At 50.3% G+C, this 115,343-nt stretch carries 118 protein-coding genes, 4 tRNA genes and 1 riboswitch (1 of these 123 running past the window's edge); of the genes, 101 read left to right on the top strand and 21 right to left on the bottom strand.

The window, feature by feature from the left end; all coding sequences use genetic code 11:
* Window positions 1–249: 249 nt before the first annotated feature.
* The 11 genes from L6H65_RS15310 to L6H65_RS15360 all read left to right on the top strand — a co-directional run bounded on the left by L6H65_RS15310 (window position 250) and on the right by L6H65_RS15360 (window position 10,915).
* A complete protein-coding gene (locus tag L6H65_RS15310) occupies window positions 250–1,992 on the top strand; it encodes a methyl-accepting chemotaxis protein (RefSeq protein WP_236343468.1) in 1,743 nt (580 codons plus the stop codon).
* A 181-nt stretch (window positions 1,993–2,173) separates the two neighbouring features.
* Complete coding sequence (locus tag L6H65_RS15315) at window positions 2,174–2,962, top strand: ABC transporter ATP-binding protein (protein ID WP_236343469.1); 789 nt, start codon at window positions 2,174–2,176, stop codon at window positions 2,960–2,962.
* Window positions 2,928–3,998 carry an efflux RND transporter periplasmic adaptor subunit gene (locus L6H65_RS15320; RefSeq protein ID WP_236343470.1) on the top strand — a complete coding sequence of 357 codons (1,071 nt, stop codon included), beginning with the start codon at window positions 2,928–2,930 and terminating at the stop codon, window positions 3,996–3,998. The genes L6H65_RS15315 and L6H65_RS15320 overlap by 35 nt, the downstream gene beginning before the upstream one ends.
* A 3-nt stretch (window positions 3,999–4,001) precedes the next feature.
* Window positions 4,002–6,875 (top strand): ABC transporter permease, encoded by a 2,874-nt coding sequence (locus L6H65_RS15325; protein WP_236343471.1) that lies wholly within the window; start codon window positions 4,002–4,004, stop codon window positions 6,873–6,875.
* A gap of 3 nt (window positions 6,876–6,878) precedes the next feature.
* Window positions 6,879–7,766 carry an ABC transporter ATP-binding protein gene (locus tag L6H65_RS15330; RefSeq protein ID WP_236343472.1) on the top strand — a complete coding sequence of 296 codons (888 nt, stop codon included), beginning with the start codon at window positions 6,879–6,881 and terminating at the stop codon, window positions 7,764–7,766.
* Window positions 7,767–7,769: 3 nt separating this feature from the next.
* Window positions 7,770–9,302: an ABC transporter substrate-binding protein gene (locus tag L6H65_RS15335; protein WP_236343473.1), complete on the top strand. Its 1,533-nt coding sequence runs from the start codon at window positions 7,770–7,772 to the stop codon at window positions 9,300–9,302.
* A 125-nt stretch (window positions 9,303–9,427) separates the two neighbouring features.
* The gene (locus L6H65_RS15340) at window positions 9,428–9,592 is read left to right on the top strand and encodes a hypothetical protein (protein WP_236343474.1); all 165 of its coding nucleotides are present in this window, start codon (window positions 9,428–9,430) and stop codon (window positions 9,590–9,592) included.
* Window positions 9,593–9,677: 85 nt separating this feature from the next.
* A tRNA-Met gene (locus L6H65_RS15345) sits at window positions 9,678–9,754 on the top strand.
* 23 nt (window positions 9,755–9,777) lie between these two features.
* Window positions 9,778–9,854: transfer RNA gene (locus L6H65_RS15350), tRNA-Ile, on the top strand.
* Between the two features lie 23 nt (window positions 9,855–9,877).
* A tRNA-Leu gene (locus tag L6H65_RS15355) sits at window positions 9,878–9,966 on the top strand.
* 241 nt (window positions 9,967–10,207) lie between these two features.
* Complete coding sequence (locus L6H65_RS15360; protein WP_236343475.1) at window positions 10,208–10,915, top strand: uracil-DNA glycosylase; 708 nt, start codon at window positions 10,208–10,210, stop codon at window positions 10,913–10,915.
* Window positions 10,916–11,018: 103 nt separating this feature from the next.
* Here L6H65_RS15360 and L6H65_RS15365 read toward each other — a convergent pair whose 3' ends face one another.
* Window positions 11,019–11,990 carry an S-layer homology domain-containing protein gene (locus L6H65_RS15365; RefSeq protein WP_236343476.1) on the bottom strand — a complete coding sequence of 324 codons (972 nt, stop codon included), beginning with the start codon at window positions 11,988–11,990 and terminating at the stop codon, window positions 11,019–11,021.
* Between the two features lie 459 nt (window positions 11,991–12,449).
* On the opposite strand from L6H65_RS15365, the gene L6H65_RS15370 reads away from it, so the two are divergent.
* On the top strand, window positions 12,450–12,905 hold the full coding sequence (locus L6H65_RS15370; protein ID WP_236343477.1) for a hypothetical protein: 456 nt from the start codon (window positions 12,450–12,452) through the stop codon (window positions 12,903–12,905).
* 108 nt (window positions 12,906–13,013) lie between these two features.
* Here L6H65_RS15370 and L6H65_RS15375 read toward each other — a convergent pair whose 3' ends face one another.
* Entirely contained in the window at window positions 13,014–13,283 is a 270-nt protein-coding gene (locus L6H65_RS15375; protein ID WP_236343478.1) for a DUF2642 domain-containing protein, read from the bottom strand.
* A gap of 138 nt (window positions 13,284–13,421) precedes the next feature.
* On the opposite strand from L6H65_RS15375, the gene L6H65_RS15380 reads away from it, so the two are divergent.
* The 3 genes from L6H65_RS15380 to L6H65_RS15390 all read left to right on the top strand — a co-directional run bounded on the left by L6H65_RS15380 (window position 13,422) and on the right by L6H65_RS15390 (window position 14,328).
* Window positions 13,422–13,497 (top strand) — tRNA-Val (locus tag L6H65_RS15380).
* 256 nt (window positions 13,498–13,753) lie between these two features.
* Window positions 13,754–13,984 (top strand): hypothetical protein, encoded by a 231-nt coding sequence (locus L6H65_RS15385; protein ID WP_236343479.1) that lies wholly within the window; start codon window positions 13,754–13,756, stop codon window positions 13,982–13,984.
* Window positions 13,985–14,070: 86 nt separating this feature from the next.
* Window positions 14,071–14,328, top strand: coding sequence for a DUF3892 domain-containing protein (locus L6H65_RS15390; RefSeq protein WP_236343480.1), 258 nt, complete (start codon window positions 14,071–14,073; stop codon window positions 14,326–14,328).
* 93 nt (window positions 14,329–14,421) lie between these two features.
* Here L6H65_RS15390 and L6H65_RS15395 read toward each other — a convergent pair whose 3' ends face one another.
* Window positions 14,422–15,147: an MBL fold metallo-hydrolase gene (locus L6H65_RS15395; RefSeq protein WP_236343481.1), complete on the bottom strand. Its 726-nt coding sequence runs from the start codon at window positions 15,145–15,147 to the stop codon at window positions 14,422–14,424.
* Window positions 15,148–15,668: 521 nt separating this feature from the next.
* Here L6H65_RS15395 and L6H65_RS15405 point away from each other — a divergent pair.
* Window positions 15,669–16,235 carry a stalk domain-containing protein gene (locus L6H65_RS15405; protein WP_236343483.1) on the top strand — a complete coding sequence of 189 codons (567 nt, stop codon included), beginning with the start codon at window positions 15,669–15,671 and terminating at the stop codon, window positions 16,233–16,235.
* Between the two features lie 110 nt (window positions 16,236–16,345).
* Window positions 16,346–16,672, top strand: coding sequence for a DUF1292 domain-containing protein (locus L6H65_RS15410; RefSeq protein WP_236343484.1), 327 nt, complete (start codon window positions 16,346–16,348; stop codon window positions 16,670–16,672).
* A gap of 104 nt (window positions 16,673–16,776) precedes the next feature.
* On the opposite strand, the gene L6H65_RS15415 is transcribed toward L6H65_RS15410, so the two are convergent.
* Both L6H65_RS15415 and L6H65_RS15420 read right to left on the bottom strand, forming a co-directional pair.
* Window positions 16,777–17,196 carry a DUF1885 family protein gene (locus L6H65_RS15415; protein ID WP_236343485.1) on the bottom strand — a complete coding sequence of 140 codons (420 nt, stop codon included), beginning with the start codon at window positions 17,194–17,196 and terminating at the stop codon, window positions 16,777–16,779.
* A 124-nt stretch (window positions 17,197–17,320) separates the two neighbouring features.
* The gene (locus L6H65_RS15420; protein WP_236343486.1) at window positions 17,321–18,790 is read right to left on the bottom strand and encodes an aminotransferase class I/II-fold pyridoxal phosphate-dependent enzyme; all 1,470 of its coding nucleotides are present in this window, start codon (window positions 18,788–18,790) and stop codon (window positions 17,321–17,323) included.
* Window positions 18,791–18,924: 134 nt separating this feature from the next.
* Between L6H65_RS15420 and L6H65_RS15425 the strand changes: the two genes are divergently transcribed.
* Together L6H65_RS15425 and L6H65_RS15430 are read left to right on the top strand one after the other, a co-directional pair.
* Complete coding sequence (locus tag L6H65_RS15425) at window positions 18,925–20,181, top strand: MFS transporter (RefSeq protein WP_236343487.1); 1,257 nt, start codon at window positions 18,925–18,927, stop codon at window positions 20,179–20,181.
* A gap of 21 nt (window positions 20,182–20,202) precedes the next feature.
* Window positions 20,203–21,387 (top strand): MFS transporter, encoded by a 1,185-nt coding sequence (locus L6H65_RS15430; protein WP_236343488.1) that lies wholly within the window; start codon window positions 20,203–20,205, stop codon window positions 21,385–21,387.
* Between the two features lie 60 nt (window positions 21,388–21,447).
* Here L6H65_RS15430 and L6H65_RS15435 read toward each other — a convergent pair whose 3' ends face one another.
* The 3 genes from L6H65_RS15435 to L6H65_RS15445 all read right to left on the bottom strand — a co-directional run bounded on the left by L6H65_RS15435 (window position 21,448) and on the right by L6H65_RS15445 (window position 23,972).
* The gene (locus L6H65_RS15435) at window positions 21,448–22,116 is read right to left on the bottom strand and encodes a TetR/AcrR family transcriptional regulator (protein WP_236343489.1); all 669 of its coding nucleotides are present in this window, start codon (window positions 22,114–22,116) and stop codon (window positions 21,448–21,450) included.
* Window positions 22,117–22,207: 91 nt separating this feature from the next.
* On the bottom strand, window positions 22,208–23,227 hold the full coding sequence (locus L6H65_RS15440; RefSeq protein ID WP_236343490.1) for an ABC transporter permease: 1,020 nt from the start codon (window positions 23,225–23,227) through the stop codon (window positions 22,208–22,210).
* Between the two features lies 1 nt (window position 23,228).
* Window positions 23,229–23,972 carry an ABC transporter ATP-binding protein gene (locus L6H65_RS15445; RefSeq protein WP_236343491.1) on the bottom strand — a complete coding sequence of 248 codons (744 nt, stop codon included), beginning with the start codon at window positions 23,970–23,972 and terminating at the stop codon, window positions 23,229–23,231.
* A gap of 262 nt (window positions 23,973–24,234) precedes the next feature.
* On the opposite strand from L6H65_RS15445, the gene L6H65_RS15450 reads away from it, so the two are divergent.
* Window positions 24,235–27,255, top strand: a complete 3,021-nt coding sequence (locus tag L6H65_RS15450) for an efflux RND transporter permease subunit (protein WP_236343492.1) — start codon at window positions 24,235–24,237, stop codon at window positions 27,253–27,255.
* A gap of 1,060 nt (window positions 27,256–28,315) precedes the next feature.
* Here the strand turns inward: L6H65_RS15450 and L6H65_RS15455 are convergent.
* From L6H65_RS15455 to L6H65_RS15465, 3 genes are all read right to left on the bottom strand, one after another.
* A complete protein-coding gene (locus tag L6H65_RS15455) occupies window positions 28,316–28,957 on the bottom strand; it encodes a YktB family protein (RefSeq protein ID WP_236343493.1) in 642 nt (213 codons plus the stop codon).
* 127 nt (window positions 28,958–29,084) lie between these two features.
* On the bottom strand, window positions 29,085–29,750 hold the full coding sequence (locus L6H65_RS15460; protein ID WP_236343494.1) for a response regulator transcription factor: 666 nt from the start codon (window positions 29,748–29,750) through the stop codon (window positions 29,085–29,087).
* 2 nt (window positions 29,751–29,752) lie between these two features.
* A complete protein-coding gene (locus tag L6H65_RS15465) occupies window positions 29,753–30,889 on the bottom strand; it encodes a sensor histidine kinase (protein WP_236343495.1) in 1,137 nt (378 codons plus the stop codon).
* 186 nt (window positions 30,890–31,075) lie between these two features.
* On the opposite strand from L6H65_RS15465, the gene L6H65_RS15470 reads away from it, so the two are divergent.
* The 12 genes from L6H65_RS15470 to mntR all read left to right on the top strand — a co-directional run bounded on the left by L6H65_RS15470 (window position 31,076) and on the right by mntR (window position 44,066).
* A complete protein-coding gene (locus L6H65_RS15470) occupies window positions 31,076–32,020 on the top strand; it encodes an ABC transporter ATP-binding protein (RefSeq protein WP_290370435.1) in 945 nt (314 codons plus the stop codon).
* 18 nt (window positions 32,021–32,038) lie between these two features.
* Window positions 32,039–33,196 carry an ABC transporter permease gene (locus L6H65_RS15475; RefSeq protein ID WP_236343496.1) on the top strand — a complete coding sequence of 386 codons (1,158 nt, stop codon included), beginning with the start codon at window positions 32,039–32,041 and terminating at the stop codon, window positions 33,194–33,196.
* Entirely contained in the window at window positions 33,189–34,355 is a 1,167-nt protein-coding gene (locus L6H65_RS15480) for an ABC transporter permease (RefSeq protein ID WP_236343497.1), read from the top strand. The genes L6H65_RS15475 and L6H65_RS15480 overlap by 8 nt, the downstream gene beginning before the upstream one ends.
* A gap of 110 nt (window positions 34,356–34,465) precedes the next feature.
* Window positions 34,466–34,735 (top strand): hypothetical protein, encoded by a 270-nt coding sequence (locus tag L6H65_RS15485; protein WP_236343498.1) that lies wholly within the window; start codon window positions 34,466–34,468, stop codon window positions 34,733–34,735.
* A 122-nt stretch (window positions 34,736–34,857) separates the two neighbouring features.
* Entirely contained in the window at window positions 34,858–36,828 is a 1,971-nt protein-coding gene (locus L6H65_RS15490; protein WP_236343499.1) for a stalk domain-containing protein, read from the top strand.
* Window positions 36,829–37,060: 232 nt separating this feature from the next.
* Window positions 37,061–37,324 (top strand): membrane protein insertion efficiency factor YidD, encoded by a 264-nt coding sequence (yidD, locus tag L6H65_RS15495; RefSeq protein ID WP_236343500.1) that lies wholly within the window; start codon window positions 37,061–37,063, stop codon window positions 37,322–37,324.
* 370 nt (window positions 37,325–37,694) lie between these two features.
* Window positions 37,695–39,674 carry a methionine--tRNA ligase gene (gene metG, locus L6H65_RS15500; RefSeq protein WP_236343501.1) on the top strand — a complete coding sequence of 660 codons (1,980 nt, stop codon included), beginning with the start codon at window positions 37,695–37,697 and terminating at the stop codon, window positions 39,672–39,674.
* 120 nt (window positions 39,675–39,794) lie between these two features.
* Complete coding sequence (locus tag L6H65_RS15505; protein ID WP_236343590.1) at window positions 39,795–40,946, top strand: metal ABC transporter solute-binding protein, Zn/Mn family; 1,152 nt, start codon at window positions 39,795–39,797, stop codon at window positions 40,944–40,946.
* A gap of 67 nt (window positions 40,947–41,013) precedes the next feature.
* A complete protein-coding gene (locus tag L6H65_RS15510) occupies window positions 41,014–41,826 on the top strand; it encodes a metal ABC transporter ATP-binding protein (RefSeq protein ID WP_236343502.1) in 813 nt (270 codons plus the stop codon).
* Complete coding sequence (locus L6H65_RS15515; RefSeq protein ID WP_236343503.1) at window positions 41,810–42,613, top strand: metal ABC transporter permease; 804 nt, start codon at window positions 41,810–41,812, stop codon at window positions 42,611–42,613. Before L6H65_RS15510 ends, L6H65_RS15515 begins: the two co-directional genes overlap by 17 nt.
* A 45-nt stretch (window positions 42,614–42,658) precedes the next feature.
* Window positions 42,659–43,369 (top strand): cytochrome c biogenesis CcdA family protein, encoded by a 711-nt coding sequence (locus tag L6H65_RS15520; protein ID WP_236343504.1) that lies wholly within the window; start codon window positions 42,659–42,661, stop codon window positions 43,367–43,369.
* Window positions 43,370–43,640: 271 nt separating this feature from the next.
* The gene (mntR, locus tag L6H65_RS15525) at window positions 43,641–44,066 is read left to right on the top strand and encodes a transcriptional regulator MntR (RefSeq protein WP_236343505.1); all 426 of its coding nucleotides are present in this window, start codon (window positions 43,641–43,643) and stop codon (window positions 44,064–44,066) included.
* Window positions 44,067–44,910: 844 nt separating this feature from the next.
* Here the strand turns inward: mntR and L6H65_RS15530 are convergent.
* Together L6H65_RS15530 and L6H65_RS15535 are read right to left on the bottom strand one after the other, a co-directional pair.
* Window positions 44,911–45,198, bottom strand: a complete 288-nt coding sequence (locus tag L6H65_RS15530; protein ID WP_236343506.1) for a hypothetical protein — start codon at window positions 45,196–45,198, stop codon at window positions 44,911–44,913.
* 37 nt (window positions 45,199–45,235) lie between these two features.
* Window positions 45,236–46,135, bottom strand: a complete 900-nt coding sequence (locus L6H65_RS15535; RefSeq protein ID WP_371877705.1) for a DUF1385 domain-containing protein — start codon at window positions 46,133–46,135, stop codon at window positions 45,236–45,238.
* A 254-nt stretch (window positions 46,136–46,389) separates the two neighbouring features.
* Here L6H65_RS15535 and L6H65_RS15540 point away from each other — a divergent pair, with 254 nt between their 5' ends.
* The 5 genes from L6H65_RS15540 (at window position 46,390) to L6H65_RS15560 (ending at window position 50,548) form a co-directional block, all read left to right on the top strand.
* Window positions 46,390–46,905 carry a YqhR family membrane protein gene (locus tag L6H65_RS15540; protein WP_236343508.1) on the top strand — a complete coding sequence of 172 codons (516 nt, stop codon included), beginning with the start codon at window positions 46,390–46,392 and terminating at the stop codon, window positions 46,903–46,905.
* Between the two features lie 90 nt (window positions 46,906–46,995).
* Window positions 46,996–47,457, top strand: a complete 462-nt coding sequence (aroQ, locus tag L6H65_RS15545; protein WP_236343509.1) for a type II 3-dehydroquinate dehydratase — start codon at window positions 46,996–46,998, stop codon at window positions 47,455–47,457.
* A 40-nt stretch (window positions 47,458–47,497) separates the two neighbouring features.
* Complete coding sequence (locus L6H65_RS15550; RefSeq protein WP_236343510.1) at window positions 47,498–48,571, top strand: M24 family metallopeptidase; 1,074 nt, start codon at window positions 47,498–47,500, stop codon at window positions 48,569–48,571.
* Between the two features lie 31 nt (window positions 48,572–48,602).
* On the top strand, window positions 48,603–49,160 hold the full coding sequence (gene efp / locus L6H65_RS15555) for an elongation factor P (protein ID WP_236343511.1): 558 nt from the start codon (window positions 48,603–48,605) through the stop codon (window positions 49,158–49,160).
* Window positions 49,161–49,294: 134 nt separating this feature from the next.
* On the top strand, window positions 49,295–50,548 hold the full coding sequence (locus L6H65_RS15560; protein WP_236343512.1) for an aspartate kinase: 1,254 nt from the start codon (window positions 49,295–49,297) through the stop codon (window positions 50,546–50,548).
* A 66-nt stretch (window positions 50,549–50,614) separates the two neighbouring features.
* Here the strand turns inward: L6H65_RS15560 and L6H65_RS15565 are convergent, their stop codons facing one another.
* From L6H65_RS15565 to comA, 3 genes are all read right to left on the bottom strand, one after another.
* The gene (locus tag L6H65_RS15565; RefSeq protein WP_236343513.1) at window positions 50,615–51,076 is read right to left on the bottom strand and encodes a DUF441 domain-containing protein; all 462 of its coding nucleotides are present in this window, start codon (window positions 51,074–51,076) and stop codon (window positions 50,615–50,617) included.
* A 90-nt stretch (window positions 51,077–51,166) separates the two neighbouring features.
* Window positions 51,167–51,877, bottom strand: coding sequence for a 2-phosphosulfolactate phosphatase (locus L6H65_RS15570; protein ID WP_236343514.1), 711 nt, complete (start codon window positions 51,875–51,877; stop codon window positions 51,167–51,169).
* 42 nt (window positions 51,878–51,919) lie between these two features.
* Window positions 51,920–52,780: a phosphosulfolactate synthase gene (gene comA, locus L6H65_RS15575; RefSeq protein WP_236343515.1), complete on the bottom strand. Its 861-nt coding sequence runs from the start codon at window positions 52,778–52,780 to the stop codon at window positions 51,920–51,922.
* Window positions 52,781–52,976: 196 nt separating this feature from the next.
* Here comA and L6H65_RS15580 point away from each other — a divergent pair, with 196 nt between their 5' ends.
* The 9 genes from L6H65_RS15580 (at window position 52,977) to L6H65_RS15620 (ending at window position 59,208) form a co-directional block, all read left to right on the top strand.
* Window positions 52,977–53,243, top strand: coding sequence for a YqhV family protein (locus tag L6H65_RS15580; protein ID WP_236343516.1), 267 nt, complete (start codon window positions 52,977–52,979; stop codon window positions 53,241–53,243).
* 151 nt (window positions 53,244–53,394) lie between these two features.
* Window positions 53,395–54,411: a stage III sporulation protein AA gene (gene spoIIIAA, locus L6H65_RS15585; protein ID WP_236343517.1), complete on the top strand. Its 1,017-nt coding sequence runs from the start codon at window positions 53,395–53,397 to the stop codon at window positions 54,409–54,411.
* The gene (gene spoIIIAB, locus L6H65_RS15590; RefSeq protein ID WP_236343518.1) at window positions 54,404–54,922 is read left to right on the top strand and encodes a stage III sporulation protein SpoIIIAB; all 519 of its coding nucleotides are present in this window, start codon (window positions 54,404–54,406) and stop codon (window positions 54,920–54,922) included. The genes spoIIIAA and spoIIIAB overlap by 8 nt, the downstream gene beginning before the upstream one ends.
* A gap of 15 nt (window positions 54,923–54,937) precedes the next feature.
* Window positions 54,938–55,141: a stage III sporulation protein AC gene (gene spoIIIAC, locus L6H65_RS15595; RefSeq protein WP_236343519.1), complete on the top strand. Its 204-nt coding sequence runs from the start codon at window positions 54,938–54,940 to the stop codon at window positions 55,139–55,141.
* A 32-nt stretch (window positions 55,142–55,173) separates the two neighbouring features.
* Window positions 55,174–55,569: a stage III sporulation protein AD gene (spoIIIAD, locus tag L6H65_RS15600; RefSeq protein ID WP_236343520.1), complete on the top strand. Its 396-nt coding sequence runs from the start codon at window positions 55,174–55,176 to the stop codon at window positions 55,567–55,569.
* A 6-nt stretch (window positions 55,570–55,575) separates the two neighbouring features.
* Complete coding sequence (spoIIIAE, locus tag L6H65_RS15605) at window positions 55,576–56,865, top strand: stage III sporulation protein AE (RefSeq protein ID WP_236343521.1); 1,290 nt, start codon at window positions 55,576–55,578, stop codon at window positions 56,863–56,865.
* A gap of 21 nt (window positions 56,866–56,886) precedes the next feature.
* Window positions 56,887–57,738, top strand: a complete 852-nt coding sequence (gene spoIIIAF / locus L6H65_RS15610) for a stage III sporulation protein AF (protein WP_236343522.1) — start codon at window positions 56,887–56,889, stop codon at window positions 57,736–57,738.
* Window positions 57,739–57,847: 109 nt separating this feature from the next.
* Complete coding sequence (gene spoIIIAG, locus L6H65_RS15615; protein ID WP_236343523.1) at window positions 57,848–58,483, top strand: stage III sporulation protein AG; 636 nt, start codon at window positions 57,848–57,850, stop codon at window positions 58,481–58,483.
* A 35-nt stretch (window positions 58,484–58,518) separates the two neighbouring features.
* A complete protein-coding gene (locus L6H65_RS15620; protein ID WP_236343524.1) occupies window positions 58,519–59,208 on the top strand; it encodes a SpoIIIAH-like family protein in 690 nt (229 codons plus the stop codon).
* Between the two features lie 167 nt (window positions 59,209–59,375).
* Here the strand turns inward: L6H65_RS15620 and L6H65_RS15625 are convergent, their stop codons facing one another.
* Complete coding sequence (locus L6H65_RS15625; protein ID WP_236343525.1) at window positions 59,376–59,921, bottom strand: GNAT family N-acetyltransferase; 546 nt, start codon at window positions 59,919–59,921, stop codon at window positions 59,376–59,378.
* Window positions 59,922–60,351: 430 nt separating this feature from the next.
* Here L6H65_RS15625 and accB point away from each other — a divergent pair, with 430 nt between their 5' ends.
* The 19 genes from accB to L6H65_RS15720 all read left to right on the top strand — a co-directional run bounded on the left by accB (window position 60,352) and on the right by L6H65_RS15720 (window position 77,401).
* Window positions 60,352–60,855 (top strand): acetyl-CoA carboxylase biotin carboxyl carrier protein, encoded by a 504-nt coding sequence (accB, locus tag L6H65_RS15630; RefSeq protein ID WP_236343526.1) that lies wholly within the window; start codon window positions 60,352–60,354, stop codon window positions 60,853–60,855.
* Window positions 60,856–60,908: 53 nt separating this feature from the next.
* Window positions 60,909–62,300, top strand: a complete 1,392-nt coding sequence (accC, locus tag L6H65_RS15635; RefSeq protein WP_236343527.1) for an acetyl-CoA carboxylase biotin carboxylase subunit — start codon at window positions 60,909–60,911, stop codon at window positions 62,298–62,300.
* A gap of 197 nt (window positions 62,301–62,497) precedes the next feature.
* Window positions 62,498–62,902: an Asp23/Gls24 family envelope stress response protein gene (locus L6H65_RS15640; protein WP_236343528.1), complete on the top strand. Its 405-nt coding sequence runs from the start codon at window positions 62,498–62,500 to the stop codon at window positions 62,900–62,902.
* Between the two features lie 104 nt (window positions 62,903–63,006).
* Window positions 63,007–63,570 (top strand): alkaline shock response membrane anchor protein AmaP, encoded by a 564-nt coding sequence (amaP, locus tag L6H65_RS15645; protein ID WP_236343529.1) that lies wholly within the window; start codon window positions 63,007–63,009, stop codon window positions 63,568–63,570.
* A gap of 11 nt (window positions 63,571–63,581) precedes the next feature.
* The gene (locus L6H65_RS15650) at window positions 63,582–63,809 is read left to right on the top strand and encodes a DUF2273 domain-containing protein (protein WP_236343530.1); all 228 of its coding nucleotides are present in this window, start codon (window positions 63,582–63,584) and stop codon (window positions 63,807–63,809) included.
* Window positions 63,810–63,910: 101 nt separating this feature from the next.
* Window positions 63,911–64,360, top strand: coding sequence for a transcription antitermination factor NusB (gene nusB, locus L6H65_RS15655; RefSeq protein WP_236343531.1), 450 nt, complete (start codon window positions 63,911–63,913; stop codon window positions 64,358–64,360).
* Between the two features lie 340 nt (window positions 64,361–64,700).
* Window positions 64,701–65,561 (top strand): bifunctional methylenetetrahydrofolate dehydrogenase/methenyltetrahydrofolate cyclohydrolase FolD, encoded by an 861-nt coding sequence (folD, locus tag L6H65_RS15660; protein ID WP_236343532.1) that lies wholly within the window; start codon window positions 64,701–64,703, stop codon window positions 65,559–65,561.
* A gap of 10 nt (window positions 65,562–65,571) precedes the next feature.
* Window positions 65,572–66,924: an exodeoxyribonuclease VII large subunit gene (gene xseA, locus L6H65_RS15665; RefSeq protein WP_236343533.1), complete on the top strand. Its 1,353-nt coding sequence runs from the start codon at window positions 65,572–65,574 to the stop codon at window positions 66,922–66,924.
* 5 nt (window positions 66,925–66,929) lie between these two features.
* Window positions 66,930–67,184 (top strand): exodeoxyribonuclease VII small subunit, encoded by a 255-nt coding sequence (gene xseB, locus L6H65_RS15670; protein ID WP_236343534.1) that lies wholly within the window; start codon window positions 66,930–66,932, stop codon window positions 67,182–67,184.
* 2 nt (window positions 67,185–67,186) lie between these two features.
* Complete coding sequence (locus L6H65_RS15675; protein ID WP_371877702.1) at window positions 67,187–68,098, top strand: polyprenyl synthetase family protein; 912 nt, start codon at window positions 67,187–67,189, stop codon at window positions 68,096–68,098.
* 100 nt (window positions 68,099–68,198) lie between these two features.
* Window positions 68,199–70,097 (top strand): 1-deoxy-D-xylulose-5-phosphate synthase, encoded by a 1,899-nt coding sequence (gene dxs, locus L6H65_RS15680; RefSeq protein WP_236343535.1) that lies wholly within the window; start codon window positions 68,199–68,201, stop codon window positions 70,095–70,097.
* 14 nt (window positions 70,098–70,111) lie between these two features.
* Window positions 70,112–70,942, top strand: coding sequence for a TlyA family RNA methyltransferase (locus tag L6H65_RS15685; RefSeq protein WP_236343536.1), 831 nt, complete (start codon window positions 70,112–70,114; stop codon window positions 70,940–70,942).
* Window positions 70,943–71,307: 365 nt separating this feature from the next.
* On the top strand, window positions 71,308–71,766 hold the full coding sequence (locus L6H65_RS15690; protein WP_236343537.1) for a hypothetical protein: 459 nt from the start codon (window positions 71,308–71,310) through the stop codon (window positions 71,764–71,766).
* 29 nt (window positions 71,767–71,795) lie between these two features.
* Window positions 71,796–72,245, top strand: coding sequence for a transcriptional regulator AhrC/ArgR (gene ahrC, locus L6H65_RS15695; protein ID WP_236343538.1), 450 nt, complete (start codon window positions 71,796–71,798; stop codon window positions 72,243–72,245).
* Window positions 72,246–72,285: 40 nt separating this feature from the next.
* Entirely contained in the window at window positions 72,286–73,986 is a 1,701-nt protein-coding gene (recN, locus tag L6H65_RS15700) for a DNA repair protein RecN (RefSeq protein WP_236343539.1), read from the top strand.
* Between the two features lie 122 nt (window positions 73,987–74,108).
* A complete protein-coding gene (gene spoIVB, locus L6H65_RS15705) occupies window positions 74,109–75,434 on the top strand; it encodes a SpoIVB peptidase (RefSeq protein WP_236343540.1) in 1,326 nt (441 codons plus the stop codon).
* A 242-nt stretch (window positions 75,435–75,676) separates the two neighbouring features.
* Entirely contained in the window at window positions 75,677–76,498 is an 822-nt protein-coding gene (spo0A, locus tag L6H65_RS15710; protein ID WP_236343541.1) for a sporulation transcription factor Spo0A, read from the top strand.
* Between the two features lie 255 nt (window positions 76,499–76,753).
* Window positions 76,754–77,095: a hypothetical protein gene (locus L6H65_RS15715; RefSeq protein WP_236343542.1), complete on the top strand. Its 342-nt coding sequence runs from the start codon at window positions 76,754–76,756 to the stop codon at window positions 77,093–77,095.
* Window positions 77,096–77,188: 93 nt separating this feature from the next.
* Complete coding sequence (locus tag L6H65_RS15720; RefSeq protein WP_236343543.1) at window positions 77,189–77,401, top strand: helix-turn-helix domain-containing protein; 213 nt, start codon at window positions 77,189–77,191, stop codon at window positions 77,399–77,401.
* A 322-nt stretch (window positions 77,402–77,723) separates the two neighbouring features.
* Here L6H65_RS15720 and L6H65_RS15725 read toward each other — a convergent pair whose 3' ends face one another.
* Entirely contained in the window at window positions 77,724–78,809 is a 1,086-nt protein-coding gene (locus L6H65_RS15725) for a hypothetical protein (protein WP_236343544.1), read from the bottom strand.
* Between the two features lie 193 nt (window positions 78,810–79,002).
* Between L6H65_RS15725 and L6H65_RS15730 the strand changes: the two genes are divergently transcribed.
* Together L6H65_RS15730 and clpP are read left to right on the top strand one after the other, a co-directional pair.
* Window positions 79,003–79,713, top strand: a complete 711-nt coding sequence (locus L6H65_RS15730; RefSeq protein WP_236343545.1) for an RNA polymerase sigma factor — start codon at window positions 79,003–79,005, stop codon at window positions 79,711–79,713.
* Between the two features lie 20 nt (window positions 79,714–79,733).
* Complete coding sequence (gene clpP, locus L6H65_RS15735) at window positions 79,734–80,312, top strand: ATP-dependent Clp endopeptidase proteolytic subunit ClpP (protein WP_236343546.1); 579 nt, start codon at window positions 79,734–79,736, stop codon at window positions 80,310–80,312.
* Window positions 80,313–80,817: 505 nt separating this feature from the next.
* Here clpP and L6H65_RS15740 read toward each other — a convergent pair.
* Window positions 80,818–81,114, bottom strand: coding sequence for a DUF2627 domain-containing protein (locus L6H65_RS15740; protein ID WP_236343547.1), 297 nt, complete (start codon window positions 81,112–81,114; stop codon window positions 80,818–80,820).
* A gap of 207 nt (window positions 81,115–81,321) precedes the next feature.
* On the opposite strand from L6H65_RS15740, the gene lpdA reads away from it, so the two are divergent.
* The 6 genes from lpdA (at window position 81,322) to L6H65_RS15770 (ending at window position 88,361) form a co-directional block, all read left to right on the top strand.
* Window positions 81,322–82,749 carry a dihydrolipoyl dehydrogenase gene (lpdA, locus tag L6H65_RS15745; protein WP_236343548.1) on the top strand — a complete coding sequence of 476 codons (1,428 nt, stop codon included), beginning with the start codon at window positions 81,322–81,324 and terminating at the stop codon, window positions 82,747–82,749.
* A 122-nt stretch (window positions 82,750–82,871) separates the two neighbouring features.
* A complete protein-coding gene (locus tag L6H65_RS15750) occupies window positions 82,872–83,903 on the top strand; it encodes a thiamine pyrophosphate-dependent dehydrogenase E1 component subunit alpha (RefSeq protein WP_236343549.1) in 1,032 nt (343 codons plus the stop codon).
* 1 nt (window position 83,904) lies between these two features.
* Window positions 83,905–84,888: an alpha-ketoacid dehydrogenase subunit beta gene (locus tag L6H65_RS15755; protein WP_236343550.1), complete on the top strand. Its 984-nt coding sequence runs from the start codon at window positions 83,905–83,907 to the stop codon at window positions 84,886–84,888.
* Window positions 84,889–85,004: 116 nt separating this feature from the next.
* Window positions 85,005–86,342, top strand: a complete 1,338-nt coding sequence (locus L6H65_RS15760; RefSeq protein ID WP_236343551.1) for a dihydrolipoamide acetyltransferase family protein — start codon at window positions 85,005–85,007, stop codon at window positions 86,340–86,342.
* 17 nt (window positions 86,343–86,359) lie between these two features.
* On the top strand, window positions 86,360–87,091 hold the full coding sequence (gene lipB, locus L6H65_RS15765) for a lipoyl(octanoyl) transferase LipB (protein WP_236343552.1): 732 nt from the start codon (window positions 86,360–86,362) through the stop codon (window positions 87,089–87,091).
* Window positions 87,092–87,227: 136 nt separating this feature from the next.
* Complete coding sequence (locus L6H65_RS15770) at window positions 87,228–88,361, top strand: M20/M25/M40 family metallo-hydrolase (protein WP_236343553.1); 1,134 nt, start codon at window positions 87,228–87,230, stop codon at window positions 88,359–88,361.
* Window positions 88,362–88,464: 103 nt separating this feature from the next.
* Here the strand turns inward: L6H65_RS15770 and mciZ are convergent, their stop codons facing one another.
* The gene (gene mciZ / locus L6H65_RS15775) at window positions 88,465–88,656 is read right to left on the bottom strand and encodes a Z-ring formation inhibitor MciZ (protein ID WP_236343554.1); all 192 of its coding nucleotides are present in this window, start codon (window positions 88,654–88,656) and stop codon (window positions 88,465–88,467) included.
* Between the two features lie 217 nt (window positions 88,657–88,873).
* Between mciZ and L6H65_RS15780 the strand changes: the two genes are divergently transcribed.
* From L6H65_RS15780 to fur, 4 genes are all read left to right on the top strand, one after another.
* Complete coding sequence (locus tag L6H65_RS15780; RefSeq protein ID WP_236343555.1) at window positions 88,874–89,443, top strand: NUDIX domain-containing protein; 570 nt, start codon at window positions 88,874–88,876, stop codon at window positions 89,441–89,443.
* The gene (locus tag L6H65_RS15785; RefSeq protein ID WP_236343556.1) at window positions 89,436–90,638 is read left to right on the top strand and encodes an endonuclease Q family protein; all 1,203 of its coding nucleotides are present in this window, start codon (window positions 89,436–89,438) and stop codon (window positions 90,636–90,638) included. The genes L6H65_RS15780 and L6H65_RS15785 overlap by 8 nt, the downstream gene beginning before the upstream one ends.
* A 244-nt stretch (window positions 90,639–90,882) precedes the next feature.
* Window positions 90,883–91,530, top strand: a complete 648-nt coding sequence (gene spoIIM / locus L6H65_RS15790; RefSeq protein ID WP_371877706.1) for a stage II sporulation protein M — start codon at window positions 90,883–90,885, stop codon at window positions 91,528–91,530.
* Window positions 91,531–91,629: 99 nt separating this feature from the next.
* Window positions 91,630–92,091, top strand: a complete 462-nt coding sequence (gene fur, locus L6H65_RS15795; RefSeq protein WP_236343558.1) for a ferric iron uptake transcriptional regulator — start codon at window positions 91,630–91,632, stop codon at window positions 92,089–92,091.
* Between the two features lie 63 nt (window positions 92,092–92,154).
* Here fur and L6H65_RS15800 read toward each other — a convergent pair whose 3' ends face one another.
* On the bottom strand, window positions 92,155–93,540 hold the full coding sequence (locus L6H65_RS15800; RefSeq protein WP_236343559.1) for a S8 family peptidase: 1,386 nt from the start codon (window positions 93,538–93,540) through the stop codon (window positions 92,155–92,157).
* A gap of 391 nt (window positions 93,541–93,931) precedes the next feature.
* Here L6H65_RS15800 and ald point away from each other — a divergent pair, with 391 nt between their 5' ends.
* From ald to ytfJ, 24 genes are all read left to right on the top strand, one after another.
* Window positions 93,932–95,065 carry an alanine dehydrogenase gene (ald, locus tag L6H65_RS15805; RefSeq protein WP_236343560.1) on the top strand — a complete coding sequence of 378 codons (1,134 nt, stop codon included), beginning with the start codon at window positions 93,932–93,934 and terminating at the stop codon, window positions 95,063–95,065.
* Between the two features lie 92 nt (window positions 95,066–95,157).
* Window positions 95,158–95,391, top strand: a complete 234-nt coding sequence (locus L6H65_RS15810; RefSeq protein ID WP_236343561.1) for a DUF4227 family protein — start codon at window positions 95,158–95,160, stop codon at window positions 95,389–95,391.
* A 133-nt stretch (window positions 95,392–95,524) separates the two neighbouring features.
* A complete protein-coding gene (gene xerD / locus L6H65_RS15815) occupies window positions 95,525–96,424 on the top strand; it encodes a site-specific tyrosine recombinase XerD (protein WP_236343562.1) in 900 nt (299 codons plus the stop codon).
* 243 nt (window positions 96,425–96,667) lie between these two features.
* Window positions 96,668–97,846: a phosphopentomutase gene (locus L6H65_RS15820; protein ID WP_236343592.1), complete on the top strand. Its 1,179-nt coding sequence runs from the start codon at window positions 96,668–96,670 to the stop codon at window positions 97,844–97,846.
* Window positions 97,847–97,909: 63 nt separating this feature from the next.
* The gene (locus tag L6H65_RS15825; RefSeq protein WP_236343563.1) at window positions 97,910–98,734 is read left to right on the top strand and encodes a purine-nucleoside phosphorylase; all 825 of its coding nucleotides are present in this window, start codon (window positions 97,910–97,912) and stop codon (window positions 98,732–98,734) included.
* A 277-nt stretch (window positions 98,735–99,011) separates the two neighbouring features.
* A complete protein-coding gene (locus L6H65_RS15830; protein ID WP_236343564.1) occupies window positions 99,012–99,191 on the top strand; it encodes an aspartyl-phosphate phosphatase Spo0E family protein in 180 nt (59 codons plus the stop codon).
* Window positions 99,192–99,229: 38 nt separating this feature from the next.
* A complete protein-coding gene (locus tag L6H65_RS15835) occupies window positions 99,230–100,561 on the top strand; it encodes a pyrimidine-nucleoside phosphorylase (protein WP_236343565.1) in 1,332 nt (443 codons plus the stop codon).
* Between the two features lie 576 nt (window positions 100,562–101,137).
* Complete coding sequence (locus tag L6H65_RS15840; protein ID WP_371877707.1) at window positions 101,138–102,319, top strand: D-alanyl-D-alanine carboxypeptidase family protein; 1,182 nt, start codon at window positions 101,138–101,140, stop codon at window positions 102,317–102,319.
* A gap of 140 nt (window positions 102,320–102,459) precedes the next feature.
* On the top strand, window positions 102,460–102,813 hold the full coding sequence (spoIIAA, locus tag L6H65_RS15845) for an anti-sigma F factor antagonist (RefSeq protein WP_236343567.1): 354 nt from the start codon (window positions 102,460–102,462) through the stop codon (window positions 102,811–102,813).
* Entirely contained in the window at window positions 102,810–103,256 is a 447-nt protein-coding gene (gene spoIIAB / locus L6H65_RS15850) for an anti-sigma F factor (protein WP_236343568.1), read from the top strand. The genes spoIIAA and spoIIAB overlap by 4 nt, the downstream gene beginning before the upstream one ends.
* Before the next feature lie 20 nt (window positions 103,257–103,276).
* The gene (gene sigF / locus L6H65_RS15855) at window positions 103,277–104,032 is read left to right on the top strand and encodes an RNA polymerase sporulation sigma factor SigF (RefSeq protein WP_236343569.1); all 756 of its coding nucleotides are present in this window, start codon (window positions 103,277–103,279) and stop codon (window positions 104,030–104,032) included.
* A gap of 166 nt (window positions 104,033–104,198) precedes the next feature.
* Window positions 104,199–104,912: a stage V sporulation protein AA gene (locus tag L6H65_RS15860; protein ID WP_236343570.1), complete on the top strand. Its 714-nt coding sequence runs from the start codon at window positions 104,199–104,201 to the stop codon at window positions 104,910–104,912.
* A complete protein-coding gene (locus tag L6H65_RS15865; RefSeq protein WP_236343571.1) occupies window positions 104,905–105,348 on the top strand; it encodes a stage V sporulation protein AB in 444 nt (147 codons plus the stop codon). Before L6H65_RS15860 ends, L6H65_RS15865 begins: the two co-directional genes overlap by 8 nt.
* Window positions 105,349–105,372: 24 nt before the next feature.
* Window positions 105,373–107,001, top strand: coding sequence for a spore germination protein (locus tag L6H65_RS15870; RefSeq protein ID WP_236343572.1), 1,629 nt, complete (start codon window positions 105,373–105,375; stop codon window positions 106,999–107,001).
* A 127-nt stretch (window positions 107,002–107,128) separates the two neighbouring features.
* Window positions 107,129–108,460, top strand: a complete 1,332-nt coding sequence (gene lysA / locus L6H65_RS15875; protein WP_236343573.1) for a diaminopimelate decarboxylase — start codon at window positions 107,129–107,131, stop codon at window positions 108,458–108,460.
* Window positions 108,461–108,676: 216 nt separating this feature from the next.
* On the top strand, window positions 108,677–109,108 hold the full coding sequence (locus L6H65_RS15880; protein WP_236343574.1) for a peptidylprolyl isomerase: 432 nt from the start codon (window positions 108,677–108,679) through the stop codon (window positions 109,106–109,108).
* 132 nt (window positions 109,109–109,240) lie between these two features.
* Complete coding sequence (locus tag L6H65_RS15885; protein WP_236343575.1) at window positions 109,241–109,588, top strand: hypothetical protein; 348 nt, start codon at window positions 109,241–109,243, stop codon at window positions 109,586–109,588.
* A gap of 129 nt (window positions 109,589–109,717) precedes the next feature.
* Window positions 109,718–109,921, top strand: a riboswitch (FMN riboswitch).
* Window positions 109,922–110,059: 138 nt separating this feature from the next.
* The gene (gene ribE / locus L6H65_RS15890; protein ID WP_236343576.1) at window positions 110,060–110,752 is read left to right on the top strand and encodes a riboflavin synthase; all 693 of its coding nucleotides are present in this window, start codon (window positions 110,060–110,062) and stop codon (window positions 110,750–110,752) included.
* Window positions 110,753–110,786: 34 nt separating this feature from the next.
* Window positions 110,787–112,055, top strand: coding sequence for a bifunctional 3,4-dihydroxy-2-butanone-4-phosphate synthase/GTP cyclohydrolase II (locus L6H65_RS15895; RefSeq protein ID WP_236343577.1), 1,269 nt, complete (start codon window positions 110,787–110,789; stop codon window positions 112,053–112,055).
* A gap of 8 nt (window positions 112,056–112,063) precedes the next feature.
* Window positions 112,064–112,537, top strand: a complete 474-nt coding sequence (gene ribH / locus L6H65_RS15900; RefSeq protein WP_236343578.1) for a 6,7-dimethyl-8-ribityllumazine synthase — start codon at window positions 112,064–112,066, stop codon at window positions 112,535–112,537.
* A gap of 110 nt (window positions 112,538–112,647) precedes the next feature.
* Window positions 112,648–113,427: a segregation and condensation protein A gene (locus tag L6H65_RS15905; RefSeq protein ID WP_236343579.1), complete on the top strand. Its 780-nt coding sequence runs from the start codon at window positions 112,648–112,650 to the stop codon at window positions 113,425–113,427.
* A complete protein-coding gene (gene scpB, locus L6H65_RS15910; RefSeq protein WP_371877703.1) occupies window positions 113,396–114,133 on the top strand; it encodes an SMC-Scp complex subunit ScpB in 738 nt (245 codons plus the stop codon). The genes L6H65_RS15905 and scpB overlap by 32 nt, the downstream gene beginning before the upstream one ends.
* 74 nt (window positions 114,134–114,207) lie before the next feature.
* Window positions 114,208–114,903, top strand: coding sequence for a DUF2953 domain-containing protein (locus tag L6H65_RS15915; protein WP_236343580.1), 696 nt, complete (start codon window positions 114,208–114,210; stop codon window positions 114,901–114,903).
* A 236-nt stretch (window positions 114,904–115,139) separates the two neighbouring features.
* Window positions 115,140–115,343: the 5' end (the start) of a GerW family sporulation protein gene (gene ytfJ, locus L6H65_RS15920; protein WP_236343581.1), read on the top strand. Its footprint extends 276 nt past the window's final position; the window shows 204 of its 480 coding nt (coding positions 1–204); its start codon is at window positions 115,140–115,142; its stop codon lies beyond the right edge, outside the window.

Here is a 115,343-nt window from a genome sequence, read left to right on the forward strand (position 1 = left end):
GATACAAATCATTGCGGAATATGACATGAACCGCCGTATACCGAACGGTACGTACGGTGGTGTGAGAGGTCGGGGGCTAGCCGCCCCCTCCTACTCGATTATGCCAACCTAACACTTTACGTCATTATTTTGTTTAATTAAATACATCCTTCATCCTTCTCTTATATCTACCAAACAAAATGTCGATATAGTGCATGAAGCAACATGAATTCGACAGAAATAGATTCGATAAAGGGGATGAATTATACAATGAAACGTGGTCGGTTTGCTTTATCATTGCGCGTCAAGCTTGTGTTATTAATCGGTTTTCCCATTGTGCTTTATGTGTTCAGTACGCTGTATTGGATGGATCGATACGATACAGATATGGCTAAGCTGACCCACTCTCTGTTCGAGACGACGAACAAGGTCAATACGCTGGTTCTGAATGCTGATCGCGACTTCTATCAATCCTTGACAGCACTTCAATTGTTGGAATCCAAGCTGTCCGATGCAGCGAAAGCGCAGCAGGTGATGGATGAGTTTGTCGTCAATGCCGAGCAAGCGCAAGCACGAATAGATGAGGCATTCGGCATTCTCCAAAAGGAAGGGCTGTTTGATCTGAAGAAGAAGGACGGCGATCTGTCGATTCGAATGATAGCGGATGGATTTCATGCCAATTACTCGAATTGGTTCAATGAGGCCAAGAGCGCGGCAGAAGATGGACAAAGCAAGGTGTTCAATCCAGAGCTGATGGCCATATTCGAGGAGACTCGGGAAGGCATCAATATCATTGGCGAAATATTAGATGAGCATGCTGCGAATCAAATTGCCATAACAGATAGTGAAACAGCGGAAATCAAGTCAGCGAGTGGTATTGGTCTCATGATTTTCCTGCTCGCTATTGTCGCTGTAGGTTATGTTATCATCCGCAATATAGCGAGAATGATCAGATATGTGAATAAATTGATGAGCGCAGTTTCAGAGGGAGATCTTAGAGAACAACCTTCGATAAAGCACAGCGGCGATGAGATCGGGGCGATTGCGCATGCGGTTGAAGCCATGATCAGCAAAGTCCGCGGCCTTATCGCCACCATATCGGATAATGCGGCGGGAGTCAGCACGGCTTCGGCACAGATGAATACATCTGCCAAGCAATCGGCTGCAGCGGCGGCGCATGTTGCAGAAGAGATTCAGGAAGTGAATGAGGGGATGGAGGTTCAAACAAGGGGCGCAGAGGAAACGTCGCGCGCCATTGACGAGATGGCGGTCGGAATCGGCAAGATTGCGGAAAATACATCCGTTATATCCGATGCCGCAATGCGTACCTCCGATGATACTGAGCATGGTCAAGTACAGCTTGAGCAGCTTAATAAGCAAATGGACGGAATCAAATCTGTCATTATGCAGCTCTCGGACATTATCACGAATTTGAATGAGCGCTCCAATGAAATCGGACTCATTGCCGAGAATATTACGACCTTCTCCAATCAGACGAATATTTTGTCGCTTAACGCTTCGATCGAAGCAGCCCGTGCAGGCGAGCATGGCCGCGGCTTTTCCGTTGTGGCTGATGAGATTCGCAAGCTGGCGGCGCAATCGCTGCACTCGGCAGATGTTATTAATCAGCTCGTAACGGTCACACAGGGGGAGATGGTGAACGCCTCGAATGTAATGACGACAACGCTTGGCGAGGTGTCTGCAGGCAGCCAGTTGATGACGCAGGTCTATGCCAGCTTCACCCATATTCGCAATTCGATTCAGGGCATCGCTGCGCAAATTCACGATAATTCGGCGATTACGGAACAAATGTCGGCGAGCTCCGAGGAAGTTAGCGCCACGATGGAGCAATCTGCGAGTACGGCTCGCACGAATATGAGCAATACGCAAAATGTAGCTTCAGCGACTCAGGAACAGCTTGCGGTGATGGATGAAATCGCTTATGCTTCCGATCACTTGAAGGACATTGTTGACGAGTTGGAACGCTCGGTAGCAACGTTCAAAATTCGATAATATTTTCAAAGGCTCTTGGATACGCCATGGATCAGTCTGCCAAAGCGTGTGCAAGAGCTTTTTTTAACAAAATTTTAAGGATATCTTCTATAATATTACGTAACTTTTTGTCCTTATACACCGTCTATACGATATACTGAGATAATGGTTTTCATGGGAAAGGGGGTCTCGTTTACTATCTATGGCACTGTGGAGACGCAAACAAGGGGAAGCACCGGCAGTTCAGGACGAACCAGCGAAGGAAGAAGACAATAAAACCGTTCTGAAAGCAGTTCAAAGAGAGGCGCCAGCGGATACCGGCAAGCCGTTATTGACCGTGGAATCTGTCGAAAGGACATTTCAGGTCGGCGGTCAGCCGCTTCATGTTCTCAAGAGCATTAATATGGAGCTTAAGCACGGTCAGCTAGTCATGCTGCGAGGTCGCTCAGGCTCAGGGAAGACAACGCTGCTTAACCTGATTGGCGGACTGGATCAGCCATCGAAGGGGCACATTTTTTTTCAGGATAAGCCTTTTCACAAGATGAGCGATGATCAACGAACGACGGTTCGCCGCAAGCAAATGGGATTTATTTTCCAGGCGTTTGCGCTTATGCCGCTGCTATCAGCCTATGAGAATGTCGAGCTGTCGCTCAGAATGGCGGGGATTCCGGGCAGTGAATGGAAGGAACGCATTGTCCATTGCATGGAACTGGTGGGGCTGAGCAAACGAATGCATCATCGTCCTTTCGAGCTGTCTGGCGGTGAGCAGCAGCGGGTTGCGATTGCCAAGGCGATTGCCCATCGGCCGCGTCTGCTGCTGGCGGATGAACCGACGGCAGAGCTGGATTCGCAAATGTCCGCGCAAATTATGTCGGTCTTTCAAAATATTATTGCCACTGAACAGGTTACGATTTGTATGACAACGCACGATCCTACGATTTTGGAGGTTGCCGATCATGTTTACGAAATGGTTGACGGGAAATTCATTTAAGCGAACCGCCGCTGTTGTTCTTGCTGCTTCGCTCATTTTTACAAGCGGCTGCTCGCTGCTGCCGGATGAGGAGAAGGAAGAGGTGCTGCCGACGATTACACCTCCACAAATTTCCAAGAAGCCTGAGTATGAAGTGACTACAACGACGCTGGAGACGAAAAAAACAGCTATCGGCAAGCTCATCTCACTGGAGGAGGAGACGTTATACTTCACTTTAACAGGCAAGCGATTGAGCGACCTGAATGTGAAGGTTGGCGATAAGGTGAAGGCCGGTCAGGTCATAGCCGTACTCGATATGGAGAAGGAGATCAAGGATCTTCGTTCTGCTCGTCTGGCATTCAAGAGAAAAGAAGCTGATATGAGAGAAACACTTCGCAAACGCGACGAAATGCCGCCGCTCGAATTTGAAGAAGCGATGATTTTGTTCGAAGAAGGACGTCAGGCACTCGCTGATCAGCAGGAAGAAATCGATAAGGCGACGATCACGGCGCCGTTCTCGGGAACGATTGTATCGGTCAGCAAGGTGAAGGGCGATCAGATTAACGCCTATGATCCTATCTGCATCATTGCGGATACGAGTAGACTAACGCCAGCTGCCAAGCTGACGAAGGATGAATTAAAGGGCATCTCTGTCGGCATGCCTGTCGTCGTCGATATTAACAATGTCGGTAAAGTAAACGGCAAGATTAAGCAGCTGCCAGTTCCGCAAGAGAATGAAGGCGGCGAGAATGGCGGCAACCCAGGCGGCACTCAACGCCCCGAACGACCGGAGGATTTCTTGATGGTTGAACTGGATAAGACGCCTAAGGATCTTTCGCGCGGAACGCCATTATCGATTAATATCATTCTGAAACGAAAAGAAAATGCAGTTGTTATTCCTCCATCCGCATTGCGTACCATCGGATCGCGTACTTATGTACAGGTTGTCGATGCTGAAGGCAAGCGCGAGGTTGATGTAGAGGTAGGCGAGCAAACATCCACTGAAATTGAAATTCTCAAAGGATTGACGCCAGGACAGAAAGTAGTAGGTCGATAACCGATGGGGATGCCGTTATTTCGCTTTCTGTTCCGCAAAATGTGGAACACGCGTTGGATGACGCTCAGTTCGCTTGCAGGCTTGATTATTGCCGTAGCGTTCGCGACAAGCATCCCGATGTATGCGGACGGCGCGCTCAAACGGGTCGTTGCAGAGACGCTAAAGGAGGAAAGCAGCGGATTGCCTGCTGGGTCGCTTCTCATGCGATATCAATCCACTAGCAATAAGACGGACTTTCCGGCTTTGGCAGAGGTATCTCGCTACATCAAGGATGACATACCCAAGGAAATCGATTTTCCATTCAGTACGTTTGTGCGGAATATGGCGATCCGCAGCACGGAGATTTCTCCTGAAGATCCAACCAAGGTAGACGCAAGCCGTGTTCGTCAGATGTCGCTTAACACGTTGTCTGGTCTGGATAAGATGGTTGAGCTTACGCAAGGACGCTGGTACAGCGATGGGGTTGCTGAAGATGGCCTGGTCGAGGTTGTTCTGATGGAAGAGGCTATGTATCGCAGCGATGTTCATATCGGGGATATTTTTGAATATCCGATTTACAGCGGGCTCGACATCACGCTTCGGGTTAAGATCGTTGGGGCTTACAAGCCGCTCAACGAGAATGATCCTTACTGGTATCAAGGTCTTGAGGGCCTGATGAATACGCTGCAGGTTAGCGGCACGGCATTCGAGAAGGGATTGCTGGAACAGAAGAAGATACCTGTACATACCGTTAACTGGTATTATGCTTTCGATCTGAAGGAGATTCAGACAAGTCAATTGTCTCCGCTTAGTCAGACGTTAAGCCGGCTCGATGTTGAGCTGTACCAGAAGCTGAAGGATACGAAGGTTGAGCTTTCATTCGATTCTCTTCTCAGCAAATTCCGTACCCAAAGCCTTCAATTGCAAATGCTCTTGTTCACATTGGCCGCGCCGATGCTTGCAATGGTCTTTTATTTCATTGCGATGAATGCGCGTCAATCGCTCGACAAGCAGCGCAGCGATATAGCGGTTCTTCGAAGCAGGGGAGCTGGTACAAGGCAAATTATATGGATGTTCTTGCTTGAAGGATTGCTGCTGGGGACCGTTGCTATGGTCATCGGACCATTCATTGGCTGGTATATGGCCAAGAGTATAGGTTCTGCCAACGGGTTCCTGGAATTTGTTAACCGGAAGTCGATTCCGGTAGGCTTCTCGACAGAAGCTATTATTGCCGGGCTGGCAGCGGTATTGCTGGCTGTGCTGGCAACCGTTATACCGGCTGTTATGTATGCGCGCGCTTCTATCGTTAATTACAAGCAGCAGCTTGCGCGCTCTGACAGCAAGCCTTTCTGGCAGCGTTGGTTCCTCGATGTTCTGATGCTCGGGGTCGCGGCTTATGGCTGGTATCTCTTCAACGAGCGTCAAATGATCTCGTTCAAGAGCGGAATGACAACAGACCAGCTCAATGTTCAGCCGTTTCTGTTCTTCGTTCCGGCGCTAGCCATCTTCGCAATGGGATTGTTCTTCTTGCGTGTGTTTCCGTGGCTGCTTAAGCTGTTCAGCTGGTTGGGCCGCAGGCTGCTGCCTGTTCCTGTGTTCTTGACGCTTACACAGCTGTCACGTTCGTCCAAAGGGTATTATCCGCTCATGATCCTGCTCATTCTTACTTTGGGTCTGGGCGTCTACAACGCCTCTGCAGCTCGAACGATTGATTTGAACTCGACCGAACGCACGCTGTACAAATACGGTACGGATGTAGTCATGCAGACGGTATGGGAAGGCGAGACCGAGCTGATCGACAAGGAGAATCAAGGCGGTCAAGGCGGCCAGGGCGGCCAGGGCGGCGGTCAAGGTGGAGGCGGCGGCCAAGGCGGCGCTGCGCCGCAAGGACCGACCCGTACGACCTACACGGAGCCTCCTTTTGAGATTTTCCGCACGCTGGAAGGTGTTGAGGCGGCTGCAAGAGTGATGCAGACCAAGGGAAATGTTATTGTTTCCGGACGTTCCGTAGGACAGGGGACCTTAATGGGCATCGACAACGTCGATTTCTCCAAGGTGGGATGGTTCCGCAACGATTTGTTCGAGGCGCATCCATTCAATTACTTGAACAATCTAGGTGTGTATGAGCAAGCGGCAATTGTGCCGTCGAAGGTTGCTCAGAAATATCAGTTGAAGCCTGGCGATGTCGTGTCAGTCGGCTTGCAGGATGGCATGATTGATTTCGTCATCGTCGGCATCGTGCCTTACTGGCCGAGCCAATATCCTGACCAGTCTCCGTTTGTAATTGCCAACCTTGATTATATCTATGATCAGGTGCCTATTATCCGTTATGATGTATGGCTTAAGATGAAGCCGGGCGCCTTGACGGGACCGATCATGAAGCAATTGCAGGACAAAGGAATAGAGCTTGCAGATGTCAAGGATGTCCGCATTGAGCTTGCGACGCAAGCGAAGCATCCAACCAGAGGCGGGGTATTCGGAATATTGAGTCTTGGCTTCCTTGTCTCCATCATCGTCTCCTTGACCGGTTATGTGCTATTCTGGTTCTTTAACCTGTCTGGACGTATCGTGCAATTCGGCGTCCTTCGGGCGATGGGGTTATCGCGAAGACAGCTTACAGGCATGCTTCTGCTAGAGCAATTATTTACTGCCGGCCTATCGATTGGATTGGGAGTTGCTATCGGCAAAATCGCTAGTATACTGTTTCTGCCGTTCCTTCAGACGACAGACAATGTCGCGAATTCTGTACCGCCATTTCGAGTCGTGTTTGATTCGAAGGATACGACGCAGCTGTACATTGTCGTTGGCTGCATGATGCTGATGGGTGCGACATTGCTGCTCATTCACATCCGTAGACTGCGGGTGCATCAAGCAGTCAAGATGGGAGAGGAGCGTTAGACGATGATAGAATGCGAGGGTCTGGTCAAAATTTACAAATCCGACGATCTTGAGGTCGTCGCGCTGCAAGGCTTGAACTTGCATGTTCGTGTCGGCGAGATGATGGCCATAATCGGGAACAGCGGCAGCGGCAAATCAACATTGCTGAACATTCTGGGCGGACTTGATCGGCCTTCGGCCGGTCAGGTGCGGGTAGGACCTTGGGACCTGCTGAAGATTACAGATGACCAGCTTGTGGAATACAAGCGCGACACTGTAGGCTTTATATGGCAGAACAATGCGCGAAACCTGCTGCCTTATTTGACAGCACTGGAGAATGTGGAGATGCCCATGATGCTCTCCTCCAAGCTTGATCGCGCCTATGCCAAACAGCTTCTGGATTGGGTTGGTCTGAAGGAGCGGATGCATAACAAGCTGCATCAGCTCTCAGGCGGTGAGCAGCAGCGGGTAGCGATTGCGATATCATTATCCAATCGTCCGAAGCTTCTGCTTGCTGACGAGCCGACAGGATCTGTAGATACACGAACTTCTGATTTAATTATGGATATTTTTCGCAGGCTTAACAAGGAAATAGGGATTACAATCGTAATCGTTACTCACGATTTGTCGCTTGCAGGCAAGGTGGACCGGGTCGTTGCGATTCGTGACGGATTGACGAGCACCGAATTTATTAAGCGGAATCCGAATTTGGATGCTGAAGGCGGAGAAAGCATTAATCTTCAGCATGGCGGGATACAGGATGCGCATGAAGAATATGTTGTCGTTGATCGGGTAGGCCGCCTGCAAATTCCTAAAGCCTATTTAACAGCCTTGCAAATTACAGATAAAGCATCTATGGAATTCGATGGCGAGAAAATTATTATTTCAACGCCCAAATCATTGGAGGGGTAATAAATGCCGGAAAACAAATCACTATCAGGTAAGGGTCGCGTTTTTAGCAGGTCTACTGCTATCGTTCTCGTATTCATACTCCTGACATCATTGCTTGCAGCGTGCAGTAAAGGGGATGACAACGGCAGCGGTGCTGACAATCGTGTGCTGCGAATCGGATTCCTGTACTCCAGTCCCGATAACGAGCAATATCTTCGTCAGCAGTATACAGACTCCTTCGAGCTATTGAATCCCGATGTCGAGATTCAAATTGTCGGGGCAATCAATTATGATGATCAACGGTATGAGGAATACGATCCTAAGAAGGAACAGCCAGATCCTTACGAAAAGCTGAAAGAGATGCTTACAGGTAAAAATCCGGTTGACGTGCTCATGATTGATCTTGGCAATATGAAGCGGCTTGTCAAGGACAATATGCTGAAGCAGTTGGACCCGTATATTCAGAACAGCGAGTTCGATATTACTGATATTGTTCCGACTGTTATTGATGGCATCAAAGACGCAGGCGAAGGCAGTCTGTACGGACTTGCCCCGACTTTCAGCTCGTCTGCCCTGTACTATAACAAGGCGCTCTTCACGGAAGCGGGAGTTCCATTCCCGACTGACGGCATGCAGTGGAACGATCTGTTCACCCTTGCCAAGCGCGTTACGAAAGGAGAAGGACAAGAGCGCAAATTCGGTCTGGCCTTAAGCCGCTATGGCGGTGATCCATTCTACGACACGCAAAACTATGCTGCTCCGCTTCGCCTCAAAACATGGGATGACAAAGGCGAGAAGATGACAGTAGATACCCCGCAATGGGCAAAAGTATGGAAGGACATCCTTCCTCTGTATAAAGAGAAAATTATGCCAACACAGAAGGATATGTATCCAGAAGAATCGGCGATGGAAGATGGCAAACGATCATTTAATCCATTCCAGGGAGACATGTTCCTTAGCGGCCGATTGGCGATGACGATTGGCGGATACGATTATATTCAGGAGCTGGAAAGAGCGAAGGGTGCTGCGGAGAAGAATAAAAATGTTACGGCTATCGACTGGGATGTCGTAACAGTTCCAACTTTCCCGGAAGAGCCTAACGTGGGCGGCAGCATCTACATCAACAATCTGATGACGATCAATGCGAAAGCATCTAATAGTGATGATGCCTGGAAATTTATTGAATTCAACAATAGCAAGGAATGGGCGAAGCTCAAATCACGCAGCACGTACGAAATGGTATCTCGCATTTCATTCCTGAAGCCTAAAGAAGGCACAAACTTCAATATTAAAGCTTTCTACACCTTGAAGCCAGTACCGCCTTCTGACACGGATATCAGTACGCTTTACCAGAAGCTTCCGAATATTTGGGAAGTCAACCAGTATGGCTCTCAGCTCTTCCTGGAAGTAATCGAGGGCAAGAAGGGTGTCGAGGAAGCGCTCAAGGAATGGCAGACGAAAGGCGATGCGCTCCTGCAAAAGATGAAAAAAGATCCGCAGGCATCCATTCATACGATGGAAGGCGGCGGAGTATCATCAGTGGGTGTATATAGATAATGTAGATTAGAATGAATCCGCACCTGGCTACTCAGGCTGCGGATTTTTTTTGCGCTTAAGAAGGGAATGCTTGTATTTGGTGCAAATAGGGTAATCTAATGGAAATAATGATGGGGGGATGCGTCATGCGTTGGGTGTACTGGGTGCGATTGTATGAGACCAAATTTCAAGCAGGCTGTCTTGTCAGCAGAATGGAGAATGATTGGTGGGTATATGGATATAATTGCCCGCAGGAGATTGAGGTGTTCCGTTCGAGAAAGGGCAGATTTGGTGTTCGATATATGCCCTGATAAAAAATAAATATTGACTTTAATCCATAATATATAGTATATTAATTCTTGTCGCCATTCAATGATGCTAGTGAAATGGTAATGTCGCGGGGTGGAGCAGCCCGGTAGCTCGTCGGGCTCATAACCCGAAGGCCGCAGGTTCAAATCCTGCCCCCGCAACCAACCTTTTAATGGTTATTTCTTTAGGGCCCTTAGCTCAGTTGGTTAGAGCGGTCGGCTCATAACCGATTGGTCGGGGGTTCGAGTCCCTCAGGGCCCACCATTATAGTCACTGCATGAACACATGCCGGGGTGGCGGAACTGGCAGACGCACAGGACTTAAAATCCTGCGGTGGGTGACCACCGTACGGGTTCGATTCCCGTCCTCGGCACCATTGTTTTTTATGGCTTTTAGCCGATGCATGAACTTACATACGAAGAATTACGCATAAAGCCTCCTGTTCAGAAACTGAGACTATCCTCAGGTTATGAGCTGGAGGTTTTTGTTTCTGCTGCGAACCTATTCTCCTGTTTAATTGAACGGCTGAATACAATATAATAGAGGCAGGCATGGTGTGCGAATGGGTCTGATAGGCTAACAAGAGGTTTATTGATTCAATATTGCTGGAGGTACATATGACAATTATTTTTAAGAATGATTGGGCATCCATTTTGGATCAAGAGATGGAACGGCCCTATTACAGGGACATGCGGCAGAGGCTTGCTAATGAGTATCGGACCAGTACAGTATATCCGAGTATGCACGACATCTTCAATGCGCTTCATTATACCTCCTATGAGGGCGTCAGAGTCGTTATTTTGGGACAGGATCCCTATCATGGGGCAGGACAAGCACATGGGCTGAGCTTCTCTGTACAGCCCGGTGTGAAGGTGCCGCCTTCCCTGCAAAATATATACAAAGAGCTTCGGGAAGACCTTGGATGCCCGATCCCCGATCACGGCTATCTGGTATCGTGGGCCAAGCAAGGCGTGCTGCTCCTGAACAATGTTCTGACTGTTCAAGCTGGTCAGCCTGCTTCGCATCAAGGTATGGGATGGGAGCAGTTCACAGATGCGGTTGTAGCCTCTTTAAACCAGCGTAAGCGGCCTGTGGCCTTTATACTATGGGGTAAGCACGCGCAGGAGAAAGCGGCATCCATAGATACGAATCGGCATTATATCATTGCGTCACCGCATCCAAGTCCATTTGCTGCACATCGGGGCTTCTTCGGCAGCCGTCCCTTCTCCAAGGTTAATGACTTCCTGAAGAGTATCGGCAGCCCGGAGATCGATTGGTGTGTACCCGCTCTTGCAGAGCTGGAGTCAGCGGCAGATAGAGAATAGGAAATAAACAAAAGAGCAGTCCTCCATCATGAGCTGTGAATACCGGCCGCTTCCAGGCCCTGTTCATCATTCATGGAAAGGACTGCTCTTTTATTAATAGACTTTATTGGCTGACTGCCGCGCTATCGTCTGAGCTTGTCGTGTCATTCATTGAAGCGGCTGCTTCGTTCAGAACCGGCTTATAGCTTTTTGCAACAAAGGTAACTACCTTCACTTCAGTCAGAACCTGCGGATACATCATATCTTTTTGGGGATAGAGGGGTTCGATGTTCAGAATGGCTTGATCCCCGTCAAAGGTAATGGACGAGATGCGCATCCCATATCCTGGGTGAGGAGCCTGGGCGGTAATGGTCACTTTGTTCACTTCTTCATTGACTGCATCAATTGTGATAGCTGGATCGTAGAGAGGGAAAGGTTGAGCGCCCTCGCCGGGTTCTGGTTTCACTATATTCTCCTTTACAAAACGAATCGCATCATGGAGCCAGCCAGCTCCTTCACCCCGGGTCATAATGGATTGCGGATTGAAATTTTGCTTGCTATCAAGCTGGGCGATCTTGCTGATCAACAGCTTCTGTATGCTTTCCATGTATACTGGTGCAACATCAGCTTCATCCTTGATTTGCACGTATATTTCAATAAAGGCAAATTCCCCTTTTGTCATCATAGCGCGAAAGAGAATGTGGGCATACTCCTCACGAGTTAGCGGGGCTGCTGGGTTAACATCCTTTGGGATATCCAGGCCGTTCAGATGAGCGATAATAAAAGCATCCGCATACCAAGCATTATCCCTCACCCCCGTAAAATAATCGCTTGCCAGAGGCTGTTTGATGAACCGCATGTTGTCAATATTAATGCCCAATCCTTTGACAATGAGTGTAACACCTTCGGCATAGGTTAGTTTATCCTTAGGCTTGAACTTATTGTCTTTGCTTGTCGAAATGATGCCTTGCTTCTGCAATTCAGCGATTTTTGCCTCGTTTGGGTCTCCTTTCGTATCAGAGTATGCCATGACGGATTGTCCGACAACAACTAGCAGCAGCATAACGACTGCACTAATCAAAAAAGTCTTTTTCATTTCAATCACCTCAATTAATAGTGTGGTTGAACTTTTGAACTGCTACTTTTAATGACGAGTCGTTATTTCGTTATGTTGCAGCTTTTCGGAATGAGGAGGTATTTAGAGTGAAAGTTGGGGTAGCTTTGATTGGCAGCTATTTATTACAGATAAATTACAGTCTAAGAATGAATAAAAGAAATTTAAGGCGATTTATTGATTTACAAGTTCCTTTAGACTTATTGACATGGAGAAATAAGAACCAATTTATGTTTATATTTTTTCACAAAAATAATCACTTAATACCATATATGGATATTGAGGCGTATGTTATATTGTTGCTGTATTCAAATCGTTTATGAAACGAGGTGGCCGTCAAACAATGTGGGATTGCTATTCAGATGTGCACAAGTATGACCAGTATGTAGTGTGGACAATGAAAGGCAATGATTAAACCAAAATCGAGAGGGATGTGAATTAATGTTAACTAAAAAATTTAAATCTTTTATTATGGCCTCACTGGTGTTATGTATGGTGTTTGCTCCAATCTCTGCTCAAGCAGGCTCGAATACCGGCCCGACGGGAACTGCTACTCTTACGTATGCTTATGATTACTTCTATTGGACAGTATATCCTAACTTCCCATCGGGCTCTTCAGGTTCTACGAATGGAACTGGAACAATTAATATCTATAAAATCGTAGGCGGCTCTGAGGTTCATGACCGATTGATTAATATCGGACATGTCAATCCAGGCACGACTTCTTCTGTTACGGGATCCCGTCCATGCGGTCTTGCTCCGGGAACTTATAAAGCTTATCTGACTGCGCATGTAACGATGAACAACTCGCCTTATCATACGGTTTCGCTCCCTATTCCTTCTGAAACCTTTACGATAACTTCCTTCACGTCAACACCTTGTTACAATGGTTTCTAATTAACAGACAGTAAAAAAATAAAGAGATCCCAGTTCAGGTTAGTTCCGTTGGGATCTCTTTATTCAGATTTGGTTCCAGATCACTGGTTCCAACTCACTCAACCGCAATTATAGTGGCATTGTCCATACAATCTCGGCGATCCGTACACAAGCTTGCCTGCTGTGGGCTGGGCTGTGTAATTGCAGGAGCACATGATCAGGTTTCACATCAATGATCGTTCCTTCAATTGCTCCACGTGTTGTTTCGAGCAGTACACAGCGGCCAGTTAATCGGCAAAGGGCGGCTACTACGTAAGGGTCAATCGACGATACCGTTTGTACTTGACTTGGATTTAACTGCGCTGGACTGGTCTGGCTTGGTTGATACAAATTATTCACTCCTTAGCTTAGCTTCGTTTCCATCATATGCAGCTGCCTACCTTGAGGAATGGGCGTCAAAAAAATCCGAGAAAGTGATTGACTTCATTGCATTGATTTGATATATTATTTCTTGTCACTAATTGAAACAATCCTTTTGATCTGTTAGCTCAGCTGGGAGAGCACCATCTTGACAGGGTGGGGGTCAGTGGTTCGAGCCCACTACAGATCACCATATTTAAATGTTAAAACCCTTGATAATCAAGGGTTTTTTTGTTTGTTTATTTCATGGAAGCGGGATAGCTGCTTTCCAGTTGATTCAGCAAATGAAGAACCTCCATTAATAGTAATCATGCCATCGTGCATGACTACAATAGTATTAGCTCTCCTTGTCTATTTAAGCGATATCTTCAACATGGCTGTGTTTGGTCATCCAATTGTTGGAGCATACTATACCCATTGATTAGATTCACGGTGATAGGGGGATGGCGATGAGAATTTGTGCTGCGGTGCTGCTATGTCTATTGTTATGTACGGGGTGTGAGCTGGAGCTGGCGCCGAATTTCACGGAGAGAGGCGATTCCCTTCACGAGGGTGTATCTGCGAATGTCTACCCGCTAAGCGGTTCCGTGTCCAAAGAGGTATACGAGCTGAAGCGTTCTGATAGAACACCATTCTCGCCAAAGGGTACTGGACTGAAGAATGTGAGCCCCGAGGAATAAGAGCGGTCACTGCTGGGACAAGCTATATCTGTACAGTGTGATGGTGTGGCTGATGTTCAGTTTTTTACAAGGAGATGATAGGTATTATGGATACGTCAGAACGTGAACAATCGCAGCAAAACCGCGAAACTTTCGTTGCCGTACAGAAGAACGGGGATGGCGATCTAACGGCCTTCAAAACCTCAAGCGGGCGAGTGCTGGATTATAGTCAGGCTTTGCAGGAGGTCCAAGGCGGGCATATTGCAGGTGTAAACGCCTTTAAAGGAAGAGATGGCGAAACCTATATTCGGGGAGACGCTGATGGCGATCCGACCAACAATCTCGATCAACTTCCGAACTTCTAGTTCAGGTCGCTTTCACACGAAGAAAAACCCGCATTAAGCGGGCGATGGGCTGTCGATGTCATTCATCGGCAGTCTTTTCTATGTGAGAGCCATTCAGAAATTATAGAGCTGATGCTGCTCTACGAATCTCATTGGGCCAGTACGGCCTTCATATTCGGGCTTGTTATCTTCATAATGCATGAGCCAGATCATCTCCTGCAGATGGTCAGGCAATGATTGAAGCTCCTCCAACGTCGTGTGGACAAGCCCGGGAGGAATGAACTGGCAATCGTGAAAAATCGTTGTACATCCGCGCTGATAGAGCCGCTCCAGCAACCCGGGATCAAACTTCATATCAGCAGAGTAAAAGAAGCTGCCGTTAATAAAGTAGGAATAGCTCGGCTTCTTCGGGATGTGACTTGTTAAAATAGCCTCTACAGATAGTCCAGGAATCAGCTCATGCTGCTGGCCTACTTCTATTAGATGCACGTCAAAGTAATCATCAAGTGTGGGGAATTCATCTGTCTTTAACCCGCCGCTAAGGGACCCTTCCCAGAGCGTGTCTACGATGGGTGAAGGAATGAACAATTTGGCCTTTTTCTTGAATACATACTTCATCTGAAATGCAAATTCCTCGATCCCGCCGATATGATCGGAATGGATATGGCTTATTAGGAGCGCATCGATATCGCTGAACTTATAACCGAGCTGGTGCAAGGATAAGGGTGCTGTCATCCCGCAGTCCATCATCAAAATATGGCCTTGTGAGAAGCAGATCGCATTAGTGTTGTAATATTGTTTGGCAAAAGCACTGCCTGTCCCGAGCATTTGTATGTTCAATCGGGCATCCCCCTATGTGATCATTATTTCAAATTTATCATTTCCAACAGCAAATGGAAAGAGATTTATTGGTAAATGTAAACAATCGTGATAAACGCCGCTGCACATGTGTCTCTATGCTCATAGGATAGCAATAAACCGACTGAGACAATGAGGCAGGTGCTTGCAGATGGCAAAAGGGAAAGGGATCAAAAAAAAGAAGTCCGCATCTGATCGCAAACAGAAAGTTACGAAGCTCGTTCTATCGGATACATGTGCGGTATGCCCAACGCCCTGCGCGAGAGGCTTAAGGTATCTGGACGGAATGAGGCAGCCCGGTGCTGTTGGAAAGGGCGTTCCGTGTATTCTGACACTCAAATATGTGTAGTTCAGTAAACTCTTCTATTTCCCGGGCAAGCGCAGCATTCAACAGATTCCGACATATAAAGAGGTCGTGAATTTTTTTGGCAGGCTGCGCAACTTTGGACGACTTGGTGAGTATAACCAAACATCCAAGCATACAGGATGGAGGGTTGACAGCCATGAAGTTCAGAAAGCTTCTCATCTTGCTGCTGGTGATGTCATTATGGGGCGGTACAATGCTGTTCGCCGACGCGGCGGTACAGAAAGTTCGAGTGATCGTTAACGGATCTGAGTTAGACGATGCCGGCCTATTCACCGAAGGCAAAACCTATTTGCCCATACGTCAAATAGCTGCAACGATGCAGGCATTTATTTCGTGGGATGAAAGTGCAAAGAAAGTAACCGTACACAAACCGAATGTCCACATGTTCCTCTTCCAGGATAATACGATTTTCGGCAATGTTACGAAAGGCAATCGCATCACGTTCAAGGTTTTCGCGCAAATCGATAATTTGTTAACGGATGTTTCTGCAGTTAAGGTATCGATAGTGGACCCGGACGGCAAGGAAGAGGTCATTCAATCCGAAAAGGTGAACAAGAATGATAATTTCTGGTACCGAACAGATGATTTCACCTATACGTTTAGCTCGGCAGGCAAATATACGATCCGTTTCTATATGAAGGTCAATGCATCGGATGATTGGAAGCAGATATCTGAGAAAACTGTGACAGCAAAAAGCTCATAATCATGTAACGCCCTTGCTGGATTCAGCAGGGGCGTTCTGTTTGACCAGCAACATGTTCCGTGTTACGATAGCGAGGAAAACTATTCATGAATTGAAATGAGGTTATAATCGTGAGCGAACATGAGCATAAGAATGAAGAGAATTGTGGCGACGGATGTGGATGCGGTCATGACCATGAGCACGAAGAGCATGTTTTTCTCGTAACGGATGAGGAAGGCAAGGAACGTGAGATGGTAATGGTATACACGTTTGAATCGGAAGAGCAGGTTTATGCTGTTCTGCTGGATCGTAATGATCCAGAATCAGACGGTGTCATCTTCCGTATTGAAGAAGAGAATGGCGAAGCGTTTCTTGTTGGAATCGAAGAGGATGCTGAGTGGGAGCGCGTAACGCGCATTTACGAGGAAATTGCTCAACGTGAAAATCAAGAAAACTAAGAATAGGAAGACTGCTGGAGCAAAAACTCCGAGCCCTAGAGCTCGGAGTTTTTAATTTAGCAGATGAACCGCCGCAAGAGAGGGGCGGCACAGATGGCTGCTTCTTATTTGCGCGGATTATAATATATGGTTCGTCCATTAAACATCGTTAACTCTGCTTTCATACGCTTGGCAAAATATTTGCAAAGCTCATTGCCCTTCGCCTTATCCCCATGAGTGGCGCTGTCAGGCAGCACGACCTGCACATAGGAGGTTTCCTTCTCGCCATCGCTATTGGAGCCGACGCCGAACAGAATATAATTGTACTGGGGACTCGTCCCCTTCAAGTAGAACCAGAGATGCTCCTCGCCTTGCTTGGATTCAATCGTATAAGGGAACGCCGCCTCTGTATAATCCCAGCTCAGCTGCTGGCCGGTTAGCGCGGTTTGCTCGCGATATCGCTGGAGCTGTTCCTTCACCTCGCCCAGGTTAAGCCGTTCTACAGTGGAACCTTCCACAAACTTGATGTAAGCGCTTTGACTCACTTCTCGCCCACCCCCAACAACATCATAGCATTCCATCCGAACATTGACAATAACGGAGAATTACAGCTGAATAAGTGGAGAAGCCGGAGCACCGGCCCCGGCTTCTCTCTATTCGAATGCGAGCTTATGAGATGGCTGTTTCCTCGACGATGACCTTAACGAACTGGATGCTGCGATCCTCAGGTCCTTTGACCGGCAGACCGACCTCGACATGATCGACAATATAGTCGATGTTGATCTGAGAGATGACCTCCCCAGGCAGAAGGATCGGAATGCCCGGCGGATAGACATAGATGAATTCAGCAATAATCCGGCCTGCTGATTCCTTGAACGGCACAACCTCCGTCTGCGCATAGAAGGCATCGCGCGGAGAGAGGGAGAGCTGCGGTATTTCCGGTATTTTTACCACAAGCTCTTTCACATCATTAAGTCTGTAGTGGGATTTCGCAAGGGCGCGAAGACCTGTCAGCAGCGATTCTACTGTTTCCCTTGTGTCGCCTGGTGTAATCAAGGCAAGGATGTTGTACATGTCACTTAGCTCAACCTCGATGTTATAATGATCACGCAGCCAATTCTCCGTTTCGTATCCGGTTATACCTAGATGTCTGACGTGAACGGTCACCTTGGTCGGATCATAGTCATAGGTTGCTTCCCCGCCAAGAATCTCTTCGCCGAGGCAATACAGTCCTTCAATATTGTTAATCTCACGGCGGGCATATTGAGCGAGCTCAATCGCCTGTTCTGCTATCCGATGGCCGTTAAGCGCCAGATTGCGGCGTGAGGTATCCAGTGACGCCAATAAAATATACGAAGTTGATGTTGAGGTAAGCATGCTTATAATGGTCTGCACGCGGAACGGATTGACACGTCCCTTGCGAACGTTCAGGACGGAGCTCTGTGTCATCGAGCCGCCAAGCTTGTGAACGCTGGTTGCAGCCATATCCGCGCCAGCTTGCATCGCTGACATCGGCAGCTTCTCATGGAAGTGAATGAGCACGCCATGCGCTTCATCAACGAGGACGGGAATATCGTAGCTGTGCACGAGCTCCACAATTTCTTTAAGGTCCGCGCATATTCCGTAGTAAGTTGGGTTAATAACGAGTACGCCTTTCGCATCCGGATGACGCTCCAGTGCTCTTTTGACAGAACGTGTCGTTATCCCGTGGTCGATTCCGAGATTGGAGTCGCGTGCCGGCGATATAAAGACAGGCCGTGCACCTGCGAAAATTATGGCGGACATGATGGATTTGTGCACATTGCGCGGCACGATAATTTTATCGCCAGGCGCGCATACGGACAGAATCATTGTCATGATGGCTCCGCTTGTACCCTGCACGGAAAATAGGGTGTAGTCGGCTCCAAAGGCGTCCGCCGCCAAATTCTGGGCCTCCATAATGACACCGGTAGGCTGATGAAGATCATCCAGCGGCGCAATATTAATGAGGTCGATCGAAAACGCGTTATCTCCAATATATTCACGGAATTCAGGGTCGCTTCCCGCCCCTTTTTTATGTCCGGGAATATGAAATTGTACAGGATTATTAGCCGCATGATTCCGCAGAGCGGAGAACAGCGGGGTCCGGGTATGATCCATTGTGCTTTATCCCGCCTTTCCACATGATATTCGTACAAACAAGGTTGAGTATAGCAAAAACGGGGGGGATTGCAAGTAACATTTTTGTTGAGACTAAGGAATGAACGATTAGCATTTGGAAAGGAGAGCGTCATATGGAAACTCGAATGAGCTGGCCAGGCCGCAAAGTGCTTTCTTCACCATTTGTCATTCAGCTCCTTATTATTATGTTTCTCGTTGAATTTGTTAAAGGGGCGCTGCTCATTTCAATCCTCCCTGTCTATATGGGAACGTTGGGATTAACTGCGTACGCCGTTGGTTGGGCGCTGGCGCTGCAATATATTGGCGATAACGCCTTCCGCAGCCCTCTGGGATGGATTATCGACCGGATCGGCTACAGAAATGTGATGCTGTTCGGGGTCATTCTGACATCTCTGTCCGTCGGCATTGTGTCGCTTACAACGGAGTTCGGCTGGATTGTGCTGGCGTGTGTGCTGCTCGGTGTAGGCACGTCGCCGCTCTGGCCGTGTGTCATTACAGGCGCAACAGCTGTCGGGGGAGACGCTTCAAGCGGCACAATAATGAGCGTTGTTTATATGGCCTGGCTGACTGGTGTAGGCGCCGGTCCGATAGTCATCAATTTCTTCATCACTCAAACCTCCTATGCGCCAGCATTCCGAATACTCATTGTCATGATGGTTATCGTCGTCGCAGTGGCGCTGTTTCTGCCGGGAAGGAAGAAATCCAGAGAAATTGAAGGCCAGCTCGGCGCTGTGCCGACGGATCAGAGGATAGGGTCTGCAACATTGATGAACAGGATTAGGGACTATTTTGCCAAAGTAAGTCGTTCCCTGCATGCCAGCTGGCTGTTGTACCCGGCTATGTTTACACAGAATTTCGCGCTGGGCCTGTTGACGCCGATTCTGACTCTGTATGCCCGGACAGTCCTTCATCTGACGCCTCAGCAATATAGTATGTATCTGATTGCCGGAGGGGCAGTAACCGTGCTTGGTTTAATTCCTGTCGGCAAATGGGTGGATCGGTATGGAACAACATGGTTTCTCCATGCCGGATTTATTATTGCTGCAGTTGCACTGCCGGTGCTCGGATATACACGCTCCTTGCCGATGGTAATGGTCATAGTTGCTCTTGTCGGCTTGGGCTACGCGCTCATCATACCGGCGTGGAATGCATTGATCGCCAAGGCGATTCCAAAGTCAGAGCGCGGAGCGGTATGGGGCTTCTTCCTCACAATAGAAGGCCTTGGCATGGTCATTGGCAGTGTTCTGTCAGGCAAGCTGTGGGATACGTTCGGCCCTCATGCGCCTTTTCTGCTGAGTGGAGCGGTGCTGACGCTCCTGTTTGTTCTTCATTTGTTCATAACAAGACGCCCGAAAGTTGTGGTACGATAATGGGGTGGAGGGAACAATGGGATGAAGGACAAACGACTATTAGTAGTAATGATTATATTATTGACGACATTTATTGGATTCGGGATTATTATTCCGGTCATGCCGGAGCTTATTAAGGAAGCGAGTCCAGGCTCTGTTGAGTTTCATACTGCAATGATGCTGTCGATCTATTCTGCAGTTGCCTTTATCATGTCTCCGTTCTGGGGCGGCCTGTCCGACCGGATCGGACGACGGCCGGTCATATTGGTCGGTGTACTTGGCTTCGCTGCCAGCTTCCTGCTGTTCGGGATCGCGGACGGCAGTCTGCCGCTTATGTACGCTTCGCGTGTGTTGGGCGGGTTGTTCTCTGGAGCTGTAGCTTCTGTAATCGTAGCCTATGTCGCGGATATTACGCCGCCTGAGCAGCGCACGAAGGGGATGGGGCTTGTCGGCATGTCGATCGGCCTTGGCTTTACAATCGGGCCTGGATTCGGCGGCCTGCTCAGTCTGATCTCGCATAATGCGCCGTTCTATGCGTCGTCTGGACTTGCTATGATTACGTTTATTATGGCGTTCTCGAAGCTCAAGGAATCGCTTGATCCGGACAAACGAAGAGCTTCCAAGGAGCGCAAAACTTCCAGATGGCGTGCATTTACGGGCTCTGTCAAATATTTGTATGTGCTCGCGCTGTTTGTATCGTTGACTTTGGCCGGCTTGGAGGCAACGCTTCAGCTGTTCGGGATGCAACGGTTCGACGTTAGTCCGCTTGAGGTCGGTGTTATGTTTCTTATCTGTGGACTTGTCGGCGCGCTGATTCAGGGCGGCGTTGTTCGCCGCCGAATTCGCAAGGGGCAGGAGCCGCAATACATAGCTGCAGGTCTCGTCATTTCGGCAATCGGCTTCTTCCTGCTGCTGACAGCTCATTCGTTATGGACAGCAACCTTGTATCTGGCTATATTCGGAATCGGCAATGCGCTTATCAGGCCTTGCGTCACCTCGCTTATAACGCAGAAAACAACGGTCGGACAAGGCGTCGCCTCAGGTCTCAGCTCTTCGATGGACAGTCTTGGCCGGATTATCGGGCCGCTGTTCGGAGCCTACCTGCTGACAATTAATCTTGAGCTGCCATATTTGATCGGCGGACTATTATCGCTTGTTGCGCTCCTGCTGCTCCTGCGGTTCCGCTTCATTGACCGCAGCCGGCAAACACAAGAGTCAGCCTCTTAATCAATGTCGTATTTAAAAGAAGCTGCGCCCCCCGATTGATTCGTCAGGGGCGCAGCTTCTTTATCGTTTCATGCCAAGACCGCGGATAATGAAATCAATGGTTGCCTCGCGTTCCAGATGGTCATCCCACACTGCGTCCTCACGTTCGCCATATAAGGTGCGAATAAGGACGTAGCCCATAACTGTTGAGGCGGTTAGACGGATGATCGTTTCTGATGGCAGCTCGACCATATTGCCATCGATCTGGAATTTCTGTACGACCTTCCGGATTCGCTCCAGCACCTTGGTGACGACGATGTTCTGGAACTGCTGCTTCAATTCGGGGTGGAACGGAATCTCCTGCAGCATAATGCGAAGGACATTCAAATTTTTCTTCATAAATTCGATACGGTTATCGATGAGTGCTCGGAGGAAGCCCTCATAGCTGTCGTACTCGGCATCCAGCACTTTGTTGAAATCCCGGAGCACGAACGGGGCGATCAGCTTTGCCATAACTGGTGCGACGATAGACAGGAGCAGATCCTTCTTCGTCTTATAATGACGGAAAATCGTTCCTTCAGCTACGCCTGCCCGCTGTGCAATTTCGCTTGTAGATGAAGCTGCATAGCCCTTCTCTGCGAACACATCGATAGCTGACTGCAATATTTTTGACTGCTTCTCTGTCATTTTATTGCCTTCGGCATCCTGCTTCAGCATCTCCTCGAACCATAGCTCTATCGTATCAGGCATCTGTGATGACTCCTTTCCGCATTCCCGCATGAAATACGGATATGGTCGGCTACTATATTAGACACGATCATATCATAGCGGGAATGATTTGTTAAATCGCCCGATGTTTGCGCAAGGCCAGAATATTAAGAAGTGCGAACAGCAAGGATAACCCGAGCAGAATGCCAACATTCCAGCTGATATCCGCCCAGCCCTCGCCGCGTATCATAACGCCTCGCATTGCATCAGCTCCATAGTACAGCGGCATGAAATAACTGAGCTTCTGAAGCCATGGCGCCATAGCATCCAGATTGAACAGGCCGGAGAAGAACACCTGCGGGACGATGACCAGCGGGATGAATTGAATAATTTGAAATTCATTGCTGGCGAACGATGATAATAGCGTTCCTAAAGTGAGAGCAGTCAGTGACAGCAGCAGATTCAACAGCAGCACCAGCCAGATGGAGCCATCCATATAGAGACCTAATACATCTATTGAGAACCATGCGATTAGAGCTGCTTGTATCAAGGTGAACAGACCAAAGCCAGTCAAATATCCAACGACGACCTCCCATCTGCGTATCGGTGTTGCAAGCAGTCGTTCCAACGTTCCGCCAGTCCGTTCGCGGAGAAAAGAAACACCTGCCAGCATGAAGACGAAGAAGAAGGAGAAGAAGCCGACTAATACCGGACCGAAGGAATCAAAGGCGTCCATCTCCTGGCTCCCATGCATATAGGCGAGGTTCGGTTGAAGTGTCTGCGCTTCCGCTTGGAATGCACGCTGGATCAGAAACTGAACGGCTTTAGTGACAGCGGGATCGCTGCCCTCAAGCAGAATAGATGGCGCGCCATTATGAAGCTGCAGGACAGCGTCGAGCTTCCCTTCCTTGAGAGCGAGCTCCGCTTCAGAAGTATTGGGATACGCAGTCAAGACTGCTTCGCTCTCGGCAAGCCGTTCGACAATGGGGGGAGGAAGCTGAACGGTGCCAATCTCTACTTGAACATCCTGACCGCTGAAAACAAGCTTCACAAGCCCCAGTACGAGCAGTGGAGCGATGAAGAGCAGTGCAAGCGTGCGTTTGTCCCGAATGAACTGATGAATAATCCGAATGGCCAAGGCGCGTACTCTCATCTTATTCTCCTCCTCCAAGTTTAATAAAGGCTTCTTCAATCGTGCCGCTGCCGCTGCTGACCTTCAACGCTTCGGGCGTATCGACCGCTGTCAGTTTGCCCCCGCGGATGAGCGCGAGCCGGTCACATTTCTCCGCTTCGTCCATGACATGGGTAGTGAGCAAAATTGTTGTGCCCCTTTCTCTCATCGCCCCAAGCTCCTTCCAAATCGATTGTCGAAGAACAGGGTCTATTCCTACCGTTGGTTCATCCAGCACGAGCAGCTCAGGCTCATGGAGCAGGGCGATTGCCAGTGACAGCCGCCGTTTCATTCCTCCCGAATAAGCGGCAACGGGCTTATCCAAATCCGGCAGCAAACGAACGATTGCCATCGCATGGTTAATCCGCTCGCTGGCTTGTTTGCCATTCAATCCGTAGAGCGCCGCGAAGAAAGCGAGATTCTGCTTCGCAGTCAGATCGTTGTACAGCGCATCGGATTGTGACATATAGCCGAATCGCTGGAGCATGCTCAGCTTGGGCATTCGCTGCCCGAGCATATGGACAGTTCCGCTATCGGCGCTGTCAATGCCGGTGATCAGCTTGACCATTGTCGTTTTGCCAGAGCCGGAAGGTCCGAGAAGGCCGAATAGCTCGCCGCGTTCAATATTCAGCGTGATGTTATCCAGGACAATGCGGCTGCCGAATTGGCGGACGATGCCTTTTAACGCAATGACTGTCTGGCTTGAGGTGGATAGGGTTGGATTCATCGAAAGGCCAGCTCCTTCTGTTTCAATTTAGTAGTGAGTAATCACTCACCATTAATATACAACAGGAAATGTTATTTTGTATAGTGAGTAATCACTCATTATTTTTAAGGGGACATGTATGCAGCTGTACTGTGGTCGTATATTCCTCTCGGTCTTAAGACGGGGAGAAAGACTAGTCTCCAGACGTTTCAAGTGATGAAGCGGAACAGGTAAGCTGTAGCAAGGGTTATTAAGAGATGAAATTCTGAGGGGAGAAACGGTCATGCAAGGAATTACAAAATGGGCTTTTAACAATAAAGCCGCAGTGAAGATTATCGTATTAATGGCGCTCGTAATGGGGGTAATCAGCTATTACAAGCTGCCGATGGAATTTCTGCCGGAAGCGGATAATCCGATGGTAACGGTCGCTGCGATGGGACCTGGCTATGATGCCAAATCGATGGAGAAGCAAGTGACAGAGAAGCTGGAGGAATCCCTTCAGTTCATAAAAGGAAAAAGTAGCATGGTCTCATCCTCTGGCAACGGATATGCCAAGATTGATATGAGCTTCGATTCCAAGACAGATATGAAGGAAGCGAAGGCCGAGGTAGAGCGCGCCGTAAGCGCGGTTCAGCTGCCAGAGCGCGTATTGCCTCCGTTCGTCGTTCAGTTCAACACCTCGATGATTCCGATCTCATGGGTAACAGTCGGATTCGAAGAGAATTTGAGCGAGGCTGATCGGGAGCGTTTGGAGAATGAAGTGGTCAATGCGTTCAAGAAAATCGATGGTGCGGGTGAAGTTGCATTAAGCGGCAGATCGATGCCTTCCGTATCGATTATTCCAAACAATGCAAAGCTGGTTGAGAAGGGCATCCCGTTCCAAGCGTTGATGGGCGTCCTGCAAGGACGCGGCACAGCTTCGTCGGTAGGCGAGAAGGTGATTGACGGGACGTCAGGCAACCTGACGGTGAGAGCAAACATTAATGATATCGGGACGTTGAGCAAGCTCCCGGTAGCTCCTGGCGTCAAGCTTAGCGATGTTGCGGAGGTTAAGCTGACGAATGATCAGGAAACGATAAGCAGTGTGGACGGCAAGAATGTCATCATGCTGACGATCTCCAAGAAATCGAATGCGAATGCAGTAGCTGTAGGAGATGAAGCAGCTGCTATAGTAGAACGGCTGTCAAAGGATTTTCAAGGGATAGATGAAGCTAAAGTATTGATCAGCACGGCGGAGCAAGTCGTCCACTCGGTTAATTCCATGCTTCGCGAGGTGCTGTTAGGAGCCTTATTCGCAACCATTGTCATTCTGTTGTTCATGCGCAATTTCAGAGCGACTGTAGTTACGATTGTATCCATCCCATTGTCGCTGGCTATTACATTGTATTTGCTTGATGTGTCCGGCATATCGCTAAATGTAATTACACTGGGCGGTGTGGCCGTTGCTGTGGGCCGACTGGTCGATGACAGTATCGTTGTGATTGAGAATATATACCGACGCCTGCAGAAGGAAGCCTTCTCTGTCACACTTATTTTGGAGGCGACGAAAGAAGTCGCAACGGCGATTACCTCATCGACGCTCGTTACTGTTGCGGTCTTCTTGCCAATGGGACTGCTTAGCGGCTCGCTTCAGGACTTCCTGCTGCCATTCGCTTTGACCGTATCATACTCACTGTTGGCTTCCTTGCTTGTTGCGCTCACGGTCGTGCCGCTGCTTAGCGCAGTCTTCCTGCGCAATACGAAGCTGGTGGAGCATGAATCCTCGCAATGGTTCACGAAGTTCCTGACCTGGAACTTGAAATTCAAATGGGTGCCGCTTCTCGTATCCTTGCTGCTGCTGTTCGGCTCCATTGGCGCTTACATGTCCATGCCGAAGGGAGCTATCGATTCGTCGAATGCTGCTACCTTGAATATATCGTTGGAATATCCAGATGATACGCCGCATGATTCAGTCGTAGCATCCGGCCGTAAGCTGGAGACATTTCTGAATGCGCGCAGCGATATTGATTGGGTTATGATGATGAACGGCAACAGCTCGGACAATGCCAAGTATGGCGAAGTATCATCTGCCTCAATCGTGACCTATATGGTGGACATGAAGGAAGGCGCTGACGCGGAGAAGTTATTAGAAGCGGTAAAGGCTGAACGCGTAAACTATAAAGGCGCGGAGCTGAATGCCGGAGCAGCTAATATCATGTCTGGAGGCAGCTCGACTCAGGTTGTCGTTGACATCACAGGAGATGACCCCGAGCAGCTGGCTAAGGGCGCAGAGCAAGTTATGGCTGCGATCAAGCCAATTAAAGATGTCATTAAGGTGAAATCGAATCAGGATCAGAAGAAGCCGGTCTATACGTTCGAGATTGATCCCGCCAAGGCAAAGGGACAAGATGTAGCGATGCAGCTGCAGGGGATGCTGAACCCGATACCGCTTGGCATGGTGACGATTGAGGAGCGCGATACAGCCGTGATGCTGCTGCCTTCCATCGATCCGAAGTCAGAGGCTGATCTGAACGGTCTGATGGTCATGAGCGATCAAGGACCGGTAGCCGTATCATCAGTGGCCAAGCTTGTGAGGAGCGAGGAAGCGAGCGTCTTCTACCACAAAGACGGCAAGCTTTATATTCGAGTAACCGCAGATGTGGAGCCGAGCCAGCTGTCCATCGTCGGAACTGCAATCAGCACGAAAGTAGCCGAGCTTAAAGCGCCCGAAGGCGTAACCTATTTGATAGGCGGCGCATCCCAGCAGCAAGCTAGCGATTTTGCAGATCTGGGCATTACGATGTTGATATCCATCGGTGTCGTGTATCTTATCATGGTGATCACCTTCAAGACGATCCGCGCGCCGCTGGCGATTATGTTCTCACTGCCGCTTGCTGCAATTGGAGCGATTCTCGGACTGCTCGTATCTGGCGTTACGCCTGATTACACAGCGATGTTCGGCGGGCTCATGCTAATTGGAATCGTCGTGACGAATGCCATCGTGCTTATCGACCGTGTAAAACAAAACGAAGAGCATATGTCCATTCGCGAAGCGCTTATCGAAGCTTCAGCAACCCGGATGCGTCCGATTATTATGACTGCTGTTGCAACGATTTCAGCGATGCTGCCGCTCGTATTCGGCACATCGGCAAGCGGCAGCATCGTCTCGCAAAGTCTGGCCATTGTTGTCATTGGCGGTTTGGCTGTAGCCACATTGCTTACACTGGTCATCGTTCCATGCATTTATGAGCTGTTCTTCTTCCGCAAGGCGGCCCGCCAGCGGATTCAGGCGGCGTTGAACGAACCACAACAATTTGAAGCTTAGGCTATTTGAAAAGCGGCTGAACAGGGGGGTGCCCGGTTCAGCCGCTTTTCATATTTTTTGTTCTCCACCGACACAACTTCGAAAACACAGTTTGTTCACGAACCGCTCTCTCCTAATTTCTCTCTCCAAATTTCTCACTCTAAATTTCTCTCACCTAATCAGGGAGAATCCTGCAAAACTCTCATGACGTCGATGGTGTCACCTCCCAGAAATGAAAATGGGGTTAACCAGCTTGTATAGAAGGTAAGCCCAGATATTTCGCTGTAATGGAGGAAATAACATGAAGCAGCACGGAAAGTGGATCGAGGAGAGCGGTAACGCTGAAAAACCTTTTTACAGATGCCGAAGCGTCGCAGAATGCTTGTCGGCTATCTCCATAAGACGGAAATAACCCGTTACAGCACGAAAAAGTGAAGAGAGGAGCGCTGTAACACTGAAAAACCTTCTTACAGATGGCAAGGTGTAGCAGAATGCTCTTCGGCTATCTCCATAAGACGGAAATACCCCGTTACAGCACGAAAAAGTGAAGGGAGGAGCGCTGTAACACTGAAAAACCTTCTTACAGATGCCGATGCGTCGCAGAATGCTTGTCGGCTATCTCCATAAGACGGAAATAACCCGTTACAGCACGAAAAAGTGAAGAGAGGAGCGCTGTAACACTGAAAAACCTTCTTACAGATGACAAGGCGCCTCAGAATGCTCTTTGGCTATCTCCATGAGGCGGAAAAGCCGCATTACAGCACGAAAAAGTAGCGCGAAGCGCACTGGATATTCGAGATACAAGCAATGGCTGATGCGGACCCGCACCGCTGAATTATGTCTCTGTGGACTTTCTCAACACCCTGCAAAACTCCTATGAAGCTGACTTCATCGGGGGATGCGAAAGGGGAGGAGACAGCCATCTGGAAATTCTGGGACTGAGGGAGAGGTTCATACTCCACCTACGCTCAGCATGCGATCCCAGTCTTCTGCACCGCGCGCAGCTCCCAGCGCGCGATGGGACGGTACGGGTGTCACCACTAGAATATTGGTCGCGGCGTGTCGCCCACCATTCGCCGGGTCAGAATGCCATCCGATACAATGGCAGGAGCGTGGTGAATGTTTCTTCTGCTTTGGCGATGAATGCTTCTCCGTCAAGAAGAAGGGGATCATTGCGGTCGATAATAATACCGCATAGCGCTTCGGAGGCTTTGACCGTGCGCAGACGTTCCAGCAGCTTGCGAAGCCCTTCGTGTCCGAGCTGAGCCTGCGTGTCGCCGCCGGGAACCATATGGTCGCCGGACCATACATAATGCGAGGGGATATGTTGATCCAGCTCGTTGAGCTGCCTGAGTGCATGCTCGGCAAACACGGATTTGTTGTTGGATTCATAAATAATTGCGAATTGCACGAACAGATGCGAGCCAAACATGCCAATCTGAAAATGGGGATGAGCCTTGTAGCCACGCTTGTTTGCAGCGTAAGCAATCCATGTATCAACTGGCGGGTTAACCGTGCGTCTTGCATGCTTGGCAACATGGGGATACATCGTTTCTCCGCATAGCTCGCTCAGAAAAGGAGTGAGCCGTTCTCCAAGCCACTCCAGCTTGGGACGGATACGCTCGATTAGTACGGACATGCGGGCCTCCAGACCCGGCACCTCGAATACATCGAAATCATGGGCTGTGAATCCGCTGAATAGTTGGGTGGTTTGCTGTGTCATATTTGTTTAGTCATTCCTTTCTAGATCAATAGTAAGTGAACAATAGCTTGTTCACTGTGGCAGTAAACATTAGTAAATGAACGATGGCATTCGGATATTAGCAGAAAGCAGCGGGTGGAAGCCTGCTTTACATTTTCAAATAATAGATGGCCAGCTGAGTTCGATCTCTCAGGCTCAGCTTGTCAAGAATGGCTGATATGTAGTTCTTGATCGTTCCTTCGCTCAGAAATAATGCCGATGCAATCTCTTTATTGGATTTCCCATCGGCAATGAGCTGCACAACATGCCATTCGGCTTGTGTCAAGCCTTGCCCGGTCAGCAGCAGCCGGCGCCTCTCTTCAGCTTCGCTTGATGTGAGATCGGCAGGCTGTGGGCCGGAAGACACTAATCCGGCCAGCTTGCGAGCGATATCGGGATGTACAAGCATGGAGCCGTCATTCACTGTCTTAATGCCGGAGATGATGCGGCTGGGGGGTACATTTTTGAGCAGGTAACCGTTGGCCCCGCTTCGCAGAGCCTCGATAATATATTCATCATCGTCGAAGGTAGTCAGAATAAGAACAGCTGGCGGATTCGGCAATGACTTTAGCTTCTTCGTTCCTTCCACGCCATTGCAGTCGGGCATCCGTATATCCATCAGTACAATATCTACAGTGTGGCCCTGCACGAATTGATAGGCAGCCTCTCCGTCCCCGCAGGTTCCAACGACATCCAGCTCGGGATCGAGACCGAGCAGAACCTGCAAGCTTTCGCGTATGTAGGGATCATCGTCGGCGATTAGTATGCGAATCAAGATTAGACGCCCCTTTTCTTTATTGGAAGTATTGTCGTTATGGCGAACGCTGGCATCAATGAGATTTCCAGCTTGCCGCCGAGCATCGCGATTCTCTCCTTCATCCCACGCATGCCAAGCCCCTGCTTGACAGGTCCCTCTGGCAGCTCTCCATCATTGCTCACTGTCAGCGCCAGCTCGTAGGGGCGATAGTCGAGGATAATATCAACCCGCTGGGCACCGCCATGACGGACCGCATTCGTTATCGCTTCTTGCGCGTTGCGGAATAGAACATATTCGATGCTGGGATACAGCAGCTGAGGGTTTCCTTCAACGGTGAAGGAAACCTGAAGTCCCAGCTCATGCCCAGAGTTCGCAATCAATCTGTCGAGTGCATATTGGCGTTCATGCATGCCTTCAATCGGGGATAGGCGGCGGACTGTTCTTCTCATCCGTTCCATGCCCTCCTCCATCTGATCGCGGATTTGGGCAAGCATCGCATGCGCTCGCTCCGGCTGTATAACCAGCAGCTGCAGCGCGGCTTCCATCATCATTTTTTGCCGAATAAGGCGGTGACCGAGATCATCGTGAATATCTTTGGCGATTCGGCTGCGTTCTTCGGACTGGGCGTATTGTTCGATCTGGACTGTATATTCCTGAATCCGCATTCTCGCTTGCTCCAGCTGTTCATGACTATACGCAAGCTCGTCATATAAGGACTCCACATAAAGCTGCTTTGCAGTTATGCGCTTCGTACTATAGAGTACGGCGGACATCGCGAGCCATAGCACATTGGCCGACCAAACAAGCTGGATATCGCGACTGGCAAGGACGAGATTAAGCAATATTCCGCCGAAAATAACGAACGCGCCTATCGCTCTGGGCCTGTTGTAATAGTTGAAGGCCGCCACGAGGCTGGAATAGAGCAGCAGATAGATCAGGCCGCCCTCCTGATAGCCGAGATAACTGAACCAGATCAGCTCAACAAGCAGCAGCCAGGCTCCAATATCCCGCTTTATTTCACCGGCTTTAATGAGCAGCAATCCGATAAGCACCTGACAAATAAACCATCCTTGCGACTCTATCGTGCCCGTCAATAAGGTCCCTATCGAAGGGACGAGCAGCAGGAGATGACGCAACCAGTTATGAAGCAATGACATGTATGCCCTCCGGCCAATCCATAAGTGATCTTATTATAGCACACCGGCGCTGCGTCAGAAGGGGCCGGACAAGAATAAGTATAAAATGACTTTTGTCATGTCGGCGGAATGACCATTCGGACATGTGCAGCATCATTGCGGGGCTTACAATAAGTACAGGTAGAAATACGAGAGGGGATAACAACGATGAGCATGGTCGTCTTCGACGAGGTTGTGAAAAAATATGATTCTGTACTGTCCGTCAATCATCTATCGCTAGCCATTGAAGAAGGGGAAATATTCGGTCTTCTTGGCCCGAACGGGGCAGGCAAAAGCACCTCGATTCATATATTGGCCGGACTGCTGGGCGCAGACAGCGGCGATGTGAAAGTTGGCGGGCATTCCGTCCGCAAGGAGCCGCTGGCGGTGAAATCGCTTATCGGCCTTGTGCCGCAGGAGCTTGCCATCTATGAAACGTTGACTGCGGAGGAGAATGTCACCTTTTTTGCGCGGCTGTACGGTCTTAGGGGCAAGCTTCTTAGGGAACGGGTCGCGGAAGCGCTGGAATTCGTCGGCCTGTCGGATCGGGTCAAAGCGAAGCCGGCCACCTTCTCCGGCGGGATGAAAAGAAGGCTTAATATCGCCTGCGCAATCATGCACCGGCCCAAGCTTATTATTATGGATGAGCCGACCGTCGGCATCGATCCGCAGTCCCGCAATCATATTCTGGAATCCGTAAAAACATTAAATAAAATGGGCTCGACCATCATTTATACGAGTCATTATATGGAGGAAGTGGAGGCGATCAGCTCACGGGTCGGCATTATGGATCGCGGACGTCTGATTGCACTCGGCACGAAGGAGGAGCTGCTGCGGCAATCCGGACAAGAGGAGACGCTTGTGCTGGAGCTGGATCGGATCGATGAAGCGATGCTGATGGAGATGCGAGAGCATCCACGATTGAAATCGGTCATGGAAATCGGGCCGCTCACGCTGGAAGTCATCCTGGCGGAATCTACGTCTGCGCTGCAGGATCTGCTGTTCATTCTGCACAAGCATGGCGCGGCGCTGCTGAAGCTGGCTCGTGTAGAGACGGATCTGGAATCGCTATTCCTCCAGATTACTGGCCGCACGCTGCGGGATCAGGCATAGGAGAGAGGGGGACCGAATATGCAAACTTGGATGACGGTGGCCTGGTATGAGCTGATTCAATTTCTGAGACTGCGCTCTGTCGTAATCATTATGTTCATTTTACCGCTTTTTCTCATCTTTCTGCTCGGAACGGTGTTCGACAATCAGATGAAGCCGGTCAATATCTCGGTTCATATCGCTGATCAGGGGCCGATAAGCAAGGATATCGAAGCTTTTCTGAAGGATGAAAGAACAGAGCGGTATGCGATTGTCTCCTTTGCTTCTTCCGGCAAGGAAGTGCTGGAGCAGCTTCGTGAGGGAAGCGCCGATTACGGCATCGTCGTGCCGGAGGACTTCTCCGCGCGCTTCATGAGCGGGCAGAAGGCGAGCTGGATCGCCTATCCCGGACGTCAGGATTATGAAAATTTGATGGCCGAGTCGACAATGAAATTTTTTCTGAATGAGCTGCAGACCGGACGGATGGCGGTAATTGCCGGGTTAGAAGCAGGCAGCGCGGAGCAGCTGGCTGGCAGCGGCGGGATGCCGCCACTCGTAAGCGCAGAGCTTACAGGGGAAGGGAAGGCGGTCTTCGGCAGTGTGTCTGCCATTCAATATTATGGCGGCGCTTATCTCATCATGTTTCTGCTGTACTCAGGCATGCCTGCCGCATTGTCGCTGCTTGAGGAAAAGGAGAAGGGAACGCTGGGCCGCTTGTATGCCGTGCCGCAGCCCTTCTGGATGATTGTGCTGGGCAAGTTTGCGGGAACGGGACTGTTTGCTATTGTGCAGGCGATCACTATTATTGTGTTCACTTGGCAGGTATTCGGCGTAAGCTGGGGCAGCCGCCCCTGGCTGCTTGTACTGGTCTGTATGCTGACATCGCTATGCGCCATTGGCATCAGTCTGATCATCGCCTCATTCGCCGGGACCAGCAAGGCGACGCAATCGATATTCTCTTCGCTTACGGTTCTGATGACTTTTGTAACCGGCGGAATGATTGCAGATTTGAGCCCGAATGTGCTGGAGATGGGAAAATATACGATTAATCACTGGGCCGTCGTTACGATTAAACGGATTATGGATGAGAGCGATACCGCACTTATTTGGCAGAGCATGGGGGTTCTCGCCATGATTGCCGCAGCGCTTCTTATTATTGCCTTTGCGAGGCTGAAGAAAGTGGTGAAACTTCATGCATAGCTTGATCATTGCGGCCAACATATTGAAGCGCACGATAGGCCAGCGCAAAGGCTTTATTATGCATATGCTGCTGCCCGTGCTAGTCCTGTCTGTCATCGTCTTATTGTTCGGCTCATCCGTAGAGCGGCCTAGAGTCATTGCGCTATGGAATGCGGACAACGGGCATGGTGGCGCATTACTTCTGACAACAATTGCAGAGATGGAAGGCTATACCCTGCAAACAGATCTTGGCGACAACGCCAAGGAGCTGCGCGCCGCGGTGACCGAGAATTTGGCGGATATCGCCGTCTATATCCCTGAGGGCTATACGGAATCGCTGCTGGAAGGACAACCGAAGCAGGTGAGATTGTTCCGGGCAAGTGAACAGCTCTGGAATGCGGCTTTGGAGCAGCAGTTATTATCCTGGACGGCGCAAGCCGCCAAATATGCAGCGCTGTCTGCCGCTCAATCAGAGGAGCGGGCCGAACGTATCGCCATTCTTGAGAAGCTGTTGGTGGAAGGGGATCAGAACGCCGTGAACCTGCAAATAACCCCGGTCAATGCGGATGGAACAGCGGGGGGCGGCAGAAGCCTGCTTATTACAGGCGTCATTCTAATGTTTCTGATGCTGACTATCAACGGGTCGATCCAAATTGTGATGGAGGATCGCGAGCAGCGGACGATGGCCCGCATGTTCACAGCGCCGGTACGGGGTTATTCCATTGCCATCGGAAATTTTCTCGGCAGCTTGCTGCTGGGGACGTTTCAACTGCTGCTTGTGATGATCGTGACGAGATGGATGTTTAACTATGACTATGGCGTTGATTTTGTTCCTTATTTCGTTGTACTGGAATGCTTTTTGCTTGCCGTGGTCGGCATTGCGACAGCGATTGCCGGACTTGTCCGCAACGTGAATCAGCTGTCGCAGTTCCAGAATCTGATCGTGGCGCCGAGCTGCCTGCTGGGCGGCTGCTTTGTCCCGATCGGGATGATGCCCGATTACATCCAGAAGCTCGCCAGCTTCGTGCCGCAGAAATGGGCGCTGGAGGCGATTAGCAGGCTTGCGTTCGGCAATGTCTGGCATGAAGTGCTGCTGCCTGTAGGAATTTTGCTGCTGTTTGCTGCTGTGCTGCTGGCCTTCGGGGCTTTTATTTTGCAGCCAAGCAAGAAAACGGCTTAGCCGTCTCATGAACACTGCCCCATGAACACTGTTGCAATCCTCTGTTGGATCGGTTACAGTCTTGTCTAGTTGAGTCTGTGAATAGATGCAGAATTGCAGGAGGGATTGTCATGCCAGAGCTACAAATATGGTTTGCTATTAACGTCGTTTTCGTAACCTTGCTTATTATTTTCTTATTCACGCATCGTGCTGTAACGATGGCCCGGCTGGAGAAGGATGCGGAGCGTGTACGCCGCAAATCGAAGGTCCGGCTGATCTTCGGAATTCTTACTATTGTTGCCTTTGTAGCCATGGTATCCAGCTTCGTTTATCACATGAAGGTGAACCCGCAGGGGACGAAGCAAAGCGCGCTGGAAGTAGAGGTAAATGTGGACAAATGATGTCCGTCTCCCAATCTCCCGCAACTTTTTACTGTACAATGGCGTTTAATTGGTCATGAGCGAATGACAGAGGTCATTGAGTTTAGAGACAGTAGACAGTCGAGAGATAAAGGAGACGGAGCATGAAATCGTTGAAATGGTTGTTGATCTTTTCGTTATTATTTATTCCTATTGCCAGTCTGTCTGAAGAGAAAGCGTCGGCGACAGGCATTGCGGCCGATGAGCTTGTATTGAAGCTTAAGAGCAATGTGATGGTCCATAATGGCGCTTCATTCAAGTCTGCACAGCCGCTTACGTTGACGCAAGGCACTACATTTGTAGCGTTCAGCTCAATCGCGCAGCGCTATGGGTATACAATTTCCTATGATGCCAAGAAGAAAGAGTCGATTGCGACGAGCAGCAAGAATGTCATCCGTTTCAAAATCGGCAATGTTAATGTTACGAAGGATGGAGCGTCATCGGTCAAAGCCTCGAACGCGCCTTATGTATTGAACGGCTCATTGATGATTCCGCTGCGGGCCTGGTCGCAGGTGACCGACAGCAAGCTGGTCGTATCCGGCGGCAACATGACCCTGTCCTGGAATGTGAAGCAAATGCCAACCGCTAATTTCGAAATTGCTCCTGCGGAAATTTATGCGGAGCAAACGATCGTGAGCTATGTGGATAAATCGACGAATCCTAGCGGACAGCCGTTTATTGACGAACGGTGGGACGGGAGAATGGAAATCTTCTACGAGCCAGGAACTCGTACGATTACTAGACAGGTACAGGATATAAACGGCGTTTGGAGTGAGCCGTACTCGGTAACGATTGAAGTTCGTCCGCCGAATCAGGCTCCTGTAGCTGATTTTACAACCGAGAAATCAGAATACCGCATCGGTGAGAAAATTCTGTACACCAACACCAGCTATGATGATGAGAACGAGATCGTCAGCACGGTTTGGACAGGGAATGAGGATGTATTCTTTGAAGCCGGCGACAAGACTGTGACGCTGGAAGTAAGAGACCGTCATGGTCTTACGAGCTTCATAACGAAGACAATTACAGTTACGACGGAAGTATTGTATACGCGTGAGCAATATGAAAGGCTGTTTACGTCAGTCGGTGAGAAAATTAGTTTCGTAGGCTCTTCCCTCCGAGACCACAAGCTTGTACCGTTTACGATTCAATCCGATACCGCGCAGGTCGTGCGCAGCAACAGTCCGGAGACGCTTATTGAGGAAGGGATTGCGTATCAGGACCAGATTACGGGGCAAGTTCGGTTCATGTTCCATAATAAGAACAAGATCGGTTATCCGGTCAAAATGTATCTGATCGCAACGAATTTGAGCAATTCGACGGTCAATGTCAATACGAGCTCGATCGGAATTGCCGGACCAGATCCATCTGTCGCGAATACAGGGAAACTCTCCGTATTTCGTTATTTGGAATCATTGATTGCCAACAATTCACCGAAATGGACGACGGTGGGTCCTAAGCAATCGGTCATTATTTTGCCGGAAATTAACAAGATGGCGATCAAGGATAATCAAGTATTCTCAGCTTATGCGGATGTGTTCTCTGATGCGGAGCTGCAATACAGTATTGTTGTTGTTGAACAGAGCAAGAAGCCGCTGGATGAGCTTCCAACGCTGAAGGTCATGCCGAGGGATAATCTCCATACGAGAGGAACCTTCAACGGTGGGAACCGTGTGATTGAAACGAACGAGACGCTCGGCCTGGAGCCGCAGTACATGACGCTTGGCGATGGCAAACTCGACACCTATCTGGATGGCATTGACTACACGAATGGCGAGCTGCAGATGAACTTCGGCAACTACGGCGTTCACTATACACTGAGGCTGAATCGTGTGGCGCCGAATACGCTTATCGCGTTGAATGGACGCGGCGGCGAATATACGGGAGCCTTTATGGTTAACGGCCAAGTCATCAAAGTTACGAATATCAGTACGCTCAAGAACAATAACGAGGCTGGCGTCATCTATCGTACCGGAGACAAGGAAGAATCGGTGGAGATTGTCTTCACACCGACAGGAGGAAGCAATCTGCCTGTTGCGATGTTGTTCTTACCGCTTCCTGAATTGCGCTGGTAACAAGTAATTATATCGTATACGTATTGGAACAGGGACCTCTCTTATTGCGCTTCTATGCAAACAAGAGGGGTCCCTGTTTGTCTAATGGATGCTTGGAAAGAAACATCAGTCTGGTCGTTCGAATGCTCTAATGCAGTGTCACAACGGATGAGTCCGTCCGTTTGACTCTTGCTTGAATATCGGGCATGATGAAATTAGAATGACGGAACAATTGGGGGAGGAAGTCATGGTCATGCGTAGAATTTTACAGGCGCCTATTCACGTATACCGGAAGGTTATTTCGCCGATTAAGCCGCCGACATGCCGCTTCTATCCCACTTGCTCCGAATATGCGCTGCAAGCAATTGAGAAGCATGGACCGCTGCGCGGAAGCTGGCTCGCTGCCCGAAGAATATGCCGCTGCCATCCCTTTCATCCCGGCGGTGTTGATCATGTGCCGCCTACCCGCGAGGAGCTTGCCGCCGCTCTTGACAGCGGCGCTGCCGATTCGGTATAGTTTGAAGCAAGAACGGCTTTTCTATATGCTTCACCTTCGATGAACGGATAAGTACGTAAGTTATGCCCTTACCAGAGAGCCGGAGAAGCTGGAAACCGGCAAGGCGCATCTTGTGGAAAATGGTCCGGGAGAATTCGCATTCGAACCGTCAGCATTGGCTGCATGGCAAGGGTGTGACGCGAGGCCGCGTTATCGGTCATGATGCTGTCCCAGAGGCAGCGCTAATGAAGCTTTCTCCGGATGCTACCTGCTCCGGCGGAAGAAATTTGGGTGGTACCACGTGAGCGACAAGCTTTCGTCCCATAGAGGGCGGGAGCTTTTTTTGTGCAGAAAAAAGCATGTATGAACCATTGAAGAGGAGGCTCTATTCATGAGCGCAGACAACAAATCGTTCTATATTACATCACCGATTTACTACCCCAGTGATAAGCTCCACATTGGTCATGCCTATACTACGGTGGCGTGCGATGCGATGGCGCGATACAAGCGGCTGCGCGGTTACGATGTCTGGTATTTGACCGGAACGGATGAGCATGGTCAGAAGATCGAACGGAAAGCGCAGGAGCGGGGAACAACGCCGCAGAGCTTCGTTGACGGCATCGTATTGACGATTAAGGAGCTGTGGACAAAGCTCGATATTACCAATGATGACTTTATCCGCACTACGCAGGAGCGGCACAAAATCGTCGTTGAGCAAATCTTTGACCAGCTGCTTCAGCAGGACGATATTTACAAGGGCAACTATGAAGGACTCTATTGTACGCCGTGTGAATCATTTTTCCTTGAGCGCCAGCTCGTGGGCGGCAATTGCCCGGATTGCGGCCGCCCTGTGGAGCTGGTGAAGGAAGAGAGCTATTTCTTCCGGATGAGCAAATATGCGGACAGATTGCTTCAATATTATGAAGAGAACCCCGATTTCATTCAGCCGGAGTCGCGGAAGAATGAAATGATCAACAATTTTATTAAGCCGGGTCTTGAAGATCTGGCAGTCTCTCGAACGACTTTTGACTGGGGCATTAAAGTGAAGGGCGATCCCAAGCATGTGGTCTATGTCTGGATTGACGCCTTGTCCAACTATATTACAGCTCTCGGTTACGGAACCTCCGATCCCGCGAAGTTCAACAAGTTCTGGCCGGCCGATGTGCATGTAGTCGGCAAGGAAATTGTGCGGTTTCATACGATCTACTGGCCGATTATGCTGATGGCGCTGGGACTGCCGCTTCCTAAGAAGGTGTTCGCGCATGGCTGGTGGCTGACGAAGGAAGGGAAGATGTCCAAGTCCAAAGGCGGCGTAGTTGATCCTGTTGTTCTGATTGACCGCTATGGCTTGGATGCGCTGCGATACTTCCTGCTAAGAGAAGTGCCCTTCGGTTCAGATGGAACGTTCACGCCTGAAGGATTCGTGGAGCGTATTAACTTCGATCTGGCGAATGATCTGGGCAATCTGCTGAATCGGACGATTGCTATGGTTGATAAATATTTTGGCGGTGAAATTCCAGCCTACAACGGCCATGTAACGGCATTCGATGAGTCCCTCTCCAAGCTGGCGCTCAGTACTGTGGATGCGGTGGAGGCTGCGATGGACAAGATGGAGTTCTCCGTCGCGCTGGCTGCAATCTGGACCCTTGTTAGCCGGACGAACAAATATATTGATGAAACCCAGCCTTGGACGCTTGCCAAGGATGAGGAGAACAGGGGGGCGCTGGCGTCTGTCATGTATCATCTGGCAGAATCGCTGCGAGTCATTTCAATCCTGCTTCAACCGTTCCTGACCAACGCGCCGAAGGAAATACGGGGGCAGCTTGGTATTGAAGAAGGGTCTGCACCTTCTTCATGGGACAGCGCGAAGACGTTCGGAGCGCTGCCGGCGGGTACGACGGTTACGAAAGCGGAGCCGATATTCCCGCGCTTGGAGGCAGCGGAGGAAGCAGCTTACATCGCTTCGTCGATGAATGCCGGGGCAGTGCCGGCCGCAGTGGAGTCGGCTTCTTCGGAAGCAGTGGCAGAAGAATTGCCGGAGCCGAAGGCGGAGATAGCGATCGACGATTTCGCCAAGGTTGAGCTTCGTGTTGCGCAAGTCATCGCCGCTGAGCCGGTTAAGAAAGCAGACAAGCTGCTTAAGCTGCAGCTGGATCTTGGCTACGAGCAGCGTCAAGTTGTCTCGGGCATTGCCAAGTTCTACACGCCTGAGGAGCTTGTTGGACGCAAAGTCATCTGTGTGACGAACCTCAAGCCGGTGAAGCTGCGCGGCGAAATGTCGCAAGGGATGATTCTGGCAGCCTCGCATGGCGATCAGCTTACACTGGCAACGGTTCCAGATCATATGCCTAATGGCGCGATTGTGAAATAAATAAGAACATAGCCCGCCGGAGCACATTGCTTCGGCGGTTTCTCATTGACAGCCCAGTTAGCCGCTGATACAATTTAATAGTAAAGTTTACGATTTTAGAAGTGGAGGCTGTCAACGGTGATGAACAAACGATTGGCTAGAATGAAAGCAGCAATATTAATAATGGTGATCCTATCTGTTATAGCATTAGCAGGATGCGGTGATTCGGGCAGCAAGCTTGTGGAAGGCAAGACGAATATTGTGACAAGCATTTATCCGATCTATTATTTGGCCAAGGAAATTGGCGGAGATCAGGTCAATGTTGTGAATATGATTCCAGCCGGCGTGGAGCCGCATGATTGGAGTCCCAAGAGCAGAGATTTGGATACGGCGGCCAAAGCGCAGCTGTTTCTTTATAATGGCGCTGGATTGGAAGGCTGGGTAGATGATTTTCTGGAGGGGCTGCCCAAAGACAGCAAGCTGATTACCTCGGAGATTAGCAGCAATATCACGTTAATTAAAGGCAATGAAGAGGCAGAGCACGGTCATGAGGACGAAGCTGGGCATTCCGATGAAGCGGCTCATAAAGACGAGGCAGCGCATGAGGATGAAGCAACGCATGAGGACGAAGCGGCGCATTCCGATGAAGCAGCTCATAAAGACGAGGCAGCACATGAGGATGAAGCTGGGCATGCAGATGAAGCGGCGCATGAGGACGAAGCTGCTCATAAAGACGAAGCTGCACATGAAGGTGAAGAGGGGCATCATCATGATGTCGATCCGCATACGTGGGTCAGCCCGCAATCGATGCTGATTATGGCTAAAAATGTGCGGGATAGCTTCATTCAGGTAGATGCGGCGCACAAGGCTGATTATGAAGCAAATTATGAGAAATTAGCGACTAAGCTTACCGCGCTTCATGAGCGCTACAAGTCGGAGCTGGCAGCAGCGCCGAATAAGGATATCGTCGTTTCCCATCAAGCCTTCGGTTACTTGGCGCGGGATTACGGTCTTCATCAAGTGGCTATAATGGGCTTATCGCCGGAGGCCGAGCCGAAAGCACAGGATTTGCTGGAGATTGCTAATTTTGTTAAGGAGCATGAGGTGAAATTTATTTTCTTCGAGGAGCTGGTAGCGGACGAGCTTGCCAAGACATTGGCGAGAGAAGCAGACGTCGATACGCTAGTACTGAATCCGCTCGAAGGATTAACTCCGGATCAAGAGAAGAATGGCGACGACTATTTCACACTCATGGAGGCCAATTTGCAAAATCTGCTGAAGGCATTACAATAGAGAGACAAGGTTATAGCAATCACGCAGCTGGAACATTTAGAAGGCGCGGAAATGGGAGTGATTCTTAATGCGTGCTGATCAGCAGCAAACGGTATGTCATCAGAATGTTATTGAGTTGTCGAACATATCATTCTCTTATCAGCAGAAGCCTGTACTTGAGAATGTTCAATTTGCCCTGCGGGAGCGGGATTTCGTCGGATTAATCGGTTCTAATGGCGCGGGAAAAACAACGCTGCTGCGCATTATTGTCGGGCTGCTGAAGCCTGACAGCGGCACGGTTAATCTATTCGGTCAGCCGATCGGACAGTTCCGCGATTGGAATCGGATCGGTTATGTGCCGCAGAAGAATGCTTTCAATCCGCTCTTCCCTGCTACCGTCCGCGAGGTCGTCATGTCTGGGCTGTACAGCCGCAATAAGCTGTTCAGAAGGGTAACCAAGGCCGATGGGATCAAATGCGATGAAGCGCTTCATGCTATGAATATAGAGGATCTGGCAGGCAAGAGGATTGGGCAGTTGTCCGGAGGCCAGCAGCAGCGAGCCTTTCTGGCGCGCGCCATGATCAACAATCCGGCGCTTCTAATTCTGGATGAGCCTACAGTCGGCATAGATGCGGAGACGCAGCAGGATTTCTTTCATCTGATCAAACATATGCACCAGCATCATAATATTACGTTTCTAATGGTTTCCCATGATCTTGACATGATTCGTTCTTATTTGGGTGAAGAGCCTAAGGGACAGAGCGGCAAGCTTAAATTCTATGTTAAGCATTCGCATGAAATTGAGGATTGTGTGGAAACGAACTTGACGCATAGCCTGAAGGATCTGCGTCATTCCATGGAAAGAGAGAAAGTGGGCGCAGGGCTTGGAAATCATAACTAGCGAGTTTTTTCAAAGAGCGCTTATTGGCGGCGTTCTTATCGGCATTACCGCGCCGCTTATGGGCCTTTTTCTTGTGCTTCGCCGACTGGCGATGATCGGAGACACATTGGCGCATGTGTCCATTGCAGGTGTAGCATTAGGTTTTCTTATTGGCGTATATCCAATAGGTGTCGGTCTCGTATTCGCGCTAGCCGCGACATTCGCAATCGAGAAGCTGCGCAAGGCGTACAAGTCCTATGCGGAGCTATCGATTGCTATTATTATGTCAGGAGGAGTAGCGCTTGCCTCCTTGCTGTTCTCTATGGGCAAAGGGTTCAACGTCAGCGTCAGCGGCTATCTGTTCGGAAGCATTTACACACTCGACGATACAGATCTTCTGCTGATCGGGATCGTTACGATTATTGTACTGGTTGCTGTTTTTCTGCATGCCAAGGAGCTGTTTCTGCTCAGCTTTGATGAAGACGCCGCTGCGGTAAGCGGTCTGCCAACACGCTATTTCAACTTTCTGATTAGCATTCTGACAGCCCTTGTCATCAGTGTGTCGATCAAAATTGTCGGTGCGCTGCTCGTTTCGGCGCTGCTGACGATACCTGCTGCCTGCAGTCTCGTTATTGCCAGAAGCTTCAAGCGCTCTGTCATTACTGTTGTCATTATCGCAGAGCTTGCGGTTATTGGGGGCCTTATTATTGCCGGGGTGTGGAATCTCGCTCCAGGCGGCACGATCGTTCTACTGCTCATTGCGATACTTCTGCTGCTTTTATCCATAAGGCGCAAATTCAGCGCTTAACATCCATGTTATGAAATTCGTCAACAGGTTAGGGGGACTCACACAATGACCGAAGTTACGGTTTGGGCTGCATTTGGCGCCGGTATCGCATCGTTCATATCACCTTGCTGTCTGCCGTTATATCCTTCGTATCTCTCTTACATAAGCGGTGTGTCCGTTACCGACTTGAAGAGCGAGAATCCAGGCAAAGAAGTTCGAATGCGGACAATGAGCCATACGCTGTTCTTTATACTAGGCTTCTCCATCGTTTATTACACGCTTGGTTATGGAACGAATGCGTTTGCCGAGACTTTCTCAGAATACCAGGGACTTATACGCCAGTTGTCTGCCGTGCTCATTATTGCAATGGGGCTGTTTCTGATGGGACTCATTCAACCTAAGCTGCTGATGAAGGAACGCAAGCTGCCGATTAAGCTGAAGTCGGGGTATCTCGGATCTTTCGTGTTCGGCATCGGCTTCTCGGCTGGCTGGTCGCCATGTGTCGGTCCGATTCTTACAGCGATTATTCTCTATGCGGCTTCAGAGCCGGGTACATGGTTCCAGTTGACGACTGCGTATTCTTTAGGCTTTGCTATTCCATTCTTCGTATTGGCCTTCTTCATAGGCTCGACGAAATGGATTGTGCGCTACTCCAATATTATGATGAAGATCGGCGGAGCGATTATGCTGTTGATGGGTATTCTGCTCTTTACCGATCAAATGACGAAGATCACGATATGGCTGAATTCCATTACACCGGAATGGCTGAAGTTCTAAAGTTAAATGAAATAATCGATTACAGCATCGGGACAATGAAGGAAGATGCGCTCCGTAATGAACATGCGGAGCGCATCTGCTTGTTCATTGGGAAAGACATGACATACAAATGAATGAATGGTCTCATGGTCTCTCTGTTTGATCCCATTTCAGGTTGGTTGCACAGGCGGGCTGCGCACCAAACATGGAAAGTTCCGTGTCGCAGGTTGCAGCAGGTGACTGAGCAGTGTATGATACTTAATGAGTAATAAGGAGAACGGAGGTTCAGTTAATGCCTACGCCCAGTATGGAAGATTATTTGGAGCGGATATACAAACTAATTGACGAAAAAGGGTACGCACGAGTTTCAGACATAGCAGAAGGCCTTGAAGTGCATCCTTCATCTGTCACAAAAATGATCCAAAAGCTGGACAAGGACAATTATCTCATCTATGAGAAGTACCGTGGATTAGTATTGACCAATAAAGGGAAGAAGATGGGCAAACGACTCATGGATCGCCATGAATTGCTGGAGTCGTTCTTAACCATAATCGGTGTGCAGGAAGAGAACATCTATCAGGATGTTGAAGGTATAGAGCATCATCTAAGCTGGGATTCCATAACTTGTATTGAGACGCTTGTGGAATATTTCCGCAGAGACCCCAATCGTACACAGGAGCTTCTCAGCATTCGAACAGAGCTCGATAACAGCGAATAGTCTGCTTAGCCCATTAAACTTCATTGGACAAAGCATCGCCATAGCGCCAAATGAGAATGACATTCAACTGGACCTCCAGTCAGAATGTCATTTTGCGTTTATCGAGCTTCAAGCTGTCCATCGTTTCATCGTTTCATCGTCCCATCGTTCCTCGTGTCGCCTTTCCGCGCTGTAACACGGTATTTGAAGCTGCCGCGATAGCCGATGAGGATTCTTCAACACCTTGTCATCTGTAAGATGTTTTTTCAAGCTTACAGCGTGCCTCGCTCGACTTTTTCGTGCTGTAACGCGGAATTTCCGTCTTACGGAGACAGCCAAAGAGGATTCTACTGCATTTTGTCATCTGTAAGATGTTTTTTCAAGCTTACAGTGTGCCTCGCTCGACTTTTTCGTGCTGTAACGCGGAATTTCCGTCTTACGGAGACAGCCAAAGAGGATCTACGATGTCCTGTCATCTGTAAGATGTTTTTTCAAGCTTACAGCGGCTGCCTGCTGCCATCACATATTGCCGCACAACAGACTGGGAGCAGTATTTGGTGGTTAGACTGCATGTGATGCAGGACCTAATTAGAATATGAAGGGAACGGCCATTGTAGAGGGTAACATCGTTAACATCGTAGACGTCATGAGGGGGGGAATATGTGATGGTACGAGTCCACGTGATGGACAGCCTTTGTGCTGCCATGCAATACCGTGCTGGGAGCTGCGAGGTTGGTGCAAATGGGAGAGAGAAGTATGAATAAAGGGCAACCAGCAGTCTCTGGTTGCCCTTTAATACGAAGGAGAGTGTCCCGCAGCAGTCTGGCTACTTGATATGCTACGGGGCAGCCTCCCTAAGAAGCTGTTAATGATATTTGGGCAAGTTGTCGTCATCCTTGCCGCCTTCAATGACGCGAAACGGCATGTTTTTGCGTGTTTTGGGCTTGGTCTGCTGTGCTTCGCGCCGTGTAGACGATTTGCTGTAAGGCTTGGCGCTTGATGGCCGAGGCGGGAACTTATACAGCAGGAAGATGACACCGAGAATGACAACGGGAATTATGAGTTGTACAGGATTACCGACCGTCTGCGCAATCAGACCAATGACAATGAGTGTCAGAATAACGATTAACAACGGACTCCACTTTCGAGGCATTCCACTCATCCTTTCTACCCGAACGGTTCATTAAGGTTTATGCTTTGCCCATTTGCCGATCAAGCTCCAGCATCCGGTTGAATGAAGCGATAGAGACAGCTACCTGCTCGTCAGTCGGTTCCTTCGTCGTAAGCTTCTGGAGCCATAATCCTGGATACCCGAGATAACGCAATACCGGCAAATCACGAAGAGCATTCGTGAAGCGAAGCGTCTCATAGGATGCGCCTAGAACGACCGGCAGCAGCAGGATGCGCAAGTAAATTCTTTCCCACATGGAATCCCAATGGAAGAAGGAGTATACGATAACGCCAACCAATACGGAGAATACGATAAAGCTGCTTCCGCAGCGGTAATGCAAACGGGTATATCGTTGGACATTCGCAACTGTGAGATCAACACCGGCTTCATAGGCACTTATCACTTTATGCTCCGCGCCATGATATTGGAACAGTCTTTTGATTAGCGGCGTCAATGAGATGACATATAAGTATCCTAACAGGAAAACAATTTTGATAAGGCCTTCGATCAGGTTGTGTATGACGATATTCAGATTGCTTCCGCCGAACAGCAGCTCCTCAATCGCTGCGGGAACAACGGTAAAGGCGATCTTGCCAACGACGAATGAAATAATACCGGCAACTGCTACGCCTACGATCATGCTCAGGCTCCAGCCGCTCTTGCCTTCCTTTTCCTTCTCGGACGCTTTGGCTTGATCCTTCTCATCCGTCAGCTCGTCCTCTGCATAAGCTTCCATCGAAAAATTCAAGTGCTGCGAGCCTTTGGCGCTTGATTCCAGAATGGCTACAACGCCTCGCAGCAGCGGTATTTTTTTGAGCTTCTGCACCCATGACTTTGACGTACGGGGCACTTCGTAAAATGCGATTTCGTCATTCTTGCGGCGAACGGCTGTGACGTTAACGTGTTTGCCCGCAAACATGACGCCTTCAATGACGGCCTGTCCGCCATAAATGTTTCGAGAATCCTGCGACAAGGGCGAATCACCATCCTTTTTAGCTGCTTCTGTATGAATTGATCATTTATATCCTATTGTACTTGATTCTCAGAGGGAATGCGAGCAACTGGATTTGCCTATTCAAGTCCATCTATCCGTTTACGAAAGAGTCATTAGCGCATACTATCCTTCAAAGACCATTCTATGACCGCAATAGATGTCAAATTGGAGGCTTGCATATGCGTTTAAAACAGAAATTGCCGCGTCAAAAGAAACGTTCCCATCGCACCAACGCATTCCTGTACTGTGTTCGATTAGGTTTTTTTGCAGGGCTGTTCTGGGGTTCATTCCGATGGCTGATGTATGTGATCCATTTCACGAAGGTCATTCCGGCTTTTTTGGCAGAGCCGTTCTTCCGCACCAATTTTCTGGTTACGGCATGGGGACATGTCATCGGCATTGTCTTCTTTATCATCTTCTCGATGGCGGCAGCGCTGCTCTACAAGCTGCTGCTGGGGCGGATGACCGGACCACGGGCGGGTATTGCATACGGCATGCTCTGGTGGGCAGTGCTGTTCGTCGGCATCGGTCCTTTATTGAAAATGATGGCTCCGCTTAACAAGCTGGGCTTGGATACGGTCATATCGGAATTTTGCCTTTTTTTAGTATGGGGACTGTTCATCGGCTTTACGATTGCATTCGAATTTACGGATGAAATGTCAAGGGAGCCGATGGATGCGCAAGGGGCAAAATAACGCCCGTTCCATCGCCTGGCGGAAGCTCTTCTCAAATCATGGTGCTTTGTGGTAAAATGTCTAATGATCTAAGCGCCGGGAGGACCTAACATGATTAAGATACTTGTATTAAACGGACCGAACTTGAACATGCTTGGAATTCGCGAGCCCGGGGTGTACGGAACAACAACGCTTTCTAGTATCGAGACGCTCATTAGGGAGTCCGCTGCTGCGCTTGGCGTGGAGACGTCATTCTATCAATCCAACCATGAGGGCTTTCTCATTGATCGCATTCATGAGTCTTACGGCAAGATGGCCGGGATTCTGATTAATCCCGGCGCGCTGACGCATTACAGCTATGCCCTGCGTGATGCTTTGGGGGCTGTAGCCATTCCTTTTGTCGAAGTTCATCTGTCCAATATTCATAAAAGAGAAGCATTCCGGCATGTGTCTGTTACAGCGCCTGTCGCTCTTGGACAAATCGCCGGTTTCGGAGCACACAGCTATGTGCTGGGACTTACTGCGCTTGTGCAGCACTTGAATCCGCAGGACGTGGATCAGGAAACGGTCTAGCTACTCGTCCATTAGTCTTGGCATGATGAAAGGGTGGATTATGACGAACAGTCGAGTTGAAGGTGTAAGGAAGAAGCTGAATGAACGCCAACTGGACGCCATTCTTGTTACGAATTCGATAAACCGCCGTTATGTAAGTGGATTTACCGGAACCTCGGGAGCGCTTCTGCTTTCTCCGTCAAATAACTGGCTCATTACCGATTTTCGTTATATGACACAGGCGCCGCAGCAGGCGGCCAGCTTTAACGTTGTTGAGCAAGCGTCTTCAATCATTGCAACGGTCGCTCAATTAGCGGCTGCTGCGGGTATCGCAAGACTCGGGTTTGAGCAGGATCATGTCGTTTACAGCGAGTATTTGGCCTGGCAGGAGGCTCTTGGCAGCATTGAACTTGTTCCTGTCTCTGGCGTTGTTGAAGGCCTGCGCATGATCAAGGATGATGCAGAGCTTGCAGTTATGCGGGATGCGGCTGCTCTGGCAGACGATACATTCCGGCATATTCTGGGCTTCATCAGACCGGGGATCAGCGAGCGGGCGGTTGCACTGGAGATGGAGATGTATATGCGGGGCAAGGGCGCAACTTCGAGCTCGTTCGAGACGATCGTCGCTTCAGGCGAACGATCTGCGCTGCCGCATGGCGTTGCCAGTGACCGAATTATCGGAATGAATGAATTTGTAAAGCTTGATTTTGGCGCTTATTACGGCGGTTATTGCTCTGACCTGACACGGACAATTGTCGTTGGCGCACCGACAGAACGGCACAAAGAAATTTACGCCATCGTGCTGGAGGCGCAGCTGACTGCACTCGCGGGCATCAAGCCTGGCATGACGGGACGCGATGCGGATGCTCTGGCAAGAGATGTCATCACTAAATACGGATACGGCGATCATTTTGGACATGGTACGGGACACGGTCTTGGGATGGAAATTCATGAATCTCCACGCCTGTCGAAGACAGGAGACATCGTTCTGGCACCTGGCATGACAGTTACCGTTGAGCCTGGTATTTATATTCCGGGATTCGGCGGTGTCAGAATCGAGGATGATATCGTCATTACAGAAACAGGAAATTCGTTATTAACCTCTTCTCCGAAGGAGCTATTCATTCTGGGTTGAGTGCTTAACATAATTTAGGAGGTTGTCAGCAGTGATATCAGTTAACGATTTTAAGACAGGTCTGACCGTTGAAGTGGACGGCGATATTTTTACAGTTCTTGATTTTCAGCATGTTAAACCGGGTAAAGGAGCGGCTTTTGTTCGTTCCAAGCTCAAAAACCTGCGCAACGGCAATACGGTTGAGCGGACATTCCGTGCAGGCGAGAACATTGGACGCGCGCATGTCGAGAACCGTGCCGTACAATATTTGTACAACTCCGGAAGCGAATATACGTTCATGGACAATGAAACGTATGACCAATTCACGCTGGATAAGAAGCAGCTGGAATGGGAAATTAATTTTCTGAAAGAGAACATGACAGTTAACATCTCCAGCTACCATACGGAGATTCTCGGAATTACGATGCCTAACAGTGTAGATTTGAAGGTTGTTGAGACGGAGCCAGGCATTAAGGGCAACACGGCAACGGGCGCAACAAAGAATGCAACAGTCGAAACAGGACTGAATGTGCAAGTGCCGCTCTTCATTAACGAAGGCGATGTTCTTCTCATCGATACGCGGGAAGGCAAATATATCTCTCGGGCGTAGTTTCTTCCTTGCTTGACATTATTCAACCGCTCGGGCGAAAGCCCGGGCGGTTTTGTCAGTGCCCAACAGGGTGTCCTTATGCTATAATCTTTATTTGATGATTGTGATATGAATACGTTGGGAGTGGATCAGCGTTGTCGTTGATAGTAATGAAGTTCGGCGGCAGCTCCGTCGGTTCGACAGAACGGATGCAAAGGGTCGCAAGACGGATTGCCGATTATAAAGAAGCCGGCCACAAGGTGGTTGTAGTCGTTTCAGCTATGGGAGATACGACTGACGATTTGATTGATAAGTCGAAGGAACTGAACGCTAATCCTCCAGCACGCGAGATGGATATGCTGCTCACAACAGGGGAACAAATTTCTGTTGCGCTGCTATCGATGGCGATTCACAGCATCGGACATCAAGCGATGTCCTTCACGGGCTGGCAAGCGGGATTCCGGACGGAAGCGGTTCACAGCAAAGCGCGCATTACCGATATTCAGCCGGACCGGCTGTTTAAAGCGCTGGATGAAGGGAATGCGGTCATCGTTGCCGGTTTCCAGGGCATGACGGAGGATGGCGAGATTACGACATTGGGTCGGGGAGGCTCGGATACGACGGCTGTTGCTCTTGCGGCAGCGATCAAGGCTGATGTATGCGAAATTTATACCGATGTCGATGGCATTTATTCAACAGATCCGCGTGTCGTCAAGTGCGCGCGCAAGCTGAATGAGATTTCGTATGACGAGATGCTGGAGCTTGCCAATCTGGGCGCAGCAGTGCTGCATCCGCGTGCGGTTGAGTATGCCAAGCACAACAACGTGCGTCTGGTCGTACGTTCAAGCTTTACGCAAAATGAAGGGACGAGTGTGAAGGAGGAAGCGGTCATGGAGCAGGGAGTTGTCGTACGCGGCATTGCTTTTGACAAGAACGTGGCAAGAATTAGCATTTTGGGCGTGGGAGATGTGCCGGGTGTGCTCGCTAAAGTATTCGGAGCGCTTGCATCCAGCGGCATCGACGTGGATATTATCGTACAAAGCGGTGTGCAGGACGGCAAAGCCGATTTTGCGTTTACGGTATCGCTTGACGATAAGGATCGTGCAATTGGCGTCGTAGAGAGCATCAGCAGCGAGGTTCCTTACCGTGAAGTGACGTCGGAGGACAATCTGGTGAAAGTATCGATCGTTGGCGCGGGTATGGTGAGCAATCCAGGTGTCGCAGCCAAAATGTTCGAAGCGATCTACAACCTTGGCGTTAGCATCAAAATGGTCAGCACATCGGAAATCCGCCTATCCTGCATCATTGCAGCCGAGCCGGTTCAAGACGTAGTGCGGGCCCTGCATACTGCTTACGGATTGGATGCCGCTGAGCAAGCCTTCGTAGGCGGACCGCAGGATCGCCGCTAGATGAAGACAGTTATCTCATAATAGTAGGCCAACCATAGATTTGCTGGTTGGCCTTTTTATTTGGAGCTAGAGCCGGTCGGAGACAAGACTGAAGAGCTTGAACAGGATCGCCGTAATACCGGCGGCCATAAGCGGTCCAACGGGAATGCCGCGAAAGAAGACGATGCCGATTATGGAGCCGACCACAAGTCCGACGATGATCTGGGGATCAAACTTGAGCATCTCCAATCCTTTGCCATTAATATATGTCGCGGCAGCGCCGCCTGTCAGAGCGAGAATGCCCGGCCAAGAAGTGAGGGCGCTAATAATCTCTTTGCTCTGAATGCGTTCAGAAGCGAACGGGACGAGCACGCTGAAGGTGAGGAAGAGCAGACCGAGCTCCATGCCTCGCCGTTCAATCGTCGGCAGGTATCGTTCCAGATGGATTAATTTCACGATCAGCAATACGCATGCTGCCGTCGAGATGATCGGCGACCGGCCGACTAATCCAATAATGATGAGAATAACGAGTATGATTTGCCCGCTCATAAGGGAATGCTCCTCCAGCTTCTGAACTTCGCCCGCTGCTGCGCTCAGGGCGTATATCATTCATTGTATGGAACAAGCCCTCACGATATGTCAGCCGATAATAATCATATCGCCTTGCAATTTGGGGACGATGCTGCTGGTGTCGATTTGGGCGCAGCTGTCGATGTCCCGGCTGAACCCCATCTTGATCAGGCGTTTGCCAGAAGAGCTCCCCTTAAGAATTTCCGTGATGCGCTCCTTCGAGCTCTGATAGAATCCCTGCATCGCTGTACCGAAATCGTCTACATCAATAGAAGTGGAGGATAGAGCTTGCATTCGATCAATGATCATCCCGGCGCACAAGCCGTCTTCAAGGGCGAAATCATCGTGGCAGCCTGCACATAGCAGTACAACGTCCCGACGCAATTCCATAGCTGATCGCGCACAAGCAGATGCATTGAGCAGTGCTGCGGATAACACAAAATCAGCCCTCATCGCCTTATGGATCGCACGAGTTCCATTCGTTGTGGTCAAGACAAGGCGACGCCCCTCTACGATCTCCGGTGTGAAGTCCTCGGGCGAGTTGCCTAGCTCGAACCCTGGAATTTTGCGGCAAAATCGTTCTCCGGCAAGTGTGTATCCCTGCCGCTGAAGCGTCCGTGCCTCAAGCACGGTTTCAACAGGGTAGATGCTGGCTGCACCAGCGCCCAATGCGGTCACCATCGTACTGGTTGCTCGAAGAACATCGATAACAATCGCTGTCCGATGTGTGAAACGGTCTGCCCTCGCCTCGTTGACGCTTGATATGACTTCAATACGCATCGCTTAATAATCCGCCTTCCATTGTAGCTCTTATTAACTCTGTCAGATCATGTAATGCAGCAGCTCTTCCTGCTGTTTGCCCAAGCTAAACGTATCTGATCGCAGTCCGCGCCGCATCGTTTCCAGCGTCAGTGTATCACTAGGCGGAATATTGCCGAGATGAACATTGGCGCCGAGCATGCACAGCAGCAGCACCTGCTGATTCTTCAGAGGGGCTTCCCACATGATGCGGCTGAAATCAGGGATGATGCGACAGATCGAATCCAGCACGTCCTCGCGGCATTCTCCATCCTCATCGAATAATCCGACACCCTTTCCAGATTCACGCGCTTCAATCGTTACAAGCTCCGCGCCTGCGTTCCAGTCTGCATCTGCTGTGAACGCGAGCTCATCGGCCTCAATGATGGAGCCGGACAGCTTCTTGCCATATTCGGACACGACGCGCAGACCGCTTCTCACACCTTCACGAATAAGCGCGGAGCGTTGCTGCCGCGATAGCTCAATCGTTCCGTCTGAAACCTCGATACCGTTAAAGCCTAGTCGGCATACCGTTTCGAAGAATGCAGGAACCGCCTCCTGCTGAACAGCAGCTTCAAGCAGAGTGCCGCCTGGCATGACAATGAGGCCATGGCGTTTGGCAAGCTCGATTTTATTAAGCAGAAGGTCTATGGGATACAGTGGAGCTGTGCCAAAGCCGAGCTTCAGGCAATCGATATAGCTGCCAGCGGTCTCTAACAAATCTGTGAATGCATGCATGCCCAAGCCTTTGTCTATCACCATGGTTTGTCCTCGTCCGGCCATCTTCTGTTGAGGCTGTCTGCACGCAGTGCGGCAGAACATCTCTCGCATGCTGCTCGGATCAAGCAGCGAAGCGGGCCAAGCTGTACGGGTATCGGATCTCATGAATTAATCTCCTCGCTTATTCTCACGTTTACGTGAAGAACTACTTTTCATATTCGAGTGCAATATATGCAACCATGCGGGGGCGTGTGCCCAATTAAGCGTGCCAATCGATGGATTTGCCGGTCTGAATGATAGACAAGCCAGCATATGCTTTCCTATAGACCGGTTATGTCAAATGAAAGAGGAGGAGAGAAGTGTGTTTAATAAAATCGTGCTGACGATGTCTTCCCTTCGCTTAATGTCCGGAACGATTGAGATATTCGCAGCACTTCTAATGCTTCGGTTGAATGAGATTGACAAAGCGCTAGCCGTAAATTCAACGCTTGCGCTTGTTGGGCCGCTTGTTCTCATAACGACGACGACCATCGGTCTTGTCGGCCTGTCGGATAAGCTGTCCATGGGGAAATTCATCTGGGTGGTCGCAGGAGTCGCTTGTCTTCTTATCGGCATCTTGAAAAAGTAGTTTTCAAGGATTAGGAGAGAGAAGCGTTAAACCGTTTGTCATAATTGACCTGCAACCGGCATAAACTTGGAAGCAACGATGGACAAACAGGCTCTATGAAACTACGAAAGCGCGAAAGCCGCTTCATCAAGCCGATTCGGGAGGAATGCATATGCTTCAACGCGTCGTGCATCTGCTGCCAGCCGAGCTAATCGCCGTCCTGCAGGGGATGCCTGAACAGTTGAGAGACAAGCTTGAAGAGATACGGATTCGTGAAGGACGCCCTCTTGAAGTCGGCTTCTGTGACGGATTCCGATTCATCGCTCCGAACGGTTCGCTAATGGCAGGGCCGGCTGAGGCGTACAAGCCTACGTCAGAGCTTTGCCGCAAACTGCTGGAGCGGGTTACAAACCATTCGCTGTATGCCATGGAAGAGGAGCTGCGCCGGGGCTATATTACAGCAGAGGGCGGACATCGAATCGGCATCGCCGGTCGTACCGTGCTGGAGGACGGCGCTGTAAGAGGCATTCGCGATGTTGCGGCGTTCAACGTTAGAATCGCCCGTGAGGTTGTCGGCGCTGCGGCGGGCGTTCTGCCCAAGCTGCTGGACATTGGCCGGAGATCGGTGCTGCCTGCATTGATCATCGGTCCGCCGCAGCAGGGCAAGACGACGCTTGTGCGTGATTTGGCCAGAGCGGTCAGCAGCGGGGCATGGGGTCATCCCAGAGCAGCGGGCTGGCAGGGGAGAAAGGTCGGCATTGTCGATGAGCGCTCCGAAATCGCTGCTTGCATTCGCGGTGTGCCGACGTTCAATGTCGGTCCGAGAACCGATGTGATGGATGCTTGTCCCAAAGCGGAAGGAATGATGATGATGATCCGTTCGATGTCGCCTGAGATCTTGATCGTGGATGAGATCGGCAGAGAAGAGGATGCGGATGCGATCCTTGATGCCAGCCACGCGGGAATTGCCGTTATAGCGACTGCACATGCCCGCGATCTGGATGATGCTCGCGGCAGGCCGGTGCTGCGCAGGCTGCTTGAAGCCGAAGCTTTCGCGGTTTGCGTCGAGCTGAAGCGGACGGCTGAAGGCTTGACGAGTCGTGTCGTGCCAGTTGCTGCAGCTGCAGCCGGCAGAGCGCCGACGGCACGGGAGCCGACAGCCGCTGCGGGAGGCGGAGCGCATGGTTAAGCTTGTCGGTGCGATGCTCATTCTGTTTGCAGGGACGATGATTGGATTTCAGCAGGCTGCGCGGTTTGCGGCGAGACCACGGCAGATTCGCCATATGATACAAGCGCTTCAGCGTCTTGAGACGGAGATTGGCTACGGCTATACGCCGCTGCCGGAGGCGCTTGCACGGTCGGCGGCCCATTTGCCCGAGCCGATCAGCTCGCTGCTAAGAGGAACGAAGGAACGGCTGGATGAAGCAGACGGCTTCACTTTCCGTGAATGCTGGGAGCGCTCCGTCACTGAGCATTGGCCGGGAACCGCGATGAAAGGAGCAGAGCAGGCGGCCTATATCAGACTAGGCTCCGCTCTTGGCATCAGCGACCGCGACGATCAAATCAAGCATCTCAAGCTGGCGATGGGGCAGTTGAAAACGGAAGAAGACGCGGCGCGGGATGATCAAGCCCGCTACGAGAAGATGTGGAAGAGCCTCGGCGTCCTCATCGCGGCGCTTGTCGTCATTTTGATCGTTTAGTGGGGTGCCGGATGAATGAACTTAGATGTTAGCGCGATATTCCAGATTGCAGGCATCGGCATTATCGTTGCCATGATCCATACAGTACTGAAGCAGATGGGCAAGGAAGACATGGCTCATTGGGTAACATTAATCGGTTTTGTTATTGTCCTGTTTATGGTTGTCAGGCTGTTGAATGATCTGTTTCAAGAAATTAAGACGATCTTCCTGTTTCAATAACGAGAGTGCAGTACAGGGCGGGTGAAAGTAGCGTGGAAATGATTCAGATCGTCGGCCTTGGATTAATGGCAACGGTGCTGATCCTGGTTATTCGGGAGCAAAAGCCGATGTTCGCATTTTTGCTCGCTGCTTTTACCGGACTGTTCATCTTTCTGTTCATGATCGGCAAGATCGAAGCGGTTATAACCGTTCTGGAAGGTCTTGCGGATCGATCGGGCATTCCGACCATCTATCTCAAGACGATTCTGAAAATAATCGGCATCGCATACATCGCAGAGTTTGGCGCTCAGATCGTACGGGACGCCGGCCAGGAAAGCATCGCCTCCAAAATCGAGTTCGCCGGCAAGGTGCTCATTCTCGTGATGGCGATTCCTATTATAAGTGTCATCATTGAAACTGTGCTCGGCCTACTGCCTGCGGGAGGGTAAAGCGTTATGCTGAAGCTGCGATTGCTCGGAATCACCGGGCTGAAGCTGCGATTGCTCCGAATCACTGTGCTGGTCATTTTGCTGCTTTTCCATCTGCTCTGGCTGCAGGCTGCTGTCGCAACAGCAGAAGTCTCTGCAAACGGCGGACAAGTTACCGGCATGGAGGGGAACGGCGCACCAGGGGAGGCGGAGTCTTCCAAGCTGTCCCGCTCACTGGCGGACGAGCAATTGCAGGGTATGGATATGAAAGCGGTGGAGAATTATTGGGACCGGTTGACGAAGGAGTACGGCGGATTTTTCCCTGACGGCGAAGTGCCCAGCTTTATGGAGATGATCATGCCGGGCGGTGAAGGGCTGAAGCTTGGTACTGTATTGAGCGGATTGTTCCGTTATGTGCTGCATGAGGTGCTGTATAATGGCAGGCTGCTCGTCACCATCGTCATTTTGACCGTATTCAGCATGATTCTGGAGACGCTGCAAACGGCCTTCGAGCGCAATGCAGTCAGCAAAGTGGCGTACAGCATTACGTACATGGTGATGCTCGTTCTCGCTGTGAACAGCTTCAATGTTGCCATCGGCTACGCCAAGGACGCCATCACCGGAATGATTCAATTCATGATGGCAATGATTCCTCTGCTGCTGACATTGCTGGCAACGATGGGGAATGTCATTACAGTTTCGGTGCTGCATCCTTTAATTATTTTCATGATCCACGCTGTAGGCACAGTGATTTATACATTGGTTTTTCCGCTGCTCTTCTTCTCGGCAGTGCTGTATATTGTCAGCTCGCTGACGGACAAGTTCAAGGTGACACAGCTTGCGAACGTCCTGCGCAATGTCGGTGTGGGGGTCATGGGCGTTATGCTGACGATATTTCTGGGTGTCATCTCGGTGCAGGGAGCGACGGGCTCTGTAAGCGATGGCGTGACGCTGCGGACTGCAAAATTTGTTGCCGGCAACTTTGTACCGGTCATCGGTCGAACCTTCTCTGACGCTGCAGATACGGTGATGTCCGCTTCCTTGCTCGTTAAAAATGCGATCGGAATCGCCGGAGTTATCATTCTAATCTTCTTATGTGCATTTCCGGCTATCAAAATATTAACTTTGGCGCTTATCTACAATGTAGCCGGAGCCATCATGCAGCCGCTTGGCGACAGTCCGATTGTCGGCTGTCTGCAAACGATCGGCAAGACGCTCATCTACGTGTTTGCCGCATTAGCGGCTGTGGGCTTGATGTTCTTCCTTGCTGTGACGATTATTCTGACGGCAGGCAATGCAACGGTTATGATTCGCTAGGGCGGGGGAGGAGGCGGCAGCATGCTCGGATGGCTCGCTGATTGGCTGAAGGGTATTATTGCAGTCGTGCTGCTTGCGAGCTTCATTGATCTTCTTCTGCCCAACCGGTCGATGCAGCGCTATGTCCGACTGGTTGCCAGTCTGATCATTCTGCTGACGATTCTGTCACCGATCATTTCCTTCTTGAAAGGGGATTTCGATGCACGGCTGGATGAGCGATTTGCAAGCTGGCTCAACCCCGCGCAAACGAAAGCTGTGCGCATGCCAACGCTTCAGGATATACAGCATGATGCGGAGGAATTGCGGCGCAAGCAGCAAGCAGCAGCAGCGGCATTGACGGAACGAAAGCTTGCGGAGGCGATGACCTTGCAAATTCGGCGCCTTGCAGGCGTGGAGGTTTTGGACGTGGCTGTAGTGCTGGCGAGACAGGGAGGCGGGGATGCCGATCACATGGAGGCTGCGCATATTGCCAAGGTAACTGTGACGCTTGCTGCGAAGGAGAAGCGGGGGAGCGGGTCAAGGAGCTCGGAGTCTGAGAGGGAAGCGGTCCCGGCTGCGGTTGAACCGGTTACTGTGTCCGTGCAGCTAGGCGAGATGCCGCAGGAGCTCGACTCGGAAGCTGGATCTGCACTAGCAACAGATGCAGAAGCGGAAACGGAAACAGATTCAGAAACAGATTCAGAAACAGATTCAGAAACAGATTCAGAAACAGATTCAGAAACAGAAGCCGCACTAGATGAAGGTTTATCGGAACGTTATGTCAAGGTTGAAGGCGAGGTCGCAGATGCCATTAGAGAGACGCTGCAGGACGGATGGTTCGTCGTCCCTGCGACCGTGCTGATAAGAGAAAAGAAGCGGTTGGATGAGCATTAGCTGCAAGCAATTAACCCTTGGTACGAGAAGTGGCACAGTATGACGGCGATTAACCAGACAATGCATGACGGGGCTTGTTGGGGCGGCAAGCCTGAGAGGAGAGACGACGGTGGCCAAATGGCTGGAAGGGCTGGAGTCGGCAGTTGGCGGGGGGCCAGGAGGTCCGAAAAGAGTAAAGTCTCTGCGCATTCTGCTCTTGATTGGCGGAATCGGGGCATTGCTGATGATCGTTAATTCGTTCCTGTCCTTTGAGACTGCAGAACCCGAGCCGCAAACCGATCCGTCGGCTGTATCTGATCAGGCGGCTTTTATGGGCGGGGGCTCAGGAGCGGAGGAAAGCTTCGAATCGATTGAGCAGCCGCTTGAAACGCGGATTAAAGATATTTTGGAAAAAATTGTAGGTGTAGGCGCTGTGGATGTGCTGGTCACGATCGATTCGACAGAGGAGATTGTCGTGCAGCGCAACGAGAAGGAGACCCAGCAGGTGACAAGCGAGAATGACAAGAACGGCGGCAAGCGCCATATCACCTCAATCTCCAAGGACGGTCAGGTAGTGATGTACGAAGCATCGGGCGACGAGACTCCTTTCGTAACGAAACGGATAAAGCCGCGAATTCGAGGGGTTCTTATCGTAGCCAAGGGGGCCGAGAATGGAACGGTCAGAAGTCTGATTATGGATGCAGTTGAGAAAGGGATCAGCGTTCCGGTTAACCGGATTTCGATCGTGCCGAGAAAGCATTCATAAAAAATAATAAAACATTTATAGGAGGCTGTTCACGAATGAATACGAAACGACAAACGATTTGGCTGGTATCCATGTTAAGCTTAATGGTAATTCTATCCGCTTACTACCTGTTTACAGAGGATGTTGATCCAACCAATGATATGCTGACCGAGGCGAACCAGGAAGAAAAGCTTCAGATGAGCGCGACAGAAGCAGCGACGGACAATACAGATAAGCTGGATGGCTTAACAGTAACGGAAGTTGAAGAATCCGTCGCCGAAGAAGCAGCGGCAAATGCGGCCACCGGCAAAACATTGGAAGCAGCGCCGGACATCGCTTCTTCGGAGAAGGCGGATCAGGAGGTGCTGCGCAAGCTCGAAGCGGCCGGCACGAAGGGCAGCATGTTCGACGAGCTGCAGTACAATCGGGACCAGAAATTCGCGGAGGAGAACAATCGACTGTACAGCATCATTTCCGATGCGTCGCAGGATGCGAAGGAAGCCACTAAAGCGGCAGAGCAAATCAACCAGCTTGAAGACAAGAGCTCCAAGAAAACCGGAATTGAAGAGGAGCTTACGAAGCAGTTCAGCAATGCGATTGTCGTAGAGGAGAACAATAACAAGTACAAGGTCGTCGTAGAGAGCGAGAAGCTCGAACGGAGCCAGGCGGACAGCATCGTGATGATGGTGATGAAAGAGCTGGCAGTTAGCGCGGACCAAGTATCTGTCCAATTCATAGCACCATAACCTCAGCAATTGTAGCCTTGCAGCTTATTACTGTAACGGGTTCCGTTTTTGGACTGCAGCACAACACTCCAGAAGAGATTAACAATGACAAGCCAATTGCAATAGAATTGGCTTGTCATTGTGCATTTTGTTTCTGTTAAAAGATTATGTTACAAGGAATTATGAGATCATTCTTTAAATCTCCCCATAATAATGGTGTTGTAATAGTTGCCGTCTGAAAGAACTTTATCTTGTTTTAATACCCCTTCTATTTCAAATCCGAGATTTTCATAAAGCCGAACAGCTTTGTCGTTTATTTGCAAAACATGTAAAGTCATTTTTTTAATTTCGTTGGAGTCCGCCCAAGCAATAGATTCTCTCAGAAGATTTTTGCCAATCCGATATCCCCAATAATCTTTTAGCACGCATACCCCAAATTCAACTTTATGAGACAATCTATTCAAGTGATTTCCCTCGCATCTTGAAAATCCGACTATTCTATTAGTAGCTTCTGCAACTAAAAACAGGTTTTTCGGATTTTCAGCATCCGTTTTAATGAGCTGTTCAAAACCTGATGCGTCGATAAATGACTCTCCTTTTTCTCTATCCAGATATTCAGTCTCGCCATCAATCTGCAATCGCAAAGCAGATAATTCCGCAGCATCCTCGTCCATTGCAGATCTAACAATGTAGCTTATCCCATTGAAGGAATATTCCTGGCTGTAAATTTTCATTATATTCTCCCTTTAAATGGATCTGTTTTGTTAGTGTTATTATAGAACGATTGTTCATTATGTTCAATTTCAACTGCCAACGAGGTGATCTTCTGAACCGCGCGCAGCTCCCGGCGCGTGGTGGGAACGGGTGTCGCCACACTCCTGTCTCCAGGAGCGCAATTTTTCTCTGTCTGCTGAAGCCCGTGCTGACTGTTTGGTGTGAGCGCGAACCATTGCACTCCAAAACAGAGCCTGAGGCTTATTTTTTACCAAGGTTTTTTTCGCGGGCTGGTTTAAAAAATGGGTTCGTGTTCGGGAGTGTTTGTGCTATAATAGGAATGTTATGTACAAGTTTTGGCATTTGCACATTAAGAAAACATGTAATCGTATGCCGGCGTACAGTAACGATGGAATACAAATCAAAGTATGCTTTATTAGGAGTGAAATAATGTTCAAGCTAAGCGAGATTAAAGAACTGATCAAGCTGGTTGATCAAACGTCTGTTCATGAGCTTGAGATTGAAAACGAAGGCGCCCGCCTGCTCATTCGCAAGCCAGGCAAAACAGAAGTGGTGAACGTTCAAACCGCGTCGCTCGTTCCTACATATACGCAAGGCGTTCCCGCACCCGTACAACATGCGCAACATGCCCCTGCGGCAGCCCCTGCTCCAAGCGCTCCTGAGGCGACTCAGGCAGCACCGGTCAATGCCAATCTGCATCAAATCCTATCTCCAATGGTCGGAACGTTCTATCGTTCATCTTCACCAGATGCTGCGCCGTTTGTAAGTGTTGGCGACCGTGTCAATGAGAAGTCCGTTGTCTGTATTCTTGAGGCGATGAAATTGATGAATGAGCTCGAAGCGGAAGTTCGCGGCGAAATCGTTGATGTACTCGTAGAGAACGGGCAGCTTATTGAATTCGGACAGCCGCTATTCCTTGTTAAACCGGAGTAAGGGGCAGCGTTGCATATCGGCAATGAACGTCAGCGATCGAAAGGGGTAAGACCTTGAAATTTAATAAAGTATTGATTGCCAATCGGGGTGAAATTGCAGTCCGGATCATTCGTGCCTGCCGCGAGCTTGGCATCGGCACCGTTGCTGTATACTCCGAGGCAGATCGGGACTCGCTCCACGTCCGTCTTGCCGACGAGGCTTACTGTATCGGGCCAACGGCGTCCAAGGATAGTTACCTGAACTTAACGAATATTATGAGTGTCGCGACATTAACGGAATGCGACGCTATTCACCCGGGCTACGGATTTCTTGCTGAGAATGCGAATTTCGCGGAAATTTGCGAGTCCTGCAATGTGACCTTCATCGGTCCTTCTCCGCAGGCAATCAGCAAAATGGGTGACAAGGCAGTTGCCAAGAATACGATGAAGGCTGCGGACGTTCCCGTTATTCCTGGATCGGACGGGCTTGTTGAAGATATGGATGACGCGCTTCGTATTGCCCGCGAGATCGGTTACCCCGTCATTATTAAAGCGACGGCAGGCGGCGGCGGCAAAGGCATTCGGATCGCGGAGGATGAGGATTCTCTCGTCACGCAGATTACAACGGCGCAGCAGGAAGCTCAGAAGGCATTCGGCAATGCCGGCGTCTATCTGGAGAAATTCCTCACTGGCATGAAGCATGTTGAAATTCAGATTATGGCGGACAAGCACGGCAATGCCGTTCATCTGTTCGAAAGAGATTGTTCCGTTCAGCGCCGCCGCCAGAAGCTGGTAGAGGAAGCGCCTTGCATAGTATTGAGCCAGACGCTCAGAGAACGGATGGGGCAAGCTGCAGTTCGCGCAGCGCTTGCTGTTCAATATTCCGGTGCAGGGACGCTGGAATTCCTGCTGGGACCAGACGGCAACTTCTATTTTATGGAGATGAACACACGGATTCAGGTTGAGCATCCCGTTACAGAGATGATAACAGGCGTTGACTTGATCAAAGAGATGATCTCGGTTGCCGAGGGCAATCCGCTGTCATTCAAGCAAGAGGACATCGTTATTAATGGCTGGTCGATTGAATGCCGGATTAATGCAGAAGACCCGGACCGCAATTTCATGCCGGCTCCGGGCCAGATACAATTCTATCTGCCTCCGGGTGGATTAGGCGTTCGAGTTGATAGCGGCGCTTACCCTGGTTACACCATATCGCCGCATTATGATTCCATGATTGCGAAGCTTATCGTATGGGGAGCTACGCGTGAGGACGCGATCTCGCGAATGAAGCGGGCGCTTGCAGAATTTGCAATCGACGGCATTCGCACGACGATTCCTTTCCATATGAAGCTGCTAAACCATCCCAAGTTTGTGGATGGCGATTTCGACATTAAGTTCCTTGAGGAATATGATGTGAATGATCCGGAAAAGGGACGGGACGGCGGAAGCGGCAATTTTACCATTTGACATTTCGACGGCCTTCTATTTATAGGATTTGGAAATCGTGACATTGCTTGTGCGCGAGGGATCAATCATCATAAATAACAGGTATATAGTTGTTTGTCATATTTCTCTCTGAATGCTATAGTATAGAAATAAGAAGCGGATGAGCTATCGGCTAGAGGCTGTAGCTACGCTACTTTTACGGGAGGTGTATGATAACCATGAGTACGCTGGCAGCGGACTATGAGAAGACGGACATGGGCACCATTCAGATCGCACCCGAAGTCATAGAGATCATTGCAGGACTTGCGACTGTTGAGGTTCAAGGTGTTGCCGGAATGAGCGGAGGATTAGCTGGAGGCATAGCTGAACTGCTAGGACGCAAAAACCTGTCAAAAGGCGTGAAGGTTGAAGTTGGACAGAGGGAAGCGGCTGTAGATGTCTCTATTATTGTGGAGTATGGAAACCGAATTCCGGAGATTGCCTCCGACATTCAGCGGAATGTAAAGCGGTCCATCGAAACGATGACAGGTTTGCAGGTTGTTGAAGTCAACGTTCATATCCATGATGTCCATTTCAAGTCGAATGATAAAACGGATGATGATGAAGCGCTTCGCGTGAAGTAATTCAAGCTTGGCGAATAAGCAGGATAAAGATACCCCCTTGTGGATGGGCTTGCCGCTCGGCGCTTGGGGGTTTTATCTAGTCCGCCCCAAGGAGGAGCCACTCGTTGATTAGAGTAATGGACAAGCTGCTGTTATTTCTGTTAAGCATTGTAATCGGTGCATTGTCAGTACTGGCATTCAGCATCGGTATTAACTGGATACCTGAGGAATGGACAAGTGAAGTTATCGGCGATCTTTACAGTGGCCATGTGGAGTGGCTGCAGTGGACAGTTGCTGGAGCATCGCTCTTTATGTTTTTGATCGCGCTGCGATTCTTCTATGTATCGCTTCGCCGCAGCAATTCCTCTGCGCCATCCATTGATCAGCGGACCGAGTTCGGAGATATCCGCATTTCATTGGAAACGGTAGAAAATTTGGCGTTGAAAGCGGCAGGGCGCCAGCGCGGTGTCAAAGATTTGCGTGCACGTATTCGCATTAGCGAGGCTGGCATTGACATATCCTTGCGTGCTATAGCAGATGGCGAGAGTTCGATACCTGTCTTGACGGAAGATATTCAACGCGCGGTGAAGACACATGTTGAAGAGATAACGGGTATACCGGTAGCGAATGTAGCGGTATTCGTGGCGAACATCATCCAGTCGACAAACTTCAAAAGTCGAGTGGAATAGGGGTGTTACCAATGAGGGAAATCTGGACAACCTATGGAGGACGGATTGCCGGTGTCGCTGCGGGAGTCGTACTTGGCATTATATATTTTATAGTCGGCTTCTGGGATATGTTGTTTTTTGCATTGCTGCTTTGGATTGGGTATACGATAGGCAAGTCGAAGGACGAACAGAGCGGTCCAATTTTTCCATGGCATCGGGTAACCGAGTGGTTGATGGAGAGATGGCGTCCGTTTAAATAGTGCTATGGTCTCCTCCGTACCCCGGACATAACGTTCTGATCGGGGCAGGGAGGAGATCATATTTTTTGAATAGATCAGAACGTATATTGTCAGGAGGCCCCATGAAACGAAGGCTTGCACGGGAAATAGCGGTACAAAGTCTGTACCAGATGGAAATGAATGAAGTGGCAGCGGTGGACGCGGTCAACATGCTGTTCGATGAAGTGAACGAAGAGAACGAGTTGGGCATCGATTCAACGGATGTCAGCGCAATTGACGACCATGTTCGCGGGCTTGTTAATGGCGTAACGGAGAACAAGTCGGCCATTGACGACATGCTGCAGGGATATTTGACAGGCTGGCAGGTGGACCGATTATCCCGAGTAGACAGGCAGATTCTGCGTCTGGCATGCTACGAGATGATATATCGTGACGATGTGCCGCCAAAAGCTGCGATTAATGAAGCGATTGATCTGGCCAAGCACTTCGGTACAGATGAATCCGGCAAATTCGTCAATGGCGTACTGGGCCGTCTCCTGCAAGCAGTAGACGAGCTTAAACCAAACGCATAGCATAACAGCATATTCAAGCAATTAAAAGAGTCCCGCAGGGACAAGACCACGAAGTGGTCGAAGCGCACTAAAATGCACTGAAAAGTCCCGCAGGGACAAGACCACGAAGTGGTCGAAGCGTACTTTCCAAAATAGACCGTCAAAGTAATGACTGGTCAAGCAGCCTTAAGTTAAGCGTGTCCCGTAGGGACGAAAGCGAGTAGTTACTCGAACATAGCAACCCGAGCATCTCAGCATCAAAAAACGTTATTCGGCTGGGTGTCCAGAGGGCGAAGCCCTTGGGGTCCCCCTTTCTAAGGGGGATTTAGGGGGATCAATCATCAAAGGGAGGCTTCCATAAATGTCTGCACAACGAATTGAAGGCAAGCAAATATCAGATGCCATTCGAATTGAAATTGGAGAAGAAACAGCTAAGCTGGCTCAGCGCGGCATCGTACCAGGGCTTGCTGTTGTATTAGTGGGGGAAGACCCTGCATCCAAAGTATACGTCGGCAGCAAGGAGAAGGCATGTCAGCAGCTGGGGTTTTATTCCGAGGTACACAGGCTCCCGGCGTCGACGACGCAAGAGGAGCTTCTTGTCATTATAGACAAGCTTAACAATCAGAGCAGCATTAACGGTATTCTAGTGCAGCTTCCGCTTCCCAAGCATATCGAAGAGAAGGCAGTTATCGACGCTATTAGCGTGGCCAAAGACGTAGATGGATTTCATCCAATCAGTGTCGGCAATTTAACGATTGGTGACGAAAGCCTGCTCCCTTGCACACCATCAGGTGTCATCGAGCTTATCAAACGGACCGGTCTGGAAATTGCCGGCAAGCATGCCGTGGTCATTGGCCGCAGCAATATCGTTGGCAAGCCGGTTGCGATGCTCCTTCTTCGCGAGCATGCTACAGTAACGATTTGCCATTCCCGCACAGCTGATATGGAAGCGATAGCGAAGACTGCGGACATTCTTGTCGTAGCGATTGGCAAGCCGAAAGCGATCGGACGAGCTTTTGTGAAGCCAGGTGCAATCGTAATTGATGTCGGAATCAACAGACTGCCGGACGGCAAGCTTGCTGGCGATGTGGATTACGACGATGTGCTGGATACGGCAGCTTATGTGACTCCTGTTCCAGGCGGAGTTGGACCTATGACGATTACGATGTTAATGCTGAATACGTTGAAGGCGGCTAAGCAAGCAAATGGAATCGGGGAGTGATTAATCCGATATGGCTGACCAAGCGCGTATTTTCTCCATAAAAGATATTAACAAATATATTCGGATGAAGCTTGAGTCTGATGTGCTGCTTGGAGATATTTGGCTGCGAGGCGAAATATCCAACTTCACTCATCATTCCAGCGGACATATGTATTTTACCTTAAAGGACAAGGATAGCCGGCTGAAAAGCATCATGTTCGCATCTCATAATGTGAAGCTGCCATTCATGCCTAAGGAAGGCACTAAAGTTCTGGCCCGGGGCAATATCTCGGTTTACGAACGGGATGGCAATTATCAGTTCTATGTTACTGCTATGCAGCCTGATGGAATTGGCAGCTTATTTCTCGCTTTTGAGCAGTTGAAGCGCAAGCTGGAGGCCGAAGGGCTATTTGATGCTTCTCGCAAACGGCCGATCCCAAAGCACCCCAAGGCGATAGGAATAATCACCTCTCCGACGGGTGCGGCAGTACGAGATATTCTAATTACACTGCAGCGTCGTCACCCCTCCGTGCCGGTGCTGCTTTTTCCCGTTGTCGTGCAAGGTGCGGCGGCGGCGCCCTCTATTGTGAAGGCGATAGAAAAAATGAACCAAATCGCCGAAGTCGACGTATTAATTGTTGGGCGAGGCGGAGGATCTCTCGAAGAGCTGTGGGCGTTCAACGAAGAGAGCGTCGCTCGCAGCATTGCGGCTTCCGTTATTCCGGTCATATCAGCAGTTGGACATGAGACGGATTTCACGATATCCGATTTTGTTGCTGATCTGCGGGCAGCTACACCGACAGCGGCTGCAGAGCTTGCGGTTTCAAACGTGCAAGAGCTTCAATCTCAATTGTCCAGCTTGAGAAAGCGGCTGACACAGTCGTTGCAAGGTACGGTTCAATTCCGGAAGGAACGGTTAATGCGGATACAAAGGTCTCCAGTTTTCCTCCATCCACGCAGATATTTACTGCAGCAGGCGGAAAGGCTTGACCGGCTGACAGAGCGGCTTCAGCAGCGGACATCGCGGACAACTGAACGCGGACATGATCGGCTTAATCGTCTGAGAGCGGCTCTTGCTGCATCACATCCAGGGGAGAAGACAGCTCAGGCGGCCAGACGGCTGTCGATTGCTTCAGATCGGATGGAGGCGGCAATGTCTGCAGGGATGAAGGAACGCCGGATGCAACTGGGTGCTTCCATCAGACAGTTGGATGCGCTGAGTCCGCTTAAAGTTATGGCACGCGGCTACAGCCTCGTTTACGATAATTCAACGGATAAACTGATCAAATCGATAAGTGATGTTCAGCTAGGTGACATGGTGAAGGTTAAGCTGTCTGATGGCGATCTGGAATGTCATGTATGGGGGATGGAAGAGGAGGCATGAGTACAATGACGAGCGAGGAAGGACAGCCGCTAAGCTTCGAGGAAGCAATGGAGCGGTTAGAAGATATCGTGAGTCGTCTGGAAAGCGGCGATGTGCCGCTGGAGACAGCGATTGAACTGTTCCAGGAAGGGATGAGGCTTTCGCAGCTATGCGGCACAAAGCTTGAGCAGGTAGAACGCAAGATTGAAGTGTTGATTGAATCCGAAGGCGCCATTCATAAAAAACCGTTTGCTGCGGCAAATGAAGATAGAGGGGAATAGGGTTGAACGCATTGGTTACTACAGCTGACTTCCTAAGTCGATCAGCTATTGAAGTTGAGCAAGCGCTAGCCGAATCCATTCCGGCGGAGTGGAAGTTTCCCTCCCAATTGCGCGAAGCTATGATGTATTCAGTTGAAGCAGGCGGGAAACGACTGCGTCCAATTCTTGTTCTTGCGGCTGCTGAAGCGGTAAAAGGCGATTCCCGGGCGTGGCATGCTGCAATGCCGGTCGCCTGTGCGATTGAGATGATCCATACGTACTCACTTATCCATGATGACTTGCCTGCAATGGATGACGATGATTTCAGACGCGGCAAGCCGACGAACCACAAGGTGTATGGAGAAGCTGTCGCTATTCTGGCTGGAGACGGACTTCTGACGCATGCCTTCTATTCAGCGAGTCAGGCTGCTCAGCGCGGAGTTCCAGCGGCAACAGTACTTGAGGTTGTATCTGATCTGGCGAGATTAGCGGGCGCTTCCGGCATGGTAGGCGGCCAAGCGGCAGACATTCTGGGAGAACAGGGGATAACGACTCTTGCTGAGCTAGAATATATCCACTCGCGCAAGACGAGCGATCTGATCGTGTTCTCAGTAACAGCAGGCGCCAGAATTGGCGGTGCGAAGGCCGAGCAGCTTGAAGCATTGATGGAGTTTGCTCATAAGCTGGGTCTTGCCTTTCAGGTTCAGGACGATATTCTGGATCTGGTCGGCGATGAAGAGAAGCTCGGCAAACCAACACAAAGCGATGTCCAGCAGCAGAAAGTAACATATCCTTATTTGGTCGGTCTGGAAGAGAGTAAGGCGCTTGTGGAACGATTGACGAAGGAAGCTGCACAGGCGCTCACAAGAGCGGAACTGGATAAGCCGGAATGGTTGTTTGCCATCGCGGAATATTTGATGAGCAGGGACCATTAAGGGACTTTGTTGGAATATGCTTTATCTGTGGTATAATTAAAGAATGATTGACCTTCATTGGACAATGAAATTTCGTTGTCTTGGAAAGCGAGGAAATATCGTGTTGCTCGAACAAATTAACGCGCCTGAGGATATCAAGGATCTGTCTATAGCGCAGCTGGAACAGGTTGCCGAGGAAATTCGTGAGTTTCTTATCGAGAAGCTATCGTCTACCGGCGGACATCTCGCTCCGAATTTGGGTGTGGTGGAGCTGACGCTTGCGCTTCATTATCTATTTGACAGCCCTAAGGATAAGTTTATTTTCGACGTAGGCCACCAATCTTACGTTCATAAAATATTGACCGGTCGCAAAGACCAATTCGATACGCTTCGCAAGTACAAGGGGTTATGCGGATTTGTCAAAAGATCTGAGAGCCAGCATGATGTATGGGAAGCGGGCCACAGCAGCACATCGCTGTCCGCTGCAATGGGAATGGCGCTGGCGCGCGATCTCAAAGGCGAGAACAACAAAGTTGTCGCTGTCATTGGAGATGGCTCTCTAACTGGCGGGATGGCGCTGGAAGCGCTGAACCATATCGGCCATGAGAAGAAGAATCTGATGGTTATTCTCAATGACAATGAGATGTCCATTGCTCCGAATGTCGGGGCGCTGCATCACTATCTCGGCAAAATCCGAACTGACCGCCATTATCAAAAGGCTAAGGACGAGCTGCAGCAGCTGCTGAACAAGATACCCGCGATTGGCGGCAAGCTCGCCAAGACTGCGGAGCGTTTCAAGGACAGCGTGAAGTACTTGCTGGTTAACGGCGGCATTCTGTTCGAACAGTTCGGATTCACCTATTTCGGTCCTGTAGACGGCCATGATCTTAATGGGCTGATTGAGGTTATAGAGCAGGCGGGCAACGTCTCCGGTCCTGTTCTCATTCATATCATTACGGTCAAAGGGAAAGGATATTCCCCGGCTGAAGCAGATTCTTTCAAATGGCATGGCATATCGCCGTATAAGATCGAGTCCGGTCAGGTGCTGAAGGCAGTTGGACCGCCGATGTATACGGAGGTGTTTAGCGATGCGCTAATGGAGCTGGCTGAAGAGGATAATCGGATAGTCGCGGTTACGCCAGCTATGCCTGGGGGATCGGGATTGTTGAAGTTTGGGGAGCGTTATCCTGACCGTATGATCGACGTAGGCATTGCCGAGCAGCATGCGGCAACGATGTGTGCGGCGCTTGCAATGGAAGGCTTGAAGCCGGTCTATGCGGTTTATTCCACTTTCCTGCAGCGTGCTTACGATCAAGTTGTGCATGATATATGCCGGCAGAACTTAAATGTTGTGTTCGCGATCGACCGCGCAGGCTTTGTTGGTCCGGACGGTGAGACGCATCAAGGCGTCTATGATATTGCTTTTCTTCGCCATATTCCAAATATGGTGCTGATGATGCCTAAGGATGAGAATGAGCTTCGCCAGATGATGAAGACGGCGATCGAATATAATGATGGACCGATTGGAATTCGTTATTCGCGAATTAACGGGCGGGGTGTTGCGATAGATCCTGTTATGACGCCAATCCCAATCGGCAAGTGGGAGACGGTCCGTGAAGGCGATTCAGCCGTTATAGTGGCCATCGGTCCAATGGTTGAAGTTGCGGAAGAAGCGGCAGAGCTGCTTAAGCGGGAAGGGCTGAATATTCGCATTGTGAATGCCCGTTTCATTAAACCGCTTGACGAAACGATGCTGCGGCAATTTGCTGATGAGGGCATGAATGTGCTTGTTCTGGAGGAAGGCTGCCAGGAAGGCGGATTGGGAAGCGCAGTGCTTGAATTTTATTCATTGAATAGACAAGATGTTTCTGTACGTATTAAAGGGATTCCTGATGTGTTTGTGGAGCATGGTTCAATTAAAGAGCAGCGCCATGAAATCGGACTTACCTCCGACAGTGTTGCTGCAGAGCTGAGAGCGATGCTGCCCCGGGTACGCAAACGCGTCAATGGTCCGGCATAAGAACGGGAGATAAGATGTCGACAGGTAAAGAACGAATTGATGTGCTCTTGGTTGAGCAGGGGTATTACGAAAGTCGGGAGAAGGCGAAGGCTGCTCTAATGGCGGGACTCGTCATCGTCGACGGAGAAAGAATTGAGAAGAGCGGAACGAAAGTGCCGCGAGCTGCGGCAATTACAGTTAAGGGTGCTCCGCACCCTTATGTCAGCCGCGGCGGACTGAAGCTGGAGAAGGCTATTCGAGAGTTTCAGCTGTCTCTGGACGGTGTAGTCATGCTGGATATTGGGGCATCCACCGGAGGGTTTACAGACTGTGCGCTGCAGAATGGCGCTTCATACGTATACGCCATCGATGTCGGCTATAACCAATTGGACTGGTCGCTGAGACAGGATGAACGCGTCCATGTGATGGAGCGGACGAATTTTCGTTATACCGTGCCTTCAGACCTCGTCGGTCCGCCGCCGACCTTTGCAACAATCGATGTGTCCTTTATATCTCTGAAGCTTATTCTGCCGCCGCTTGGAACGCTGCTCTCGGAAGGCGCACGGGTCGTGGCGCTGATCAAGCCTCAATTCGAAGCCGGACGTGAGAAGGTAGGCAAATCAGGCGTTGTCAGAGACGGTAAGGTTCATAGGGACGTGTTGAAGACCGTACTTACCTTTGCCGCTGAACAGGGGTTCGCTCTTCAAGGCGTTACGTTCTCGCCGATTACGGGCGGAGAAGGCAATATCGAGTTTCTTGCTCATTGGTTATGGCAGCCAGGCTCATCGGGTACAGCACCCTCAGATGAAGAGCTGGTCCAGCTGGTTCAGGAAGCCAGCCAGACATTTGTCCGTGAGCAAGCTTAGAGGATGGAACCCCATTTAAAGCATCATATTTGAACGCGGTATAGAATAGGGTATAGAACAGGGTATAGAACTAGGGTACAGAAGAAGCCTTTTATGGCGGCGTGAGCTGGCATGAAGGTTTTTTGCGTTTTCTCATTATTTTTCCATGCTGATGGTGATAGTATAGCTTGAGGCTAGTCCAGTCGGAGGGCGATTGCTGATTTCAATGGTTGGCAGAAATGAATATGTTGTTCCCCTTTGCAGATTCGAGAAAATTTGATAAACTATAAAAAACCAAACAAACGTTCGGTATCGAGATAGAGGAAAACTCCGCCTTCGTCGCGAATGAATAGGGATATATGTATTCGTCGGTGAGGGGGGATTGAATGGGAAAGTATGGTGACTGGCTTGTTATGTTCGTTGCTGGGAGCCTAATTGTCTACTGGTTGTATAGACTTTTCTACCGCTGGCTGCATGAACCGCCGAGTATGAATTCCAGAGTGTTGCTTAGCAATGCGGAAGAAGTACGCGAGGATGATGAGAACGTCAGATTTTTGGAGCAAAGAGGGTATGAAGTGACATATGGCAAGTACCGACTTCCCATTACGATCAAGCTGGATGGACAGACGCTGCAAAGTCGATTATTTATTGATCTTATAGCTGAGAAGGGCGGCAAGCATTATATCGTGAAGACGGCACGCGACCGAATGCCGATGGATTGGACCGGAAGCGGTGTTCGCGACCGTCTGCTGGTGTACGCATTGCTTATGCCGGAGAGCGAAGGAATACTGTTTGTTGATGGGAAGGAACGGACAATTCGTACGATTACATTTCGTTTAGGATAGATAGCTGGCAATGATTCGAGGAGGATAACATGAAGAGCGTTCGTCATATGAAAATTCGAGAAATAATATCCGGTCAAATTGTAGAAACTCAGGACGAGCTTGTTGATGCGCTGCGTTTAGCCGGATTTCAGGTTACGCAGGCGACGATATCTCGTGATATCAAGGAGCTTCAGCTTATTAAAGTAACGGTGGAGGATGGCCGGTACAAATATTCCTTGCCGCAGGAGGTACGCACGAATCCGATTCATAAGCTGCGCCGCACATTAGCCGATCATTTCGTACATATTGACTACACGGATAATTTAGTCGTCCTGAAGAGCTTGCCGGGAACGGCCAATGCGATTGGCGCGATGATTGATAATATGGAATGGAGCGAAGTGATGGGGACGATCTGCGGCGATGACACGATTCTTATTATTTGCCGGACGAAGACGCAGAGTGGACAGCTGGTTGATCGATTGCTTGCGTTTATGAATTAATCGTATGACTGGATGCAAAATATAAAGGGGGATTACGTTCATGCTTCGGGAGTTGTCTATTCGCAATTTGGCTGTTATTGAATCGGTTACCGTCCGTTTCCACGAAGGCTTCCATGTTCTGACGGGTGAGACTGGAGCCGGTAAATCGATATTAATCGATGCGCTTAGTCTTGTTGTCGGCGGCAGAGGATCATCTGATATGGTTCGCTACGGATGCGTCAAAGCGGAAATCGAAGCGATGTTCGAGCTCCCTTCTAATCATCCGGTCTGGGCTACATTACATGCATTCGGTATCGAAGCGATGCCCGAAGAGGGATTGGTTATCAGACGCGAGCTATCTGCGCAGGGCAAGAGCGTAAGTCGTGTTAACGGCCATATCGTTACGATGTCCATGCTTCGTGAAGCAGGCGAATGCCTCGTGAATATACATGGGCAGCATGAACATCAATCGTTATTCCGAACAGAGAAGCATCTGGAATGGCTTGATCTTTACGCAGGCGCTCAAGTTTCTGAAGTGCTGGAGCAATATAAATCGGTATATAGCCGCTACGAGCAGGTTCGCCAGCAGCTTAGAGAGCTGGAGGATACATCGCGGCAGAATATGCAGATGCTGGACCTGTACCGTTTTCAGATTGAAGAGATCGCTGCTGCAAAGCTTGTTCCTGATGAGGATGAGGCATTGGCCGAGGAGAAGCAGAAGCTTATGTATGCTGTTAAGCGTCGCGACAGTGCGTCAGAGGCTTATTCTCAGCTGTTCGGCGGCAAAGGGTTGGATGCGGTCAGCCGCGCGATATCCCGAATTGAAGATATACGGGAATTCGACCCGGCTGTCATCGGTCCCGTTCTGGAGCAGCTTCAAACGGCTTACTACGGTCTTGAGGATGCAGCATTTCAGATAAGGGATTATCGTGATGGCGTGGAGTCTGATCCCGAGCGCCTGGCAATAATAGAGGATAGATTAGACTTAATGCACAGCTTGAAGCGAAAGTATGGCGAGACGATACCCGATATTTTGTCCTATTTGAACAGGATTGAAACAGAAGCAGATCGGATCGAGAATCGAGACGAGCATGTTGGCAGGTTGCGTGAACAAGGTGCTGAATTGTATGAGCAGGCCATCAGCATAGGCGGGCAGCTGTCCCATCTTCGACGTGAGGCTGGTGATCGGCTTGCAATCGCAATTGAAGCGGAGCTGAGACAGCTTGGGATGGAGCGCACGACGTTCCGTGTTGAGCTGCGTCAGCAAGCCGAGAATGAGCGGCATCGGCTTCTGCAGAATGGAATTGATGAAGCAGCATTCATGCTGGCGCCTAATCCTGGGGAACCGCTGAAGCCATTGAACAAGATTGCATCAGGTGGTGAGATGTCACGAATTATGCTGGCGCTCAAAGCGATATTTGCTTCCATCGATCGGGTGCCTGTGCTTGTTTTCGATGAAGTCGATACAGGTGTAAGCGGACGAGCCGCTCAGGCGATAGCTGAGAAGATGTCCCGACTTTCCAGACAATGCCAAGTATTCTCGATTACTCATTTGCCGCAGGTGGCCTGCATGGCTGATCATCATTATGAGATTAACAAGACGATTGTCGCTGAACGGACCTCTACACATGTAACTGAGCTTGCGGACGTCTCGCGTATCGAGGAATTGGCTCGAATGCTTGGCGGTGTCGAAGTAACGGAAAAAACTCGCCATCATGCACAGGAAATGCTTGACTTGGCTTTCAGACTGAAGGGGGCGTAATGTAAGGGTTTCAGGGAATGTTTTTGGCGACATAAAACTGCGGGGGCAGGGATACCTTAAAGGTACGCAATTGGCGAACAACACATCTCGTCAAGCGATTGTTAACAGGGAGTGTGAAGTCATTGAATGCCAATCAGCGAAAGCGGTGGCTTGGTCTTCTTCTCGTAATCATCGTTTGCATGCTCGGTCTGTCCTCCCCCTTTCAACATTATGCCTCCTTTCCAAACGAGCTTCGTTTGTTCACCGGGCAGTTGAAGCAATTAGACTACGGCATGCCTGTTCATGCGCAGGTGACAGTTGATCCACAGATGTTAAGTGTTAATGGTTCAAACGATCGTTCCTTCTCAGTCAATTTGAATAAACCGCTATCTCTCCAATCCAGTCATAGCGGTGAAACGACGATGAAGTTGAAATTATTCGGTGCTATCCCTTTCAAGACGGTTAAGGTAAACGTCGTTCCCGATCTGCGCGTCATTCCTGGCGGACAGACAATCGGGGTAAAGGTGAAATCAGCCGGTATTATGATTGTAGGTCATCATCAGGTCGTTAATGGAAAAGGGTTGAAGGTATCACCAGGCGAGAGTGCGAAGCTGCAATTAGGCGATTTGATCGTTCGTATTAATGGAAATCACATCAATGAGGTTCAAAAGGTGGCAGAATTGGCTGAAAGCGCTGGAGGAACGAAGCAGCCCCTTCATCTAACTGTTAAGCGCGGCTCTCATTTATTCGAGACGAAGCTTAGTCCTGTTTATGATGTGGAAGATCGCGCGTGGAGGCTTGGACTCTATATTCGCGACTCTGCGGCGGGTGTTGGTACGTTGACCTTCTATGCCCCGGATCAAGGCGTTTACGGTGCTTTAGGACATGTCATCACTGACATGGATACACAAACACCGATCGAAGTGGGCGAGGGGCAAATTTTACAATCCAATGTAACCTCCATCAATAAGAGCCAAAGCGGGGAACCAGGCGAGAAACGAGCACATTTCATCAAGGAGAGCAAAGTTCTTGGCAATATCGAGAAGAACACGCCCTTCGGCATTTTCGGTAAAATGAAGGAGCTGCCCAACCATAGCTACAATGAACAATCTGTTCCAGTGGCATTTGCAGAAGAAGTGAAGGAAGGCCCTGCACAGCTGTTAACTGTCGTTAATGGACAGAAGGTGGAGCGATTCAATGTAGAGATCGTCCATGTTACGAGACAATCCTCACCAGCAACTAAAGGAATGGTAATCAAAATCACCGATTCCAGATTAATAGAACAGACAGGCGGAATTGTACAAGGTATGTCTGGCAGTCCAATAATTCAGAACGGGAAACTAATTGGAGCGGTGACCCATGTATTCGTCAATGATCCCACATCGGGTTATGGATGTTTCATTGAATGGATGCTGCAGGATGCAGGTGTGCTTCTAAAATCAGCAGGATTGAATCCAAAGGCGGCATAATGCCTCCTTCGGATTTTTCTTTTTTATGAAGGCATTATGAAGGTATTTTGTCGAATGAGTACGAAAAATGAGGTTACATGTAGTAAAATATTCATTATAAAACAAATGGATAAAAAAATAAAGAAAAATATTATTCGACAGAAGGAATTTGGTTTGGGATGTCGAAAATGTATGTTAGACATGAAGGATAGACGGAATGCGATATAAGAATGAAATGGATTTTTACTAAGGAGGATAAGACTTTGCAAAGAATTGAAGTTTTATTAGCGGATGATAACAGGGAGTTCACGAATCTGTTGTCGGAGTACATTTCAGAACAAAACGATATGGTAGTAACCGGCGTAGCTTACAATGGTGAAGAAGTACTCCGTTTGCTCGAAGAGACGAGCGACATGCCTGACGTTCTTATTCTGGATATTATTATGCCGCATTTGGATGGTCTTGGAGTTCTGGAGCGTTTGCGCGAAATGAATTTGTCTCCGATGCCGAAGATTATTATGCTTACAGCATTCGGTCAAGAGAATATTACACAAAAAGCGGTTCAGCTCGGTGCGTCTTACTACATATTGAAGCCGTTTGATATGGAGATTTTGGCTAATCGCATTCGCCAGTTGGTAGGGAATTCCAATGTGCTGTCATCCTCTTCATCTTCTTATTCCTCGACATCGTCGTCTATTATTAAATCGAATGTAGTGCCTATTGTGAAGGGCAAGAATCTGGATGCGAATATTACAAGTATCATACATGAAATTGGCGTGCCGGCCCATATTAAGGGCTACCAGTACTTGCGCGAAGCGATTACGATGGTGTATAACAACATCGAAATTCTCGGGGCGATTACGAAGACGCTTTATCCTGCAATCGCTGAGAAGTTCAAGACAACACCATCCCGCGTCGAACGCGCCATTCGCCACGCAATCGAAGTCGCCTGGACACGTGGTAACATTGACAGCATCTCGCACTTGTTTGGCTATACGATCAATATTAGCAAGTCGAAGCCGACGAATAGCGAATTTATCGCGATGGTGGCGGATAAGCTGAGAATTGAGCATAAGGTGAGCTGAAAGTAGCGGGACGCAGGTTTTCGGCTCCTGCACGGTCGTTGAAACGGTGAATTTACGGTTAGGGTCGCGTCACCGTTCCGATAAACTTTTACATTGCCATTGCGAAGGGTTTTTACGTCTTCACCTCCGTTTCTATGCATGCATTTATCGGATATTTGCGTAGTATGAATAGACAGTGTGTAAGATAGATTGGCAACAGAGACTATATGAAAGCCCTTTACGGAACCATTACGGTTCTGTACGGGGCTTTTCGTTATGTGTAGCGGTTTTTCACGCTCTTTATGGCACAATATTCTTGAAATTTATGACCCGTTCGACTCTCATCGAGGAATAAATTACGGCATGGAACGTGACGGCGATGAGATACCGCAGCCTACGCGATCCCTAGACGTTGAAGCAGCCGCCAATCAGACCGTCGTACTCTTCGAAGTTTGGATGCCGCCCTTCCGTGATGACATGGCGGAAAGGGCCGTTAAGAAAACGCTGACGATTCCTAAATGGCTTGATGAGCTGGCTGTCGAAAATAACGTTAACTTCTCTCGCGTGTTGCAGGACGGATTGAAGTCGCATTTAGGCGTGAGCGAACGCAGTAAATAAAAATGAAAAATAGGGAAGACTCGTTTATTAAAATGGTTCTTTTTTAGACAACAAAACATGCAATATCGTATAATTTTTTCGGAGGTGTTTTATGTGAAGATATCGGTTAATCCGCGTTTAAGCGAAATCTTAAAAGAACGTGCCATGACGCAAATGACGTTATCAGCGCTGTCCGGCGTTCCACAAGGCTCAATATCGCGTTTTGATAGTAATTCGCGCCACGAAGCCGCCCATATGTTCGCTATAGCGCGTGCCCTCGGTATTAACGTAGAGGAATTGTTTACCGTATCAGTAGACAAGACTTAGTCGGATCGACAACGTGTTTTCACGAGCGATAGACGACGATAATCAACGATAGATACAGACGTGAGCGATTCGAAGTGCCTACGTCAAGTAGCAAGTCGAAACCGACGAATAGCGAATTCTTAGCGATGGTTGCGGATAAGCTGCGGGCGGGGTTGTTCAGACAAAATTAGATTTCCGTAATAATAATCAATAACACGCGCTACAATTTCAAGCGAAGTGAGATTAGTCAATAACGCTTTTCAGTTTCAAATAGAAAACACCACTCGTATATTGGTTGCATAATGACCAGTAGGGAGTGGTGTTTTTAGAATTGTCATTGTACTCATTTCGTTCGAGAACGTATTGTCGATACAACACCGTCTTCAAAGTAGATATATCCTCGATTATCGTAAGCCCATTGCTCCCTTGTTCCATATTTGCTCTCCGTTGTATGAATACGATCAGGAGCGCCCCATGTGGAGTTCTCAACTTCTTGGGCTGTCATGCCGATTTGAGGATCATCTTTCTTAATGATCTCCATATTGCGGAAGCGATTCTCTTGTTCCCTGATTTTATTCACATCGGAACGATATTTCTTTTGAATGCTTTTAATTTCGGCAGCAAATGGCCCGTCATAATTTGCTTCAATTCGTGCAATTGATAGTATTATTGCTTCTTCCGACTGCTCCTCTTCAAAATATTTTGCCGCTGCATAGTTTTGAAGGGCGTTGTAGGTTGGGTTTGTAATGTCCTTGGAAGCCCCGATAATTATGGTGTCTTCCCTCACTTTTATATACTTTTTATCTTTTATCGTTTGAACAATATAGTCTATAGCCTTTTGACGCAATTCGTTTATTTCTTTGGAAAATACTCCTTTGTAATCCTCGGGGATATTTACAAACAGCGCTTTATTAATTTTTATGCGGTTTGCATAATCAGGCTTATACCCTGCTATTTCGAGATATTGCGAGATGATAGGATATGCGGCATCCTCGAAAATGGAGGAATTGATGACGTTTTTTGCTTCCAGAAATTTGCGTTCTTTAACGTAGGCGGCAATCTGCTGCAGCTCCAGCTCGCCGATCGTCGCTTGCAAATCTATGTAGAGCTGGCTAATTAAATCCTGATACGTGCCTTCATAATTACTTGGCAGTGCCTTGAATAACGTCAATGTCGGAGCATAATTGGCATAGTTGGCGGAAGCTGCTGCTTCGAACGCCAGCTTTGTATCCACATATATTTTCAATATGCGGGATTCTTTATAATCATCCGGCAGCTCAATTAATTTCGGTTGTGCCTGCTTCAATTGCCCTTGATCGATCAACTGCATAATGTGGAAATAATTCTGATCTCGATTGTCTGTTTCGTCCGTTTGGGAGCAGCTCGTAAGAAGTGAAGCAGCCAAAGCAACAGCTATGATGAGTTTCATATAAAAAATCCTTTCATGCTGCATAGTTTCGAAATTATAATGATTTTTTAATTTTATCATCCTTTAACGAAATATTACAATATAATGTAAAATACCACGTGTGAAGGAATGGAGCGCAGCAAAGCGTATCCTTTGCATCGTATGATTCGTTTACTATATGCAGCAAGCAGGCTGCAGCTTGGAGGTGGACGCTTTGATAAGCAATGGTGAAGGCACAGAGATGATTAGAGCGGCTCTGTATAAATTTTGCCTCACGCTGACGGAATCAATCTGGGATGCTGAGGACCTTGTACAGGAGGCTTTTTTGCGGGCATTACCCGTAATCAGTGGTAGCTGTCCCCATCCGAATCCAACAGCTTATGTGCTTCGCATCGCCAAAAATTTATGGGTGGATGGCATTCGGCACAGCCGTATGAAGGAGCGGGTGACGGTCAAGCTTGTCGATGAAACGGTTTCAATTGACAACTATGACCGATTTGAACTGGAGGAAGCGCTCTGTCTCATTACGAAGCAGCTGTCGCCGCTGCAGCGAACGGTATTTTTACTGCGGGATGTGTGCTGCTATAGAGGCTCTGAGGTCGCAGAATGGCTGCAAACTACGGAGGGTGCGGTCAAAGCGGCACTTAACCGAGCAAGAGCGGCGCTGGATGCCTGCAAAGGTAATCAATTGCATAAAGGGGACGAAGATAGGGCGGAGCTGGATGCCAGCCTGTTCCATGCCTATCTCAGCGCTTTGCGGCAGCATGACCCTCTGGCAATCATAAAGCTGGCGATGGCTCAGAATGATAGCGTGACCACGGTCCAGGCAATCGGTAGAAGCGAGGGGCAATCATCCTCCGGTCGCAGCAGGCAGCAGGTAACGGAAGCCTTCTGCCACCATACAGTGATGCTGTTTGCATCGTAATGAGAAAGGTGGACTACAAAATGAATTTGACTCCTTATGTCATCGAAACGACGAATCGCGGCGAACGAAGCTATGATATTTACTCCAGGCTTCTCAAGGACCGCATCATTATGGTGAACGGTGAAATTGAAGATAACATGGCGAATTCGATTGTTGCGCAATTGCTCTTCCTGGAAGCGGATCAGTCGGAGAAGGACATTCAACTCTATATCAATAGTCCGGGCGGCTCGGTTACTGCAGGGTTCGCGATTTATGATACGATGCAGTTCATACGCTCTGACGTGTCAACGATCTGTATGGGCCTAGCCGCCAGCTTCGGGGCCATTCTGCTTGCAGGAGGGACGAAGGGGAAGAGATTCGCGCTGCCAAGCAGCGAGGTGATGATTCATCAGCCGCTGGGCGGAGCGCGGGGGCAAGCTGCCGATATTCAAATCCACGCCAACTGGATATTGAAGACAAGGGAGAAGATTAATCGGCTGCTCGCGCATCATACCGGCCAAACGGAGGATCGTATTGAAAAGGATTCGGATCGTGATCGGTTCATGAGTGCTCAAGATGCGGTGGATTACGGGCTTGTGGACAAAATTATTACTCGTTAATTAGCGGGATTCGCAGATATTCGGATATATGAGAAGAGGCCGTCCCAGTAGTAGTTTCAACCAACTACAGAGGGAAAGCCTCTTTTTCTTATGAAGCTGAATCGGGTCACTTTCATGCAGCGCTAAACGGCCTGGGATTGTGCGCGATGTCCGCATTAAGACGTTTTTTTCTGCTTAACGCTGGCGAGATGTTCATTTGGAGTGCTGTAAGCAGATTTTTTCGGTTTAAAGTGGCAGAGAAAACGACCGGAGAGCCTTATCCGCTGCTATAACACGATTTTTCCTGCTTACAACGTCCTTCGTGCTGCCATTTCTTGCGTTAACACGATTTTTCCTGCTTACAGCGTAGCAGTAGAAGTAATAGGCTGTGCCTGTGTTGTATTGGGGACAGCTGTCGATTTTCGTGCTTGTGCCGTCGCAAGCATCCCCTTGCAGCAATCGGCTGTTGAGACAGCCTCTTCTTGTGTTCCTCCAGCTGAACGGAACTAACAAGCTATATGCTGGACTATTGGGCGCCGGGACGAGGCGGGCGCGGCTTCTTCTCGCGGAAGCGTGACGACAGATAATTGCGCTTGCGATCCCGGAAGAAGGTCCAGCCGCCGATAAAACCGACACCGATCAGAAATAAGACTAGACCGCCTATCATCATTCCCCATTCGAATTGAGGCTTGATCAACTCGTCTCCGTGTGCAGCATAGTAATGGAAGACGGCATCCTTCATTAGAAGAAATCCATAGGTAGCCCCAAGGCCAGGTATGACAAGAAGTAGAATAGCAATGAAGCGTGCGATGATTTGTTTCATGTTGGCAGATCCTCCTGTGTGGCAAGAACAGATACTTATTTATCATACCTTTTTGTCATTGCGCTGTCTAATTGCTTGGAGGAGATGTTTATCCAGACGACGAAAAAATGTACAATAGAAAGGAGATGTATTCAAATCTGTCAAGCAGAGGCTTCATAGCCTAATCATGAAGCCTGTCATACTATCTGTTGTGAGAGGGGAAAATCAATGACGATTCAATGCGACATTGCCATAATTGGCGGAGGCATTGCAGGATATACGGCTGCAATAAGAGCGGCGCAAGCAGGGAAGAAGGTCATTATCGTAGAGAAGGAGAAGCTTGGGGGCACTTGTTTGCATAAAGGCTGCATTCCCAGCAAAGCGCTCCTGCGCAGTGCTGAAGTCTATTCAACGATGCTTAAAGCAAATACATACGGTATTAAAGTAGCAGAGGGTGCGGTCACGCTTGATTTCGAAGGGGTGCAGCAGCGCAAGGAGGGGACGGTTGAGCAGCTGCACAAGGGGCTTCAACATCTGATGCGCAAGCATGACATTACGATTATGAATGGAAGCGGGCGAGTTATCGGACCTTCCATCTTCTCACCGCGCAGCGGCAGTGTTGCCGTTGAGCTTGCGGATGGCGAGATGGAGACGATTGTTCCAACCAATCTATTAATCGCAACAGGGTCGCGTCCACGCACACTGCCAGGTCTTGAGCCTGACGGACAGCATATTATGACAAGCGACGAGGCTCTTGTCATGGAGCAGCTGCCCCAATCGATTCTGATCGTCGGCGGCGGCGTTATCGGCGTGGAGTGGGCGTCGATGCTGGTCGACTTCGGTGTGGAGGTTACACTTGTCGAGACAGCAGCCAGACTGCTTCCCGGCGAAGATGCTGATGCATCACTTGAGCTTGCGAAGCAGCTGCGCCGTAGAGGCGTTCGCATTCTCACAGGCATTGAATTAATGACGGACACGTACCAATCAGAGGATGGACGAGTCTCTATTGAAGCGAAGACAGAGGAAGGCGTCGTCAAGCTTGATGCCGAGCGGATGCTCATTTCTGTCGGCCGTCAGGCAAATGTTGAGGGCATCGGTCTGGAGAATACAGATATTCGTGTCGAGAACAATGCCATCCGAGTAAATGCTTTCTTCCAAACGACTGAGCCTCATATTTATGCCGTGGGCGATGTGAACGGCGGACTGCAGCTGGCGCATGCGGCTGCACATGAGGGCATCATTGCTATTGATCATTTGCTGGGCGGCAAAGAGCAAGCGCCGAGCCCGACGAGAATTCCGCACTGCATCTATTCGCGCCCTGAAATTGCTTCAATCGGATTGACGGAAGATGAAGCCCGCAGAGGGGGGCATGATGTGAAGGTCGGGAAAATCCCCTTCCAAGCCATTGGAAAAGCGCTTGTCATTGGCGAAGCGGAAGGATTCGCCAAAGTTATTGCCGACAAGACGACGAATGATGTTCTTGGCGTCCATCTGATCGGGCCTCATGCGACTGATCTGATATCGGAGGCTTCGCTTGCCATGCTGCTGGATGCCGCTCCATGGGAGGTCGGGCATGTTATTCATCCGCATCCGACACTCTCCGAAGTCATTGGCGAGGCCATGCTTGCGGTTGACGGCAAAGCGATTTCCTTTTAATTATAGACGGGTGCAGCATGGGTAATAGGCAACATTTCTTTTTGCCCCGAAGTCAGTTATAATAGGTGTAACCAAGTCTTAGTACCAGGTTATAATAGCAAGTATAAGGAGGGCATCCCTTCATGAAGCAATCACAGTCGATTAAGAATGAAACCAAGCATGCAGAGCTTGGCCTTACAGATGAGCAAGCGATTGAAATGTATGTCACTATGATCACTTCACGGCGTTATGATGAGCGTTGTCTGCTGCTGCAGCGCGCTGGCAAAATTAATTTCCATGTATCCGGTATCGGCCAGGAGGCTGCTCAGGTTGGCGCGGCGTTCGCGCTTAATCGGGAGGTTGATTATTTCCTGCCGTATTATCGCGACTATGCGCTCGTGCTGACGCTGGGCATGACGCTCAGGGAGCTGATGCTGTCCCTGTTCGCTAAGGCCGAGGACCCTAACAGCGGCGGTAGACAGATGCCGGGTCACTTCGGGCACAAACGTCTGCGAATTGTTACGGGCTCCAGTCCGGTTACGACACAGGTCCCGCATGCGGTAGGTATTGCGCTGGCGGCGAAGATGAAGAAGAAGGAGCTTGTCACCTTCGTTACGTTCGGCGAGGGCTCCAGCAATCAGGGGGATTTTCACGAGGGCTGCAATTTTGCCGGCGTGCATAAGCTTCCGGTAATTCTTATGTGCGAGAACAATCAGTATGCCATATCGGTTCCGATGCATAAGCAGCTTGGAGGGCGCATATGCGACCGTGCCGCCGGATACGGGTTTCCCGGCGTTCGCGTGGATGGCAATGATCCGCTAGAGGTATTCAAGGTCGTGAAGGAAGCGCGCGCAAGAGCTATTGCCGGCGAAGGAGCAACCTTGATCGAAGCAATGATGTACCGGATCTCGCCGCATTCCACCTCGGATAATGACCTCGCCTATCGGACTAAGGAAGAGGTAGACGAGCATCGCGGCAAGGACGGGGTTGTGAAATATAAGCAATATTTGATCGAGTGCGGAATTTGGGATGAGGAGAAGGATGCCGAGCTGATGGTGAAGATTCGTGCGATGCTGGACGATGCTACTGAATACGGCGATAAAGCTCCTTTCCCTAAGCCAGAGGATATTCTTCTGCACGTCTATGATGGCGATCAAAGCCAAGGGGGACGTTAAGATGCCGGTGATGGAATATATTGATGCGATCCGCCTTGCGATGAAAGAAGAGATGGAGCGCGATGAGGATGTGTTCGTGCTGGGTGAGGACGTCGGCTATAAAGGCGGTGTATTCTCAACGACGAAGGGGCTCCTGGAACAATTTGGGGAAGACCGGGTCATGGATACGCCACTCGCTGAGTCGGCGATCGCTGGTGTAGCTATCGGCGCGGCCATGTACGGGATGAAGCCTATCGCAGAAATGCAGTATTCGGATTTTATGTTTCCGGCTACGAATCAGATCATAAGCGAAGCGGCGAAGATCCGTTACCGTTCCAATAATGATTGGTCCTGTCCGATCGTCATACGCGCGCCAATCGGCGGAGGCGTATTCGGCGGACTGTATCATTCGCAATGTCCAGAATCCGTTTTCTTCGGCACGCCAGGCTTGAAGATTGTGGCTCCCTTCCGCGCTTATGATGCCAAAGGCCTTCTGAAGGCTGCCGTGCGCGATCCTGATCCGGTCTTGTTCTTCGAGAATAAAAAGTGCTATAAGCTTATTGTTGGAGATGTGCCGGAGGATGACTACACAGTGCCGATCGGCGAAGCCAATGTGCTGCGCGAAGGCGATGATATAACGGTTATCAGCTATAGCCTGCCGCTGCATTTTATTTTGGAGGCGGCAGAAGAGCTGGAGGAAGAGGGCATAACCTCGCATGTTCTGGATTTGCGAACGCTGCAGCCGCTTGATAAAGAGAGCATACTTGCCGCAGCGCGTCGGACTGGCAAAGTACTCATTATACATGAAGATAATAAATTCGGCGGTATCGGCGGCGAGGTGTCTGCTATTATCGCGGAAGAGATGCTGTTCGAGCTGGATGCGCCAATTATGCGCTTGTGCGGACCGGATGTTCCGGCTATGCCGATCAATCCGCCGGGCGAGAAATTTTTTATGCTGAATAAGGATAAGGTTAAGGAAGCGATGAGGCAGTTGGCATTGTATTAGAATAAATGCTGCATGAAGTGTTCTTAGCATGGCTGGATGGAGGCTGCCGAAGCTGATATCTACAGCCAAGGAAGCTTGAACAGTGTAGCTTAGAAGACTTTTAGGAGTTGAATGGGATGAAGACGACCTTGACCGAAATCGTCATGCCGCAGCTTGCGGAGTCACTCGTATCTGCGACAATTGACAAATGGCTGAAGAAGCCCGGTGATACAATTGATATGTATGAGCCGATATGTGAAGTACTGACCGATAAAGTAAATGCCGAGCTGCCGTCAACAATTCGCGGAACATTAAGGAAGATATTGGTAGGCGAAGGTGAAAATGTGCCGGTAGGCACACCGATATGCATCATAGAATCAGAAGTGCTCGGCAGTAGCGAGAGCGGGGATTCAGGTGATGCGGGAACGGGAACCGCTCGCTTTGCAGCAGAGACTTCGGTCGCTAATGGGCAAGGCTCTGTTCAAGAAGAAGAAGGCGACACCAGCATGCGTCATCGCTATTCACCTGCTGTTCAGCAGCTGGCTGCCCAGCATGGCATCGTTCTTGCATCGGTTAAGGGTACAGGTCTTGGCGGCCGTATTACGCGCAAGGATGTTTTGGCGTATGCAGCCTCAGGCAATACGGGAACGCCTGCTGGCGCTGCTCCGGCGCAGTCGATCAATATGGACACGAAAGAGACTGTTCGTACGTCCGGTCTTCATCTGACGGAATCACCGCCGTTTCCTGCTATTGAAGTAGAGAATCTGCAGCAGGGACGAAGTGAATACATGATCGACGTGACGCCGCTTCGCAATACGATAGCCCGAAATATGCGGCAGAGCGTTACTGAAATTCCACATGCATGGACAACGATCGAGGTTGATGTTACGAATCTCGTCGTGCTGAGGAACAAGCTTAAGGACGAGTTCATGAAACGCGAAGGCGTTAACCTGACTTATTTGGCTTTCCTGCTCAAGGCGGTTGTGAATGCGATTAAGGATTACCCGATCATGAATTCGGTTTGGGCAGTGGATAAAATCATTGTGAAGCGGGATATTAATCTTTCGCTGGCGGTCGGTACGGAGGAAGGTGTCTGGACGCCTGTTATCAAGCATGCGGATCAGAAAAATATTGCCGGTCTGGCACGCGAGGTTGACGAGCTGGCTCGGAAGACGCGCGAAGGCAAGCTCACCATGTCCGATATGCAGGGTGGAACATTCACCATTAACAATACGGGCTCATTCGGCTCCATTCTCTCCTATCCGATCATCAATTACCCGCAAGCGGCGATTCTGACCTTCGAGTCTATCGTGAAGCGTCCTGTCGTCATTAATGATATGATAGCTGTACGTTCCATGGCCAACCTCTGTCTGTCGCTGGATCACCGGATTCTCGACGGCGTCATATGCGGACGGTTCCTGCAGCGTGTGAAGGATAATCTGGAAGGTTTCGATTTGGACACTAAACTGTACTGAAACGAGGCTAGAGAGCGATGACAACAACGAATGTCAAGACGCTCGACGTCAGCTATACGAACCTGATAGGCTACGCCGAAGCGTGGGATCTTCAGAGAACATATGTGAAACAAATTGACAAGGAGGAGCGACGAGAGACGCTTCTCCTGCTTCAGCATCCGCCGACTTATACGATAGGCTCCCAGAAGCATCCCGAGCACCTGCTTTTATCAGAGGAGCAGCTTGCGGAGCAAGGAATTGGCGTGTTCCAGATAGACCGGGGAGGCGATATTACCTACCATGGTCCCGGTCAGCTCGTCGGTTATCCGCTTCTCTATCTGGAGGCGCCGGGCCTTGATCTGCATGGTTATTTGCGCCAGCTGGAACAGGTTATTATTGACTGGCTTGGGGAGTATGGATTAGAAGGCGGCCGGAAGCCGGAATATACGGGCGTATGGATTGGCGATAAGAAGATCGCTGCAATCGGAGTGAAATTCAACAAGGCTCGCACTCGCAGGGGGTTCGTGACCAGTCACGGATTCGCGCTCAATGTGAAGGCAGGAATTGCGGAGGATGGCTTCAGAGGCATCGTTCCTTGCGGGATTCAGGATTACGAAGTGACCTCATTCGCGGATGCAGCGGGCATACATTTGACCGTTGAACAGGTTGCGAAGGAGATCCTGCCGCATTTTTGCCGGCAGTTCGGCTATGCGACTGCCGGCGGGACAGAGCTATTCGAACATCCAGCCGATGCCGATGAGCAGCGTTGACAGCAGCAAGGATATAATTAATAACCAGATAAAAACTCTCATCATTCGATTGGGGCGCATGTCAGCATACTCCTTTCGTACAGAATAAGTGCGTATAGGACTATTGTAAACGATTGAGAAGGATGGTGGAAGGCTGATGATTAACGAACAACGCATTGTGGATGAATTTATGGAGCTTGTACGGGTCGATAGCGAGACGGGGAATGAAAGGCAGATTTGCGATGTGCTGAAGCAAAAGTTCGCTTCGCTTGGGCTGGATGTGCAGGAGGATGATGCCGCAGCGAAAACAGGACATGGCGCTGGCAATCTGATCGCCAATCTGGGCGCTACACAAGAGGAGGCTGCTCCGACGATTTTCTTCACCTCGCATATGGATACCGTAATGCCTGGCAACGGAATTAAGCCGCAGCTCGATGATGACGGTTATATCCGCAGCGACGGCACGACCATTCTCGGAAGCGATGATAAGGCGGGCCTGGCTGCCATGCTGGAAGGCATTAAGGTTTTGAAGGAGCAGGGAATCAAGCACGGTCCTGTGCAGTTCGTCATTACGGTTGGCGAGGAATCGGGACTGCTCGGGGCTGGCGCCCTGGACAGGGAGCATCTGCAGGCTGCATTCGGGTATGCGCTTGATTCCAACGGCGCTATAGGCGATATTGCTGTTGCAGCGCCAACGCAAGCGAAGATAACGATCAAAATATTCGGGAAATCGGCGCATGCGGGTGTTAATCCCGAAGACGGCATCAGCGCGATTCAAGTAGCGGGCAAGGCAATAGCCCGCATGTCGCTTGGACGCATCGATCATGAGACGACTGCTAATATTGGTCGTTTCGAAGGCGGCGGCGCAACGAATATTGTATGCGATTATGTGAAGCTGGATGCTGAGGCGAGAAGCATTGTGCAGGATAAGCTGGATAAGCAGGTTGCTGCGATGCGCGAAGCTGTTCATTCGGTCGCAGCGGAATATGGAGCCCGTGCAGAGTTTGAAAGCGATCTTATCTATCCTGCTTACTCGTACAGTGATGGTGATGCGGTAGTCGAGCTGGCCAAATCAGCCATTACGGCGATTGGCGCTGAACCGCGGACCTTCCATTCAGGCGGCGGCAGCGATGCTAATATTTTCAATGGATTAGGTGTGCCGACCGTTAATCTTGCTGTTGGCTACGAGCATATCCATACGACGAAGGAACAGATTAAAGTCGCCGATTTGGTTAAGACGGCTGGGCTAGTTGTTGAAATTATTTCACAGGCGGCCAAAAAACAAGCATAAGAAACGGCATAGGCAAGGGGCAATAGGCAATAGGGAAGAGAAGCGGACAGCAGGCGGCCGCGACTCTTCCCTATCTGACATTCTATATACGTGTAAGCAGTGGCTACAGCAGCCGCTTTCTGGCTTGCTTATACTGCAAGGGACGCCGGTGTTCCAAATAGTCGCTTAATGTGGACGCGCGCTGATCTTCCTTGCTGCGGACAGCGCCTTGCTTCATCATTAGCCGGAGCTGATGACGGATTTCCCAGGCCTTGCCAACAAGCATGAGCTTGCTTGTAACGGAATATTGTTTCATGAAACATACCCCCTTAATTGGTTATTAATCACAAATGTCATTATAGTAAGCACGTCGAACTATTTTATTTGAAGAGCTTTGCAATTGGGCTGCGCTCCCTGCATGATCAGCATATGAAGATAGGGGACAACTTATGACTGAAGCTTATTCTTAAAAGCGGCTGCAGTCGGGCAGCATTCATCTCGCGTCTATGAGCGGATAAGGAGTGTTCGTAATTATGTTGAAAAAAACAGATGAATTTCGCGAAATCACGATGAAGACAGAGCCGATATTCCAAGGCAAGGTCATCTCGCTGCAGGTGGATACGGTACAACTTCCGAACGGAGGAACAGCTACGCGCGAAATCGTGAAGCATCCCGGAGCGGCAGCTGTGCTTGCATTAATAGACGGCAAAATGCTGGTGGTAGAGCAATACCGGAAGCCGATGGAGAAATTCCAGATTGAGATACCAGCAGGCAAGCTCGATGCGGGCGAGGAGCCTATAGCAGCCGCAGCCCGCGAGCTTGAGGAAGAGACGGGCTACCGAGCCGGCCGCCTTCGGCCCATCAATGCCTTCTACACCTCGCCGGGATTCGCCGATGAGAAGCTGTTTCTCTTCTTGGCAGAGGATCTCGTGAAGGGTGACAGCAGACCGGACGAGGACGAATTTCTCGCTGTGGACGCTATAACGTTCGAGCAGGCGCAAACCTATATTCGCGAGGAACGGATCAGCGATGCGAAGACAATTCTTGCCGTATACGCGTGGCAAATTTACCGGCTGACAGGGAAAATCCAGCAGTATGAATAGCGCGGATATGAAGCGGGTTTTCGCTGATCTGCATATCCATATCGGCCGAACAGAGAGCGGGGCTCCAGTGAAGATAAGCGCCAGCCGCGACCTGACCTTTCGCAATATTGCTCATGAAGCTGCCGTTCGGAAAGGGATTGGGCTGCTTGGCGTGATCGATTGTCATTCGCCCGGTGTGCAGCAGGATATCATGGATCTGCTCCATGCAGGCGAGATGGCTGAAGCTGAGGGCGGCGGGATTCGTTATAAAGCAACGACGATACTGCTCGGTGCGGAGATTGAGGTGAGGGACCCTGGCTGCGGCCCAGCGCATCATCTGGCGTATTTGCCGACACTGGCATCTATGCAGTCATTCTCAAGCTGGATGAGCCGGCATATGCGCAATATCGGACTCAGCTCGCAGCGTATTTATGTACCTGCACGAGAGCTGCAGGAGGAAGTGAAGGGCCGGGGCGGGTTATTCATTCCAGCTCATATATTCACACCGCACAAGAGCCTGTTCGGCAGCTGCTCGGACACGCTGGAGGAAACATTAAATCCCGACATGGTAGATGCGGTCGAGCTGGGTCTTAGCTCAGACAGTACGATGGCCGGCTGGATTCCTGATCTGGACAGACTTCCCTTTGTCACAAATTCCGATGCGCATTCTATCGCCAAGATCGGACGCGAATATAATGTCATGCGCATGGCTGAGCCTTCATTCGACGAGCTGGCGCTTGCTCTGCGGGGCGGAAGCGGACGGGCTATACTTGCGAATTATGGCCTCAATCCGCTGCTTGGCAAGTACCACCGGACCTATTGTCTGAACTGCGGATCATTGGCGGATGAGGAAGCCGCCTCCGAGCGATGTCCGCTGTGCGGCAGTCCAAAGCTGGTACGAGGCGTTATGGATCGAATCGAGCAGCTAGCGCAGTATGCGGGAAGAGAGCGATCCTATGACGGAGGGGGCAGACCACCCTATATTTATCAGGTTCCGCTGGAATTTGTTCCGGGGATTGGCAAACGTACGCTGGAAAAGCTGCTGGAGCGTTTCGGAACCGAGATGGCGGTGCTGCATGATGCTTCCCTGGAAGAAATCGCCGAGGTTGTCGGCTCATCTACCGCAAGTGTTATTGGCAGCGCCAGAGCCGGAACGCTGCAGCTTGATACAGGCGGGGGAGGGCGCTACGGCAGAGTGTCGGGTAATCAGGAGTAGCGAGGAGGGCGCACGAAGTTCGCGCCGAGCGCAGCTCCAAGTGCGCGATGTTTCGCTGCAAAGAGGCAGCGAAGAACGGCGCACGAAGCTCGTACCGAGCGCAGCTCCCAGAGCGTGGTGCTTCGCTGCACGACGGCAATCGGTCGACCACATGTCCCATTCCTTGTCCAAGTTAACGGCATAGGAAGAGGGGCTTGGACATACACTTAACCATTCGAAATGGGGAGTGAATGTCATGCGGGTCATGCGGGCATCGTCGTCGAGCAGTCTGCTGATGAAGGATCAGCTCACAATATACATATTTGTTACGGTCATCTTTGTTGTTGGAATCGTCTTCGGAGCACTGCTGGTCAATGCGCTGACCTTTGACCAGCAGCAGGATCTGGCGGTTTATGTGCAGAAGTTTGCAGAACGCGCCGGGAACGGCATGCTGCCGGAGGGCGCTTTATCCTTTTGGGACCGCGTCTTATTTCATGGCAAGTGGCTTATTCTAATCTGGGTGCTGGGACTTACAGTAATCGGCATGCCTTTGGTGTTGGCGCTTGATTTCTTGAAGGGCGTCCTTGTCGGATTTGCGGTCGGAACGCTTGTTAGCCAATACTCGTGGAAAGGGCTTCTGTTCTCGCTTGTTTCTGTTGCACCGCCCAATCTGCTCGTTGTGCCTGCGCTGCTCATTGCCAGTGTGTCAGCGGTCTCCTTCTCCCTCTATATTATTCGAAGCAGGTTCTTGAATCGGTACGGCACGTTGGGCAAACCCTTTGTTTCACATACGACAACCTTTGCCCTCATGCTTGTCATTATAGCCGGTGCTTCGTTCGTTGAGATCTTTCTATCCCCTGTCATGTTGAAATGGGTCGTGCCGCTGCTGGCAGATGTCCCTGAAGGATTGTAATGATTCTAAAATAGGGTTTGACTTTATTCGCAATGTGCCCCTATAATGAAAGCAAACGTTTTCCGGCGATGGGCGTAAGGCAGTGCGAGGGGGGAAACCATGGAATCCCGGATTGATAAGATAAAACAGCAGCTGCAGTCGCAAGGGTACAAACTGACCCCGCAACGCGAAGCGACACTACGAGTGCTTTTAGAGAATGAAGAAGATCATTTGAGCGCGGAAGATGTCTTTATGCTTGTTAAGGACAAGGCTCCCGAGATCGGGCTTGCTACCGTGTATCGAACATTAGAGCTTCTAACCGAGCTTCACGTCGTGGAGAAGATGAACTTCGGCGACGGTGTTGCCCGTTACGATCTGCGTACCGACAACAACAAACACCACCATCACCACTTGATTTGTGTTCAATGCGGTGCCATGGACGAAATATTAGAAGATTGGCTTGGCCCTTTGGAAGAGAGGCTTGAGCTGGAATTTGGTTTCACTGTTCTTGATCATCGGCTTGATTTTCAAGGCATCTGCAGTCGATGTCGCAGTAAGAACGATCAGCAGCAACCGGAATAACTCCCTTTGTGCGATAAGCTACGTTAACAACGCAGCTATCGCACGGGGAGTTTTTTTGTCCCTTCAACGGGTTCTGGGCATTCTGCTTTTGCTGCTTCTGCGGATGCGGCTTCTGCGCTGCAGAATGCGTTTATAGCGAGCAGCAGTCCCGCTATTCCCGGCTTGCAGCGCATCGGCAATTTGGAGCAAGCCGGAGCCTTGCGACTGGGCAGCGAAGCCCGTCAGGGAGCGGGCGGATGAACGAAGCCGTTCAGCGACCTGCGATGGCGTCAGATGGGGTTCCTTGGCTAGAATGAGAGCCGCGCTGCCGGCAGCATGAGGGCATGCCATGCTCGTTCCTGATAGAATCTGGTAACCGCCCCGAAGCCAGGTGGACCGGATAATGCTGCCTGGCGCTGCTACATCAATCCCGTCGCCGCGGCTGCTGAAATCTGCGATCCCGTTGGAGATCGTGGAGGCGGCAACGGCAATGGTCTCCGGATAGCTGGCCGGCTCGTCGATACCGCCTGAGCGGGGACCAGAATTGCCGGCAGAGGCGACAATAACGATGCCCTGCTTGCTGGCTCGTTTAATGGCATCGCGAAGCGCAGTGCTTGAACTGCCCTGCAAGCCCAGGCTCATATTAATGATTTGGATTTTGTTTTTGATGCACCAGTCGATCCCTGCGATAATATCGGATACGTAACCGGAGCCGTCGGCATCCAGCGCTTTCACTGCGTAGAGCTCAGCTTTGGGGGCGGTTCCGGTGATATTGCCGTTAGTGCCCAGCGCAGCTGCTGTTCCTGCGACATGGGTCCCGTGTCCGTTATCGTCCTGATAGGAGGAGCCGTCGACAGTATTGATGCCCCCGGCAATATGCAGATCAGGATGCGCCGCGATGCCGGTATCGATAATTGCGATTTTGACGCCTTCTCCGCTTGTTGACGACCAGACGTCTGGCGCTTGAATGCGGGCGATGTTCCACGTTATTTCTTTGCGAATGGTTGCTGAATTGGAGAATTTGGGCGGGAGCAGAAGCGGGCGCGAAGGTCGGCTGAGGACGGGTACAGCTTTGGCTGCAGGGAGATTCCTGGCAGCGGTTCTACCTTTAATGCCTAAGGAGGCAGAGTTTTGTATGGAGGGCTTGCACTGCTTTGAACGGACGGCTAAGGAGGCTTCGCTTGAGGGAGGGGCAATACGATGAGAGCTGATTTTGAAATCAGGCTCGACGTATTTAACATGCGGGTGATTTTTGAGCGACTGCAGCTGTTCTGTGCGACGGCCATCCAGCAGGCAAGAGATGACGCGGCTTCTGCGTATGCTTTTTACAGGACGGATGCCATTCCTCGACAGCTCCCTGATACATCGCTTGTAAATGGCCTGGTTTTTGAAGCCGATGATTTGACGAACGGTATGTCCAGATACGGTGCTGCTGGAGCAATGTATAAGCAATCGTTCTACTCTTCTCAATGAAAAATCCTCCTTAATCATTCCTGCTGCCGGCTAAGCCGTTGATTGGCATCGAAGTTCTACAGCCATTAATCCAGTGTATGGAGACATACAATGACAGGCATGGGCGTCTGTCCTCCCGGCACATAATTTATGGCATCTGGGGAAACCGTATCGTCATGGAGACAAAGGTGGAGGCATGAGGTTCAAAGCTTCAGGAGGAATATGCCAGTGCAGCCTAGAAAGTTCAATAGAGAAACAGAAGCGCTGGAATCTTCATAGAGAGATGGCAGCGCGTATAGCAGCCCCAGCAGCTCGGATTTTGAGGCGCGTTGACAATAGCAGCGAGTGGGATAGAGTCAGCAGTGCGATTGAGAAGCGGGCAGGCATGCACTTTGGAGGAGGAATAGTGATGATTATCGGTGTACCCAAAGAGATCAAGGCCAGCGAGTTTCGTGTAGCGCTCACGCCAGCAGGGGCCAGCATGCTCAAGGCGGCTGGACATGAGGTGCTGATCGAAAGCAATGCGGGCGCAGGAAGCGGCTTCGATAACGAGTGCTATGAGGCGGAAGGCGCTGTGATCATTGCTGAAGCTGCAGAGGTCTGGGCCAGGTCTGCGATGATTATGAAGGTAAAGGAGCCGCTGCCGGAGGAGTTTCAATATTTTCGCCAAGGACTGCTCTTGTTTACTTATTTGCATCTGGCTGCTGCTCATGATCTGACGAAAGCGCTGGTGCAAAAGGGTGTCGCGGGTATTGCCTATGAAACGATTCAGCTCAAGAACGGCAGCTTGCCGCTGCTTACGCCGATGAGCGAGGTTGCCGGAAGAATGGCGGTTCAGGTAGGCTCGCAATTTCTGGAGGCTTTCTATGGCGGACGAGGAATACTGCTGGGCGGCGTTCCCGGAGTGCCTCCTGCAGAGGTTATTATCATTGGAGGAGGAACCGTCGGTATCCACGCCGCAAGAATTGCGCTGGGCATGGGCGCCAGTGTGGTCATTCTGGAGAAAAGCGCGGATCGCATGCGGCATATTGATGAAACGTTCAGCGGGCGCATCCGAACGTTGATGTCCAACCCCTACAATATCGCCAATGCGGTGCGCAAGGCTGACCTGCTCATAGGTGCAGTATTGATTCCAGGCTCCCGCGCTCCACAGCTTGTGTCCGATGAGATGGTGCAGACGATGAAGAAGGGCGCTGTCATCGTTGACGTTGCAGTTGATCAAGGCGGCTCAATTGCGACGATTGATCGTGTGACGACACATAGCAATCCCATCTACGAGAAGCATGGCGTTCTCCATTATGCGGTAGCCAATATGCCTGGGGCAGTGCCTCGCACATCGACCTTTGCTTTGACGAATGTCACGATGCCCTATGCGCTTGAGCTGGCGAGCAAAGGGCTGGAGCAAGCGGTGCTGCACAATGAATCTCTGGGCAAGGGTGTCAATACATACAAGGGCCATGTCACGCATTGCGGTGTTGCGGAGGCGGTCGGAATCCCCTATATGTCGCTGGAGCAGCTAATCGGGAATAAACCCTTTGACTAGCGTGTAGACAAGTCATGAACGTTTTCCTTCTGTCATATGGTGGTGTAAGGGACAACCATTGTCCGTTCAGCATATGAAAGGGGATTAAGGCTATGGTTCTATCGGTGCGAAGATGGGCAAGGCGGCTGCTCTTTCTTGTGCTGCTGACGCTGCTCACTATCGCGATGTATGGCGGGTGCCGGTTTATTGCAGTATGGATCACCCCTGAAGATCCATATCGAATACCGCAGGGCAGTGCGCATAAGGTATTTCAGTCTCAGCTGATGCTGATGGAGGATGCTGCTTTGTCCGACAGGCTACGATTGTTCTATTGGTACGGAGAGTGAGGCAGTCATGGAATGCAGCTCATCATTCATTCGACATGAATTGCGTTGGATGGGCAGGAAATCCCATGTTCATTGTGGAATAGATTAGTGAGAAACATGACAATCGGAACGATTTCAGGGAAAGGAACGACCCATGAAAGCACAACTACAATCATTTATCCAGTTTCTGTCGTCCGAACGCAGACTCTCTCCGAACACGCTCGAATCGTATGAGCGCGATTTGAATTTTTTTATTGATTATCTAGAGCAGCAGAGCCTGTCTACGGTTGCCGATGTACAGAAGCATCATATTTCACGATATCTCCTTGAGCTTCGGCAGTTGGGAAGAGCGGTTGCGACTGTTTCCAGATACACGGTGTCGATTCGTTCGTTCTTTCAATATTTGACGAGAGAGCGGCTTATTTCGTACGATCCATCCACTGAGCTGGAGACGCCGAAGCAGGAGAAACGTCTGCCCAAGGTGCTCACGGTGGAAGAGGTGGAGCGTATTCTGAGCGTTCCTCCAATGACGACAGCGGCAGGCGTTCGAGACCATGCCATGCTGGAAGTGCTGTACGCAACAGGAATTAGAGTGACGGAGCTCATTACGCTTAATGTCGAGCATGTTGATGTAGGAATGGGATTTATTCGCTGTGTCGGCGCGAACGCCAAGGAACGGATCGTTCCGCTTGGAGGCGTAGCATGCGAAGCCTTATCCGCTTACATTCACACGATGCGCTGCAAGCTGGTGAAGAGGGATGACAGCGAGCAGGCATTATTTCTGAATCAATTAGGTACTCGAATGACGAGGCAGGGCTTCTGGAAAATTATTAAAAAACATGCTCTGGAAGCAGGCATTGTTAATGAAATTACGCCGCATACGCTCAGGCATTCCTTCGCTGCCCATCTGCTGGAGAATGGCGCGGATTTGCGATCTGTCCAGGAAATGCTCGGCCATGCTGATATTTCTACGACACAAATTTATACACAAGTGACAAAGACGCGCATCAAGGATGTTTATAACCTTGCGCATCCAAGGGCGAAGGTGAAATAATCGTATCTATAAGTTGAACGATTGAAATGAACAAAGGGGCCGCTGCGCGGGGGAATGTTCTTACGATCGCTGTTGTTCCCGGAATTCTAGAATTGAAGTGGTTCATGGTGGAATTTCGGGAACAAAGGCGAGCGCTGACGCTTCTCCAGAAACATTCCCCTGCTCCGCTTCCTTGTCCGTTTCTTAAGTTCATTTATATAGTCCGATAGGTGGAGATGGAGAATGAAGAAAAGGAGTGAAGAGATGTCGTTTGACCGGATTGCTGTTATTGTGCTGGATAGTGTTGGAATCGGCGAAATGCCGGATGCCGCTTCATTCGGAGATGCAGGGTCCCATACGATCGGCCACATTCTGAAGCGTGTGCCCACCCTTCAATTGCCGAATTTAAGACGCTGGGGCATTGACCGCATCGCCCCGCTAGGGAACTGGATGCCAGGCCAGAACAGTGCTGCAGCACACTATGGCAAAATGGCGGAGGCTTCCGTTGGCAAGGATACGATGACGGGCCACTGGGAAATTGCCGGGCTGAAGGTGTCCGTCCCCTTCCGCACCTTCCCGGACGGATTCCCGCAGGAGCTGCTGGCTGCGTTCGAGGCGCGGACAGGCCGCGGTGTTCTTGGCAACAAGCCGGCGAGCGGAACAGAAATTCTCGATGAGCTGGGCGAGGAACAGATCCGCACGGGCAAATGGATTGTCTACACGTCAGCAGACAGCGTGTTTCAGATTGCTGCGCATGAAGAGGTTATTCCGCTTGAGGAGCTTTATGAGGCGTGCCGGGTTGCCCGCGAATTGACGCTTGATGACCGCTATGCGGTTGGCCGCGTCATAGCAAGACCTTACATAGGCGCGCCTGGCGGGTTCAAGCGGACGCCAAATCGTCATGATTATGCTGTATCGCCGCCACAGCCCACGGTGCTGAATTCGCTTCAGAATGGCGGGTTCGATGTGATTGCTGTCGGCAAGATCGGGGATATTTTCAGCATGGAAGGCATTACAGAATCGCTTCCGACCAAGAGCAATGCCGATGGCATCGAGCAAACTGCGCAGGCGCTTGCCCGTCCGTTCAAAGGTCTGCTCTTTACGAATCTGGTCGATTTCGATTCTCTTTATGGCCACCGCCGCGATCCGATAGGCTACGGTGAGGCTCTGGAGGAGTTCGACAGGGCTATGCCGGAGCTGGAGCGGCTGATTGGCGAGCGGGATTTGCTGATCATTACAGCAGATCATGGCAACGATCCGATACATAGGGGGACTGACCATACGCGGGAGTATGTGCCCCTGCTGGTGTACAGCCCTTCTTTTACAGCACAGGGATCGCTTGGCGTACGCTCAACCTTTGCCGATATTGCTGCGACGATTGCGCATAATTTCGGTGTCAATCCGCCGGAGAATGGCAGTTCATTCCTGAGCGAGCTGAGGTAAGGGGAACGAGATTGTTTTGAAGAGCGAATAATGAAGCATTGATAACATGGGAGGCATTTAATAATGAACGTATTAACAGGATCGCACATTCGGGAAGCTGCCGAATACATAACTTCACGCATCAAAGTAAAGCCTGAGATTGGACTTATCATGGGTTCTGGTCTTGGCATTCTGGGTGATTATATTGAAGAAGCGGTAACGATCAACTATGAGGATATTCCGCATTTTCCACTATCAACTGTTGAGGGACATGCCGGTGAGCTGTTGATCGGTACACTGTCAGGACGGACGGTTGTGCTCATGCGCGGCCGGTTCCATATGTATGAAGGCTATGGACCTGAGCTGACAGCCTTCCCTGTTCGCGTGATGAAAGCCATCGGTGTTGCAACGCTCGTCGTCACGAATGCCGCTGGCGGAATTAATCAGGGCTATGATCCGGGAGATCTGATGCTTATAAGCGATCATATTAACCTGACTGGCCGCAATCCGCTGATTGGGCCCAATGATGATGAGCTTGGCGTGCGATTCCCCGATATGTCGGAAGCATACAGCAGCAGATTGCGCGGCCTGGCCCGCCAAACGGCAGAGGCGCAAGGGTTCACACTTCGCGAAGGCGTGTATGTCGGCATCCTTGGACCTTCCTATGAGACACCTGCGGAAATCCGCATGATGCGCACGATGGGCGCAGATGCAGTCGGCATGTCAACGGTTGCGGAAGTCATTGCGGCGCGGCATTCCGGCATTGAGGTGCTCGGTATTTCCTGTATCAGCAACATGGCATCGGGTATTTTGAACCAGCCGCTGTCCCATGCGGAAGTGATGGAAACAACGGAGCGGGTCAAAACACGCTTCCTTAGCCTTGTTAACGGCCTGATTGCCTTGCTGTAGGCTGAATGTAACGTCAAAAGATAGGAACAGAGCCGCTGCGCAGGCAAGAAGGATCTTCCGATCGCTGTTGTTCCCGGATTTCCTGATGATAAGGGTCAAGGTAGAAATCCGGGAACAAAGGCGAACGCTTACGCTTCTACAGCTTCCTTCTTCCTGCTTCGCTCCCTCCAATCAGCCTTTGTCACACAATTGTAACAATTGGCTCGACTGATTGTGACATTCTTTGTTCGATGATCGTCGTATAATGTCCGTGATAACAAATAAAGTGGTGATTATTATGGACAATCTAACGAATCGTCGACTTGAACGGCTGCGTGGTCAATTGGTGGCAGCGGCAATGCGGAAGCAGACGTTTATGCACCGCGAAGTGCTGCTGCTCAGCCAGACCCTTGACCAATTGATTGTTAAAGCGCAAACGGACAAGCGCAAATCGCTCAATGAGCCCAATGCAAACTGAATCAGCAGCTTTATACATCATAGAGGAGGCTCTTTCTGATGCGCGCAGTTGATCTTATACATAAGAAAAAGAATGGCGAGCCACTGTCCGCAGGGGAGATCGCTTTTTTGGTAGAGGGCTATTGCCGTGGCGACATACCTGACTATCAGATGTCCGCATGGGCAATGGCTGTTTTTTTTCGCGGCATGAATGCGGAGGAAACAGCTGCTCTCACTTTAACGATGGCCAAATCCGGTGATCAAGTCGATCTCTCTCCCATTCGCGGGATCAAAACCGACAAGCACAGCACAGGCGGGGTAGGCGACAAAACGACGCTCATCATAGGACCTCTCGTTGCCGCCTGCGGTGTTCCTGTGGCGAAGATGTCGGGAAGAGGGCTTGGACACACGGGTGGAACGATAGACAAGCTGGAATCGATTCAAGGCTTGAAGACGGAGCTGTCAAGGGAACGCTTCTTCGCTCAGGTCAACGATATCGGCCTGGCGGTCATCGGCCAGAGCGGGAACATTACGCCCGCTGATAAGAAGCTTTATGCGCTGCGCGATGTGACTGCTACAGTGGAATCCATTCCGCTGATCGCAAGCTCTGTCATGAGCAAGAAAATTGCTGCGGGCGCGGATGCGATCGTGCTGGATGTGAAGGTGGGCAGCGGCGCTTTTATGAAAACGGTGGATGAGGCTGAGGCGCTTGCAAAAGCGATGGTGGACATCGGTGCGCAGGTAGGCCGTCAGACAGCCGCCATTATAAGCGACATGGATCAGCCGCTCGGCTATGCGATTGGCAATGCGCTGGAGGTGCAGGAAGCGATCGATACGCTGCGCGGCCAGGGACCTGGCGATCTTACGGCGCTTTGTCTGGCCCTTAGCGCGCAAATGGTCGTGTTAAGCGGGCAGGCTGACGATATCGAAGCCGCAGAGAAGCTGCTTCGTCAACAGCTGGATTCCGGGGCGGCGCTGGATAAATTCCGCGCCTTTATCGAGGCGCAAGGCGGTGATCCCGCTGTTGTGGATAACCCGGGCCTGCTGCCGCAGGCGCCCGTCATGATCGAGGTGACGTCCCGACAGGAAGGGTATATACAACGCATCGATGCTGAGCAGCTTGGCATTGCCGCGATGCAGCTTGGAGCAGGACGCGCAACGAAGGATGCGGTTATCGATCATGCTGTCGGACTCGTTCTCCGCCGCAAGGTTGGCGATCATGTGGCGGTTGGCGAGACAATTGCGCTGCTGCATGCAAGCAGGAATGATGAGGTGAACGGGCTCATAGCGGAACATGTTCAGGATGCTTACACGATTGGCGAGGAGAGACCGCATCTGTCTCCTCTGCTGCTATCGGTCGTGACAGCGGACGGCGTCAACAGGTATAGCTAACAGACAAGAAGCGGCTGCAGTATCCGGAAACGGATGATCTGCGGCTGCTTTTTTTATAGGTCTTGCTTTTTCGCAACGCGCGCAAGCTCCTAACGCGCGTTGCGCTGAAACACCGTTGCGCATATCGCGCAACATGGTGGACTTGGTCAGAGCCCGGTTCGAGAGGACGAGTGTGCATAAGAGGATAAATCCAGCTTACAGCTCAAATTTGATCGTAATGAGTAGTTGTAAGAGGTATATTCCCGCTTAAAAGACTCGTTCCAGCAGCCAAACAGCCGAATCCAAAGCTGTAAAAAGGAAATATCCTCTTACGGAACGCTATTGGATTCGACATTAGTCTGTAAGACGGGAAAACAATGTTAAATAGCTGGTCTATTCGAAATCTGCTTCCCACTTGCTGGGTACATACGCCTTCAACCTTATTCGAAGCTCCAGCCATTAAAACTTCGATGCATTTTATAAAATCTGGAATAATTTAACGCGTATCGGTCGACACTAAGAATGAGATTTTAGCCGAACTGCGGCCGCATGCGGTCGTTGGCATCATTTAGGAGGGGATCGGTACGTATGAAGAACATGTGTAAACAATTGGCGGTTACGTCCTTGGCCGCGATATTCCTGATAATGGCTCCGTCTGCAGCATGGGCTGGGGAAGAGCAGCCGGCGCAGAAGGCGCCGAATAATCAATCGGAATTAGCGCCATCTTCCCGTTCGGCCATTCTAATGGATGCAGACAGCGGAACGATTATTTACGAGAAGAGCAGCCATGACCGTCTTCCGCCTGCGAGCATTACGAAGGTGATGACGATGCTGCTCATTATGGAGGCTCTTGACGAAGGACGCATTAAGCTGACTGATCCCGTATCGACGAGCGACTATGCGGCTTCAATGGGAGGCTCGCAAATTTTTCTGGAGCCGGGTGAGCAGATGAGCGTGGATGAGATGCTGAAGGGCATCGCATTAGCCTCAGGCAACGACGCGTCAGTGGCTATGGCGGAGAAGATAGCGGGGACAGAAGCGGAGTTTGTGAACATGATGAACAAGCGCGCTGAAGAGCTCGGGTTGAAAAACACCCATTTTGCCAACTGCAACGGCTTGCCGGCGGAGAACCACTACTCTTCCGCTCATGATATAGCTGTCATGTCCCGCGAGCTGCTCAAGCATAATGAAATAACTAAATATACGGGCATGTATCAGGACTATCTGCGCAAATCGAGCGAGAAGCCGTTCTGGCTGGTCAATACGAACAAGCTTGTCCGTTTCTATACAGGTGCAGACGGCCTCAAAACCGGATTTACGTCCGAGGCTAAATTCTGCCTCACAGCGACTGCACGTCGTGATAATTTGCGTGTTATCGCAGTTGTTATGGGTGAGCCGAATACGAAGACACGGAATGCGGAAGTGTCGCAAATGTTCGATTTCTCATTTGCGCAGTATATGAACCACTCTATCTTCAAGAAGGGCGACCCTATGGGTACGGTCAAGGTAGAGAAGGGCATTCAGCCGGAGCTTCAATTGACGGCCAAGCATAGCTACAGCGTCCTGCTCAAGAAGGGCAGCTCCGTCAAGGATATCCGTTATGAGCTGAAGCTGGAGCCGCTGAAGGCGCCTGTTACTGTGAACGCTCCGATCGGCAAGCTTGTTGTGTACCAGGGAGATCAGGTGCTGACTGAATTTGCGGTGGATGCACCCGTATCGGTGGAGAGAGCCGGCTGGTGGAAGCTGCTTAAACGAAGCTTCGGCGGTCTGTTCACTTAGCTATACATGGCATTTACCGTCGGCGGAGCTCGCGTTTTTTGTCAGCTCATAGGGCTCTGCTTCTAGTTTTGTCGTGAGGCAGGAAATGGAACTGCAATTGTAGAAATGCTTGTTCAGCACGGGGAGGAGTGAACAAGAGTATGAGTTTGCAGGTGGAATTGGAGCATTACCGCAATGTGCTCATCGTCAGGCTGCACGGCGAGCTGGATCATCATACAGCCGATATTGTGCGCTTCAAGATGGAGGATGCGATTCTGCACGGCAGCAGCGACCATGTCATTCTCAGTTTGAAGCAGCTCCAATTTATGGACAGCTCTGGTCTGGGAGTTATTCTGGGCAGATATAAGCAGCTTAAAGCCAAAGGCGGCCAAATGGTCGTCTGCGATGTCAATCAGGGCGTGTACCGATTGTTCGAGCTGTCAGGGCTGTTCAAAATATTGCCGATTCACGAGAATGAGCGATTAGCGCTCACAAGTCTGGAGGTCGTTTCATGAACGAAGCGAATGAGATGACGCTTACTTTTTCCGCGCGTTCGGAGAATGAAGCGTTCGCGCGCATTGCTGTAGCCGCATTCGTCTCCCAGCTCGATCCGACCATGGAGGAGCTGAACGATTTGAAGACCGTTATCTCCGAGGCGGTTACGAATGCCATTATTCATGGCTACGACAATGATCCGGACGGCAAGGTGACGATTGAAGCGTCGATTAAAGGTGATGTTGTGAAGCTGCTTATCAAGGATAATGGCAACGGAATTGAAGACCTGGACCTGGCGCGCCAGCCGCTGTATACGTCGAAGCCCGAGCTGGAGCGGTCGGGAATGGGCTTTACAATTATGGAAAATTTCATGGATGGCTTCGAGGTGTCAAGCGAGCCGGGAACCGGAACATCAATTGCGATGACCAAGCGCATTGAATCGAAAAAAGCGCTATTTAATTAAGCGCGTAGGGGTTGAACCTCATGGAAGTCGGTGTGAAACAAACAGCGGGACCATACTTGGACGATTCAGAAGTGAAGCGGCTGATCGCGCTTAGCCAATCTGGTGAAACAGTAGCGCGTGATACACTCGTACAATGCAATATTCGGCTCGTCTGGTCTGTCGTGCAGCGGTTTATGGGCCGTGGCTACGAGCCGGAGGATTTGTTTCAAATCGGCTGCATCGGTCTGTTGAAGTCGGTCGATAAATTTGATCTGTCGTATGACGTGAAATTCTCAACCTACGCGGTTCCGATGATAATCGGGGAGATTCAGCGGTTTTTAAGGGACGATGGAACGCTGAAGGTAAGCAGGTCGCTCAAGGAAACAGCCAATAAGGTGCGCAAGGCGAAGGATGAGCTGTCCAAGGTGCTCGGACGGCTGCCCACGATCAAGGAAGTCGCCCAGCGGCTCGAAATCAGCCCGGAGGATGTCGTATTCGCTCAAGAGGCGAACAAGCCGCCAACCTCTATACATGAGACGGTGTTTGAGAACGACGGCGATCCCATCACACTGATGGATCAGATCGCTGACGAGTCGCAGGAGAAGTGGTTCGACAAGCTGGCGCTCAACGAAGCGATCAGCGGCTTGTCCGAGCGGGAGAGGCTCATCGTATTTCTGCGGTATTATCGGGACCAGACACAGTCCGAGGTAGCGGCAAGGCTGGGCATCTCTCAGGTGCAGGTATCGAGGCTGGAGAAGAAAATATTGCAGCTGATCCGCGATCAGATTGCGCAATGAGCATGTATGGAGACCCCATTGCCGGGAACGGTGGCGGGGTCTTTTTGCTGTGCTTATGAAGAGATGGTGGAACTTTCCGCAATTGATCCGATTATCCACGGGGACCTTTAATCATACTAAATGGGAAGAGTGAAGCACCACGATCTAATGATGGGAGGTCAAGCGCTTGAGCTCTACCCATTCATCCATTCTGTATTTGCGGCTGCGCAAACGTATTGGCATTAAGCCGGGAGGCATCGTCACACTTGGTCATGCGGCGCGTATTTTCTGCGCAGATGCTGATATAGAGCTGCGGCTTCAAACCTTTATTCTGCATCGCCATAAGCCGTATGAGGGCAACCGTGTTGTCATCGATTTATTGCAAATTGTGCAAATTGTGCAGCAGGCGGAGCCAGCGCTCACCGTGGAGACGTTCGGTGATCCGCAGGTGCTGGTGCTTGTAGCCGATAAGCCGCCGAAGCCAAGAGTCCTTGTATTGATTCTAGCTTGGCTGCTGCTGTTCTTCGGCTCGGGACTTGCCATTATGAACTTTCATACAGATGTCAGTATGAAGGAGGTTCATCAGCGAATTACCGAGCTGGTGACAGGGCAGAAGAGGGAGCATCCGCTATGGTTTCAAATTCCGTATTCGCTCGGAATCGGTCTGGGCATGATTGTATTCTTCAATCATATCTTCCGCAAGAAGCTTAATGAGGAGCCCAATCCGCTTGAGGTCGAGCTGTATATGTACGAGGAGAATATGAATGCCTACGTAATCGCCGATGAGATGAGCAAGAAGAACGACTATGACAGCCAAAGCCAATCAGGCGAACGCGGCTCCAGCAACAGCAGCTCCAACAACAACAACAGCAGCTCCGGGGCAGGGATTGAAGATGGATAGCATAGCGTGGGCGGCAAAAGGATTTGTGGCGCTGCTTGGTTTCGCCGGGGGGCTGTCAGTAGGCAGCGGACTCATAGCTCTGCTCATCGTCCTTGACTTAATTCCGAGGCTGGCGCAGCTTGCGAATGCCTTCCGCAAATCGATCTGGTTCGAGACGGCGCTTATAAGCGGTGCGGTTTTCTGGTCATTGGCTGATTTCATGGAATGGCGCTTCTGGCTGCCCGGTCCCCCTATATTGTTAGGGATAGGACTGTTCAATGGGATCTTTATCGGCATGCTTGCGGCGGCTCTTACTGAAGTGATGAACCTGCTGCCGCTTCTCGCCAAGCGCCTTCGTCTTGGCCAGTACATGGTCAGTCTCGTAATGGCGATGATGCTGGGCAAAGTAACGGGATCGCTGTTCGATTGGCTCGTTTTTCAATGGATGGATAAATAGTGTGGAATAAGGGGGCAACTATAGATGAACGAACATGGTCAAGGCAATGAAGAGCATCTGGACAAGGCGGGAGAAGCGCCAATCATTGCCCATTGGAAAGAGGACGGCGACAAGGGGGAGCAGCAGCATGCCGATCCCATACGTGTGCATCAGGGAAAGTCATCGGACGGTCAAGAGAAGCAGGAAGCTGCAATAATACCTGACAGCATAGAGGCCTTCATTCAGAAGCTGGAGCAGGAGGTGGGGTATAAGAAAAGCTTTGATGTTGTCGTGCGGCAAATGACATTCGGCAACAGGCGGACAGCGTTGTTTTTCATGAATGGATTTGCCAAGGACGAGGTTCTGACAGATATTCTGACCCGGCTAACCTACCTCGATCCCAGCGATCTGTCGTCCCATGCCTTTGAGTCGTTCTTCCATCAGTTTGTGCCGGGCATCCAGGTCGAGCGGCAGGGCGATTGGCATAAAATGATGACTAATGTGCTCTCGGGAGGCAGTGCGCTCTACATAGATGGTGAGAGGGAGCTGCTACTGATCGATGCCAAGAGCTTCCCGGCTCGCGGACCGGAAGAGCCCTCTCTGGAGCGTGTCGTCCGCGGGAGCCGTGACGGATTCGTGGAAACGATGCTCGTCAATGTGACGCTCGTGCGCAGAAGGCTTCGCGACAAGCAGCTGCGGTATGAGGTGATGCAGGTGGGCGAGCGGACGCAGACGGATGTATGTATTGCCTATATCGACGATATTGTTGACAAGAGCCTGCTCGAATCGATTCGGGATAAAATAAAAGCAGTCAAGCTCGATGGACTGCCGCTTGCTGACAAGCAGCTTGAAGAGGCGACAGTGAAGCGGGGATGGAATCCGTTTCCGCTTGTTCGTTACTCTGAACGGCCAGATGTGGTGGCGGTTCATCTCATGGAAGGGCATGTGGCTATCTTCGTGGATACGACGCCGAGTGTTATGATTTTGCCGACGACCTACTTTGATCTGGTTCAGCATGCAGAGGAGAATCGCCAGACGCCGTTTATCGGAACCTATCTGCGCTGGGTTCGATTTATGGGCATATTCGCCTCGCTGTTCCTGCTCCCCATGTGGTTTCTGTTTACGCTTGAGCCCGGGCTCAGGCCCGCTGTGTTTGATTTCATAGGCGCTCAAAAGGCAGGCAGCTTGCCGCTGGTAGCCCAGTTTCTCATTGCGGAGCTAGGGGTCGATTTGCTCAGGATGGCATCTGTACATACACCCACTCCGCTAGCTACGGCCATGTCGCTCATTGCGGCGATACTCATTGGAGATATAGCGGTGAAAACAGGGCTGTTCGTCAATGAGGTCATCCTGTATATGGCCGTAGCGGCCATCGGCATGTTTGCAACGCCAAGCTATGAGCTTGGCCTGGCCAATCGGATCGTCCGGCTGGTGCTCATCATCGCAGTGGCCTCGTTCAAGGTGCCAGGCTTTGTGATCGCCACAACGATTTTGTTTATTATGCTCGTATTTGGACGCTCATTTAATCATCCGTATATGTGGCCGTTCATACCGTTCGATATGAAAGGGATGTGGAGCGTCATCGTCAGGCCGCCTATTCTGCAGAATCGGACACGTCCGAACTATCTCAAGCCGCAGCAGCGAGACAAGATGCCGGAGAGCGGCAAAAAGTAATGGATTCGTAAAAAATACAAAGGAATTGCGAAATTATCCATTTCGGCAACGGGATGAATGCGTTATACTATTGGTAGTTGATACAAGTTCATCAATGGTAATTTATGGAGACAGCGGAGGGGAACCTATGTATTTTCACGGCACTAGCAAAATTAATGCACAAGGTCATTTGGAAATCGGCGGCTGCGACGTCGCAGAATTAGCGGAACAGTTCGGTACGCCGCTTTATATTGTTGATGAAGCGCTTGTACGCCAGCGCGCTCGCGAATATGTGGAGTCATTCCGCGCATCGGGCTTGAAGTTTCAAGTCGCATATGCAAGCAAGGCGTTCAGTGTTATGGCGATGTGCGCTATAGCAGAGCAAGAGGATCTTTCGCTTGACGTCGTGTCAGACGGCGAGCTGTACACCGCGATGAAGGCTGGCTTCCCGGCGCATCGCATTCATTTTCACGGCAACAATAAGACCCCGGACGAGATCAATATGGCGCTTGATGCGAACATTGGCTGCTTCGTCGTAGACAACTTCAACGAGCTGCAGCTGTTGAATGCGCTTGCCGGTCAGAAGAGCAAGCGGGTCAAAGTTTTGCTGCGGATTACGCCTGGCGTTGAAGCGCATACGCATGAATATATTTCGACAGGCCAAACCGATTCCAAGTTCGGCTTCGACCTTGGCAACGGCTCCGCTTATTCAGCGGTTAAGGAGGCTGGCTCTCTTCCTCATCTGGAGCTGCTGGGCGTGCATTCCCATATCGGCTCGCAAATTTTCGAAGTGGAAGGCTTCCAGATGGCAGTAGACAAAGTGGCTGGATTCGCGGTTAAAGTACGTGATGAGCTTAACATCATGTTCAGCGTTATCAACCTTGGCGGCGGCTTCGGCATCCGCTACACAGAAGGCGATACGCCGCTGCCAGTATCCCAATATGTGAAGGCTATTACGGATTCCATCAAAACCAACTTTTCCAATGCCGGCTATACACTGCCTGAGATTTGGGTTGAGCCGGGCCGGAGCATGGTGGGCGATGCAGGTACAACGCTGTATACAGTTGGGACAAGCAAGGATATTCCCGGCGTACGCAAATATGTGGCCGTTGACGGCGGTATGACAGACAACCCGCGTCCGGCGCTGTATGAGTCCAAGTATGAAGCTATTCTGGCAAACCGTGCGAATGAAGCGCTTGAAGAGACCGTATCTATTGCCGGCAAATGCTGTGAGAGCGGCGACATGCTGATCTGGGATTTGGAGCTGCCTAAAGTGAACAGCGGCGATCTGCTGGCTGTGTTCTGCACAGGCGCTTACAACTATGCGATGGCAAGCAATTACAACCGGATTCGCCGTCCGGCAGTCGTGTTTGTCAAAGACGGCCAAGCTGACATAGCGGTCAAGCGCGAATCATTGGACGATATTATCGGCAATGATGTTATTCCTGCAAGGATGAAGCAGGCAAGCGCATCGAAGTAAGCGATCGGGGATTGGATCAGGCCAGTCTTCGGCCTGGCCTGCGCATTTAAATCCCATCGATAACAGGCAAAAGCTTGCCTCTCTGAGACGTGGACGCTTGCGTCAGCGGCTCGGAGAGTGTAAGCTTTATTTTGTATGGAGCAAAGGGTAAATATGGAGCAAACGAGCCCATAAACACAAGATACGCATCCCATTATTGTAGGAGGGTAACAAACAATGGCAAAACAAGCGAAAATTACGATGGCAAATGGCGGAGAAATCGTTCTTGATCTGTTCGATCAGGACGCGCCGAACACGGTAGCAAACTTCGAGAAGCTGGCTAACTCCGGTTTTTACAATGGCTTGACGTTTCACCGCGTCATTCCGGGCTTCGTCGCACAGGGCGGCTGTCCGAACGGAATCGGCAACGGGGGTCCCGGCTACGAAATCGATTGCGAGATCAATCCAAACAAGCATGAGCGCGGATCGCTCGCTATGGCGCATGCTGGCCGCAATACGGGCGGAAGCCAGTTCTACATCGGCTACCAGCCGCAGCCGCATTTGGACGGAGGGCACACGGTATTCGGCAAAGTAACGAAGGGCATGGAGCATGTCGATGCGTTCCAAGGCCGCGACAAAATGGAAAAGGTCGAGGTTGTAGACGTTTAATAACAAGCTCTAACCGCGCTATTCCTCTATAGCCTCTGCAGCAGACAACAGCTGCAGGGGTTATTTGCTGTGCATCGTTGTTTCATAATGGAGCGGTTCGCGTTATAGAGGTATATCAGGAAAGGAGTGGGCATGATGACGCCTCAAACTTACTATGTATCGATATCCTCAGGCACGATTGAATCCCAGTCTTCACGCACGGCTCAGCTTGCTGTCCAAGCAACGAAGGAGGAGCTAGAGATTCTCCGGCGAAAGCTGGAGCATGAGGAGAAGATAACGGAATCCACCTCGCTTCGCGCAGCGATTCCGTACAAGTCTGCTGAACGCGATCCTGCTCAGGAGGCGTACAGCGATGACCTGCTTGATCTGTATGCTTACATTTACAGGCTGGGCACGCCAAGGACGAGAGAGCATATCGAAGCGATGAATATTCTGCCCAAGCTGACGAATCAGAACAGCCATTATCCGGGCTATAACTAGTGGAATGAACCGTGAACAGAGCAGCCTCTACCCGTAGAGCTGCTCTTATTCGTTCGTCCCGAAATTTATTCCGAGAAAATAGGTTGCATTTTTCAAGACGAAGTGGTAACATTTCCTCAAAGTATTTGCAGTTTCCTTCGGGGTCGGGTGCAATTCCCAACCGGCGGTGATCAGAGCAGCGCATAACACTCGTCCAATGACTAGCGTAAAGCTGTTTTGTCAGTCCGTGACCCGATTCGCAGCTTCTGTTCGACTAACGAAGAAGCATTGCGAAGCGGTGGACCTGGTGAAATTCCGGGACCGACAGTATAGTCTGGATGGGAGAAGGAGACGTTGGCGAATTCCATTTTTTCTAATCACTCACTTTGTATCTTTTTTCACAAAGCATGAGGGCTTGTTTAAATGTGTCTTCCAAGCGTCTGTATTCATATCCATCACCCCGTTGGCAGCATGCCAAAGGGGTGATTTTTGTTGTTCACAGGTCTTATTGAAGAGATCGGCACACTAAGGCGCTCCTATAAACAGGGGGAAGCCATGCTGCTGACAATTGAAGCATCGCGTGTTTTGGAGGATGTGGCAATCGGAGACAGCATTGCAATTAATGGCATTTGCTTGACGGTTGTGGAATTTAGCGGCTCTGCCTTCACGGTGGATGTTATGCCGCAAACCTTCCGTCATACGAACATCAAGGATGTCCGGGCAGGCGAGCGTGTGAACCTGGAACGAGCGATGAAGGCCGGAGGACGCTTCGGCGGTCACATCGTACAAGGTCATGTCGATGGCACTGGCGTTATCGTCACGCGGACGCCGGATGCGAATGCGGTTGTGTTCACGATCAGGCCGCATGACCCTGCTCTATTGCGATACATCATTCCACAAGGCTCAATCACGCTGGATGGCATTAGTCTTACGGTTGTTTCAACGGATAACGGAACGTTCACGGTGTCTATTATTCCCCACACGCTCCGCGAGACAGCTCTGCAGGTGAAAGGGACTGGCGGCATCATCAATATTGAATGTGATGTTCTTGGCAAATATGTCGATCATCTGCTTCACTATCGTGGCAATGGGGCAGAATCGGCTGACAAAGGGAGCTCTGGACGGCAAGCTGCTCGTTCTGGCGGTCTGTCGGCAGCTTTTCTAGCAGATAACGGTTTTATGTAACGCAATCAGACTAGCAAGAGGGGTGGTTCTGACCATGCATGACGAACAACAGCAAGTAAATGCGAATGTAACGGATGTCGAGAGCTTCGATGCCATTGAAGAGGCGATTTACGATCTGATTCTTGGCAAGCCGATAATTGTCGTGGATGATGAAGACCGGGAGAATGAAGGCGATCTGATCGCTTTGGCTGACAAGGCAACACCGGAAGTGATTAATTTCATGATATCGGAGGCTCGCGGTCTCGTTTGTGTGCCGATAACCGCTGAACGAGCGGAAGAGCTGGATCTGCCGCCAATGGTGACGCATAATACGGACTATCACGGTACGGCCTTCACAGTATCTGTTGACTATATCTCGACCTCGACGGGGATCTCCGCCCATGAACGCTCGGAGACGGTCAAAGCGCTAATCAATCCGAACACCAAAGCGAGGGATTTCCGCAGACCAGGACATATTTTTCCGCTGATTGCCAAGAAGGGCGGCGTGCTTCGTCGGGCTGGACATACGGAGGCGGCTATTGATCTGGCTCGTATGTGCGGCTCTGCGCCAGCCGCAGTCATCTGCGAGATTATTAAGGAAGACGGCTCTATGGCAAGGCTTCCAGACCTGCTGGAATTCAAGGAAAAGCATGGCTTGAAGCTGATAACGATTCAGAATTTAATTCATTACCGCAACGAGAAGGAGAAGCTGGTGGAACGCGCGGTAGATGTGAAGATGCCGACAGATTTCGGTATATTCCGCGCTATTGCCTACACGAACGAGGTGGACAACAAGGAGCATGTTGCGCTGGTGAAGGGGCAGCTTGATCCTGATCGTCCCGTACTTGTCCGCGTCCATTCCGAGTGTCTGACCGGCGATGTATTCCACTCTCACCGCTGTGATTGCGGGCCGCAGCTGGCAGCAGCTCTCCGCCAGATTGATGAGGCGGGAAGCGGCGTGCTGCTGTATATGCGGCAGGAGGGGCGCGGAATCGGCCTCATTAACAAATTGAAGGCCTATGCGCTGCAGGAGCAGGGATTCGACACGGTCGACGCGAATATTAAACTAGGGTTTGCTCCTGATCTTCGGGATTATGGCATCGGGGCTCAGATTCTGAAGGATCTGGGCGTGCGCAAGATGCGCCTTCTGACGAATAATCCCCGGAAAATCCGCGGTCTTGAAGGTTATGGGATCGAGGTTATAGAACGAGTTCCTCTGCAGATGGAAGAGAATGAAGACAATTCGAATTACCTGCACACCAAACAATCCAAACTCGGACATATGCTCCGTTTTGATGATACTATTGAAAAAGTGGAAGGATGATAAACAATATGGCACATCATGTATACGAAGGTCACCTGATTTCGCAAGGCTTGCGTTATGGAGTCGTCGTTGGACGATTCAATGAATTTATTTCCAGCAAGCTGCTGGGAGGGGCGCTTGATGCGTTCAAGCGTCATGGCGCAGAGGACTCCGAGGTAGAGATCGCATGGGTACCGGGCGCTTTCGAAATTCCGTTAATCGCGCTCAAGATGGCGGAGAGCGGCAAGTATGATGCTGTTATTACGCTTGGAGCTGTCATTCGGGGATCAACACCGCATTTTGACTATGTATGCAGTGAAGCGGCTAAGGGTGTAGCGGCCGCTAGTCTTAAAACCGGCATTCCCGTCATATTTGGCGTATTGACGACCGATTCCATCGAACAAGCTGTGGAACGCGCCGGTACGAAGGCAGGCAACAAAGGCTGGGAAGCAGCAGTAACAGCTATCGAAATGGCGAATTTGACTAAAGTTATTCAAGGCTAAGCAACCATTTAAGGAACGTATGTGATAAGTGCTGACAGACAACCGGACACTCCCGAGCAGGGGAGGACCGGTTGTCTGCATGACGTTTAGGAGTTTAGGAGGCCGGCACTATGGCGGTGACATACAAACTGGAATCGTTCGAAGGCCCGCTCGATCTGCTTCTGCATTTGATCGACAAAGCGGAAATCGACATTCATGAAATATCCATAAGTGAAGTTACGGATCAGTACATGGAATATTTGAATGCGATGCAGGAGTTGGAGCTTGAAGTTACGAGCGAATTTCTCGTCATGGCAGCAACGCTTCTATCCATCAAGAGCAAGCAGCTTCTGCCGAAGCCTCCGGTAATCGAAGACGATTACGAGATGTGGGAGGATGACGGACTTGATCCGCGCGACGAGCTGATTGCCAAGCTGATTGAATATCGGAAGTACAAGGGGATCGCGGAACAGCTTCGGGAACAGGAATTTGAACGCAGTCTTGTTTTTACGAAGGAACCGGAGGATCTATCGCCTTATATGAAGGCTATTCCGGTCAATCCTGTGAAGGGGCTGCATGTGGATGACCTGATCAAGGCATTCCAGAAGGCGCTGCGCAGAGCGACGCGCCGCAACATTGTCACCACGATTCATAGGGATGAAATATCGGTTAAAGATCGGATCAACGATATTATCGTTATTCTCCGGGACTATGAAACGGTTCGTTTCTCGAAGCTGATTCGTGACGATATGAGCAGGCATGAAATCGTTGTAACCTTTCTTGCGCTGCTTGAGCTGATGAAGATGAAGCATATTCGTTGTTATCAGCATCAATTATTTGACGATATCGTCATTCATAGGAAAGGAGAAGCGCCTGCAGATGGATTACTCGAAGTTGAAGTCGATTATTGAAGGCCTGCTTTTCATGGCGGGAGACGAAGGTTTGAGCGCAAAGCAATTATCCGATATATTGGAGCTTGATGCTGCAGTTGCAGTGGACATTACGAATGATTTGAAGAAGGAATATAAGCGTAAAGGCCGCGGGATTCAAATCTCGCTCGTTGCCGGCTGCTTTCGCTTGACGACCAATCCGAACCATGCGGCTTATTTTGAACGGATGGCTTATACGCCAACCCGCTCCAGCCTGTCCCAGGCTGCGCTGGAGACGTTGTCGATTGTCGCTTACCGGCAGCCAATAACCCGTGTTGAAATTGAGGAGATTCGTGGAGTTAAGAGCGATCGTCCAATCTATTCGCTTGTGACGAAGGATTTAATTGAAGAGGTCGGTCGCGCTGAGGCGATCGGAAGGCCGATTCTGTATGGAACGACGAAGTCGTTCCTCGACTATTTCGGATTAGCTGGATTGGATGCGCTCCCTGAACCGGCGATCGTGGATGACGACACACTGGACGAGCAGACACAGCTCTTGTTCGAGAAGCTGGAGGGCCGTCAGATGACGCTGGAGGAAATGCCGGCTGATGATATGCAGTCTAAAGAGCTAGGGAATGACAGCGGGAATGATACAGTGAATGATGGCAGCGGGAATGATACAGTGAATGATGATATGGAAATTGATGAGTTGATTAGGATAGATAGCTTCTTAAATGAAAATGAATAAGGCAATGCATGAGATTTGCCCATAGGGTCATACTAAGTCCGAACCAATAATAGGGAAACGGGGGATAAGCGCCCATGTTGGGTTACCCGCTCGGATGGATGATTGCGGCAATTCTCTTTTTTTTGCTCATTTTTTCAGTGGCGATGTCGACGGTGGTTATTCATGGAAGTGCCAGGCGTGTCGGTGACAATGATAACGCGGAGCTGCGAATCAAGGGGCTGCTTGGTTTGATCAATTATCATTGGCAGCTTCCCGTCATACGGATCAAGGGCTTCGAGATGGAGCTGAAGCGGGAGTCTTCGGCTGAGAATATAGGCGGCAAACAAAACGACATGTCGATTATGAATCTGAATGCGGAGAAAATGATGGAATCATTGGAGAAAGCGCAGCTCCTTTTGAAGCATACGGATGATTTGCTTGGCTGGGTAAGGACATTATTAGGGCATGTCAGGCTGGTGGAGTGGCAGTGGAGGACAGCAGTAGGGACTGGCGATGCGGTATGGACTGCGATGCTGACGGGAATGGTGTGGTCGGTCAAAACGACTGCAATCGGCGTTCTCTCCCAACTGGTGCGACTGCAGGGACAGCCCGCGGTGTCGGTGAATCCGAATTTTAGTGAAACCCAATTTACGACAGACGGACAATTCACAGCAAAAATCAGATTCGGTTATGCCATTTATGCCGGAATACAGCTGATGCGCCGATTGAAGAAGGTTAACGGCACAGAAAAGGGCATACTCGGCTGGCAAAAAATATTGCTAAAAGCTTGAGCATCGTTGGTGGCACAGCCTCAGCAATACCAATGTTCAAGGGAATGTTGAGATGTTCAGCCGCATAGTTGCAAACAATTCTAGCTTTTCAGGTGGTATTCATGAAGAAGGGGCAAGCTGAACGAGATAATCAATAATTTATTATTGAAATTAAAGACGGATACGGATTAATGCCTTCGGACATACTCTTAATGGACAGAATCAATGAGCTTTCAACACACATAGGAGGAGTCCAAGTGAATAATCATCCGATTCAAGGCCTGATGCAGACAGCGATGGAAAATATTAAGGAAATGGTCGATGTGAACACAATCGTTGGCGACCCGGTGCAGACCCCGGACGGCAGCGTTATTATGCCGATCTCCAAGGTTGGATTCGGCTTTGTCGCAGGCGGCAGCGATATCCGGTTTGACAATAGCCAGGCCGACAGCGCATCAACG

Source organism: Paenibacillus plantiphilus (genome assembly GCF_927798095.1).
GTDB lineage: Bacteria > Bacillota > Bacilli > Paenibacillales > Paenibacillaceae > Paenibacillus_Z > Paenibacillus_Z plantiphilus.

Bases quoted from the DNA above. Each gene is read 5' to 3' on its own strand.
- L6H65_RS15840 (WP_371877707.1), top strand. From the start codon at position 101,138: ATGTGTAAACAATTGGCGGTTACGTCCTTGGCCGCGATATTCCTGATA.
- L6H65_RS15425 (WP_236343487.1), top strand. From the start codon at position 18,925: ATGGAAACTCGAATGAGCTGGCCAGGCCGCAAAGTGCTTTCTTCACCA.
- L6H65_RS15740 (WP_236343547.1), bottom strand. From the start codon at position 81,114: ATGAAACAAATCATCGCACGCTTCATTGCTATTCTACTTCTTGTCATA.
- L6H65_RS15650 (WP_236343530.1), top strand. From the start codon at position 63,582: ATGAGGGAAATCTGGACAACCTATGGAGGACGGATTGCCGGTGTCGCT.
- L6H65_RS15320 (WP_236343470.1), top strand. From the start codon at position 2,928: ATGTTTACGAAATGGTTGACGGGAAATTCATTTAAGCGAACCGCCGCT.
- L6H65_RS15385 (WP_236343479.1), top strand. From the start codon at position 13,754: ATGAGAATTTGTGCTGCGGTGCTGCTATGTCTATTGTTATGTACGGGG.
- nusB (WP_236343531.1), top strand. From the start codon at position 63,911: ATGAAACGAAGGCTTGCACGGGAAATAGCGGTACAAAGTCTGTACCAG.
- L6H65_RS15825 (WP_236343563.1), top strand. From the start codon at position 97,910: ATGAACGTATTAACAGGATCGCACATTCGGGAAGCTGCCGAATACATA.
- scpB (WP_371877703.1), top strand. From the start codon at position 113,396: ATGGATTACTCGAAGTTGAAGTCGATTATTGAAGGCCTGCTTTTCATG.
- lipB (WP_236343552.1), top strand. From the start codon at position 86,360: ATGACAACAACGAATGTCAAGACGCTCGACGTCAGCTATACGAACCTG.
- L6H65_RS15455 (WP_236343493.1), bottom strand. From the start codon at position 28,957: ATGACACAGCAAACCACCCAACTATTCAGCGGATTCACAGCCCATGAT.
- L6H65_RS15530 (WP_236343506.1), bottom strand. From the start codon at position 45,198: ATGCCTCGAAAGTGGAGTCCGTTGTTAATCGTTATTCTGACACTCATT.
- L6H65_RS15810 (WP_236343561.1), top strand. From the start codon at position 95,158: ATGGTTCTATCGGTGCGAAGATGGGCAAGGCGGCTGCTCTTTCTTGTG.
- L6H65_RS15865 (WP_236343571.1), top strand. From the start codon at position 104,905: ATGGATAGCATAGCGTGGGCGGCAAAAGGATTTGTGGCGCTGCTTGGT.
- L6H65_RS15435 (WP_236343489.1), bottom strand. From the start codon at position 22,116: ATGCCTGATACGATAGAGCTATGGTTCGAGGAGATGCTGAAGCAGGAT.
- comA (WP_236343515.1), bottom strand. From the start codon at position 52,780: ATGAGATCCGATACCCGTACAGCTTGGCCCGCTTCGCTGCTTGATCCG.
- ribH (WP_236343578.1), top strand. From the start codon at position 112,064: ATGGCACATCATGTATACGAAGGTCACCTGATTTCGCAAGGCTTGCGT.
- L6H65_RS15750 (WP_236343549.1), top strand. From the start codon at position 82,872: ATGAAGCAATCACAGTCGATTAAGAATGAAACCAAGCATGCAGAGCTT.
- L6H65_RS15510 (WP_236343502.1), top strand. From the start codon at position 41,014: ATGCGTGCTGATCAGCAGCAAACGGTATGTCATCAGAATGTTATTGAG.
- L6H65_RS15490 (WP_236343499.1), top strand. From the start codon at position 34,858: ATGAAATCGTTGAAATGGTTGTTGATCTTTTCGTTATTATTTATTCCT.
- L6H65_RS15785 (WP_236343556.1), top strand. From the start codon at position 89,436: ATGAATAGCGCGGATATGAAGCGGGTTTTCGCTGATCTGCATATCCAT.
- xseA (WP_236343533.1), top strand. From the start codon at position 65,572: ATGGCTGACCAAGCGCGTATTTTCTCCATAAAAGATATTAACAAATAT.
- L6H65_RS15770 (WP_236343553.1), top strand. From the start codon at position 87,228: ATGATTAACGAACAACGCATTGTGGATGAATTTATGGAGCTTGTACGG.
- L6H65_RS15330 (WP_236343472.1), top strand. From the start codon at position 6,879: ATGATAGAATGCGAGGGTCTGGTCAAAATTTACAAATCCGACGATCTT.
- spoIIM (WP_371877706.1), top strand. From the start codon at position 90,883: ATGCGGGCATCGTCGTCGAGCAGTCTGCTGATGAAGGATCAGCTCACA.
- sigF (WP_236343569.1), top strand. From the start codon at position 103,277: ATGGAAGTCGGTGTGAAACAAACAGCGGGACCATACTTGGACGATTCA.
- L6H65_RS15715 (WP_236343542.1), top strand. From the start codon at position 76,754: ATGTGTAGCGGTTTTTCACGCTCTTTATGGCACAATATTCTTGAAATT.
- ald (WP_236343560.1), top strand. From the start codon at position 93,932: ATGATTATCGGTGTACCCAAAGAGATCAAGGCCAGCGAGTTTCGTGTA.
- L6H65_RS15690 (WP_236343537.1), top strand. From the start codon at position 71,308: ATGGGAAAGTATGGTGACTGGCTTGTTATGTTCGTTGCTGGGAGCCTA.
- L6H65_RS15405 (WP_236343483.1), top strand. From the start codon at position 15,669: ATGAAGTTCAGAAAGCTTCTCATCTTGCTGCTGGTGATGTCATTATGG.
- xseB (WP_236343534.1), top strand. From the start codon at position 66,930: ATGACGAGCGAGGAAGGACAGCCGCTAAGCTTCGAGGAAGCAATGGAG.
- L6H65_RS15885 (WP_236343575.1), top strand. From the start codon at position 109,241: ATGATGACGCCTCAAACTTACTATGTATCGATATCCTCAGGCACGATT.
- mntR (WP_236343505.1), top strand. From the start codon at position 43,641: ATGCCTACGCCCAGTATGGAAGATTATTTGGAGCGGATATACAAACTA.
- folD (WP_236343532.1), top strand. From the start codon at position 64,701: ATGTCTGCACAACGAATTGAAGGCAAGCAAATATCAGATGCCATTCGA.
- spoIIIAE (WP_236343521.1), top strand. From the start codon at position 55,576: ATGCTGAAGCTGCGATTGCTCGGAATCACCGGGCTGAAGCTGCGATTG.
- L6H65_RS15780 (WP_236343555.1), top strand. From the start codon at position 88,874: ATGTTGAAAAAAACAGATGAATTTCGCGAAATCACGATGAAGACAGAG.
- accB (WP_236343526.1), top strand. From the start codon at position 60,352: ATGTTCAAGCTAAGCGAGATTAAAGAACTGATCAAGCTGGTTGATCAA.
- L6H65_RS15870 (WP_236343572.1), top strand. From the start codon at position 105,373: ATGAACGAACATGGTCAAGGCAATGAAGAGCATCTGGACAAGGCGGGA.
- L6H65_RS15390 (WP_236343480.1), top strand. From the start codon at position 14,071: ATGGATACGTCAGAACGTGAACAATCGCAGCAAAACCGCGAAACTTTC.
- L6H65_RS15625 (WP_236343525.1), bottom strand. From the start codon at position 59,921: ATGAAAATTTACAGCCAGGAATATTCCTTCAATGGGATAAGCTACATT.
- L6H65_RS15540 (WP_236343508.1), top strand. From the start codon at position 46,390: ATGCGTTTAAAACAGAAATTGCCGCGTCAAAAGAAACGTTCCCATCGC.
- L6H65_RS15895 (WP_236343577.1), top strand. From the start codon at position 110,787: ATGCATGACGAACAACAGCAAGTAAATGCGAATGTAACGGATGTCGAG.
- xerD (WP_236343562.1), top strand. From the start codon at position 95,525: ATGAAAGCACAACTACAATCATTTATCCAGTTTCTGTCGTCCGAACGC.
- L6H65_RS15480 (WP_236343497.1), top strand. From the start codon at position 33,189: ATGCATAGCTTGATCATTGCGGCCAACATATTGAAGCGCACGATAGGC.
- L6H65_RS15445 (WP_236343491.1), bottom strand. From the start codon at position 23,972: ATGAATCCAACCCTATCCACCTCAAGCCAGACAGTCATTGCGTTAAAA.
- L6H65_RS15465 (WP_236343495.1), bottom strand. From the start codon at position 30,889: ATGTCATTGCTTCATAACTGGTTGCGTCATCTCCTGCTGCTCGTCCCT.
- lpdA (WP_236343548.1), top strand. From the start codon at position 81,322: ATGACGATTCAATGCGACATTGCCATAATTGGCGGAGGCATTGCAGGA.
- L6H65_RS15820 (WP_236343592.1), top strand. From the start codon at position 96,668: ATGTCGTTTGACCGGATTGCTGTTATTGTGCTGGATAGTGTTGGAATC.
- L6H65_RS15830 (WP_236343564.1), top strand. From the start codon at position 99,012: ATGGACAATCTAACGAATCGTCGACTTGAACGGCTGCGTGGTCAATTG.
- L6H65_RS15760 (WP_236343551.1), top strand. From the start codon at position 85,005: ATGAAGACGACCTTGACCGAAATCGTCATGCCGCAGCTTGCGGAGTCA.
- L6H65_RS15365 (WP_236343476.1), bottom strand. From the start codon at position 11,990: ATGAAAAAGACTTTTTTGATTAGTGCAGTCGTTATGCTGCTGCTAGTT.
- L6H65_RS15640 (WP_236343528.1), top strand. From the start codon at position 62,498: ATGAGTACGCTGGCAGCGGACTATGAGAAGACGGACATGGGCACCATT.
- metG (WP_236343501.1), top strand. From the start codon at position 37,695: ATGAGCGCAGACAACAAATCGTTCTATATTACATCACCGATTTACTAC.
- clpP (WP_236343546.1), top strand. From the start codon at position 79,734: ATGAATTTGACTCCTTATGTCATCGAAACGACGAATCGCGGCGAACGA.
- L6H65_RS15335 (WP_236343473.1), top strand. From the start codon at position 7,770: ATGCCGGAAAACAAATCACTATCAGGTAAGGGTCGCGTTTTTAGCAGG.
- L6H65_RS15475 (WP_236343496.1), top strand. From the start codon at position 32,039: ATGCAAACTTGGATGACGGTGGCCTGGTATGAGCTGATTCAATTTCTG.
- recN (WP_236343539.1), top strand. From the start codon at position 72,286: ATGCTTCGGGAGTTGTCTATTCGCAATTTGGCTGTTATTGAATCGGTT.
- L6H65_RS15725 (WP_236343544.1), bottom strand. From the start codon at position 78,809: ATGAAACTCATCATAGCTGTTGCTTTGGCTGCTTCACTTCTTACGAGC.
- L6H65_RS15535 (WP_371877705.1), bottom strand. From the start codon at position 46,135: ATGTTTGCGGGCAAACACGTTAACGTCACAGCCGTTCGCCGCAAGAAT.
- L6H65_RS15520 (WP_236343504.1), top strand. From the start codon at position 42,659: ATGACCGAAGTTACGGTTTGGGCTGCATTTGGCGCCGGTATCGCATCG.
- L6H65_RS15325 (WP_236343471.1), top strand. From the start codon at position 4,002: ATGGGGATGCCGTTATTTCGCTTTCTGTTCCGCAAAATGTGGAACACG.
- L6H65_RS15570 (WP_236343514.1), bottom strand. From the start codon at position 51,877: ATGCGTATTGAAGTCATATCAAGCGTCAACGAGGCGAGGGCAGACCGT.
- spoIIIAB (WP_236343518.1), top strand. From the start codon at position 54,404: ATGGTTAAGCTTGTCGGTGCGATGCTCATTCTGTTTGCAGGGACGATG.
- L6H65_RS15565 (WP_236343513.1), bottom strand. From the start codon at position 51,076: ATGAGCGGGCAAATCATACTCGTTATTCTCATCATTATTGGATTAGTC.
- L6H65_RS15915 (WP_236343580.1), top strand. From the start codon at position 114,208: ATGTTGGGTTACCCGCTCGGATGGATGATTGCGGCAATTCTCTTTTTT.
- spoIIIAC (WP_236343519.1), top strand. From the start codon at position 54,938: ATGAACTTAGATGTTAGCGCGATATTCCAGATTGCAGGCATCGGCATT.
- spoIIIAA (WP_236343517.1), top strand. From the start codon at position 53,395: ATGCTTCAACGCGTCGTGCATCTGCTGCCAGCCGAGCTAATCGCCGTC.
- aroQ (WP_236343509.1), top strand. From the start codon at position 46,996: ATGATTAAGATACTTGTATTAAACGGACCGAACTTGAACATGCTTGGA.
- L6H65_RS15370 (WP_236343477.1), top strand. From the start codon at position 12,450: ATGTTAACTAAAAAATTTAAATCTTTTATTATGGCCTCACTGGTGTTA.
- L6H65_RS15340 (WP_236343474.1), top strand. From the start codon at position 9,428: ATGCGTTGGGTGTACTGGGTGCGATTGTATGAGACCAAATTTCAAGCA.
- yidD (WP_236343500.1), top strand. From the start codon at position 37,061: ATGCGTAGAATTTTACAGGCGCCTATTCACGTATACCGGAAGGTTATT.
- spoIIIAF (WP_236343522.1), top strand. From the start codon at position 56,887: ATGCTCGGATGGCTCGCTGATTGGCTGAAGGGTATTATTGCAGTCGTG.
- L6H65_RS15620 (WP_236343524.1), top strand. From the start codon at position 58,519: ATGAATACGAAACGACAAACGATTTGGCTGGTATCCATGTTAAGCTTA.
- lysA (WP_236343573.1), top strand. From the start codon at position 107,129: ATGTATTTTCACGGCACTAGCAAAATTAATGCACAAGGTCATTTGGAA.
- L6H65_RS15310 (WP_236343468.1), top strand. From the start codon at position 250: ATGAAACGTGGTCGGTTTGCTTTATCATTGCGCGTCAAGCTTGTGTTA.
- L6H65_RS15420 (WP_236343486.1), bottom strand. From the start codon at position 18,790: ATGGATCATACCCGGACCCCGCTGTTCTCCGCTCTGCGGAATCATGCG.
- L6H65_RS15450 (WP_236343492.1), top strand. From the start codon at position 24,235: ATGCAAGGAATTACAAAATGGGCTTTTAACAATAAAGCCGCAGTGAAG.
- L6H65_RS15470 (WP_290370435.1), top strand. From the start codon at position 31,076: ATGAGCATGGTCGTCTTCGACGAGGTTGTGAAAAAATATGATTCTGTA.
- L6H65_RS15550 (WP_236343510.1), top strand. From the start codon at position 47,498: ATGACGAACAGTCGAGTTGAAGGTGTAAGGAAGAAGCTGAATGAACGC.
- L6H65_RS15505 (WP_236343590.1), top strand. From the start codon at position 39,795: ATGAACAAACGATTGGCTAGAATGAAAGCAGCAATATTAATAATGGTG.
- ahrC (WP_236343538.1), top strand. From the start codon at position 71,796: ATGAAGAGCGTTCGTCATATGAAAATTCGAGAAATAATATCCGGTCAA.
- L6H65_RS15755 (WP_236343550.1), top strand. From the start codon at position 83,905: ATGCCGGTGATGGAATATATTGATGCGATCCGCCTTGCGATGAAAGAA.
- L6H65_RS15485 (WP_236343498.1), top strand. From the start codon at position 34,466: ATGCCAGAGCTACAAATATGGTTTGCTATTAACGTCGTTTTCGTAACC.
- L6H65_RS15360 (WP_236343475.1), top strand. From the start codon at position 10,208: ATGACAATTATTTTTAAGAATGATTGGGCATCCATTTTGGATCAAGAG.
- L6H65_RS15430 (WP_236343488.1), top strand. From the start codon at position 20,203: ATGAAGGACAAACGACTATTAGTAGTAATGATTATATTATTGACGACA.
- L6H65_RS15685 (WP_236343536.1), top strand. From the start codon at position 70,112: ATGTCGACAGGTAAAGAACGAATTGATGTGCTCTTGGTTGAGCAGGGG.
- L6H65_RS15880 (WP_236343574.1), top strand. From the start codon at position 108,677: ATGGCAAAACAAGCGAAAATTACGATGGCAAATGGCGGAGAAATCGTT.
- L6H65_RS15905 (WP_236343579.1), top strand. From the start codon at position 112,648: ATGGCGGTGACATACAAACTGGAATCGTTCGAAGGCCCGCTCGATCTG.
- spoIIAA (WP_236343567.1), top strand. From the start codon at position 102,460: ATGAGTTTGCAGGTGGAATTGGAGCATTACCGCAATGTGCTCATCGTC.
- L6H65_RS15835 (WP_236343565.1), top strand. From the start codon at position 99,230: ATGCGCGCAGTTGATCTTATACATAAGAAAAAGAATGGCGAGCCACTG.
- spoIIAB (WP_236343568.1), top strand. From the start codon at position 102,810: ATGAACGAAGCGAATGAGATGACGCTTACTTTTTCCGCGCGTTCGGAG.
- L6H65_RS15440 (WP_236343490.1), bottom strand. From the start codon at position 23,227: ATGAGAGTACGCGCCTTGGCCATTCGGATTATTCATCAGTTCATTCGG.
- L6H65_RS15315 (WP_236343469.1), top strand. From the start codon at position 2,174: ATGGCACTGTGGAGACGCAAACAAGGGGAAGCACCGGCAGTTCAGGAC.
- mciZ (WP_236343554.1), bottom strand. From the start codon at position 88,656: ATGAAACAATATTCCGTTACAAGCAAGCTCATGCTTGTTGGCAAGGCC.
- fur (WP_236343558.1), top strand. From the start codon at position 91,630: ATGGAATCCCGGATTGATAAGATAAAACAGCAGCTGCAGTCGCAAGGG.